104 protein-coding genes and 1 pseudogene (1 of these 105 running past the window's edge) are annotated in these 115,343 nt (G+C 41.1%); 47 read left to right on the top strand and 58 right to left on the bottom strand.

From position 1 onward, the window contains the following. Positions 1-1,334, top strand: the 3' portion of a protein-coding gene (locus AC3IRX_RS00525) for an LptF/LptG family permease (RefSeq protein ID WP_489210571.1). Its footprint begins 124 nt before the window's first position; only the last 1,334 of its 1,458 coding nucleotides appear in the window; its start codon lies beyond the left edge, outside the window; its stop codon occupies positions 1,332-1,334. 182 nt (positions 1,335-1,516) lie between these two features. Beyond that, entirely contained in the window at positions 1,517-2,056 is a 540-nt protein-coding gene (locus AC3IRX_RS00520) for a hypothetical protein (RefSeq protein WP_489210569.1), read from the top strand. A gap of 159 nt (positions 2,057-2,215) precedes the next feature. Here the strand turns inward: AC3IRX_RS00520 and frr are convergent, their stop codons facing one another. Both frr and pyrH read right to left on the bottom strand, forming a co-directional pair. Next, positions 2,216-2,770 carry a ribosome recycling factor gene (gene frr / locus AC3IRX_RS00515; protein WP_489210567.1) on the bottom strand — a complete coding sequence of 185 codons (555 nt, stop codon included), beginning with the start codon at positions 2,768-2,770 and terminating at the stop codon, positions 2,216-2,218. 65 nt (positions 2,771-2,835) lie between these two features. Continuing rightward, a complete protein-coding gene (gene pyrH, locus AC3IRX_RS00510; protein ID WP_459084142.1) occupies positions 2,836-3,540 on the bottom strand; it encodes a UMP kinase in 705 nt (234 codons plus the stop codon). A 177-nt stretch (positions 3,541-3,717) separates the two neighbouring features. Between pyrH and cmk the strand changes: the two genes are divergently transcribed. The 4 genes from cmk (at position 3,718) to AC3IRX_RS00490 (ending at position 5,872) form a co-directional block, all read left to right on the top strand. Further along, entirely contained in the window at positions 3,718-4,392 is a 675-nt protein-coding gene (gene cmk, locus AC3IRX_RS00505; protein ID WP_489210564.1) for a (d)CMP kinase, read from the top strand. A 158-nt stretch (positions 4,393-4,550) separates the two neighbouring features. Continuing rightward, positions 4,551-4,964, top strand: a complete 414-nt coding sequence (locus tag AC3IRX_RS00500) for a YtxH domain-containing protein (protein WP_489210562.1) — start codon at positions 4,551-4,553, stop codon at positions 4,962-4,964. A 103-nt stretch (positions 4,965-5,067) separates the two neighbouring features. Next, positions 5,068-5,376 carry a phage holin family protein gene (locus tag AC3IRX_RS00495; protein WP_489210560.1) on the top strand — a complete coding sequence of 103 codons (309 nt, stop codon included), beginning with the start codon at positions 5,068-5,070 and terminating at the stop codon, positions 5,374-5,376. 4 nt (positions 5,377-5,380) lie between these two features. Next, positions 5,381-5,872, top strand: coding sequence for a phosphoribosyl-ATP pyrophosphatase (locus AC3IRX_RS00490; RefSeq protein WP_489210559.1), 492 nt, complete (start codon positions 5,381-5,383; stop codon positions 5,870-5,872). Positions 5,873-5,889: 17 nt separating this feature from the next. On the opposite strand, the gene AC3IRX_RS00485 is transcribed toward AC3IRX_RS00490, so the two are convergent. Further along, positions 5,890-6,630: a TrmH family RNA methyltransferase gene (locus tag AC3IRX_RS00485; RefSeq protein WP_489211490.1), complete on the bottom strand. Its 741-nt coding sequence runs from the start codon at positions 6,628-6,630 to the stop codon at positions 5,890-5,892. On the opposite strand from AC3IRX_RS00485, the gene tamL reads away from it, so the two are divergent. Then, on the top strand, positions 6,616-9,189 hold the full coding sequence (gene tamL, locus AC3IRX_RS00480) for a translocation and assembly module lipoprotein TamL (RefSeq protein WP_489210557.1): 2,574 nt from the start codon (positions 6,616-6,618) through the stop codon (positions 9,187-9,189). The two genes, AC3IRX_RS00485 and tamL, sit on opposite strands and share 15 nt — an antisense overlap. Before the next feature lie 76 nt (positions 9,190-9,265). Here tamL and AC3IRX_RS00475 read toward each other — a convergent pair whose 3' ends face one another. From AC3IRX_RS00475 to AC3IRX_RS00405, 15 genes are all read right to left on the bottom strand, one after another. Beyond that, positions 9,266-9,595, bottom strand: coding sequence for an ATP-dependent Clp protease adaptor ClpS (locus AC3IRX_RS00475; RefSeq protein WP_489210556.1), 330 nt, complete (start codon positions 9,593-9,595; stop codon positions 9,266-9,268). A 2-nt stretch (positions 9,596-9,597) separates the two neighbouring features. Beyond that, positions 9,598-10,953, bottom strand: coding sequence for a hemolysin family protein (locus AC3IRX_RS00470; protein ID WP_489210554.1), 1,356 nt, complete (start codon positions 10,951-10,953; stop codon positions 9,598-9,600). 84 nt (positions 10,954-11,037) lie between these two features. Continuing rightward, the gene (locus AC3IRX_RS00465) at positions 11,038-11,586 is read right to left on the bottom strand and encodes a phosphatase PAP2 family protein (protein ID WP_489210553.1); all 549 of its coding nucleotides are present in this window, start codon (positions 11,584-11,586) and stop codon (positions 11,038-11,040) included. Further along, positions 11,583-11,960 carry a Sec-independent protein translocase subunit TatA/TatB gene (locus AC3IRX_RS00460; RefSeq protein ID WP_489210551.1) on the bottom strand — a complete coding sequence of 126 codons (378 nt, stop codon included), beginning with the start codon at positions 11,958-11,960 and terminating at the stop codon, positions 11,583-11,585. The genes AC3IRX_RS00465 and AC3IRX_RS00460 overlap by 4 nt, the downstream gene beginning before the upstream one ends. A gap of 69 nt (positions 11,961-12,029) precedes the next feature. Continuing rightward, positions 12,030-13,250, bottom strand: a complete 1,221-nt coding sequence (locus AC3IRX_RS00455) for a TCR/Tet family MFS transporter (protein WP_489210550.1) — start codon at positions 13,248-13,250, stop codon at positions 12,030-12,032. 55 nt (positions 13,251-13,305) lie between these two features. Next, positions 13,306-14,205: a UbiA family prenyltransferase gene (locus AC3IRX_RS00450; protein WP_489210548.1), complete on the bottom strand. Its 900-nt coding sequence runs from the start codon at positions 14,203-14,205 to the stop codon at positions 13,306-13,308. 33 nt (positions 14,206-14,238) lie between these two features. Beyond that, positions 14,239-15,165 carry a mevalonate kinase family protein gene (locus AC3IRX_RS00445; protein WP_489210546.1) on the bottom strand — a complete coding sequence of 309 codons (927 nt, stop codon included), beginning with the start codon at positions 15,163-15,165 and terminating at the stop codon, positions 14,239-14,241. A 144-nt stretch (positions 15,166-15,309) separates the two neighbouring features. Beyond that, positions 15,310-16,800 carry an MFS transporter gene (locus AC3IRX_RS00440; protein ID WP_489210544.1) on the bottom strand — a complete coding sequence of 497 codons (1,491 nt, stop codon included), beginning with the start codon at positions 16,798-16,800 and terminating at the stop codon, positions 15,310-15,312. A 95-nt stretch (positions 16,801-16,895) separates the two neighbouring features. Then, a complete protein-coding gene (locus AC3IRX_RS00435) occupies positions 16,896-18,077 on the bottom strand; it encodes a thiolase family protein (RefSeq protein ID WP_489210542.1) in 1,182 nt (393 codons plus the stop codon). 120 nt (positions 18,078-18,197) lie between these two features. Continuing rightward, positions 18,198-19,457: a nucleoside permease gene (locus AC3IRX_RS00430; protein ID WP_489210540.1), complete on the bottom strand. Its 1,260-nt coding sequence runs from the start codon at positions 19,455-19,457 to the stop codon at positions 18,198-18,200. A gap of 83 nt (positions 19,458-19,540) precedes the next feature. Further along, positions 19,541-20,146, bottom strand: a complete 606-nt coding sequence (locus AC3IRX_RS00425) for a bifunctional nuclease family protein (RefSeq protein WP_489210538.1) — start codon at positions 20,144-20,146, stop codon at positions 19,541-19,543. 128 nt (positions 20,147-20,274) lie between these two features. Continuing rightward, entirely contained in the window at positions 20,275-23,169 is a 2,895-nt protein-coding gene (secD, locus tag AC3IRX_RS00420) for a protein translocase subunit SecD (protein ID WP_489210536.1), read from the bottom strand. Between the two features lie 201 nt (positions 23,170-23,370). Beyond that, positions 23,371-24,735: an oxygen-independent coproporphyrinogen III oxidase gene (gene hemN, locus AC3IRX_RS00415; protein WP_489210534.1), complete on the bottom strand. Its 1,365-nt coding sequence runs from the start codon at positions 24,733-24,735 to the stop codon at positions 23,371-23,373. Positions 24,736-24,824: 89 nt separating this feature from the next. Beyond that, positions 24,825-25,847, bottom strand: coding sequence for a WD40/YVTN/BNR-like repeat-containing protein (locus tag AC3IRX_RS00410; RefSeq protein WP_489210532.1), 1,023 nt, complete (start codon positions 25,845-25,847; stop codon positions 24,825-24,827). Positions 25,848-25,901: 54 nt separating this feature from the next. After that, positions 25,902-27,578: an amino acid permease gene (locus tag AC3IRX_RS00405; protein WP_489210531.1), complete on the bottom strand. Its 1,677-nt coding sequence runs from the start codon at positions 27,576-27,578 to the stop codon at positions 25,902-25,904. Between the two features lie 184 nt (positions 27,579-27,762). Between AC3IRX_RS00405 and pnuC the strand changes: the two genes are divergently transcribed. The 4 genes from pnuC to AC3IRX_RS00385 all read left to right on the top strand — a co-directional run bounded on the left by pnuC (position 27,763) and on the right by AC3IRX_RS00385 (position 33,024). Beyond that, the gene (pnuC, locus tag AC3IRX_RS00400) at positions 27,763-28,458 is read left to right on the top strand and encodes a nicotinamide riboside transporter PnuC (RefSeq protein ID WP_489210529.1); all 696 of its coding nucleotides are present in this window, start codon (positions 27,763-27,765) and stop codon (positions 28,456-28,458) included. 46 nt (positions 28,459-28,504) lie between these two features. Beyond that, complete coding sequence (gene dapF, locus AC3IRX_RS00395) at positions 28,505-29,281, top strand: diaminopimelate epimerase (RefSeq protein WP_489210527.1); 777 nt, start codon at positions 28,505-28,507, stop codon at positions 29,279-29,281. A gap of 21 nt (positions 29,282-29,302) precedes the next feature. Further along, positions 29,303-30,331: an endolytic transglycosylase MltG gene (gene mltG / locus AC3IRX_RS00390; RefSeq protein WP_489210526.1), complete on the top strand. Its 1,029-nt coding sequence runs from the start codon at positions 29,303-29,305 to the stop codon at positions 30,329-30,331. Between the two features lie 161 nt (positions 30,332-30,492). Further along, positions 30,493-33,024: a TonB-dependent receptor domain-containing protein gene (locus AC3IRX_RS00385; protein ID WP_459084171.1), complete on the top strand. Its 2,532-nt coding sequence runs from the start codon at positions 30,493-30,495 to the stop codon at positions 33,022-33,024. Between the two features lie 96 nt (positions 33,025-33,120). Here the strand turns inward: AC3IRX_RS00385 and galE are convergent, their stop codons facing one another. Together galE and AC3IRX_RS00375 are read right to left on the bottom strand one after the other, a co-directional pair. Then, a complete protein-coding gene (gene galE / locus AC3IRX_RS00380; RefSeq protein ID WP_489210525.1) occupies positions 33,121-34,161 on the bottom strand; it encodes a UDP-glucose 4-epimerase GalE in 1,041 nt (346 codons plus the stop codon). A 12-nt stretch (positions 34,162-34,173) separates the two neighbouring features. Then, positions 34,174-35,298: a DegT/DnrJ/EryC1/StrS family aminotransferase gene (locus tag AC3IRX_RS00375; protein ID WP_489210523.1), complete on the bottom strand. Its 1,125-nt coding sequence runs from the start codon at positions 35,296-35,298 to the stop codon at positions 34,174-34,176. Positions 35,299-35,708: 410 nt separating this feature from the next. On the opposite strand from AC3IRX_RS00375, the gene AC3IRX_RS00370 reads away from it, so the two are divergent. Next, a complete protein-coding gene (locus AC3IRX_RS00370) occupies positions 35,709-36,872 on the top strand; it encodes an iron-containing alcohol dehydrogenase (RefSeq protein ID WP_489210521.1) in 1,164 nt (387 codons plus the stop codon). A 30-nt stretch (positions 36,873-36,902) separates the two neighbouring features. Beyond that, positions 36,903-37,559: a GDSL-type esterase/lipase family protein gene (locus tag AC3IRX_RS00365; RefSeq protein ID WP_489210519.1), complete on the top strand. Its 657-nt coding sequence runs from the start codon at positions 36,903-36,905 to the stop codon at positions 37,557-37,559. Positions 37,560-37,602: 43 nt separating this feature from the next. Here AC3IRX_RS00365 and AC3IRX_RS00360 read toward each other — a convergent pair whose 3' ends face one another. Further along, the gene (locus AC3IRX_RS00360) at positions 37,603-38,955 is read right to left on the bottom strand and encodes a DEAD/DEAH box helicase (protein ID WP_489210517.1); all 1,353 of its coding nucleotides are present in this window, start codon (positions 38,953-38,955) and stop codon (positions 37,603-37,605) included. Between the two features lie 429 nt (positions 38,956-39,384). Further along, entirely contained in the window at positions 39,385-40,338 is a 954-nt protein-coding gene (locus AC3IRX_RS00355) for an NAD-dependent epimerase/dehydratase family protein (RefSeq protein ID WP_489210516.1), read from the bottom strand. Between the two features lie 226 nt (positions 40,339-40,564). Between AC3IRX_RS00355 and ggt the strand changes: the two genes are divergently transcribed. Beyond that, entirely contained in the window at positions 40,565-42,250 is a 1,686-nt protein-coding gene (ggt, locus tag AC3IRX_RS00350; RefSeq protein WP_489210514.1) for a gamma-glutamyltransferase, read from the top strand. Between the two features lie 4 nt (positions 42,251-42,254). On the opposite strand, the gene AC3IRX_RS00345 is transcribed toward ggt, so the two are convergent. The 4 genes from AC3IRX_RS00345 to lysS all read right to left on the bottom strand — a co-directional run bounded on the left by AC3IRX_RS00345 (position 42,255) and on the right by lysS (position 48,074). Further along, the gene (locus AC3IRX_RS00345; RefSeq protein ID WP_489210513.1) at positions 42,255-43,106 is read right to left on the bottom strand and encodes a diacylglycerol/lipid kinase family protein; all 852 of its coding nucleotides are present in this window, start codon (positions 43,104-43,106) and stop codon (positions 42,255-42,257) included. A 47-nt stretch (positions 43,107-43,153) separates the two neighbouring features. Further along, entirely contained in the window at positions 43,154-43,960 is an 807-nt protein-coding gene (locus AC3IRX_RS00340; RefSeq protein WP_489210511.1) for an RsiV family protein, read from the bottom strand. A gap of 137 nt (positions 43,961-44,097) precedes the next feature. Further along, complete coding sequence (gene gyrB, locus AC3IRX_RS00335; RefSeq protein WP_489210509.1) at positions 44,098-46,032, bottom strand: DNA topoisomerase (ATP-hydrolyzing) subunit B; 1,935 nt, start codon at positions 46,030-46,032, stop codon at positions 44,098-44,100. Between the two features lie 344 nt (positions 46,033-46,376). Further along, complete coding sequence (gene lysS / locus AC3IRX_RS00330) at positions 46,377-48,074, bottom strand: lysine--tRNA ligase (protein ID WP_489210507.1); 1,698 nt, start codon at positions 48,072-48,074, stop codon at positions 46,377-46,379. A 160-nt stretch (positions 48,075-48,234) separates the two neighbouring features. On the opposite strand from lysS, the gene AC3IRX_RS00325 reads away from it, so the two are divergent. From AC3IRX_RS00325 to rplI, 7 genes are all read left to right on the top strand, one after another. Beyond that, the gene (locus AC3IRX_RS00325) at positions 48,235-48,813 is read left to right on the top strand and encodes an anthranilate synthase component II (protein ID WP_489210505.1); all 579 of its coding nucleotides are present in this window, start codon (positions 48,235-48,237) and stop codon (positions 48,811-48,813) included. Positions 48,814-48,854: 41 nt separating this feature from the next. Beyond that, positions 48,855-49,610, top strand: a complete 756-nt coding sequence (lipB, locus tag AC3IRX_RS00320) for a lipoyl(octanoyl) transferase LipB (protein WP_489210504.1) — start codon at positions 48,855-48,857, stop codon at positions 49,608-49,610. 350 nt (positions 49,611-49,960) lie between these two features. Then, entirely contained in the window at positions 49,961-51,298 is a 1,338-nt protein-coding gene (locus tag AC3IRX_RS00315) for a dihydrolipoamide acetyltransferase family protein (protein WP_489210503.1), read from the top strand. Between the two features lie 91 nt (positions 51,299-51,389). After that, complete coding sequence (locus tag AC3IRX_RS00310) at positions 51,390-51,863, top strand: GNAT family N-acetyltransferase (RefSeq protein WP_489210502.1); 474 nt, start codon at positions 51,390-51,392, stop codon at positions 51,861-51,863. A 146-nt stretch (positions 51,864-52,009) separates the two neighbouring features. Then, positions 52,010-52,351 carry a 30S ribosomal protein S6 gene (gene rpsF, locus AC3IRX_RS00305; protein WP_459084188.1) on the top strand — a complete coding sequence of 114 codons (342 nt, stop codon included), beginning with the start codon at positions 52,010-52,012 and terminating at the stop codon, positions 52,349-52,351. Positions 52,352-52,377: 26 nt separating this feature from the next. Further along, positions 52,378-52,680 carry a 30S ribosomal protein S18 gene (gene rpsR / locus AC3IRX_RS00300; RefSeq protein ID WP_459084190.1) on the top strand — a complete coding sequence of 101 codons (303 nt, stop codon included), beginning with the start codon at positions 52,378-52,380 and terminating at the stop codon, positions 52,678-52,680. A 56-nt stretch (positions 52,681-52,736) separates the two neighbouring features. Further along, the gene (rplI, locus tag AC3IRX_RS00295) at positions 52,737-53,270 is read left to right on the top strand and encodes a 50S ribosomal protein L9 (RefSeq protein ID WP_489210499.1); all 534 of its coding nucleotides are present in this window, start codon (positions 52,737-52,739) and stop codon (positions 53,268-53,270) included. Between the two features lie 88 nt (positions 53,271-53,358). Here rplI and AC3IRX_RS00290 read toward each other — a convergent pair whose 3' ends face one another. Then, entirely contained in the window at positions 53,359-54,477 is a 1,119-nt protein-coding gene (locus AC3IRX_RS00290) for a DNA polymerase III subunit (protein WP_489210497.1), read from the bottom strand. Positions 54,478-54,644: 167 nt separating this feature from the next. Here AC3IRX_RS00290 and bamG point away from each other — a divergent pair, with 167 nt between their 5' ends. From bamG to AC3IRX_RS00275, 3 genes are all read left to right on the top strand, one after another. Further along, the gene (gene bamG, locus AC3IRX_RS00285; RefSeq protein WP_489210495.1) at positions 54,645-55,937 is read left to right on the top strand and encodes a BamG family beta-barrel-assembly machinery protein; all 1,293 of its coding nucleotides are present in this window, start codon (positions 54,645-54,647) and stop codon (positions 55,935-55,937) included. A 3-nt stretch (positions 55,938-55,940) separates the two neighbouring features. Further along, positions 55,941-56,531: an LPS export ABC transporter periplasmic protein LptC gene (locus tag AC3IRX_RS00280; protein ID WP_489210494.1), complete on the top strand. Its 591-nt coding sequence runs from the start codon at positions 55,941-55,943 to the stop codon at positions 56,529-56,531. Between the two features lie 79 nt (positions 56,532-56,610). After that, complete coding sequence (locus tag AC3IRX_RS00275) at positions 56,611-57,663, top strand: anhydro-N-acetylmuramic acid kinase (protein ID WP_489210493.1); 1,053 nt, start codon at positions 56,611-56,613, stop codon at positions 57,661-57,663. Positions 57,664-57,782: 119 nt separating this feature from the next. On the opposite strand, the gene AC3IRX_RS00270 is transcribed toward AC3IRX_RS00275, so the two are convergent. Beyond that, positions 57,783-58,169, bottom strand: a complete 387-nt coding sequence (locus AC3IRX_RS00270; RefSeq protein WP_489210491.1) for an SRPBCC family protein — start codon at positions 58,167-58,169, stop codon at positions 57,783-57,785. A 37-nt stretch (positions 58,170-58,206) separates the two neighbouring features. On the opposite strand from AC3IRX_RS00270, the gene AC3IRX_RS00265 reads away from it, so the two are divergent. After that, entirely contained in the window at positions 58,207-58,827 is a 621-nt protein-coding gene (locus tag AC3IRX_RS00265; protein WP_489210490.1) for an NUDIX hydrolase, read from the top strand. Here the strand turns inward: AC3IRX_RS00265 and AC3IRX_RS00260 are convergent. The 8 genes from AC3IRX_RS00260 to AC3IRX_RS00225 form a co-directional block, all read right to left on the bottom strand. After that, the gene (locus AC3IRX_RS00260) at positions 58,819-60,084 is read right to left on the bottom strand and encodes a UDP-N-acetylmuramoyl-tripeptide--D-alanyl-D-alanine ligase (RefSeq protein ID WP_489210488.1); all 1,266 of its coding nucleotides are present in this window, start codon (positions 60,082-60,084) and stop codon (positions 58,819-58,821) included. The two genes, AC3IRX_RS00265 and AC3IRX_RS00260, sit on opposite strands and share 9 nt — an antisense overlap. 117 nt (positions 60,085-60,201) lie before the next feature. Then, the gene (atpG, locus tag AC3IRX_RS00255; protein WP_489210487.1) at positions 60,202-61,068 is read right to left on the bottom strand and encodes an ATP synthase F1 subunit gamma; all 867 of its coding nucleotides are present in this window, start codon (positions 61,066-61,068) and stop codon (positions 60,202-60,204) included. A 65-nt stretch (positions 61,069-61,133) separates the two neighbouring features. Next, positions 61,134-62,708 (bottom strand): F0F1 ATP synthase subunit alpha, encoded by a 1,575-nt coding sequence (gene atpA, locus AC3IRX_RS00250; protein ID WP_489210485.1) that lies wholly within the window; start codon positions 62,706-62,708, stop codon positions 61,134-61,136. 19 nt (positions 62,709-62,727) lie between these two features. Next, positions 62,728-63,267, bottom strand: coding sequence for an ATP synthase F1 subunit delta (gene atpH / locus AC3IRX_RS00245; RefSeq protein WP_459084205.1), 540 nt, complete (start codon positions 63,265-63,267; stop codon positions 62,728-62,730). Continuing rightward, positions 63,268-63,765, bottom strand: a complete 498-nt coding sequence (locus AC3IRX_RS00240) for a F0F1 ATP synthase subunit B (protein ID WP_459112642.1) — start codon at positions 63,763-63,765, stop codon at positions 63,268-63,270. Between the two features lie 91 nt (positions 63,766-63,856). Then, entirely contained in the window at positions 63,857-64,078 is a 222-nt protein-coding gene (locus tag AC3IRX_RS00235) for an ATP synthase F0 subunit C (RefSeq protein ID WP_459112643.1), read from the bottom strand. Positions 64,079-64,359: 281 nt separating this feature from the next. Beyond that, positions 64,360-65,421, bottom strand: a complete 1,062-nt coding sequence (gene atpB, locus AC3IRX_RS00230; RefSeq protein ID WP_459112644.1) for a F0F1 ATP synthase subunit A — start codon at positions 65,419-65,421, stop codon at positions 64,360-64,362. Between the two features lie 70 nt (positions 65,422-65,491). Next, complete coding sequence (locus tag AC3IRX_RS00225) at positions 65,492-65,839, bottom strand: hypothetical protein (protein WP_489210482.1); 348 nt, start codon at positions 65,837-65,839, stop codon at positions 65,492-65,494. On the opposite strand from AC3IRX_RS00225, the gene ffh reads away from it, so the two are divergent. After that, a complete protein-coding gene (gene ffh, locus AC3IRX_RS00220) occupies positions 65,831-67,195 on the top strand; it encodes a signal recognition particle protein (RefSeq protein ID WP_489210481.1) in 1,365 nt (454 codons plus the stop codon). The genes AC3IRX_RS00225 and ffh overlap by 9 nt on opposite strands. Positions 67,196-67,301: 106 nt before the next feature. Here ffh and AC3IRX_RS00215 read toward each other — a convergent pair whose 3' ends face one another. Next, positions 67,302-68,261: a PhoH family protein gene (locus tag AC3IRX_RS00215; RefSeq protein WP_489210479.1), complete on the bottom strand. Its 960-nt coding sequence runs from the start codon at positions 68,259-68,261 to the stop codon at positions 67,302-67,304. 113 nt (positions 68,262-68,374) lie between these two features. Between AC3IRX_RS00215 and AC3IRX_RS00210 the strand changes: the two genes are divergently transcribed. Both AC3IRX_RS00210 and AC3IRX_RS00205 read left to right on the top strand, forming a co-directional pair. Continuing rightward, on the top strand, positions 68,375-69,223 hold the full coding sequence (locus AC3IRX_RS00210; protein ID WP_489210477.1) for an SAM hydrolase/SAM-dependent halogenase family protein: 849 nt from the start codon (positions 68,375-68,377) through the stop codon (positions 69,221-69,223). Between the two features lie 59 nt (positions 69,224-69,282). Further along, positions 69,283-69,861, top strand: a complete 579-nt coding sequence (locus AC3IRX_RS00205; RefSeq protein WP_489210476.1) for a CopD family protein — start codon at positions 69,283-69,285, stop codon at positions 69,859-69,861. A 3-nt stretch (positions 69,862-69,864) separates the two neighbouring features. Here the strand turns inward: AC3IRX_RS00205 and AC3IRX_RS00200 are convergent, their stop codons facing one another. Further along, positions 69,865-70,293: a DUF4268 domain-containing protein gene (locus AC3IRX_RS00200; RefSeq protein WP_489210474.1), complete on the bottom strand. Its 429-nt coding sequence runs from the start codon at positions 70,291-70,293 to the stop codon at positions 69,865-69,867. Between the two features lie 100 nt (positions 70,294-70,393). On the opposite strand from AC3IRX_RS00200, the gene AC3IRX_RS00195 reads away from it, so the two are divergent. The 5 genes from AC3IRX_RS00195 (at position 70,394) to AC3IRX_RS00175 (ending at position 75,422) form a co-directional block, all read left to right on the top strand. Then, on the top strand, positions 70,394-70,837 hold the full coding sequence (locus AC3IRX_RS00195) for an RrF2 family transcriptional regulator (protein WP_489210472.1): 444 nt from the start codon (positions 70,394-70,396) through the stop codon (positions 70,835-70,837). Positions 70,838-70,993: 156 nt separating this feature from the next. Continuing rightward, complete coding sequence (locus AC3IRX_RS00190; RefSeq protein ID WP_489210470.1) at positions 70,994-71,686, top strand: phosphoadenylyl-sulfate reductase; 693 nt, start codon at positions 70,994-70,996, stop codon at positions 71,684-71,686. A gap of 16 nt (positions 71,687-71,702) precedes the next feature. Beyond that, entirely contained in the window at positions 71,703-72,611 is a 909-nt protein-coding gene (cysD, locus tag AC3IRX_RS00185) for a sulfate adenylyltransferase subunit CysD (protein ID WP_459084217.1), read from the top strand. 34 nt (positions 72,612-72,645) lie between these two features. Further along, positions 72,646-73,887, top strand: coding sequence for a sulfate adenylyltransferase subunit 1 (locus AC3IRX_RS00180; RefSeq protein ID WP_489210468.1), 1,242 nt, complete (start codon positions 72,646-72,648; stop codon positions 73,885-73,887). Between the two features lie 8 nt (positions 73,888-73,895). Further along, on the top strand, positions 73,896-75,422 hold the full coding sequence (locus AC3IRX_RS00175; protein ID WP_489210466.1) for a sulfite exporter TauE/SafE family protein: 1,527 nt from the start codon (positions 73,896-73,898) through the stop codon (positions 75,420-75,422). Positions 75,423-75,477: 55 nt separating this feature from the next. Here the strand turns inward: AC3IRX_RS00175 and AC3IRX_RS00170 are convergent, their stop codons facing one another. The 4 genes from AC3IRX_RS00170 to AC3IRX_RS00155 form a co-directional block, all read right to left on the bottom strand. After that, on the bottom strand, positions 75,478-76,671 hold the full coding sequence (locus tag AC3IRX_RS00170) for a glycine C-acetyltransferase (RefSeq protein WP_489210464.1): 1,194 nt from the start codon (positions 76,669-76,671) through the stop codon (positions 75,478-75,480). 227 nt (positions 76,672-76,898) lie between these two features. Continuing rightward, positions 76,899-78,359, bottom strand: a complete 1,461-nt coding sequence (gene dacB / locus AC3IRX_RS00165) for a D-alanyl-D-alanine carboxypeptidase/D-alanyl-D-alanine endopeptidase (protein ID WP_489210462.1) — start codon at positions 78,357-78,359, stop codon at positions 76,899-76,901. Between the two features lie 148 nt (positions 78,360-78,507). Then, positions 78,508-80,955: a replication restart helicase PriA gene (gene priA / locus AC3IRX_RS00160; RefSeq protein WP_489210460.1), complete on the bottom strand. Its 2,448-nt coding sequence runs from the start codon at positions 80,953-80,955 to the stop codon at positions 78,508-78,510. Positions 80,956-81,060: 105 nt separating this feature from the next. Next, positions 81,061-82,227, bottom strand: a complete 1,167-nt coding sequence (locus tag AC3IRX_RS00155) for a proline dehydrogenase family protein (RefSeq protein WP_489210458.1) — start codon at positions 82,225-82,227, stop codon at positions 81,061-81,063. A 96-nt stretch (positions 82,228-82,323) separates the two neighbouring features. On the opposite strand from AC3IRX_RS00155, the gene aroB reads away from it, so the two are divergent. Beyond that, on the top strand, positions 82,324-83,364 hold the full coding sequence (gene aroB, locus AC3IRX_RS00150) for a 3-dehydroquinate synthase (protein WP_489210456.1): 1,041 nt from the start codon (positions 82,324-82,326) through the stop codon (positions 83,362-83,364). A gap of 147 nt (positions 83,365-83,511) precedes the next feature. After that, positions 83,512-84,102 (top strand): porin family protein, encoded by a 591-nt coding sequence (locus AC3IRX_RS00145; protein WP_459112656.1) that lies wholly within the window; start codon positions 83,512-83,514, stop codon positions 84,100-84,102. A gap of 96 nt (positions 84,103-84,198) precedes the next feature. Here AC3IRX_RS00145 and purF read toward each other — a convergent pair whose 3' ends face one another. The 4 genes from purF to AC3IRX_RS00125 are packed head-to-tail and all read right to left on the bottom strand — an operon-like array spanning position 84,199 to position 87,815. Then, positions 84,199-85,692, bottom strand: a complete 1,494-nt coding sequence (gene purF, locus AC3IRX_RS00140; RefSeq protein ID WP_489210455.1) for an amidophosphoribosyltransferase — start codon at positions 85,690-85,692, stop codon at positions 84,199-84,201. 41 nt (positions 85,693-85,733) lie between these two features. Continuing rightward, a complete protein-coding gene (gene purC / locus AC3IRX_RS00135) occupies positions 85,734-86,456 on the bottom strand; it encodes a phosphoribosylaminoimidazolesuccinocarboxamide synthase (protein WP_489210453.1) in 723 nt (240 codons plus the stop codon). A gap of 47 nt (positions 86,457-86,503) precedes the next feature. Next, entirely contained in the window at positions 86,504-87,208 is a 705-nt protein-coding gene (locus tag AC3IRX_RS00130; RefSeq protein ID WP_489210452.1) for a DUF3307 domain-containing protein, read from the bottom strand. Between the two features lies 1 nt (position 87,209). Next, the gene (locus AC3IRX_RS00125; protein WP_489210450.1) at positions 87,210-87,815 is read right to left on the bottom strand and encodes a SatD family protein; all 606 of its coding nucleotides are present in this window, start codon (positions 87,813-87,815) and stop codon (positions 87,210-87,212) included. A gap of 243 nt (positions 87,816-88,058) precedes the next feature. Here AC3IRX_RS00125 and AC3IRX_RS00120 point away from each other — a divergent pair, with 243 nt between their 5' ends. From AC3IRX_RS00120 to AC3IRX_RS00105, 4 genes are all read left to right on the top strand, one after another. Next, positions 88,059-89,198, top strand: a complete 1,140-nt coding sequence (locus AC3IRX_RS00120; protein WP_489210448.1) for an acyl-CoA dehydrogenase family protein — start codon at positions 88,059-88,061, stop codon at positions 89,196-89,198. A gap of 97 nt (positions 89,199-89,295) precedes the next feature. Beyond that, positions 89,296-89,760, top strand: coding sequence for a pyrophosphohydrolase domain-containing protein (locus AC3IRX_RS00115; RefSeq protein ID WP_489210447.1), 465 nt, complete (start codon positions 89,296-89,298; stop codon positions 89,758-89,760). A gap of 28 nt (positions 89,761-89,788) precedes the next feature. Next, positions 89,789-90,217 carry a thioredoxin family protein gene (locus AC3IRX_RS00110; RefSeq protein ID WP_489210445.1) on the top strand — a complete coding sequence of 143 codons (429 nt, stop codon included), beginning with the start codon at positions 89,789-89,791 and terminating at the stop codon, positions 90,215-90,217. 11 nt (positions 90,218-90,228) lie between these two features. Then, the gene (locus tag AC3IRX_RS00105) at positions 90,229-90,846 is read left to right on the top strand and encodes a DUF4230 domain-containing protein (protein WP_489210443.1); all 618 of its coding nucleotides are present in this window, start codon (positions 90,229-90,231) and stop codon (positions 90,844-90,846) included. Between the two features lie 70 nt (positions 90,847-90,916). Here AC3IRX_RS00105 and cphA read toward each other — a convergent pair whose 3' ends face one another. Next, a complete protein-coding gene (gene cphA, locus AC3IRX_RS00100; RefSeq protein ID WP_489210441.1) occupies positions 90,917-93,547 on the bottom strand; it encodes a cyanophycin synthetase in 2,631 nt (876 codons plus the stop codon). Positions 93,548-93,740: 193 nt separating this feature from the next. Here cphA and AC3IRX_RS00095 point away from each other — a divergent pair, with 193 nt between their 5' ends. From AC3IRX_RS00095 to AC3IRX_RS00085, 3 genes are all read left to right on the top strand, one after another. Next, positions 93,741-94,625 (top strand): cyanophycinase, encoded by an 885-nt coding sequence (locus AC3IRX_RS00095; protein WP_459084235.1) that lies wholly within the window; start codon positions 93,741-93,743, stop codon positions 94,623-94,625. A gap of 4 nt (positions 94,626-94,629) precedes the next feature. Then, positions 94,630-95,478: an isoaspartyl peptidase/L-asparaginase gene (locus tag AC3IRX_RS00090; RefSeq protein WP_489210439.1), complete on the top strand. Its 849-nt coding sequence runs from the start codon at positions 94,630-94,632 to the stop codon at positions 95,476-95,478. A gap of 321 nt (positions 95,479-95,799) precedes the next feature. Next, a complete protein-coding gene (locus AC3IRX_RS00085; protein ID WP_489210438.1) occupies positions 95,800-96,057 on the top strand; it encodes a YtxH domain-containing protein in 258 nt (85 codons plus the stop codon). Between the two features lie 102 nt (positions 96,058-96,159). On the opposite strand, the gene hisS is transcribed toward AC3IRX_RS00085, so the two are convergent. The 3 genes and pseudogenes from hisS to AC3IRX_RS00070 all read right to left on the bottom strand — a co-directional run bounded on the left by hisS (position 96,160) and on the right by AC3IRX_RS00070 (position 98,487). Continuing rightward, positions 96,160-97,506: a histidine--tRNA ligase gene (gene hisS / locus AC3IRX_RS00080; protein ID WP_489210436.1), complete on the bottom strand. Its 1,347-nt coding sequence runs from the start codon at positions 97,504-97,506 to the stop codon at positions 96,160-96,162. Between the two features lie 187 nt (positions 97,507-97,693). After that, positions 97,694-98,149, bottom strand: coding sequence for an HRDC domain-containing protein (locus AC3IRX_RS00075; protein WP_489210434.1), 456 nt, complete (start codon positions 98,147-98,149; stop codon positions 97,694-97,696). A gap of 11 nt (positions 98,150-98,160) precedes the next feature. Then, a pseudogene (locus AC3IRX_RS00070) lies at positions 98,161-98,487 on the bottom strand (single-stranded DNA-binding protein). Between the two features lie 166 nt (positions 98,488-98,653). Here AC3IRX_RS00070 and AC3IRX_RS00065 point away from each other — a divergent pair. Further along, positions 98,654-99,013, top strand: coding sequence for a hypothetical protein (locus AC3IRX_RS00065; protein ID WP_489210432.1), 360 nt, complete (start codon positions 98,654-98,656; stop codon positions 99,011-99,013). 8 nt (positions 99,014-99,021) lie between these two features. On the opposite strand, the gene AC3IRX_RS00060 is transcribed toward AC3IRX_RS00065, so the two are convergent. The 4 genes from AC3IRX_RS00060 to recQ all read right to left on the bottom strand — a co-directional run bounded on the left by AC3IRX_RS00060 (position 99,022) and on the right by recQ (position 106,571). Next, positions 99,022-99,846, bottom strand: a complete 825-nt coding sequence (locus AC3IRX_RS00060; protein WP_489210430.1) for a CvfB family protein — start codon at positions 99,844-99,846, stop codon at positions 99,022-99,024. A gap of 173 nt (positions 99,847-100,019) precedes the next feature. After that, positions 100,020-101,423 (bottom strand): dihydrolipoyl dehydrogenase, encoded by a 1,404-nt coding sequence (gene lpdA / locus AC3IRX_RS00055; RefSeq protein WP_489210429.1) that lies wholly within the window; start codon positions 101,421-101,423, stop codon positions 100,020-100,022. 135 nt (positions 101,424-101,558) lie between these two features. After that, entirely contained in the window at positions 101,559-104,120 is a 2,562-nt protein-coding gene (locus tag AC3IRX_RS00050; protein ID WP_489210428.1) for an adenosylcobalamin-dependent ribonucleoside-diphosphate reductase, read from the bottom strand. Positions 104,121-104,366: 246 nt separating this feature from the next. Then, positions 104,367-106,571 carry a DNA helicase RecQ gene (recQ, locus tag AC3IRX_RS00045; RefSeq protein ID WP_489210426.1) on the bottom strand — a complete coding sequence of 735 codons (2,205 nt, stop codon included), beginning with the start codon at positions 106,569-106,571 and terminating at the stop codon, positions 104,367-104,369. A 98-nt stretch (positions 106,572-106,669) separates the two neighbouring features. Between recQ and AC3IRX_RS00040 the strand changes: the two genes are divergently transcribed. The 3 genes from AC3IRX_RS00040 to AC3IRX_RS00030 all read left to right on the top strand — a co-directional run bounded on the left by AC3IRX_RS00040 (position 106,670) and on the right by AC3IRX_RS00030 (position 110,243). Then, on the top strand, positions 106,670-107,629 hold the full coding sequence (locus AC3IRX_RS00040) for a KpsF/GutQ family sugar-phosphate isomerase (RefSeq protein ID WP_489210425.1): 960 nt from the start codon (positions 106,670-106,672) through the stop codon (positions 107,627-107,629). An 89-nt stretch (positions 107,630-107,718) separates the two neighbouring features. Then, positions 107,719-108,534, top strand: coding sequence for a twin-arginine translocase subunit TatC (gene tatC / locus AC3IRX_RS00035; protein ID WP_489210423.1), 816 nt, complete (start codon positions 107,719-107,721; stop codon positions 108,532-108,534). A gap of 86 nt (positions 108,535-108,620) precedes the next feature. Beyond that, complete coding sequence (locus AC3IRX_RS00030; RefSeq protein ID WP_489210422.1) at positions 108,621-110,243, top strand: M1 family metallopeptidase; 1,623 nt, start codon at positions 108,621-108,623, stop codon at positions 110,241-110,243. 87 nt (positions 110,244-110,330) lie between these two features. On the opposite strand, the gene dacB (AC3IRX_RS00025) is transcribed toward AC3IRX_RS00030, so the two are convergent. Next, complete coding sequence (dacB, locus tag AC3IRX_RS00025) at positions 110,331-111,704, bottom strand: D-alanyl-D-alanine carboxypeptidase/D-alanyl-D-alanine endopeptidase (protein WP_489210421.1); 1,374 nt, start codon at positions 111,702-111,704, stop codon at positions 110,331-110,333. Positions 111,705-111,951: 247 nt separating this feature from the next. On the opposite strand from dacB (AC3IRX_RS00025), the gene AC3IRX_RS00020 reads away from it, so the two are divergent. Beyond that, positions 111,952-112,659: an AAA family ATPase gene (locus AC3IRX_RS00020; protein ID WP_489210419.1), complete on the top strand. Its 708-nt coding sequence runs from the start codon at positions 111,952-111,954 to the stop codon at positions 112,657-112,659. Here the strand turns inward: AC3IRX_RS00020 and AC3IRX_RS00015 are convergent. The 3 genes from AC3IRX_RS00015 to dnaA all read right to left on the bottom strand — a co-directional run bounded on the left by AC3IRX_RS00015 (position 112,656) and on the right by dnaA (position 115,343). Then, positions 112,656-113,354, bottom strand: coding sequence for an SAM-dependent methyltransferase (locus AC3IRX_RS00015; protein WP_489210417.1), 699 nt, complete (start codon positions 113,352-113,354; stop codon positions 112,656-112,658). The genes AC3IRX_RS00020 and AC3IRX_RS00015 overlap by 4 nt on opposite strands. Before the next feature lie 9 nt (positions 113,355-113,363). Beyond that, positions 113,364-113,804 (bottom strand): low molecular weight protein-tyrosine-phosphatase, encoded by a 441-nt coding sequence (locus AC3IRX_RS00010; protein ID WP_489210416.1) that lies wholly within the window; start codon positions 113,802-113,804, stop codon positions 113,364-113,366. Between the two features lie 90 nt (positions 113,805-113,894). Further along, a complete protein-coding gene (gene dnaA / locus AC3IRX_RS00005) occupies positions 113,895-115,343 on the bottom strand; it encodes a chromosomal replication initiator protein DnaA (RefSeq protein WP_489210414.1) in 1,449 nt (482 codons plus the stop codon).

Genomic DNA, 115,343 nt, shown 5'->3' with positions numbered 1-115,343 from the left:
AAGGACTAAGTACCTTTGAAATCATCAAACTTTTATTCTACATGGGGGCCACGGTCGTGGGAATGGTTCTTCCTCTTACGATTCTACTCTCCTCTATTATGACCTTTGGAGACTTTGGGGAGCGGTATGAACTTGCCGCCATGAAAGCAGCTGGGATTTCCCTGGTTCGTGTAATGATGCCTTTGTTCCTTGTGAATGTTCTTCTTGCCAGCATACTCTTTATCTTTCAGAACAATATTACGCCCGACTTTCAAAGGAAGGCGAAAAACATGCTGTATAATATTGCGGCCACAAAACCTGCTTTAAACTTTACTCCGGGACAGTTCATTCATGAACTCCCTGGCTTTGCCGTCAAATTTGATGAAATTTCGGGTGAAAACGCAGAGAACTTAAAAGGGGTCTTTATTCATAAATCCACCAATATCTATGAAGATCAACAGGCCATTGTAGCAAAATCTGGAAAATTCGTTCCTGCGGCCGACAAAAATTATTTAAAGTTGCTTCTTTTCGACGGCTATGTCTTTGAGGACAATTATAAAAACAAGGATTATTATCAGCGATTAAAGCAGCCGAATCAGGCCATTAAATTTGACACCTTGGTTTCTCATTTTGACGTGAGCGAGCTCATTAGCAATGCCATCGAAAAAGAACAAATTACAGACGATTACCGCTTCCAAACCTTCGGACAAATTGACCAGACCATTGTAAATAGAAAAAAGGAGAACAAAGAAATCGTCGCAGGCATGGGCCTATCCCTCGTTAGCCAAGCCAATAATTACATTCAAATTATTGAAGCGAACAAAAAACAAGATCAAAAATTAAAACCTCAATACAAACTGGATACAATCAAAAGTGACCAGAAACTAGAGATGCTCTATTCTGCTTATAACAAAATAGAGTCCCAGAAAAACGAACTTAAGGGCAAGGAGGAACAAATGTATGGTATCATCAAATTTCAAAACAAGATGATCATGCACCAACAGCGTATCTTCGCCTACTCCATTACGTGTCTCATCTTTTTCCTCATTGGAGCCAGTCTAGGTAGCATCATCCGAAAAGGAGGAGTGGGACTCCCGGTGGTCATTGCCATCGTAATTTTCATCATCTTCTATGTCATGAATTTAACGGTCGAAAACCTGTCTTGGAAAGGAAAAATGAACGCATACTTGGCAGCCTGGATTCCGAATCTAGTGCTCTTCCCTTTTGCGGTTTGGCTCACGATTAAAGCGGTTAGAGACTCTCAATTGTTTGATGCGGAAAAATACCGAGCCTTCTTCAAACCGCTTATTGCAAGATTTCAAAAGAAGCCTGAAGAACACAAGCGATATCAATAAACTCTTTTCAATCTAAAAAGGACAACTCCCGTAAAAGCTACAAACGCAGGGCTACACCTCTGTATTTTACAAAAAAATTCTTCTTTTGTGGATAGATTCATGAAAAATCAGTACTTTAGAATCCACAGGGGGTATTCTACTTTTGATTGCACACGGAATAGCCTTAAAACTTCGCTGCACCCATGAAAATCAACAAACCTTTCAATCAGCTACACAAAGAAGAATACCTCTATTATATAGAAAACCACAAGCAGTATTCGGATTTTAATACACTGGGACTGTATCGCTCTCTCCTAGAAAACCAAATGCTTACTTTGAATGAACTTCTCGAAATCCGTGAATTTGCCCATTCCTATTTCCAAAAGACTTTTGATTTTCTACAACTCAAAGATCCTAGAACGTATATGAAGGTGGTCACTTTGGGTGAGGACCTAACCCCGCAAGAACGTCAAGTGCTCTGGGAAAGCGTCCGCGACAACCAACAAAAAATCCTGAAAGAAAAACGCTTTGGGCACCGCAATTTCGGCACTTATTCCAAACACGAATGCGGACTTCCCTACTGTACACTCGATGGACTAATGGTCAAGCAAAATTCGCCCCTAGGCCGTGACGGCATCTGTTTCGAAAGTGATGAAAACAAAGACGAAAAAGAAAACAAATCAAAACGATTGCAAAAAGAAAAGCGCAATTTCAAACAGAACAAAAACAGGTTTGAGGATTAGAGAGGCTTCCACGAAAGTGAAAATTGCTTGGAACTACGCCCCAAATCCTCCCCTCACAACTTTACAATCCAGCATCGCATTTTTCCCCTAAAAATAAAGACAAAAAAAAGGGATCTATTAATTGAGATCCCTTTTTTTTGTAAGGTAAGCAAGCGATTCTTACACTTTCATAATATCCGCTTCTTTTACTTTAACTTGTTCATCGATCAGTTTTACAAACTTATCGGTTAATTCTTGCACAGAAGCTTCGGTTTGTTTGACTAAGTCTTCCGATACACCGTCCAATTTTTTGAGTTCTTTCATTCCTTCTTGACGCGCGTTACGAACAGTAACTTTGCTCTGCTCTGCTTCCGCTTTCGCTTGCTTGGCAAGGTCTCTTCTTCTTTCCTCGGTCAAAGGAGGTACATTCAAAATAATGGTATCTCCATTGTTGGAAGGGGCAAACCCTAAATTAGAATCGATAATTCCCTTTTCAATGGAACGGATTGCCGTCCGGTCCCAAGGTTGAATTGAAATGGTCATGGCATCTGGAACCGAAACGTTTGCTACTTGAGAAAGAGGCGTAGGGGCACCGTAATATTCTACCATTACATCTTGCACCATCGTAGTCGAGGCTCTTCCTGCACGTATCTTTTGAAACGCGTGCTCTAAGTGTTTGATTGCGGCATTCATTTCGTCATTCACTGACTCCACAATTATATCTAATTCTTCCATCACGTATATATAATTTGATAGGTTACACATTGTTTGTTGCTCTTTGGATCTTTCTCCAAAAAAAATTAGTTCACAAGGGTTCCGACCTGCTCTCCTTGCACCACTTTCAGCAAATTGTCCTGTTTGTTCATATCAAACACGAGAATTGGCAAATGGTTTTCGTGGCTTAAGGTAAAGGCGGTCATGTCCATTACTTTTAAGTTCTTTTCAAAGACTTCTTTAAAACTTAAGGAATTAAATTTTACAGCGTCGGCATTGGTTTCCGGATCGCTGTCGTAAATCCCATCGACACGGGTTCCTTTTAAGATGACATCTGCTCCCACTTCGATCGCACGAAGCGTTGCAGCTGTATCCGTCGTGAAATAAGGATTTCCTGTACCGGCTCCAAAAATCACTACTCTTCCTTTTTCTAAGTGACGTGTGGCACGTCTCTTAATAAAAGGTTCTGCAATTTTATCCATTTCAATGGCACTTTGCAAACGGGTATACACCCCTAGGTTCTCAAGGGCGCCTTGAAGTGCCATCCCATTAATTACGGTGGCAAGCATTCCCATATAATCGCCTTGAACCCGGTCCATTCCATTGGCGGCTCCTGCAAGTCCTCGGAAAATATTACCTCCTCCAATGACGATCGCCACTTGGCATCCTAGATCCACCACCTTTTTGATCTCTTTTGCGTACTCCTCTAGGCGATTGTTGTCAATTCCATAAGCACGTTCTCCCATCAGGGCTTCTCCACTTAATTTCAGAAGGATTCTTTGGTATTTCATTTCTTTTATTTTCCTAGGTGCAAATATAAGGAAATGTCCATAATTTGTGGCCTGGCAATTAAAATAACCTTTTAATTTTTGAAGCTCTTTCAAAATGACTTACTTTTGTAAGGCATTTTTTCAAAGTCTAACACTTTGATCCCGCGTAAAATTGATTAATACTAAACTACTTTCTTTATGAACCGCAAACCTGTCATTGCCATGGATGGATTTTCCTCCACAGGAAAAAGTTCAATTTCAAAAGAAATTGCGAAAAAGCTAGGCTTAATCCACCTCGACACAGGAGCTCTGTACCGTGGAATCACCTATTTTGCGCTGAGCAAATGTCGCACATCAAAGAAGTCCTTGAATCTAGAGAAGCTCTATTCCCACTTTGATCGCATTGAACTCGAGTTTAAGCAAAATGAAAACGAACTAGACCTCTATCTTAATGGACAGAATATCGCAATGGAAATCCGATCTCCGGAAGTGAGCGACCATGTAAGTTACATTGCAAAACAGGCTCCTGTCAGAGACTTTTTGCTTTCTACACAACGGCAAATTGCGCAAAAAGGAGGCGTAATTATGGACGGTCGTGATATTGGTACCACCGTACTTCCCGAGGCTGATTATAAGTTTTTTCTGACCGCTAGTATTGACGAAAGGACTCTTCGCCGCTACCTTGAACTGCTTTCTTTTGGACAACAAACGACTAAAGAGGAAGTAAAACAGAACCTTGAGCAGCGTGACAAGATGGACAGCGAACGCGAGGTATCTCCTCTTCGCAAGGCAGAAGATGCCATTTTGATCGACAACACAACCCTAACCAAGGAACAAACCATTGCACTCATTTTGTCTCATATCACGAAGTAAAAAGAGAATTTTTGTCCTATTTTGAGCTGGAAAGCGAAAAAATATCATAATTCCCACCTTAACATACTTTATGACCGCCTGGTTTCAATTTTGGCATTTTTGTTGCACCTTCAGTAAAGAACCATTAAACGATTAATAACATCAAAATTCAAGAACAAATGGCAAAGAAAGGAAATAATACAGCGGCCGTATTGGCAGGACTTTTAGCAGGAGCAGCCGCAGGCGTAGTTTTAGGAATGCTTTATGCACCTGAAGAAGGAAAAGAAACTAGAAAAAAAATCAAAACCAAAGCAGAGGATCTAGCACACCAAGCGCAAGAACAGTACGGAAAAACCTCTGAGCAGGTAAAAGACCAGTACGGTAAGACCGCAGAAAAGGTAAAAGATCAATACGGCATTGTGTCGGAAAAAGTAAAAGATCAATTCAGTCAAATTTCATCGCAAGTGAAAGAGACAGCGGACAAAGTATCGAGTTCTGTAAAAGAAGGCTATGACAAGTACAAAAACCAAGCTGCAGGAACGGTAGCAGAGGTCTCAAAAGACATTGAAACGGAACTAGACGCCTTAAAATAACAAAGGCGCCTTTCTCCAAGGCTAGGCATTTAAATATTCATGGGAAACTTAGCTTTTTTAAGTTTCCCATTTTTTGTAAATTCACACCAAATTTCTATTACGTATGATTCATCTCGTTAAAGAGTACGCAAGCAAACGACTCGAGCTCCTGAAATTAGAAGCGACTGAAAAATCTTCGAAAGGCGCTGGATTCCTTGTTTTCATCAGCCTGGCAGCTTTGGCTGCTCTGTTTTTCATTCTCTTATTTAATATCGGTGTAGGACTCTATATTGGTTCTTTACTCGGGAACTACGGCTATGGAATCCTAATCGTAGCGGGTTTCTACCTACTTGTATTATTGCTGCTCCTTGCACTGCGAAAATTCATCACAACCAAAGTGGCAGGAGGAATCATCAAATTTATAAACGACTAAGATTATGGCCAAAATTACGACCATCGAGGAGCTGAGAAAAAGAAAGCTCGAACTCAAGGCCGAAGTTCAAGAACTAGAGGGCCTACTTACCTTTGAAAGTCCAAAAGAATCATTAAGTATTCTCAGTGGAGGATTCTCCGATCAGTTTTTGACGGAAAAACCGGCAAAAGACGGTCACAAGAAACTGGCCATCAAAACGGCTCCTTTAATTAAAGGACTTGGAAACTCACTGTTAGGAAAAAAAAGCAACCGCTCTCTTCTTGCGTTTGATCACACCAACGCGCAGTCCAACTTGTTAGAAACTTCTCTCAAGTTAGGTACGGCAGCCCTTGTAGGAAATCTAGCCAAGAAAAGCATCAAAAGCAAAAGCTGGAGAAATCGAATTTTAGGACTCGTCTTAATCTATGTGGCTCCAATGGCCCTTCGATTCTTACGATCCAAACTTGAGGTATACGAGAAAAACAAAAGCGTATCTAGTTTAGAAAAATTAATCTAGAGTCTTTTTCTTATCAATTATCGGTTTGAAAAATAAGCGCCTAAAATAATGCCTGTTGCCATCGAGACGTTTAAACTCTCGGTGGAGCGGTTTTCGCCAAATTGCGGAATGGTGAGGGTACGCTCAAGCAAAGGCTCTATATTGGATCGGATTCCATTTCCCTCATTTCCTAAAATGAGGTTTATTTTTTCAGGAAACGCAAACCCATAAAGGTTGTCTCCTTGCATATCGGTTCCTACGGTTGTATGTTCGGATTCCTTAAGGAAAGTACGAAGATCTAAATAGTGGACTTTCACGCGAGTGAAGGATCCCATCGAGGCTTGGATTACTTTCGGATTGTATAAATCCACGGTGTCTTCGCTACACACGATTTGTTCAATCCCAAACCAATCCGCAAGTCGGATAATGGTTCCTAAATTGCCTGGATCTTGCAAACCGTCTAAAACCAAATTCAGTTTAGGCTCAGTGAGCACCGAAGTTTCAACTTTTTGCTCCACGAGCGCAACGGAATCTTTCGGATGTTTTAAAAAACTAATTTTCCTTAGGTCGGTTGGCCCAATTTCTGTTATCAACTCCTTATACGAAGGACTTTGAGTAAGATAGTCTGGCTCTAAGGAGAATATTTGTTTAATTTTATAATCGGAATTAAAAAGTTCAGAGATGGTTTTATTGCCTTCAACCAAAAACAAATTGTATTTTTGTCTGAACTTCTTTTTGTCTAAAGACTGTATAACTTTTATAGTATGAGCGGTAAGCATTGCAAGAAATATTTTCAAAAGTATCACATATTTTTTTCTGTCGCAACATCCATGGGTGTTCTTTATGCCTGTAGCACGACGAAAAAAGTACCCGATGGGGAATATTTACTCGTAAAAAACAAATTTGAATACATAGATTCGAAAGAACACGCGAGTGAACTTCCCGGCTATGTGAGTCAATCTCCTAACAAAAAAGCCCTGTTTCTATTTCCTATCGGTCTGATGGCCTATAATTTAGCGACACCCAAATACGACACTCTACTCTCCGAGTACATGACCTACCCTTCTGAAATCCGCGACCAAAAACTAAGGGACTCGCTCTTTTTAAAATACGAGATGCCCCAGGACGTAGGAAAGAATCTTTTCATGGATCGTTTTTTGCACACCATTGGACAGCCACCGGTCATTCTAGACCAAAGCCAGTCCGAAAACAGTGCGGACAACATAAGGAAGCGACTCGTCTTTCGAGGCTATTGGGATGCCAATGTCAATTTTCACCACAAGTTGGACTCGAGCGCTAAAAAAGCGGAAGTAGAATATCAAATCAAACACAACGACCCTACGCGAATCTCTGAGTACTATTACGACATACCGGATCCAAACATCAAGGCGCAGTACGAGAGTCAATACGAGAAAAGCAAAATCTTAACAGGGGACATACTAGACCAAACCAAATTAGAGGACGAAGTCGATCGAATCACGCAGCAGATGCGTAAAGAAGGGTACTACCGTTTTAACGCAAGCAACGAGGAAATTTACTTCACAGCGGACACGCTTCAAAGTCGTAAAAACATCCCCCTTGTGATGGAGATCCAAAAGGACTCTCTTAATACTCCCTACAAGAAGGCTACCATAGGAGATATAAAGGTCTACGTGCTAGAAACCATGGAAGATGTTCCTCTAACCGTGAAGGACTCTCTAAGAGGAATCAATATCTATAAGTTGGACGATCAGTACAAGACTCCTGCCCTTTGGCGTCCTATTATTCTTCGAAATGGGGAAGTCTATGACCAAGGGAATCTAGACCTTACGAAACGAAACCTCTCGGCGATGAATAACTTTAGTATTATTAGCTACGAAGAGGATTTACGAAAGAACTCAGACAGTATTATTGACGTAGCTTATTACCTAGCTCCTCTCCCCAAATACGATTTAAGAACGGCCCTAGATTTGAGTTATTCTCAAATCCTCAATTTTGGTCTTGCTCCCTCTGTCGATTTAACCTCGCGAAATGTTTTTGGCGGGGCGGAAAACTTAACGGTGGGACTTTCCGGAATTGTGGGAAGCGTAAAGGACACGAAAGACTTACAGAAACGCTCGGTGGCGTACGAAGTCTCTGCGCAAGGAACCCTTAGTTTTCCTAGGCTACTACTTCCTTTCCGGTCGTATAAGCTTTTCCCAAAACGCTACTCTCCCACTTCGAATGTCAATTTAGGAGTGAGTGTACAGAATAACATTGGTCTGGGTAGAATCTCTTTTAATACGGGACTTAATTACTTCGCCAATGTGAACGATGTGGTGACCCACAGACTTTCGTTATTCAATACGCAGTTAAGCTTAACCCAAAACAAAGACCGGTATTACGAGTACTTTCCAAAGGACGGAGAGTTCAGGGACCAAATGTTCCAACTCTATTCCCCTACGCTCTATGAAGAATTCATGCAGGGCCAAGTGAGTTCCGATGAAGTCTCTAGTCAAATTCTCCAAGATTTGCCTTACCAGGAAAATTTAGCAGGACCGGATTTAGACCTATTCAATAACTTCCGCCAATCGATAATAAACAAGGACAGACAAACCCAAGACGTTTTAATCTCCTCTGTGATCTACAATTTCATTTACAACGAGATTGGAAAGAAAGATAGAATCAACCCTTTCTATTTTAATGGAAAAATAGAAACCGCCGGAAACCTCCTAGGTATCCTTGCAAAAGAGGCTTCCCAAAGTGAAGGCATCGCGGCGCAAAATGAGCAAAAAGCCATTTTTAACATTCCCTATTCTCAATTTGTAAAGTTCGATTTTGACGTACGTAAGTACTATCAATTCTTTGACAACAAACACACCCTCGCACTTCGCCAATTCGTAGGCATCGGAATTCCCTATGGCAATTCTTCAACCATGCCTTTTGTACGTTCTTATTTCAATGGAGGATCAAACGACATCCGAGCTTGGAGAGTTTTCGGAGGTCTAGGACCTGCCGACTCTCAATTAGACGAACGGGTAAGGGCCTATGTGATGGATAACATCAAACTAACCACCAACATTGAGTATAGAATGCCTTTTAGTACTATGTTTGAGGGAGCTGCCTTTGTGGATGCTGGGAACATCTGGAACCTAAAAGACAGTGGCTTTGGAGATCAGTTCAAATTTAGCAAATTCATCTCTCAAATGGGAGTGGGTGCCGGGCTTGGACTACGTATCAATGTAGCTTACATTACGCTTCGTCTCGATGCGGCATGGAAAGTCCATGATCCCAACCGACCCGAGGGAGACCGCTGGGTGATTAGCAAATGGCAACCGTTTAAGCCTACGCTTAACTTCGCATTCGGATATCCGTTCTAATCTAGACAATGAAACCAAAAAAAAGAGCCCTGCATTTCAAATGTGGGGCTCTCTTTGTTTCGTTTCGCGAAAAGTCTTAAACGATTTCGCTTGTGAGACCTTTGTCTAAAAGTTTTTCATGCATGGGTTTAAGAACCTCTAAAGAACCTGACTTGACGGTGCACTTTCCTTTGTAATGAATAAGAAGCGTGCACTGCTCTGCTTGAATCAAAGAATGTTTACAGATACTTACAAGACAGTCAATGACAAAATCAAAGGTGTTCACATCGTCGTTCCAAACCACGAGCTTATTTTCAAACTCATCTTCTTCTAAAACCAGCACATCTTGCTGCTCTTCTTTTTCTCTTTTGGGATCGTTATAATCGCGATTTAGGGAAAGGGACCCTAAAAGTCTTTCACTTGCCATTTTTACTCTGTCATTTCTTCGTCTATGGCTTGGTCGGTAGACTCGTCTTCATAGATGAGCTCTACGACCTCCACACTTTTATTATTCATCTTTAGGATCTTAAACTGATACCCGTTGATTTCAAACTCTTGATTTTCTTCCGGAATGTTTTCTAATTGGTGCAAAATATACCCGGCAAGGGTATTGAATTCCCCTTCTTCGGAGAGTGGAAATTCTTTCGGAAGATTCTCATTAATCTCTTCCAAAGGCTGGGTGGCTTGAACCCAGAAAATATTTTCTCCTACTTGGTCTACAATCTTATCTTCATCGTCTTCCTCGTCTTGAATTTCACCGACAAGCTCCTCTAGAATATCTTCTAATGTAATGATCCCTTCGGTTCCTCCAAACTCATCAATGACAATGGCCAAATGCTGCTTCTTTTGTTGGAAGACTTTGAGCAAATCAGAAATCTTCTTGCTTCCCACCACAAAAAAGGGATCTCGCATAAGCGAACGTAGAACTTCGTGGTCCATCGTCGCTTTTCTTCTTACATACTCCCTTACGATCTCCTTCGCGTAAAAGATTCCGACAATGTTATCAATGGAATCTTCGTACACAGGAATTCTAGAGTATCCACTGTCCATAATCTGCTCGATGATTTCCTCAATGGAATCCTCTAGATCAATGGATAAAATATTTTGACGAGGAACCATGATCTGTTTCGCAGAATGGTCTGTAAAATCAAATGCGTTTTTGATAATCTCATAGTTCTCCTCCTGGATCTCTCCGGAATCTGCAGACTGCTTTACAAGAAGCTGCAACTCCTCGGTGGAATGTATTTCTTGGTCTGAGGCGGGGTTGATTTTCATGAGTCTTAGACAGGCATTCGACATCTGATTCATCGTCCAAATGAAAGGTCTAAAGACAGTATAAAACACACGAAGAGGCACGGCAATAGCCATGGTGGTAGGTTCCGCTTTCCGGATTGCAATGGACTTGGGAATCAGTTCTCCAAAGACAATGTGCATCACAGTCACGATTAAAAAGCTAATCACTAGCGACAAGGTGGTAATGGTCGTCGGGTCGGCTATCAAATTGAATTGTATGAAGACCTTTTCGATTAGATGGTGCATCGCGCTCTCCCCGACCCAACCTAAGGCTAGTGAGGCTAGCGTAATTCCCAACTGCGTGGCAGAAAGGTACTCGTCTAAATGCTTGATGATGTGCTCGGAATGCTTGGCTAATTTGTGGCCTTCTGCAGCCTTGAGCTGAATTTGTGAATAGCGTACCTTGACGATTGAAAATTCAGCAGCTACGAAAAAACCATTAAGTAATACTAAAAATAAGGCTAATAAAATCTTGACTAAGTCTGAGTCCATTTAAAAGTTAATAAACATTGGGGCAAAGATAAACATTTTTTTAATTTCAATTTGAGGAAGTTACGCCTAACACGCACCGAAGAATTACTTAAGTGTTTTTAAGCTTAAGGCATAAAAAGTACCTCCAAGCAAACCCCCAACGAGCGCTCCGTAAATCACGTCGAGTGGATAATGCACGCCTAGATAAATTCGGCTGTACGCTACGACGCCTGCCCAAAGAAGGAACAAAATCGCATAGGGTTTAATTCGCTTTCTTAAATGCAAAAACATAAAGGCTGCAATAAAAAAGGTATTTGAGGCATGGGCCGAATAAAATCCATAGGGGCCTCCACACTTCACTTCTCGAAATAGTCCCTCAATTGAAGGCTCATGACAGGGTCTAAGTCGTTCTATTCCGTATTTAAAGACGTTGGACAATTGGTCCGAGATGGTCACGCCCAGAGCAATAAAAAGAAGCATAAAAGCCAAATTTCGCCAACCGAAATTGGATTTTAACAAATAGAGGAAAATTACGTAGAGTGGAATCCAAATAAAGGTTTTGGACACAAGGAGCCAAAAGGAATCAAAAGAGCTGTCTCCTAAATTATTAAGAAAAAGAAAGAGCTCTGTATCGTATTCTAAGAGACTCATCATGATCTACGGCTTACCGGACCCTCGTGGGTGGGATCTTCAAAAGAAGGAAGGGCCGTTTTCTCAGCTCCCTCTTCCTTTATAAGAGAATTGGTATCCATCGTGGTGGCCTTTTTTAAGTCTTCGATTTCCTGTTTTATTTCTTGCACAGGCGTATACTCTTTGGCCGCCATTTTCACCTTGTCTATTTCTTTTTTGATCTCAGAAACCGGTTCGTGGGTTTCCTTAAGAATTTCGGTTTTTATATCGTCCATTGCACCTCTCATTTTGCGAACCCCTGAGCCCAGGTCTCTCGCAATTGAAGGCAGTTTGTCAGGTCCGAAAAGTACGATGATGGCCAGTGCAATGACGACCATTTCCATGAATCCTAATTCCATGCCGCTAAATTAATAAAGATTTTCCATTCCACTTCTACATCGCCTTTAAAAAACGGCCTTCTTCTTCGGTTATTTGGATTGTTTTTGAAACACATAATAAATAAACACAGCGCTAAGACCCATAAGAAGAAACCCTAAGAAAAAAGGAGCTCCTGGAAATGAGAAAGGGGCCGTATCGTGCGTAAAATAATAAAAGACATTGGTCATCATAGGGGGACCAATAATTGAGGTTAAACTCACAACGCTTGTGAGGGCTCCTTGCAAATCTCCCTGCTCGTTCTTAGGAACTTTGGAGGTAATTAGGGACTGAAGAGCAGGACCTGCAATGCCTCCTAAAGTATAGACTCCAAGAATGGCAAACATCATCCAAGGTTCGGGTGCAAAGGCAAACAAAAGCATTCCTACCGCGTAAAAGAGAATTCCGTACAAAATACTGCGCTCGCTACCAATGCGTGGATGGACTTTGGACACGAGATACCCTTGCACTAGTGCAGTCATAGCCCCCATCACCCCGAGAGAGATTCCCACCATTCGTTCGTCCCAGGAGAAACGAAACATGGTGAAGTAAGCCCAATTGGTCTGTACCGCATGCGCAGCTACATACACGAGGAACCAGGCAAGAAGCAGTTTGAAAATTTCAGGATGTTTTTTAATCTGATAAAGACTTCCAATGGGATTGGCTCTCTTCCAAGAAAAATCACGACGGTATTTCGGCTCTAAACTCTCCGGCAAAACAAAAATTCCATAAAGGAAATTCACCAGACAAAGCACACCGGCTGCGATGAAGGGAAGCCTGGCTCCGTACACTCCCAAAACCCCACCTAAGACCGGACCAATGATAAATCCAAGTCCAAAGGCTGCCCCAATGAGTCCAAAGTTTTTGGCACGATTGGAATCGTCTGAAATGTCTGCAATGTAGGCACTGGCTGCCGTGACACTCGCCCCGGTAATACCCGAGAATATACGTCCGATGAAAAGCCACAAAATGGTGGGTGCCCAAGCCTGAATAAAGAAGTTTATGGAAAACCCTAAGAGGGAAAGCAAAATCACAGGTCTGCGACCATATTTGTCGCTTAAGTTACCAAGGATAGGCGCAAAAACAAACTGCATAAATGCGTAGAGAAACCCGAGCCAACCCCCATACTTGGCCGCCTCTGATATGTCTGCATTGATGAGTTCTTCAATTAATTTCGGAACTACGGGAATTACAATTCCCCAACCGGTTATGTCCACTAGAAGGGTTATAAAAATAAACCCCATGGCAGCGGAATTTTGCTTTTTCTTCGCCATAATAAGGCTGCAAATTTAAATCATTTTACGCAATAAAAAAGGTAGAATTAAATCGCTAATGAAGTTTTTCGTAAATCCCATTGGCTAGCATGAACACGACTCCAATGAAAATCCAGACCCTAAGGGTGTTTAAAAGCAGTGGAATTCTTGCAAGTCGAACGCGAAACACTCGAATGCACGCAAAAAGTAGCACAACAATAGAGCTACTAAAATAAAAGGTAAGGTAATTAAAGGACTCTATTCGTGCTACAATTCCTAAGGCTACCCCCATGGTGACCACAAGGAGTACAGCCACAAGTACACTGGTGTATTTCACGCCAAGGACAATGGGCAGGGTTTTGTAGTCAAATAGGACATCGGCTCTTAGGGTTAAGAAGTCCTTCAATACATCTACCACTAGAAGGATTAGGAACAAAAAAGCAGCCATCAGAAATAAATTAAGCGAAAAATGCTGATAGTAAACAAGCATTCCAAAAAAAGGATAAAGGGTCAAACTTACAAACGTAAGGTTATTCACAATCACAATCTTGCTTAATTTGTGGCTATAAAACCACATCATAAATTGATAGAGTAGAAAAAAGACGAAAATTCGTGGGGAAAGAAGGTAGGCGATGCCTAGGGAAAATGCATTTAATAGCACATAGGAATACAGAAAATACTTTTGCTTCAAAAAACCTTGCAGCTTCGTCACGAAGGGTTTTTGAATCCGGTCTTTCTCAAGGTCGTAAAATTGATTGATGATCCCTCCCGCACCAATGCTCAGAATGCTACAAAAGATAATCCCATGAATTTTGTAATCAAAGACAAATTGCTTTAAGGTTTCTTCTTGGTTGATGATAAAAAAAGTAGATACGTAAAGGGCAAAGGTAAAGAGTAGCAGCATGAAAATCCGGGCCCCAATTAGGAGACTTACCAGTTGAGATACGCGGTACATCAGCGGGCTATTCTGTTTCATGGGCGAGATAATTTTGCTTTTATCAGATTCGATTTAAAAGCGATAGATCACTTCTTTGTTAAATCCATTTAGCATTTTACTAGCTTTCTCGTAGTCTTTTGTAAATCCTAAGATATAGCCTCCTCCTCCACTTCCACAAAGCTTCAGATAGTAAGCATTGGAATCGATGCCTTTCTTCCAAACTTTGTATAGACTCTCAGGAATCATAGGCTTGAAATGATCAAAGGCCCAAAGAGAGAGTTTCTTTAAGTTTCGGAAAAAAGGATTCATATCCTTTTTTAGGAACGCTTCTATACAAGCGTTGTTATAGCGAATGAATTCTTCTTTCAGGGTCTTTCTAAACCCTTCCGTTTTCATCTTGTCAAAGAAAATTTGAATCATCGGACCGGTTTCTCCCACGGTTCCTGAGTCAATTAAAAAGATAGCTCCTTTCCCTTCGCTTTGAGAAGGTAGAGACACTTTATCAACACTTTCTTTCGATTCAATTAAGATGGGCAGGTTCATATAGCAAATCAGAGGATCGATTCCACTACTGGTGCCATGGAAAAAGCTCTCCAAAAGTCCAAAAACTTTCTTCAGCGCTTTTAGCTCGTCTTTGCTTATTAAATCCGCTGGGTATTTAATGCGGCTGTAGCGCTCAAAAATGGCCGCTACCAGGGCGCCAGAACTTCCCACTCCATAGCCTTGGGGAATGTTGCTATCAAAGAAAAGACCTTTCTTTAAATCCTTTTGGAATTCCTCCACCTTTAACTCATATTCTGCAGGCAGTTCAAGAGTTTCAAGAAACTTCATATAGCGCTGCAAACTTTCGTTTGAACGCTTTTCAAAATCAGAATCCAAATCAGAGAATTTTAGCGTGCCCTTATAAAAACTATAAGGTACCGTTAAGCCTTGGGAATCTTCTATAATTCCGTATTCTCCAAAGAGAAGTATTTTTGCATAGAATAAAGGACTGGACATACGCTTAAATTAGAGGTCTTAAACCTCGCGGCAAAGATACGATATTATATTTTTAGTGCATTCTGCAAAAACCGGGCCTAAACACATGCTAATCCACTGATATAACGAAGGTTTTGCTTTTTATAATTTTGCAACTACACTTTTTTAAAGAACTTCCTTATTTGCGCTGTTACTGCCCTTCACGAACCGTATTAAAACCAGTCCAATCACAAAGAACAGAACCATGGAAAGAGCTGCATAACGCATGTTGTCAAATTCTTCTATCAGCGTCGCAAAGATAAAAGTCCCCAGAATGATCGCTAATTTCTCAAGCACATCATAAAAACTAAAATACGTGGTATTGTCCATTGAGTTTTCAGGAAGTAGTTTCGAATAGGTAGATCGAGACATCGCTTGAAGTCCACCCATTACAAGTCCTACAATACCCGCTACAAAATAGAATTGATACTCTACATTGGGATCTTCGCGGTTCAAAAAGAAGGCGGCGAGACAAGCCACGATCCAAAGACCTACGGCAATGGAGATTACATTCTTGTTCCCGATTCGTCTCGAGAGTCTCGAAAATAAGATCGCCCCAATAACCGCTTCAATCTGTATGACCAAAAGAGTGGCAATTAATCTTCCTTGGTCTAAATTGATTTCACTCTTCCCAAAGAGCGTTGCCATGAGAAAGATAGTTTGCATTCCCACACTGTAGAAGAAGAAACTAGAAAGAAAGAACTTAAGGTTGGTGTCTTTAAACAGCATATTCCCCACTTTAAAAAGTTCTCGGAAACTTTGTCTTCCAATGTCCCAATAGAAATTCACATTGTCTTTTAAAACTTCAAAGAAACCTCCATTCTCCTGGTGCTTTTTAAAGATGTTTTTATAGTTCAAAAGCACTAAGTCTTTCGGTAGCTTTTCTTTGATATCCCCAAAGACAGGCAAATGCTTAAAGGTGTATTGGGAGAAACCAAACCACCAGGCGGCCGTCAGTAAGAAACTAACGCGGGTATAAATCAACTGCTCCTTCGGCCCCTCGGCCACTACCATAATAAGAAGTAAGCAAAGAATCACCAAAACCACGGATCCTATGTATCCATAGACATAACCACGCGCCGAAAGCGCATCTTGCTTGTCCCGAGTCGCAATATCGGGTAAAAAGGAATTATAGAACACCAATGAGCCCCAAAAACCGACGCTCGCTGTAATGCTAAAGAGAAGCCCTAAAAACACGTTCTCCATTCCCGTAAACATGGCGAGCCCCATACACGAGGTCGCACCTAAATAACAGAAAAATTGCAAAAACGATTTCTTATTCCCTATAGTATCGGCAAGGGAAGAGAGAAAAGGAGAGATCAAAACCACGATGAAAAACGAAATCGTTAAGGAATACCCATAAATCGCATCGGGATGGTAGGACTGTCCAAAGAGTTCAATTTCATGACGAACGGGAACGTTGATCCAACGGTTCTGATCCGCTAAAAATTCCTTTCTTTCGTACTGCGTCGTAAGGGTGGAGTAATAGATTGGAAAAATCGTCGAGGTAATCACTAAGGAATACACAGAGTTTGCCCAATCGTAGAAGGCCCACCCCTTCATGATTTTAGGATTATTCTTTATAACCCCTTGTGGGGAGAGAGAGGAATTTGACATGAAATTAGTATAATTTAGACAAAAGTAAAAAATCCATTAAGAACTCAATCTTTTTTTTTAAGTCTTAATGGATTTTTAATTTGAGTGTAGCTTTTTTACGCTAAGTTTTCGATCACGATCGCAGAAGCGCCTCCGCCTCCATTGCATATGGCTGCAGCTCCATAACGAGCTTTGTTTTGCTTTAGAACATTTACTAAAGTGACCACAATTCTCGCACCGGAACTTCCAAGCGGATGCCCAAGGGAAACGGCTCCCCCATTGACATTGACTTTCGCGCTATCTAAACCTAAAATCTTATTGTTGACGAGTCCCACGACGGAAAACGCCTCGTTAAATTCAAAAAAGTCAATCTCTTCGAGGGAAAGACCTGCCTTCTTAAGGGCTTTAGGAAGCGCTTTAGAAGGGGCCGTAGTAAACCACTCGGGCTCGTGCGCTGCATCGGCATAAGACACAATTCTTGCTAGTGGAGTTAGCCCTAAACTTTCCATTTTCTCTTTTGACATTAAAACCAGTGCGGATGCCCCGTCGTTTAAAGTGGAGGCATTGGCCGCCGTCACCGTTCCGTTTTCTCTTTGAAAAACGGTAGGAAGCGTGGAGAGCCTGTCAAAGTTTACATTTTTGTATTCTTCATCTTCATTCACCACAATCGGATCCCCTTTTCTTTGAGGCACTTCCACAGCGACAATTTCTTCACTGTATTTTCCTTCGCTCCAAGCTTTTGCCGATCTCGTATAGGATTCTACCGCAAAGCGGTCCTGATCTTCTCTTGAGAACTCATATTCAGCGGCGCACTTCTCAGCGCAAACGCCCATATGAACTTTTCCATATTTGTCCGTCAATCCATCGGTCAACAGACCGTCCTGCATCTTCACATCCCCTAATTTGGTTGCAGTTCGTGCATGGTAATAGTGAGGCACTTGAGACATATTCTCCATTCCTCCGACAACCACTACTTCAGCATCGCCTGACTTGATGGTTTGCGCTCCAATGGAAATCGCTTTCATTCCGGAGGCGCATACTTTGTTCACGGTCGTGGCCGGAGTCTCGTTTGAGAGACCTGCTCCTAGGGCCACCTGACGGGCAGGTGCCTGTCCTTCGCCTGCTTGAAGTACATTTCCCATGAAAATTTCTTCTACTTCGCTTGGCTCTAACTTAATTTTATCCAATGCGCCTTTCACGGCAACCGAACCTAAGGTGGTAGCCGGTACACTTGATAAGCTTCCATTAAAACTACCCATTGGGGTTCTTGCCGCGGCGACTATAAATACTTCTTTCATTGCTCTTTATCTATTTAAAATTATAAATTTTCGTCAAAATTGATTCGGCTCTAAAATACAAAAAAAAATACACTGCGAAAGAGTGTATTTTTTTAGGTGTTTCGGCTCTAAAATTAAGCCTTAGTGTGTAATCGTTTTTAAGGCTTCGGGGGTGTGTTTATGCTTAAATAGCGCCCAAAAGGCAATGGCAATGACAAAGGCGTAGAGTGCAAACACTAGCCATATTTCATGCCACATTTTTCCTCCGCCAGGATGCGTAAAGTACGTGTCAATCATCCATCCGCTGACAAGACTTCCCATCACCGCTCCAAATCCATTGGTCATCATCATAAAGACCCCTTGCGCAGAACTTCTAATTTTATAATCGGTGGTTCCTTCCACAAAAAGAGATCCAGAAATATTGAAGAAATCAAAAGCCATTCCGTACACGATGCAAGAAACAATAATGAACACAAGACCCATTCCTTCTGGCGTTCCGTATCCCAGTAACAAGAAGCGAAGAACCCATGCAAACATGGAGATAAGCATCACTTTTTTGATTCCGTATCGCTTAAGGAAGAAAGGAATTGCTAGGATGAAAACCGTTTCTGAAATTTGAGAAATGGACATAATAATGGTGGACCGCTTCACGACAAAACTATCGGCAAACTTAGGATCGTTTGCAAAATCAGATAAGAAGGTATCGCCATACATGTTGGTGAGTTGAAGCGCAGCTCCAAGGAGCATGGAAAAGCAAAAGAAAAGAGCCATCTTATAATCCTTGAACAAGGAAAAAGCCTTCAGCCCTAATTTTTCACTTAGCGGTGCGTCTTTCGGAATTTTGTTTTGAGGTGGACAAGCCGGAAGTGTAAAGGCATAAATCCCTAGGATAAAAGCCACCACTGCTGCAATGTAAAATTGATCTGCAGAATCTTTACTGCCCGTCAGGTTGGTTACCCACATCGCGACAATAAATCCAATGGTTCCCCAAACCCGAATAGGTGGGAAATCTTTAAGCACATCGTTTCCACTGTTTTTCAATACATTGTAAGCAATCGAATTTGAAAGTGCGATCGTGGGCATGTAAAACAGCATGGCTAAAAGCATAACCCAGAAAAATTGGTCAGGATTGACCAGTGAAGGCATTAACAGAAGACTTCCCCCATAGAGGAAATGAAGCACTCCATACAGCTTTTCTGCATTCACCCATCGATCGGCAATAATCCCGATTAAGGCCGGCATGAATATCGAAGCGATTCCCATGGTTGAGAATACAGCTCCAAATTCGGCTCCCCCCCACTGTTTAGTGGAAAACCAGTAAACGGCAATCGTAATTAGCCAAGCTCCCCAGACAAAAAACTGCAAGAAACTTAAAATGGTAAGTCTTAATTTTACATTCATAAGATGGTCAAAATAAAAAGCCCTTTTGGGCAGCCGTTCTTGTAATCAATTCAAAGAAAGCATGCCTTAAGGGCGTTGGGTCATTAATCTAGATTCTTTTTCCTTCTTTTGATTTCTTCTTGCAATTCAAGTGCAGTATCAAAATCTTCGTCCTTCACGGCCTGTTCTAAAAGAAGTTTTAGTTCCGCTAGGGGTAGGTTGTATATATCTTGAGAACCTAACTCACTAGGAGAAGGACTAAATTCAGGTTCACTCGACTCATCTCTTTGAATTTCGAGTAGGATTCCGGCTTCTTCGAGAACTTGCGAGGTGGTAAAAATCGGAGCTGAAAAACGAACGGCCATCGCCACGGCATCCGAGGTTCTTGCATCAATCACGATTTCTTTGTTTGTTCCAAATTCCCGAAAGACCATATTGGAAAAAAAGACGCCGTCTACAATCTGGTAAATTAACACGGAGACCATCTCATAATTCACGGTAGAGACAAAAGTCGCAAACAAATCATGGGTCAAGGGCCTAGGGGGCTGAATATCTTTTTCAAGTCCAAGAGAAATGGCCTGCGCCTCAAAATTTCCGATTACGACCGGCAATTTAATTTTGGTCGGAATGTGTTCCAAAAGTAGCGCATAGGCTCCAGACTGAGTCTGGCTATAGGAGATCCCTCGGATATTTAACTCTTTGTAATCCATCTTACAAATATAAAAAATTATTAATTGGATAGCATCGCTTTCCACTTGCAGTTTCAAGCTCAATTCTTCAAAGCACAATGTCCCTCATTCGAAGGACATTGCGCAGAAAAATCGAACTTGATTTTTACTTATTTTACACGTTTTTTCGTCTCGCCATCTTCTGGCTTAAACCCTTTTTTACGGAAAAGGTCATAGGATATTGCAGAGGCAATAAACCAAGTGGAATACGTACCAAATCCGACCCCGATAAGAAGGGCAAACATGAATCCTCTTAAGTTTTCACCTCCCACAATGAAGATAGCAAGAATCACAAGGAAGGTCATAAAGGCAGTATTAAATGTTCTACCAAGTGTGCTTGAAATAGAATCGTTAAATAGGCTCTTCAAATCCGCTGACTTCTTATCTTGGAGGTATTCACGAATACGGTCAAAGATAATTACCGTGTCGTTAATGGAGTACCCTAGAACGGTAAGGATCGCTGCAATAAAGTCCTGGTTAATTTCCATACTGAACGGCATCACATTTTTCAAAAGAGAGTATGCTCCTAGAATCACAACCGAGTCATGAATAAGGGACGCCACAGCTCCTGCAGAGAACTGCCATTTTTTGAATCGAACCAATATGTATAGGAAGATACCCACTAAGGAGATTAGTAGAGCGAGTGCGCCTCCTCTCTTAATGTCATCGGCCACGGTAGGTCCTACTTTAATAGAGCTAACAATACCATATTTTTCTTGTCCTGAACTACGGAATGATTCCAAAGTTGCATCTTTTGGAAGATAAGGTTGGAGTCCTTCGTACAATTTAGCCTCTACATCCTGATCTGCTGCAAGACTTTCTTCATTTACACGGTAGTCAGTCGTAATTTTCAGCTGTTGATCGTTCCCAAAGGTTTTCACATCAACTGCGTTTTGTTCACCTTCTGCATCGACGAATTTCCCTTCCAAGTTGGTTTGGGCATCGTTTGCTACTACAGGCTTTTCAAATCTTACGACGTAGCTACGTCCCCCATTAAAGTCAACACCAAATTTAAATCCTTGCGTGACAATCGATACGATACATACAATGGTAATAATTGCAGAAATGATGTAGGCATATTTTCTTTTGCCAATGAAATCGACCCAAGTATGTCGGAAGATATTTTTGGACAAAGAAGTCCATACAGAAAGTCCTTTTCCTTTGTTCAAACGACTAAAGATCATGACACGTGTAAGAAGTACACAAGTGAACATCGACATTAAAATACCAATCCCTAAGGTGACAGCAAACCCTTTAATTGGCCCTGTACCAAAGATATATAGAACCACGGCCGTCAAAAGTGAGGTTAAGTTTCCATCAATAATCGCAGATAGGGAGAATTTGAATCCTTCGTTGTAAGCCTCTTTAATGTTTTTCCCGGCAAAGAGTTCCTCTCTGGTTCGCTCGTAAACAATTACGTTCGCATCAATCGCCATGGCCATCGAGAGCACGACCCCTGCAATCCCCGGAAGGGTAAGGGTAGCATCCACCGAGTCCATGATTCCCATTAGGTAGAATAGGTTAATCGCCATGGCAATCACAGCGTATATCCCTGCACCCCCGTAATAGAAGATCAAATATAAAATGACGATCCCAAAGGCAATGATAAAGGACCAAAGTCCTGAACTTACAGATTCAGCACCAAGTGAAGGCCCTACCACCTCTGCTTGCACGATTTTTGCGCCTGCTGGAAGTTTACCGGCTCCTAGTACGTTTACTAAATCTTGCGCATCTTCCTGGGTAAAGTTCCCAGAAATCTGAGTTCTACCGTTTGGAATTTTATTCACTACGTTGGGCGCTGTATAGACTAAATTGTCTAGCGTCACCGCCACAGGTTTTCCTACATTCTTTTCCGTCAAAGTAGCCCAATCACGAGACCCTTTGCTGTCCATTTGCATATCGACCACAATACGACCTAATTCGTCGTAGCTAATGTTAGCCGTTTCTACCGCTCCGTCTACGGGTGCTTTCTGGTTGATATTTCCTCTTACTGCATAAAGAACCAAATTGTCTTGGTCTCCCGCTTCCGGTTTGTATCCCCATTCAAATTTCGTGTATTTAATATGGTTAGGTCTTGCGTCCTTGGCCACTTTGCTTGCAAGAATCTTATTGATTTTTGCTGTATCCGAGAGTTTTACATTCGCAACTCCATTGGATTTCAATGTATTTAATTGCAGTAAGGATTCAAAATTCAGGTCTTTTGAAACTCCCATGGAATCTCCTTTGGTTGCCACCAAAGTCTTAAGGGTTTGGAAATACGGGAAAATCTCTTGGATTTCTTGCACTTCCCAGAACTGAAGTTTTGCAGAAGTCTGCAACATTTTTTTCACTCGGTCAATGTCCTTCACCCCTGGCATTTCGACAGAAATTCTTCCTGTGCCCGGTACTCTTTGTACGTTTGGTTGAGTCACCCCCATTTTGTCAATACGGGTTCTAATCACTTCATACGCAGTTCCGGTCGAAAGGTCAATTCGAGTACGAACCACATTACGAACTTCCTCGTCGCTTGAGTTGAATTTAATTTCCGTTAAATTGGTGTTCCCGAAAATTTCTGGATCCGCCAACTTCAAATTCGTGTTTTTCTCCTTGTTTACGATCTCAAACTGGTCAAAGAATAAATCGATATAGGTTTTGGTCGAATTTTTCTGAGCCTCGTCGGTGCGGTCAAGCGCCTCGATAAGCACAGGGTTGGTGGAATAATTCGTTAGGTTGTTAATCAGATCTCTCTGGTTAATTTCCAAAAGCACGTTAATCCCTCCTTTAAGGTCAAGACCAAGTTTCATTTCCTTTTCCTTCGCTTTGGAATAGTATAATTTGGTGAAACCTAGATTTAAAGTGTCTTTGGAAAGCCTTGTGAGTTCATTTTGGTATTTTACCGGATCGTCTCCCGCCACTAGTTCGGCTTGCTTTTCAATTTTTCCTGAGTACCACGTCGGCAAAAGCTCGTTTAGACAAATAAGTCCTAGAACAATGGCCACGAGTGTGATGAGTCCTTTTCCTTGCATTTTAATTACAGCATTAATTTTTCGTGGGCAAATATAATGATTTCCAAATCAATTAAGGATTTTTTAACAGCACTTTTGCGATTTGTTCCCTCGGTTAAAGAAGCAAAGTTAGAATCCAGAAAGCCTAGCGGTTGCAGGATTTTCTGGATTCTAACTTCGAGTACGCTTTTAAAACGTTTGAAACTAGAAAAAAAGTCGCTTCTAAATGGTCATGGAGAAAATCCTAGTTTCCGGTTTGTTGCGAAGCATTCTTAAATCAAGAGTCATGGCTACATTTCGAGTGAAGGCTCTTCCTTTTTCCGTAATTTTAATCTTGTTATCGCTTAGATCCACCAGCCCGTCCTGCTGCATTTCAAAGAGTCTCTCTTTTGAATCTTCTAATTCAGGAAGGTAGTTATCCCCGTTCCAACTCGTTTCCAAACGGCACATTAGATTCAAAATATGCTTACGCACAAGCAAATCCTCAGCGGTTAAAATGTGTCCTTTCACCACAGGTAGTTTGCCTTCTTCCACGCGTTTTTGATAGGACTCCACGGACTTATCATTCTGCGCGAAGGCATACCAACTGTCAGAAATTGCACTCATACCAAGCCCCACCATAAGTTGGGTTTTGCTCGATGAGTACCCCATGAAATTTCGGTGGATTTCTCCCGACTTCAAACTCTGGTAAAGATCGTCCTTCTCCAAAGAAAAATGGTCCATACCCACTTCAATGTAGCCTAAGTTTTCAAGGAGATTCTTTCCGTTCTCATACAATTTGCGTTTTTCCTCGCCACTAGGAAGGTCATTTTCATCAAACCCCCTTTGTCCCACTCCTTTAATCCATGGCACGTGCGCATAGGAATAAAATGCGATCCGGTCTGGTTTTAAGGTCATGGTTTTTAAAATGGTGTCGTTCATTTTCTCCCAATTCTGATGAGGAAGACCAAAGATAAGGTCATGGGACACACTGGTGTATCCAATTTCACGCGCAAGGCGCGTTACTTTCTCCACATTCTCATAAGATTGAATTCGATTGATCGCCTTTTGAACCTTAGGATCGTAATCCTGCACTCCAAAACTGCATCGTCTAAATCCTAAGTCGTAAAGCGTTTTTAAATGCGCCTCTGTTGTATTGTTAGGATGCCCTTCAAAACTAAATTCGGGATTCTCAGCAATTTTTGCCTTTTTAAAAATTCCTTCTAAAAGAGATTTTAAATTTTCCGGAGAGAAGAACGTAGGAGTTCCCCCCCCTAGGTGGAGTTCCTTAATAATAGGCACCTCCCCTTCAAAAAGGTCCAAATAAAGATCCCATTCTTTTAAAACCGATTCTAAATAAGGAGTTTCCACCGTGTGCTGTTTCGTGATGCGTTTGTGGCAAGCACAAAAGGTGCATAAACTTTCACAGAATGGTAAGTGAATATAAATAGAAATGCCCTCAGAGGCATTGCTTTCTTTGTAAGCTTTAATCACAGAGCTTTCCCATTTTTCAGTGGAAAACTCAGACTCTTCCCAGAAAGGAACCGTTGGGTAAGAAGTATACCTAGGTCCAGGAATGTTGTATTTATCGATGAGCGTTTGATTCATGAGGCAAAAATACAAATTATAATAGAGTCTCAATTTCAAAACTGAATAATATCATCTATCAGCCTCATGCAAGAAAAGGACTCGTTTGCCTAGAGTCCTTTAAAATCAAATTGTAAAATTTTGCCACGACCCGCGGCAATCAGCGTATTCGAATTTTGCCATTCGCAGGCGTAGAGTCCTTTCTCATTGGAAAGCACACGCCAGGATTTGCCACCGTCCTTAGAATACGAAAGGTGCTGGTCTCCAAGGGCCACAATTTGTTTCCCTTTGGACCCTGGTCTATATTTCACGCAGGTAGAATACCCTGCATTTTTTCCCTCGGCCTGGAGTTCCCAAGTTTCCCCTCCGTCTCTCGTCGTTGCAATCACCCCTTTATTCAGAGTCTGGTTTGTGTAATCTCCTCCCACGGCAATTCCATGGGTTTCGGAGTAAAAATCAATTGAATACATTCCACTCGAAGAAATTCCTTGGACAAACGGCGTTTCAAACTTTTTCCATACCCCCTTATCCCGTCGCAAGATACTAGAGCTCGTTCCTCCCGTCGCAATCCATAGCCGATCTTTTTTCGAAGCAATGTTGGTATTGCTTGCGGCAAAAGCAGCTTCTCCAATGGCAATTGTAGGAAGCTCATCGCAAGACTGCATCTCCCAAGTTTCCGTAGAGAAATTAAATTTTGCGATTCGAGGACACCTCGTGTCCGAATCACTGAAGGTCCATCCCTCTCCTGAGTTTGTAAAATGGATTGCATCGTAAAATGCAGATTTTGACTCATCTTTTCCAAGAAGTGTGGCTTCTAGCGAGTTCGCGTTTACCTTATAAAAAAAAGCAGGCGTATCGATAGAGGTTGCGTAAAAGAATTTCCCATGGCGCCCCAGAGATCGAAACTCTAAGTTGGGCTGAGAGACCTGAATTTGTTTTTGATCGCTAGGCCTTCGAAGGCTCACATACCCGATCTTGGATTTAGATCCCGCGTAAAAAATCTTTCCCTTGTATATTGAAATACTTCGAATGCTGATGTCGTCCTGCAAAAGAACAGTGCTTTTTTGGGCCCACAGGCCTTGGCTTACGAGTAGTAAAAACACCACTACCCCAATTGGATATCTATTCTTCATACTAAAAAAGCCATCCTAGCTTTAGGAGCTAGGATGACTGCATTAAGGTGAAACTTATTTTCTATTTTTAAAGTACTGATAAGCGTAGTAGATTGTATGGATCACAATCATCCCTACGGAGAACATAATCAGACCTGAATCGTCCGTTTCTGCATTTTGATGATGCAGGAATGTGAGAACCGCTAATGCAAGGGTTAAAATCACACCTGAAAGCGCTGTAATTCGATAATTTTTAGGATCGTGCGTCGTTTCATTCTGTTTTCCAAGGAAGGAATTACGAATTCCTCTATATAGATACACATCCAGACCAATCATCATCCAGCACACAAGTCGAATCCAGGTGTCAAAAGGAAGGAAAGCCATCATTCCAAAACATACCAAAATACCAAGAATTGGAATAAGGGGAACCAAAGGAGTTCGGAATCCACGAGGCGCATCGGGCTGCGTTTTACGCATCACAAGTACACCCACACAAACCAAGATAAAGGCAAATAGAGTTCCAATACTGGTCATCTCTCCTACCACTCGTCCCGGAATGAAAGCCGCAAATAGACTCACAAACACAAGGAAAAACAAATTGGCTTTAAATGGAGTTCTAAATTTTTCATGTATTTCTGAAAACGCTTTGGGAAGCAGTCCGTCCTTACTCATGGAGTAGAACACACGGCTTTGTCCCATGAGCATCACAAGGATTACGGAAGAATATCCAAGCAAAATCGCTACGATAATAGAGGTGTTAAGCCAAGGATAAGCAGGAACCACCACTCCATTTACGACGTCACCCATCGCTTCAATGGCAATGGCCACAGGCGCTAAGTGATCGCCACCGCCACCGGCGGTAAATTCTTTGTAATGCACGACTCCTACCATCACATAAGCGAACACGATATAGAGTACAGTACAAATAATAAGCGATCCTAAAATCCCAATAGGCATGGCTTTCTTCGGATTTTTGGTTTCCTGCGCTGCAGTGGAAACTGCATCAAAGCCTATATAGGCAAAGAAAACAATGGCCGCCGCCCGTATGACTCCCGACCAGCCGTATTCTCCAAATTTTCCGGTATTCTCCGGAATTAGCGGAGTTAAATTCTCAGGTTTGATATAATTAAATCCAATGACAATAAAGATAATCACAATGGCTACCTTCAAGATCACGATCGCTCCATTGACCCATGCGGATTCACTGGTTCCTTTGATGAGCACCAGGGACATAATCACCACAATAAACACAGCCGGCAAATTGACCAGACCGGCTTCTCCTGCGGAAGTAATATCAAAGGGGGTCATCATAAATTTCTCGGGGAGTGCGACTCCAAAATTGGAAAAGAACTTTCCTAAATACCCCGACCAACTCGAGGCGACCGTAGCAGCACCCACCGCATATTCTAAAACAAGATCCCAACCGATAATCCAGGCGATAAATTCACCCATAGTGGCGTACGAATAGGTATAAGCACTACCGGCCACAGGAATCATAGAGGCAAATTCTGCATAACACAATCCTGCGAAGGCACAACCCAACGCAGCGATGATGAAGGACACCATAATTCCAGGCCCTGCATGGTTGGCTGCTGCCATTCCGGTGATCGAAAACAATCCAGCACCGATAATTGCACCAATCCCTAGGGCTACAAGGGAACTTGCGGTTAGTGTTTTCTTAAGTCCTTTTTCAGACTCCTCTGCCTCTGCTAATAGTTGATTAAGAGGTTTAGTCCTCCACAAATTTGACATGTTTAAATATTTTGATTTTCCAAAAGTATAAATTTTTACGAACTATTAACTATTTTATCCCATTATTATTGAAAAAAAATTGAGGGAAGGGTATTGAATAATTTCTTTGGTTTCGATTAAGGAATTTGCCCTTTTGCGGATGTTTGATAATTCAATTTCAAAGAAATTCTAATATATTTGACTAATGAATTTCTACGAACTTTTAATCTCCCCCTACGAAAGTTATGAAGCCTACCAGATCGTGCTTGAAATACTAGCCGCATTCTTTGGTCTTCTCAGTGTTTTCTTCTCCATTAAAAAAAACATTTGGGTGTATCCCACAGGAATTATTTCCACCGCAATGTATGTGTACATTCTTTTTGTCTTCGGACTTTTGGGCGACATGATGATCAATGTCTATTATACATTTATGAGCGTATACGGCTGGATTCTTTGGTACCAAAATTCAAATGATCACGTGCACATTGAAGTAAAAAGGACTTCGAAAAAGGAGTGGATTTTTAGTTTTGGACTTTTTCTTCTCAGCCTCGTGCTTGTGACCCTCGTTTACTATTACAAACCGGCCATTGATAAGGGCTTCTCTACTGAGGGAGTCTCCTTGGGACTCTACCATTTGGATTGGGCCAATTGGCTTGATGTCTTTACGACCTCTGTCTTTTTAGTGGGAATGTGGCTCATGGCCAAACAAAAGGTAGAAAATTGGATTTTCTGGATTCTAGGGGATTTAATTTGCATTCCTATTTTCATCTACAAAGGACTTGCAATTACCTCCTTCCAATATTTTGTTTTCACGCTAATGGCCGTAATCGGCTATCTAGAGTGGAAAAAAAGCGCAGCATTAAGCAAAACTTCTACTACACTAGAGTCATCGCCCCAATAAAACTCTACTTTTTAGTATATTTACCCCCTAAATAGCATATTATAAGATGGCTCAATTTACATTCTATAAATACCAAGGAACCGGCAATGATTTTATTCTTGTGGATCACCGCCAGGGCGGTTTTCCTAAAGAAAACAAAGCACTCATTGCGAAATGGTGCGATCGAAGGTTCGGAATTGGAGCAGACGGACTGATCCTTCTGGAAGAGGATGAGGCCTTGGATTTTAAAATGGTGTATTACAATGCAGACGGCAGTGAAAGCACGATGTGTGGGAACGGAGGTAGATGCATCGTTGCCTTTGCAAGGGATTTAGGAATTGTTCAGGAGCAGTGTGAATTTAGTGCGATTGACGGACACCACGAGGCTTCTATCGCCGGTGACATTGTCACTTTAAAGATGATTGATGTGAAGGAAATTCAGACGCTTGAAAACGCATGCGTTGTGAACACAGGCTCCCCTCATTACGTAACCTACGTAGAGAAGTTAGAAGAGTACCCTGTTTTTGAGAAGGGTCGTCAAATTCGAAATTCCGATCGATTTAAAACCCAGGGAATCAATGTGAATTTTGTGCAAGTCTTAGGAAGTGATTCTCTCTTTGTTCGTACGTACGAACGAGGGGTCGAAGACGAAACCTATAGTTGTGGAACAGGAGTCACAGCCGCAGCCCTTACCTATTTACAAGACCAGGATCTTGAAAAGGTAAATATAAAGGTCAAAGGAGGAAAATTAGTCGTAAAAGCACAAAAGAATGGCACTGAATTTTCTAACATTTGGTTAGAGGGTCCTGCCCTTAGAGTTTTTAAAACCGAAATTCAATTGTAAGGATCTTTTTAATTTAATCGAATGAAAAAAAACAGCAAACTAATTCTTGCCCTCGTCCTGGTTCTAGCTACCTTCTGGGGAGTTCAATATTTTTTAAATTTCAAAACCAATAATGTCAAAAAAGAAGGGTACTTTCATGTAGCAAGTAACGCTTCCTACGCACAAATTCTAGACAGCATTCGACCTTTCATCCAAGACATGGATCGCTTCGAAAAAGTGGCCAAAAAAGAAGATTTGGAAAAAAGACATCACGCAGGTCGATATAAAGTAGTGGAAGGAAAAACCTCTCAAGAGTTAGTTCAAATGCTTAAAAATGGGAACCAAGTAGACATTACCTTTCGAATTGGAGATTTTAGCGATGTGTACCAAATGATGGGGCGTGTGGCTAGAAAAACACAGGCCGATTCCCTTACCTTCATTAGAGAATTTGATAAAATTGCAAAATCTAAAGGCCTTTCGAATGCCGAGGATTTAAAAAAATACTTCTTAATTGATTCTTATAATTTCTTTTGGACCGTGACCCCACAGGAATTTTTTGAGCGATTTGAAACCCAGTACAATTCCTTTTGGACGCCTGAGAGAATCGCTAAAGAAAAAGCCCTTGGGTTAACCCGAAATCAAATCTACGCTCTTGCCTCAATTGTTTACCAAGAATCAGGAGGAAAACCAGACGAACAAAAAACCATTGCCGGACTCTATTTAAATCGCTACCGAAAAGGAATGAAACTTCAAAGCGATCCCACCGTAATTTACGCACACCGAAAAGACACAGGGTTCCAAACTGAGATCAAACGCGTCTATTACAAACACCTTCGCTATCCCTCTCCCTACAATACGTATGCAAACGAAGGAATTCCTCCCGGTCCGATTTGCGTAGTGGATAGATCTTCTCTTGACGCGGTACTAAATCCAGAATCGCATGGATACATCTTCATGGCCGCTGATCCTCAGCGTCCTGGACTCCATCGTTTCACTTCAAGCGACCTCGAACATGCCCAAAATGCACGAAATTATCAGCATTGGCTTGATCGACAAACCGCATCAAAATAAACTTTAACACATTTTAAGAATTTTTGTTTTTAACATTTAAGGGATTCTTACGTCTAATGGGAGTAGTACGGAAATCGGGAACGATCCGTGCAGATTAAAATTACTCTTATTTACATGTAGAACAAACAAAATTCAATTGAATTTTGCGTAAAATTAACTTGATGATTCAGACAGAAATTACTCAAAAACTAACCAGAAAAACTCTGGGGTTAACTCTTTTACTTTCGGCGGCCGCTTTTGCCTTTGCACAAGAAAAAGTAAGTGTCAGCGGAAATGTAGTGGACAAGGCAAACAACCCCGTACCCTATGCTTCAATTGCATTCTCTAGCAAAAGCGATTTATTATATAGCGATGCTACGCTGACCGATGAAAACGGTCATTACGAGCTTCAAATCGTCCCAGGACTTTTCGATATCACGGTCGAGGCTATCGACTTTAAAAAGTACGTATCTTCAGGACGAACCCTAAATGCTGGAGTCCTAGGATCGATCGTTTTAGAACCTGAAAGCAACATGACCATGGCGCCTACAGCCAACATTGAGGGAATTACTCTGACCGCCACCACAAAACCTTATAAGGTGGAACTAGACAAGAGAACTTACGATCCATCTAGCGACGTGATTAGCAAAGGAGGAAACTTGCAGGATGTTCTTCAAAACGTTCCTTCTGTTTCTGTGGATACCGATGGAACAGTCTCCATGAGAGGAAACTCAAACATTCGTTTTTTAATTAACGGAAAACCGTCCGCTTTACTAGGAATTGACGACGGGGCGAATGCTCTTCAAACCATTCCTGCAGATCAGATTGATCGAATTGAAGTCATTACCAACCCTTCTTCTAAATACGAAGCCTCTGGAACCGCAGGGATTTTAAATATCATCTTAAAGAAGAACAAGAGAATTGGATTTAACGGGAGTGTAACCGGAACGCTAGGGTACTTGCCTAACACGAGTCTTAATACCAATTTAAGCTGGAGACGTGGGAACGCGACTTGGTTCCTAAATGGCGGAGGAGGATACCGTAAATCAGAAGGAAACAGCTATAACAATGCGACCTTTGACGATCGAGGTACCCTATATCAACTTCTACGTTCCAACAGCAATACCGTGACCAACAACGAAATGAAAAATTACAACGGTACGGCTGGATTGGTTTATGACCTATCGGATCGAACGTCTGTAAACGGGTCGGTAACTCTTCGTCATTACGAAGGAGAAAACGAAAGTGTAATCTCAACAGAAAGTGATTACAGTGGAATTACAAGGGACAACGCAACGGCGCAGTATCCGATCAGCAAAGAAAGAAGAACTAGTGGAATTAATAACAACAACGCCTTCCAAGCGGATTTTGGTATTGACCACGAGATTGGGGACAAAGGATCCACAATCGCTGCCTCGGTAAGTCTTCAAAATAACGAGTCCACGAACTCAAGCGATATTTTTGAAACCCGAATTCCAGCGTATAATACAATGGACCAAACGGCTCAAGAAACAAAAAACCGCTCTGTGGTCGCAAAAGTAGATTATGAGCTTCCGATCGGAGAGTATTCAAAAATTGAGGCGGGATACCGTTTTGACTCTCGTAACAACGATTACGATTACGCTGTATGGAACGAAGGCGTCGTGAATCCTGATTTCACATCCGTGACGAACTACAAAGAAATGTTCAATGCATTTTACGCTCAATTCAAAAGCAAAATTGGAGACAATTTCGCATACCAACTTGGTTTAAGAACGGAGCTTTCAAAAATTGACGTGGATTTTAGAAGTCTAACCAATACGGAACCTGCCATTAGTAAATCGTACAGCAACTTCTTCCCTTCTGTATTTTTAAGCTATAACCTAACCGAGAACAATCAGTTGCTATTAAACTACTCAAAACGAATTAACAGACCAAGATCTTGGTTCTTAGTTCCGTTTAACAGTTACAACGACAGTGATAACATCTTTAGCGGGAACCCAGACTTGAACCCTTCCTATGTTGACTCTTTTGAATTTGGGTACAGTTTCCAAAAATCAAAAATAACCTTCAACCCGACGCTTTATTACAATCACGAAAAAGACGAAACGCAAATGGTCAACATTTACAATTTCGAGCGTCAACGATTTGAAACCAAACCCTACAATATTGGATTTGAAGATCGCTACGGTTTAGACATGAACTTTACTTACGATCCGTTCAGCTGGTTAAAGCTAATGGGTAGTTTAGATCTTTATGGATACCGTTCTGAAGGAGAATTTAATTATACAACCCTAATTGATGGAGTGGAAACTCCAACTTCAATGTCCTTTAACGGAAAAGGATTCTCACAAAGAGCGAGACTTAACACGACCTTTAAAATTGACAAGACTCTTAATGTACAATTGCAAGGGTTCTACAGAGGAGGTGAAGAAACGGATACTTCCAAAAGAGATGCAATGTACGCTCTTAATTTAGGAGCTTCTAAAACCATTTGGAACGGAAACGGTACCTTTAGCTTTAACATCCAAGACATCTTCAATACGAGAAACAGAACGAACTTTACGTACGGAGACGGATTCCAAAGAGAATCTTACATGCAATGGCAGCCTAGACAATTCTCTCTATCCTTTACGTATCGATTTAGAGAAGGAGACCGAGTGGATCAACCTAAGAGAAAGAAAGACATTAATAGCAATGCGGAGGCTGGTGAAGACGAAATGCCACCGATGTAATCAAATGCTTTAGCAAGCACACGCCAAGCAAAAACTAAACTGGCCTAGAGAATCTCTAGGCCAGTTTTCGTATTTGTAAGAAGTGAGAACTTTCGATTAGAAAGAAATCCCACTGCTATCACTTGTTCTTGATTTGAGGTATTTTTGCCACTCCCACGTGGTTTTAAGCGCATCGCTAAGAGAGGTATTTGCCTTCCAATTTAATTCTCTCTCTGCCTTAGACGCATCCGCGTAAGCAGAAGTAATATCGCCTGCTCTGCGAGCGGTGATTTCGTAAGGTACCTTGATTGAATTTGCCTCTTCAAACGCTTGCACTACTTCCAAAACAGAGGATCCTTTGCCTGTCCCTAAATTGTAAATATCAAGTACGGTGGACTTAGGGTCCTGCATTAATTTTTGCAAGGCTGCGACATGCGCTTTGGCTAGATCCACCACGTAAATATAATCCCGTATTGCGGTTCCATCGGGGGTTGGGTAATCGTCTCCGTAGACCATTAGTTTTTCGCGAATTCCAGCGGCAGTTTGCGTGACAAACGGCACTAAATTATTAGGAATCCCAATTGGAAGTTCTCCAAGTTTTGCAGAGGGATGAGCTCCAATCGGATTAAAATAGCGAAGTAAGGATACTTTGCGCTGGTGCGCTCGAGCGAAATCCATCAATATCTCCTCTCCCATCTGTTTGGTCTTCCCGTAGGAACTCTCTGGGGTTTTTAACGAAGTGGATTCTTCTATGGGCATTTGATCTGCTTGTCCGTACACAGTACAGGAAGAGCTAAAGATAAAATTACCCATATTTCTCTCTTTAAATTCTTGCAAGAGATTGATAAGAGAAAACAAATTGTTTTCATAATAATCCATGGGCTTCACTTGGCTCTCTCCAACAGCCTTAAAGGCCGCAAAGTTGATACAGCCTTCAATGGTATGCGCATCGAGAAGCTGGCTTAGCAATTCTCGTCGTTTTAAATCAAAGGGATAAAACACCGGTCTTTTCCCACTGACTTCTTCAATATTGTCAAGGATAAATTTCTCAGAGTTGGACAAATCGTCCACGATTACGACCTCAAAACCAGAATTTAGAAGTTCAACCACTGTGTGCGAACCAATATACCCGAGTCCACCGGTCACTAAAATTGCCATCGTGTAGGTTCTTTAATTAAAAAATTCTAGAATGCTATCGCAAATGTATTTCAATTGCTCGTCATCAAGTTCCGTATGCATCGGAAGCGAAATCACCTCGTCTAAAAGACGGTCTGTATGAACGAAATCTTCGTCCTTGCTAGGTTGATAGTATGCTTTTTGTTTGCGAAGGGCAACGGGATAATAAATCATGGCAGGAATCTCCTTCTCGGCTAGGAATTCACGAAGTTCATTTCTTTTGCCGTTGGTCACTCTTAACGTATACTGATGAAAGACATGAGAAGAATTCTCACTTCGAGTAGGAATTAAAACAGACTCGTGATCCTTAAACGCCTCGTCGTAATAATCCGCTGCTTTTCGGCGAGCCTCATTGTACAAATCTAAATTGGGTAGTTTACGACGAAGTACGGCCGCTTGAATGCTATCCAATCGTGAATTCACACCCACCTCATCGTGGTAATAGCGTTCGTACATACCGTGGTTCACAATGCCTCGAATTTTATAAGCTAAATCGTCGTCCTGGGTAAAGAGTGCACCCCCGTCTCCGTAACAACCTAGGTTTTTGGAGGGAAAGAAAGAGGTGGTTCCAAGAGTTCCCATGGTACCTGATTTTTTTACTTCGCCATTTGCGAAGGTATACTCTGCTCCAATGGCTTGGGCATTGTCCTCAATGACATAAAGCTGGTTTGCTTTTGCAATTTCTAATATCGATTCCATTTCACAGCATTGTCCAAACAAATGCACAGGGATGATGGCTTTGGTTTTAGGAGTGATGGCTTTTTTCACAGCCTCAGGATCCAAGGTAAACGTATCGTAATTCACATCGACCAGCACCGCTTTCAATTTCAACAAATGAATTACCTCCACCGTAGCAGCAAACGTAAAATCCGCTGTAATCACCTCATCTCCTTCTTGAAGACCTAAAGCCATTAACGCAATTTGCAATGCGTCTGTCCCGTTTGCACAAGGAATCACATGGCCTACTTCTAAATATTCTTCCAGTTCTTTTTGAAACCATTCCACTTCAGGACCGTTTACAAACGCTGCTGACTTCATTACGTTTAGAACCGCATTATCTACTTCCGGTTTTATTTTAAAGTATTGACTCTGGAGATCAACCATTTGAATCTTTTTCATCTTTTGCTCTTTTTTTGCTGTTCGTCCTTCGACGTATCTGTCTTAATTGCTCAAAAATACGTTTATTAAGGCAAGTATGAAAATTTTCTTTGGATTTTCTCCCTTGATTTTCTATACCTGGAACTGAAAGGATAAATACGCTGTCGAACTGCCGGAAAGACGAAAAACCCTCCTCGAATTGAACATCGAAATTAGCCTCGCAAGAGCGTAAAAAATCTTAAGACTTTCCTAGATTCCATGATTTAATGCATACACTTTCAGTCCACTTCCAATCGTATCTATTAATAAACTTCTACTATAGTTCTTATATAGTTGTAGTATAGTAATAATGGTTTAATAAGATTTTAAAAAACACCGAGGGATGCCACAGATTCTTAAAAATACTTCGTAATTTTGAACAAAAAGATACAATGTTAAATTTTGACTATAAAAATCCGACGAAGATCTTATTCGGGGAAGGACAAATTGAAAATCTAGCAAAGGAAATTCCTGCAGAGGCTAAGGTTTTAATTCTCTACGGAGGCGGAAGCATTAAGAAAAATGGAATTTACGATCAAGTAAAATCCGCACTGAAATCCCATGAGGTTCTTGAATTCCAAGGCATTCCTGCCAATCCCGAGTATTCGGTACTTTTAGAGGCTTTAGAAGTGATTAAATCTAGCTCGATTGATTATTTGCTTGCCGTGGGCGGAGGCTCTGTGATCGACGGTACGAAATTTCTTGCCGCGGCAGCGACTTACAAAGGGGAACCTTGGGAGCTTGTGAGTAAGCGGGTTAGAACCCGCGAAAATGAGGCGTTACCCTTTGCCACCGTTTTAACGCTTCCTGCCACAGGATCCGAAATGAATTCCGGATATGTGATTTCAAGAAAAGAAACAAACGAAAAATTATCTTCTGGGGGACCGGGTCTCTTTCCTACGGTCTCTGTGCTTGATCCGACCGTCATTAAATCTCTACCCACAAGACAAATAGCCAACGGAATAGCAGATGCCTACACCCACGTTCTAGAACAATACCTCACCTACCCTACGGATGCAAAACTACAAGATCGCTTTAGCGAAAGCATCCTCCTTACTCTTCAAGAAGTTAGCACTCCTCTATTAAAAGGTTCCTTTGATTATAAGAATGCATCGGATTTCATGTGGGCCTGCACGATGGCGCTTAACGGACTCATTGCAAAGGGTGTACCTACGGATTGGTCTGTACATGCCATAGGGCATGAATTAACGGCTCAGTATGGAATTGACCACGCAAGAACACTTGCCATTATTGCTCCCTCACACTATAGAGCCATGTTTGAAAACAAGAAAGAAAAACTTGCGCAATATGCCGAGCGTGTTTGGAATGTAACGCAAGGTTCACTTGAAGAGAAAGCAAAAGAGGGAATTGAAAAATTAGAAGAGTTCTTCCATTCCTTAGACATTCAAACCAAATTATCAGAGTATACAAACGATTTTCAAGACACAGGTAAGAAGGTGGAGAAAGCTTTTACCGAACGAGGGTGGCTGTTGCAAGGCGAACGAAAGGATTTAACCCCGGAAATCGCTCGAAAAATTGTCGAGGATAGTTATTAACTTATGCCGAAGAGCTAAAATTAAATGAAAATGAAAAAATACATCTCCTTTCTATTCCTGCTATGTTTTACGTTTGCCTTTACGCAGGAGAAGCCCGCCTTTTGGACTGAAATCCAATCGCTTAATGCAAAGAAATCTAGTGAAAACTTGCCTTCTGATGCCATTCTGCTGCTAGGCAGTTCTTCTTTTACCATGTGGCAAGATGTTGGAGACTATTTCCCGGAAAAAAAATTCATTAATTTCGGGTTTGGAGGATCAAGACTTGTCGATGTAAACTTCTATATTAAGGAACTACTCGAGGTTCCATCGCCCAAACAAATACTGGTGTATTGTGGAGAAAATGACATTGCGTACGAGGTAGAACCTGCAAGTGCAGAGCAAGTACGAGAAAGATTTGAAACGCTTTACAACACCCTTCGTACGAGGTATCCTGAGGCTCAAATCGATTACATTTCCATGAAGCATTCGCCGAGTCGCGAATCGCTTTGGCCCGAAATGGAAAAAGGAAATGCTCTAATCAAACAGTTTGTAGAAAGCAAGGAGAACTCTTCCTATATTGAAATTAACCCCTCCATTGAGGACAAAGACGGAAACCCACGAACCGAACTCTTTTTGGAAGACCTTTTGCATTTAAATCCAAAAGGCTATCAGAATTGGGCAAAGGTCATTGCTCCTTATCTAAAATAAGATTTGCAAAGGACGAATGCAAGGAATCAAAGCAATAGGGAAATTATTTTTTCCTATTTGCTTTGGATTTCGCTTTGGCCTGTGCACGGTTTGCACCGGGTTTGGATTTTGGGACTTTACGCTTGCTTGGACCTCCTAGGTTGATTTTCCTGTTCTTTTCCTTTTTTTCATGAAAGGCGCCACCTCCTTCTTGTATTTTCACCGTGTGCGCATTCTTCATTTTGACTTCGTCCTCTTCGGATGCGATTTTCTTCGGATTTACTTTCACTTCTGTCGGGAAGTCCATCTCGATGAGTTCTTTATCCATCAGAACCACGATCTCAAGAAGCTGTGGCTCTTCTTTTTTGGTATAAAACGTAATGGCTTTCCCATCTTTATCGGCACGACCCGTACGTCCAATTCTGTGAATGTACTGCTCGGGTACGGCAGGAACCTCAAAGTTGATTACATGGGTAATGTCCGAGATATCAAGACCTCTGGCCATAACATCCGTAGTAATTAACCCTCTTACTTCTTGGTCCTCAAAGCGTTTCATAGCTCGAAGTCTATAATTTTGAGATTTGTTGGAGTGGATTACATCAAATTCTTCCGGCAGCACTTCCTCTATTTTAGAAAATAGAAGGTCTGCGTGTCTCTTGTTATTTGTGAATATAAGGACCTTGGAAAGATCCTCGCTTGTTTCAAGCAAATGCTTTAGGAGATTAAATTTCGTATTGAAATTCTCTACTTTGTACGCGCTTTGCTCAATTTTCTCGAGGGGTGTTCCTGATTTAGCCAGTGAGATCTCCATGGGACCCGCAAAATATTCGGCAAGCATATCATCTACAGCTTCCGTCATGGTGGCTGAGAAGAGGATGTTTTGCCTTTTTTCTCGCATCATTTCGAAGATATGCGTGAGCTGCGGTCTAAAACCTAAATTAAGCATCTCGTCGAACTCATCAATGATCAGTCTTTGGACCTCTTTTAGCGAAATTGCATTGTCAATCGCTAAATCCATCACCCGTCCTGGAGTTCCTACTAAAATATCACAGCCCGTATTAAATAGCTTCTTTTGCGTATTAATGTTTTTACCTCCGTAAATCCCAATGACTCTTGCCGACAAATTTTGAGTTAAATTCTCAACAATTTCAGCGACTTGAACCACGAGTTCCCTTGTAGGAACCAGAATAAGCAGTGTAGGGTTGCCGTTTTTGTTATACTTCCACTGTTTTAGAGTCGGTAGTAAGTACGCTAGGGTTTTCCCGGTTCCGGTTTGCGCAATGCCCATCACGTCTCTTCCCGATAAGATCGGTTTGAAACTTCTTGTCTGAATAGGTGTGGGTTCAAAAAGTTCGAGATCCGCAAGAACATCTAATATTTTCTCTGGTAAATCGAAATCGGCGAAAGTTAAATTCATGGAGTAGAGTTAAAAAAAAAGAACTTGTGGCAGTTCTTTTCTCATGTTTTACTCGGCAAAGATAAGGTATTTCCTTAAAAACGATTGATTTGGTTTTACTCTGAAAGATAAAATAGATAACAAAGCCCCTATACCTTGCAAAAGATTCGAACAACCTCAATGCAATCCCTTACCATTTTCAGAGGATCCATTTCCTTTGGAAATCCTAAAATGAAAAGAAAAGCTTGCCTCACAAGAACGTAAATCCTGTGAGAAGTGCACAAAAATCCAGCGAGCGAAAGAGTCTTAAATTTCAGGTTTGGGCAAAAAATAGAGGTGGAATTTATCTTCCTCATTCAAACCAACATCAGTTAAAGTAAAAATCAGTTAATTGATTTAATTAACTGATTTTTAATATCATAAACTTATGTACTTAAAGTATATTTTGGATTACTTTTTAAGTTTATCCCTTAAGTTTTTGATCATGTCGCTCGCCATTTCTTCGATTCCAAATTCATAGTGAAGACCCCAATCTTCTTTGGCAATACGGTCATCAATGGAAGCAGGCCAAGAGTCCGCAATCTCTTGTCGGAAATCAGGCTTGTAAGAAATCTCGAATTCAGGAATTTCTTTTTTGATCACCTCTGCAAGCTCAGCCGGTGTAAAGGACATCCCTCCTAGATTGTAAGAAGTTCTCACGCTAAGAGATTCTTTTTCGGCATGCATTAACTGAAGAGTAGCATTGATTGCATCGTCCATATAAAGCATAGGCATCGCCGTATCTTCTTTTATAAAGGACGTATACTTTGCATTTTCAACCGCTTCGTAGAATATTTCTACTGCGTAGTCTGTCGTTCCTCCTCCTGCTGGGGTTTTCCAAGAGATGAGACCTGGATACCGAATGCTTCGTACATCCACTCCGTACTTGTCAAAATAATACTCACACCATTTCTCTCCTGCCAGTTTGGAAATCCCATAAACCGTGGTTGGATTGAGCACTACGTCTTGTCCTACGTCTGTTTTGGGAATTCCTTTTCCGAAAACAGCAATGGAACTCGGCCAAAATATCTTTTTAAGAAGTCCTTCTTTGGCCATTTCGCATAAATTAATGAGAGGCTCCAAATTGAGCTTCCACGCGAACAAAGGTTGTTTTTCGGAAGTTCCCGAGAGCAAGGATGCCAAATGGTATACCGTTGTGATCTCATATTCTTGAATCACTTGTCGCATGAGCTGGGTATTGGTCACGTCCATTCGCTCGTAAAAGCCTGCGGAAGTTAAATTTTTGTCGAATCGATCAAGACCAGAAGCGACTACATTTTCTTTTCCGTACAGGCTTACCAAACGGTTGGTAAGTTCTGTACCTATCTGACCTAAAGCGCCTGTAATAAGAATTTTTTCCTGCATCGGGGGATTAGTTTAATTGATTAGTTATTCTTACAAAAGTAGAAAATTACGCCCTATAAAAAAAGCAAAACCTTTCAAAGCCTTATGTAGGCGATGCTTTCGACTCAATCTGGCGAGAAGCACCACTGCTTTTTGGATTTTGCCCTTTTTTAATTCCTTTTTCAAACTTCTTCTTATCTTTATCCCTTCGTTTCCCCTTGGAAGTGATCAAAAACGATTTGAATTCATGAAAAAATTACTTTTCCTCTTCTCCCTTGTTTCGACTCTCGCCTATGGACAGGCCACTGAGCATACGATTTACAAGGAAATCCATGTAAAAAACAAAGGGCTAGTCGTCTCCGCCCATCCGCTAGCAAGCGAAGTGGGAGCCAAAATCCTTCGAGAGGGAGGAAATGCATTTGATGCTTCCATTGCCACGCAACTGGCTCTTGCTGTAGTTTATCCTCAAGCGGGGAATCTAGGCGGGGGTGGTTTTTTAGTTGGAATGAAAAACACAGGTGAAAAATTCACAATTGATTTTCGAGAAACAGCGCCCGAAAAATCCTCAAAGGATATGTATCTGGATTCTAGCGGAAATGCAGACACGAGCTTGTCTCAAGACGGAGGTCTTGCGATCGGCATTCCCGGTTCTGTTGCGGGTATGTTTGCAACCCTGCCCTACGGGAACTTGCCAATGGAAAAACTAATAGATCCTGCCATTGAGCTTGCAGAAAAAGGATTTGCCATCACAAAAAGGGAAGCGGATTTACTCAATGCGCATCGCGATCAATTTTTAAAACACAACTCTCATCCCATTGCACTCGTGAAAAATGAGCCTTGGAAGCCAGGCGACCTTTTGATTCAGAAGGATCTAGCCACCACCTTAAAGAAAATAAAAAAAGAGGGAGCCAAAGGATTTTATGAGGGAGCGACCGCGGAAAAGGTCGCAAAAGGAGTTGAGTTGCAAAAAGGAATACTATCTCTTAACGATCTGAAAAATTATAAAGTAGTCTTTAGAACTCCCTTAGAGTTCGACTACAAAGGATACTCAATCCTCACGATGCCCTTGCCTTCTAGTGGCGGAATTCTTTTAGCCCAAATGCTACGAATGAGTTCCTATGCCCATTTAGATCAAATGGGCTTTCAATCGCCAGAAGCCATGCAGGTTATGATTGAGGCGCAGCGTCGCGCCTACGCAGACCGAGCGGAATTTATGGGGGATCCAGCATTTGTCAAAGATCCCACCGAGCGTCTTATTTCACAGAGCTATCTGAAAGAGCGATGGAAGTCATTCAATCCCCTTTTAGCCACGCCAAGTGCGGAGGTGGGGAAAATCATTAAGCTGCCTGCAGAAAGTACAGAAACCACGCATGTCTCCATCCTAGATCGGGATCACAATGCCGTTTCCGTGACCACCACGTTAAACGGACTCTACGGAAGCAAAGTCATTGCGCCGGGAACCGGGTTTCTACTCAATAATGAAATGGACGATTTCTCCATCAAACCGGGCGTACCCAATATGTTTGGCGCTGTGGGAGGCGCAGCCAACGCGATTGAACCTGGCAAACGAATGCTTTCCTCTATGACACCCACGATCGTTTTAAAAGACAACAAACCCTTTTTAGTCGTAGGAACTCCTGGGGGCACCACAATACCCACGTCCGTGTACCAAACAATTGTCGGACTAATTGATTTTAAACTTTCTCCAAACCGCGCGGTGAATGCACCGAAATTCCACCACCAATGGTTACCCGAATCGGTGCAAGTGGAAAAAGGATTTAATACAGCACCTTTAAAGGTCCTAGAATCCAAGAATTATGTATTTAAAACGGTCAACCAGATCGGCAGAACCGAAATCATAGCGGTCCAACAAGATGGAAGCACCGTAGGGGTTGCTGACTCCCGAGGGGACGATTCCGTTTCACGAGAGTAAAGGCTTAAATCAGAATATTCAAACTCTGAGGCAAGACTTCAATTTGTATGGGTGAATTCAGTTCTACAAATTCGCCGTCCATTTGAAAAACAGTGGTATCTACAGAGAACTCCGCTTTAGATATGGGAATATAGGTTAGATAGGAGTCTTGTTTCAAGGCTTTGGTAAATAGTCGAAAAGCAAAGAATAGGGAATAAGGCAAAGGGAATTTCTTAACCAGTACGAGATCGACAAGTCCATCGCTTTTGCTTGCTTTCGGCGCTATGTACGCGAAATTACCAAATTGCCGAGTGTTTGCTAGATTAAGCATCATATACTCTCCACTGTATTTCTCTAACTCCTTCGTATGGAAACGCACTTGGATTGGGCGGTAGTTAAAAAAAGTTTTAAGCGTGACTTTTATGTAGTTTTTAAACCCTCGGGTTGTGCTTTCAAATTCTTTTGCCACTCGGGCATCTAATCCGGCGCCAGACACGTTGATCGACAAATAGGGACCTATTTTAAAGGTATCGATTTTACGGCTTTTGCGCGCCTTTAATTTTTGCAAGAGCACCTCCAGATTCGTATTAAAATGGGTTTCATTCGAAAACCCATTGCCGGATCCTGCCGGAAACACCGCTAATATTTTTGAGGAGTGCACTAAATTTTTAGCCACTGACGCAATGGTGCCGTCCCCTCCGACGGCCACATACACGTCATACTGATCTTTTGTTTCCAAAATAAACTCAGTGGTCTTTTCGACCGATTCTGAAAGGTAGTAATGCAAAGGGTCTACCTTTGTTTTAAGCTTTTGGATAAACAAATCCGACTGCCTTTTGGCCGAAAACGGATTGATAATAAATACAGTGCGATCCATGGGTGGAAAGTACGATTTTTACTTGATATTTTTAGTTAAGATCTACCCTATTTCTGAATTCCCATTCTCTCTTTAAACTCAGGCGTTAGAGCAGAAGAAATAGCCTCGTACGGAACCGTGATTGTGATGATACCATATACATAGGCTGCAATTTCATACTGGTTGTAAGTAAAGCTAAGTCCTTTCTCATCAAAGAAAAAATTATTGTTGTAAGACAATTTCTCAGGCTCAAAGTAATTTTCTTTTCTTTCGTCCGCTTCTTTTAGAAGTACTTTGTTCCAATCTACTTTGTCGATAGCCACGATGTCTTTTAATTCTAATTTTTTCTGATTTTCGATGTCGACCACTCTATACAAATCGTAGGCGTAACCATGCGCACCTCCTGTATACCCGTATCCCTTATAATGGACGGTAAGGTATCCGTTCTGATTTCCTACCACATCCATTTCAGAGACTCGATCCCAAACTTGATGAGAGCCGGGTCTAAAGTCCAAAACATCGGCTTTGGTCTGGGTATAGTAGTGACTTTTTCTTTCATCTAGTAGGCTTTGTACTTCGGGTCTGGAATACGCAACATCCGGTGCAATGCTATCGTAAAGCTCTGATTTGTATAAGCTATCGAGAACCGGCTTATCAAGTCCTGTAAATACAAGTACTTTTTGCTTGAATTTCGCACTTACAGAATCGCTCACATTGAGGGAATCCATAGCGACTAGAGAATCGTAAGCAAACTCAAATCTTTGGTCCAATACAGCGAGTGTATCGCTGGCCTGATTGGTTTCGCTGGTAGTCGTTTTCGTACAGGACACCAGGGCAATACCTAGTGCAAATGCGGAGATAAAAATTGATTTCATATTTATTTTTTATTTCGGTTTCCTTCTAAGTCATACAAATAATGCTCCAAAAAGATAGGGCTTGCTAGAATAAAAAAAACAATGCTCTGCGCGAGGCAGAGCATTGTTTTCTATCGCTCAACATACAATACAAAATCTTAGACGTCGATTTTTGCATATTTTGCATTTTTCTCTATAAACTCACGACGTGGAGGTACCTCGTCTCCCATTAGCATTGAGAAGACTCGATCCGCTTCCCCTGCATTGTCAATGGTCACTTGTTTTAAAGTTCTAGATTCAGGATTCATTGTCGTATCCCAAAGCTGTTCCGCGTTCATTTCTCCAAGACCTTTGTATCGTTGTACATCTACTCCTTTTCCGTCTGGGGCTATCTCGAGGGTTTTTTCTTCCCTTTCTTTCTCATCCCAAGCATAATGCTTTTTGTTTCCTTTTTTAACGAGGTATAAGGGTGGAGAAGCAATATACACATACCCATGTTCAATTAATTCTTTCATGTAGCGGAAGAAGAAGGTCAGAATCAGAGTTGAAATATGCGCACCGTCCACATCGGCATCTGTCATGATTACCACTTTATGGTAACGAAGTTTGCTCACATTTAAAGCTTTGCTATCTTCCTCAGTTCCTACAGAAACGCCTAACGCAGTATAAATATTTTTGATCTCCTCGTTGTCGTACACTCTATGAAGCATCGATTTCTCCACATTCAAGATCTTCCCACGCAAAGGTAGAATCGCTTGAAAATGTCGATCTCGACCCGCCTTGGCGGTTCCCCCTGCAGAATCTCCCTCGACAAGGAACAATTCAGAAATCACAGGATCTTTTGAAGAACAGTCCGCTAATTTCCCAGGCAGTCCAGATCCCCCCATAGGAGATTTACGTTGAACCATTTCCCGAGCTTTCTTCGCAGCTTGTCTTGCTTTGGCTGCCAAGACTACTTTTTGGACAATGAGCTTGGCTTCGTTTGGATTTTCTTCAAGGAAATTGGTAAGCATTTCACCGACGATTTTATCCACCGCACCGGCCACCTCCGAGTTCCCTAATTTGGTTTTGGTTTGCCCTTCAAATTGAGGCTCCATTACCTTGACCGATATAATTGCAGTAAGACCTTCTCTAAAGTCATCCCCTGTAATTTCTACCTTTTCTTTGGCAGGAAGACCCAGTTCATCTGCAAACTTCTTAAGAGTTCTCGTAAGAGCTCTTCTAAACCCTGTAAGGTGGCTTCCCCCCTCGTGAGTATTAATGTTATTTACATAGGAGTGCAAGTTTTCATTAAAGGACGTATTGTAACGCATGGCTACTTCTACAGGGATATCGTCTCTTGACCCTTCCATGAAGATTACACTGTCCATGATGGATTCACGGTTCCCATCGATGTATTCAACAAACTCTTTTAGCCCTCCTTCCGAATGAAAAATTTCGGATTTGTAACTCCCGTCTTCTAACTTCTCTCTTTGATCGGTTAGCGTGATGGTAATTCCTCTATTTAAGAAAGCAAGCTCACGCAGACGCGTGGCTAGAGTATCGTAATTGTATTCTAATTCCTGAAAGATGGTATCGTCTGGCTGAAAAAACACAGTCGTTCCTGTATCGTCGGCTGTTCCTATTTCTTTTACATCCGCCAAGGCTTTCCCTTGCGAATATTCTTGCTCGTAAATCTTTCCGTCTCTGTGAACGGTGGCAATTAACTGGTTTGACAAAGCGTTCACACAAGAAACCCCTACTCCGTGAAGTCCTCCGGATACTTTGTAGGAATCTTTATCAAATTTCCCTCCGGCACCAATTTTAGTCATAACCACCTCTAGGGCGGATTTTTGCTCCTTTTCGTGAAAGTCTACAGGAATTCCTCGACCGTTGTCGGTCACGAGAACTCCATTCCCTTCATGAATCTCCACTTCAATTCGATCACAGTGTCCAGCTAGCGCCTCATCGATAGAGTTATCGACCACCTCATAAACCAAATGGTGTAGACCTCTCGCACCGACATCGCCGATGTACATCGAGGGTCTCATCCTCACGTGCTCCATCCCCTCAAGGGCTTGGATACTGCTTGCTGTATATTGTTTTTGACTCATATTCTATTTAAAAACCTAAATTTATTACTAAACTTTTTTCGTCCACTTCGCCTTTCATTTTCAAATGAAAAGACTAGCAAATTTACGAAAAATATTGCTTTTTTCAAAGGAAAATCGGACCTGAATAAGGCAATATCAAAACAAATGTGGCAAAAGCAGAGGCCGCCTCTCAGGCTTTCCATTTTATAGGCCTCTTTCTAGTGCTTTTCGGATACAATATCCCTTCAAAGTCGCAAAAAGGAACCTATCGTTTTTCACCAATATCCTTTCAAACAAAAAAAAAAGAGATTACTGCAAACAAAAACTGCTTCCCAAAGGAAGCAGTTCGCGTTACTGATTTTATTTTAAACGAGAGTGGCCGTTAATACCTCCTCGATTTTTTCAATTTTAATGAGATGATTTTTGGTAAGCAGCTTGGTGGCTTTGTCCCATTTCTTACCTGACAATTGACTTGCCACTTTAAGATCTTGCAAAGGTTGGCTTTCCGGGCCCTTTTTAAGAAGATCTAGAATGAGAGTTTCGTCCTCTCCTAGCTCTACGGTTGGGGTCCCCTTTTCCGGTCTCATTTGTGGGAAGAATAGGACATCTTGAATCGATTGGTTGTTTGTTAAAAACATAACGAGTCGGTCCATCCCAATTCCAAGTCCTGCCGTAGGAGGCATTCCATACTCAAGGGCTCTTAAAAAGTCCTGATCAATGAACATCGCCTCGTCGTCTCCTCTTTCTAAGAGAGACAGCTGCTGTTCAAATCGTTCTCTTTGATCGATTGGGTCGTTCAATTCCGAATAGGCATTGGCAAGTTCTTTTCCACAGACCATTAATTCAAAACGCTCGGTTAGTCCTTCTTTGAATCGGTGCTTTTTCGTAAGAGGTGACATCTCTACGGGATAATCTGTAATGAAGGTAGGTTGAATGAAATTGCCTTCGCATTTCTCCCCAAAAATCTCGTCGATTAATTTCCCTTTCCCCATGCTTTCATCCACTTCAATCCCAATGGACTGAGCGAATTCACGAAGTTCATGTTCACTTTTCCCTGTAATATCAAATCCTGTATACTTTAAAATTGCCTCCGTCATAGACACTCTAGGGTAAGGGGCTTTCCAACTAATTTGATGTTCACCAAAAGTGGACTGGGGCTCTCCATTCACTTCCGTCGCACAAAACTCTAGGAATTGCTCCGTAAAGTCCATCATCCAGTTGTAATCCTTGTAGGCCACGTAGATTTCCATAATGGTAAATTCTGGATTGTGGGTTCTATCCATTCCTTCGTTCCGGAAATTCTTTGCAAACTCGTAAACCCCTTCAAATCCACCGACAATCAATCGTTTTAAATAGAGTTCGTTCGCAATTCGTAAATACAATGGAATATCAAGTGAATTGTGATGCGTTGTAAAAGGTCTTGCCGCAGCTCCTCCTGGAATCGCTTGCAATACCGGAGTCTCCACTTCAAAATAACCTGCTTTGTTAAAGAAATAACGCATTGCGTTATACACTTTGGTTCGTTTAATAAAGACCTCTTTAACATGTGGATTTACGGTTAAATCCACGTAACGTTGGCGGTATCTAAGTTCTGGATCGTTAAACGCATCGTGCGTAACCCCATTTTCATCCGTTTTTGCTTGAGGTATAGGACGTAGTGCTTTAGCAAGTAGCGTAAATTCTTTAACCATCAGGGTCATTTCGCCAACTTGCGTTTTAAAGAGCTCTCCTTTAATCCCGATAATATCTCCAATATCAAGGAGATGTTTATAAACCTCATTGTACAAGGTTTTGTCCTCTCCCGGACAAATTTCGTCACGATTGAAATAGACCTGAATTCTTCCTTCAGAATCTTGAAGTTCGGCAAAACTTGCCTTTCCTTGTATACGTCTAGACATTAATCGACCTGCTACACTCACCGTAAGACCTGGTTCAAAAGACTCCTTAATCTGTTTGGTAGAATGGGAGATTTTGTATTCTGCAGCTGGAAATGCTTCGATTCCCATCTCACCTAGTTTTTGTAGTTTTTCACGTCGGATAATTTCCTGTTCTGATAATGACATAGTTAAGAATTTTGAGAATGCAAAAATAGGGAAAATTTACGGATGTCGAGTCGTTTAGACCGAAGTATCCACGCCCTAATTTCCCTTAAGAATTAAAATGAATCCTGAGAGTCCTTTCCCCCTTGCGATCTAATTCTTAGATTTGCTTCTATTTTTAAAAGTGAAAGTATTACTTATTGACAATTACGATAGCTTTACCTATAATCTCGCGCAGCTTATAGAAAGGATTCTTGAGCAGCGAATTGCCGTTGTGAAAAACGATGAATTAAGTTCACAGCTTATAAAAAAGTTCGATAAAATAGTTCTCTTCATAGGACCTGGAATCCCCTCAGAGGCCGGTTCACTTTTAGAGGTAATTAAAGAGTTTTATAAGGAAAAACCGATTCTAGGCGTATGCCTAGGCATGCAGGCGATCGCAGAGAGCTTTGGGGGAAGTTTACAAAATGGCCAGAATGTATACCATGGAATTTCAACCCAGATAAACATCACGAGGCAAGAGGCAAAACTTTATAAAAACCTACCCAATTCAATTTGTGTAGGAAGATACCATAGTTGGACAGTGGACCCTCTTACCCTTCCTGAAGAACTAGAAATCACAGCTGAGGATGACCACGGAACCCTTATGTCTTTGCAACATAAAAAATACGATTTGCACGGCGTACAATACCATCCTGAAAGCATTCTCACGTCTGAAGGTAAAACCATTGTGAGCAACTTTCTACTCAATTCGTATTCATAGCATACTATAATTTTCATAAATTTGTTCCCAAAATAGCGAATATGACAACCCAAAATAAAGAACTTATCTTTCGAGACCTAGGAGTAATGGATTACCCTGATGCCTTCGAGTATCAAGAAACCCTCATGAAATCCATTATTGATTTAAAATTAAAAAACCGAGATCGCACCGACGGAATCCAGGAAATTACTCCAAACTATTTCCTTTTCGTTGAGCATCCTCATGTCTATACCCTTGGGAAAAGTGGCGATGAGCACAATATGCTGATTGACCAAGATAAATTGAAGCAAATTAATGCCTCCTTCGTCCATACGAACCGTGGAGGTGATATCACCTACCATGGATTTGGTCAAATTGTGGGCTACCCTATTCTAGATCTTGACAATTTCAAATCGGACATCCATCTCTACATGCGCAATTTGGAAGAGGTCCTTATTCGTGTCATCGCAGAATACGGTTTAAAAGGAGAACGTAGCGAGGGAGAAACCGGAGTTTGGCTTGATGTGGGAAGACCGTTTGCTCGTAAAATCTGCGCAATGGGAGTGAAGACCTCCAAATGGGTAACCATGCATGGCTTTGCCCTCAATGTCAATACAGATTTGCGTTATTTCGAATACATCATCCCATGCGGCATTAAAGACAAAGCCGTGACCTCTTTACAAAGAGAACTAGAGAAAGAATTCACCCTAGAGGAAATCGCTGAAGTAAAAGAAAAAATTCAAAAGCATTTTAACGATGTTTTTGGGTCGGAATTCCTGCTTTACTCAGAGCAGCACGCAAAGTCAACTGAGATTTGATTGTATTTTTCTGAATCTTTCCAAAATGACATTCTTTCCGATAAGCAATTTAAAGCAGGCCGTAAAACTTCGATTTTCAGTGCCTGCTTTTTTTATTTTAGGAATGCGACCTAGGAACTCCAGCGTTCATTTTTAGGCAACTGCTGTTCAAATATCCAACTTCTTTTGCCTTCTATTTTTGAGAAAAAAAACCGTTTTTAAATTGAGTTTCCTACTCCTACATCCATTGTAATTCCTTATTTCCCAATTGCTTCAAATTTAAAAATAAAGACAATCTTTTGTGAATTATTAATTTCACAATTTTTATAACTGAAAATTTATATATTTGTAAAATTCCAAAATCGAAAAAAATGGCAGAATACAAATTATTACTTCCAAGCATGGGCGAAGGCGTCATGGAAGCTACAATTATCACTTGGTTATTTAACGAAGGAGATCAAGTTGGAGAAGACGATTCCGTAGTGGAAATAGCGACGGACAAAGTGGACTCAGATGTCCCAACCCCCGTTTCAGGAAAAATAATCAAAATTCTTAAGCAGAAAGACGAAATCGCAAAGGTAGGAGAAGCCATTGCTATACTAGAAACCGAAGGTGGGAATTCTCTCGAAGCAGAGCAAACGCAGGAGCAAAAACCGATGGAAGAGGTGAAAACGCAAATCCCAAGTTTAAATGAAGAGGAGATTAAGGAACTTGAAAAACCATTAAGCAGCGCTAAAAACACGGAAGGAAGCAAAGGACAATACCTGTCCCCTCTCGTAAAAGCCATAGCGGAACAAGAAAAAATAGAAGCAAGCGAACTTGAATCTGTACAAGGAACAGGACTCGAGGGAAGAATCACAAAAGAAGATATTTTACAGTACATTTCCACTCGAGGTGAAAAGAAAGCAGAATCGAAAGATTCCGCACCTAGTTCAGTGCCAGCCGCCGCAAAAGCGCCTGCAAGTCCGGTTGTGAAAACGGCACCTATTCCCGTGGGAGCAGGAGATGAAATCATCCCAATGGACCGCGTGCGCAAGATCATCGCAGAGGCTATGGTAAACAGCAAACGCATTTCTCCACACGTGACGTCCTTTATTGAAACCGATGTAACGAACGTGGTGAAATGGAGAGCGAAGAACAAAGCCCTCTTTGAACAAAGAGAAGGAGAACGACTTACCTTTATGCCTATTTTCGTGAAAGCGATTGTCAAAGCCATTCAAGACTTCCCAATGATCAATGTTTCCGTGGATGGAGATAAAATCATTAAAAAGAAGAACATCAACATTGGTATGGCCACGGCCATGCCGGATGGGAATTTGATTGTTCCTGTCATTAAAAATGCGGATCAACTTTCCTTGTCTGGACTTGCAAAAGCAATTAATGACCTTGCGAGCCGAGCCCGAGCTAAAAAGCTGAGACCAGAAGACACGCAGGGTGCAACTTATACCATTTCTAACGTTGGAAGTTTTGGAAACCTAATGGGAACCCCCATTATTCCACAACCTCAAGTTGCGATTATGGCCATTGGTGCGATCGTGAAAAAACCGGCGGTCTTAGAAACTCCAGACGGGGATGTGATTGCGATTCGTCAATTAATGTTTATGTCGCACTCTTACGACCACCGTGTGGTGGATGGCTCCCTTGGAGGCCTATTCTTAAAGCACGTAAACGATTATTTAGAAAACTGGGATATGAATACGGAGGTTTAATCCCACCTTATCCTTAAAGAATAGATACTCTACTGCCTTTCCTAACCGTAAGGCAGTAGCTTTTTCCCTTATCCCCTTAGACCTTATTCTTATGTTAAACTTACGAGAAGCAAAAAAAGAAGATTCCACCCTAATTTTCGAACTAATTAAAAAATTAGCACAATATGAAAAGATGGAAAACGACGTGCTCACTTCGCCCGAAGAACTAGAAAAACAATTGTTTGATTACAACTATGCACAGGTCATTATAGTAGAAGAAAACCAAACTGCAATTGGTTTTGCGCTCTACTTTTTTAATTTCTCCACCTTTGTAGGCAAACCCGGTCTCTATTTAGAAGATCTATACATTGAACCCCAGCATCGAAACAAAGGCTACGGCAAGAAGGTTCTGAAAGAGCTAGCCCAAAGAGCAAAAAACAAAGGGTGTGGACGTATGGAATGGTCGGTGCTCAAATGGAACTCGCCTTCGATCGCCTTCTACAAATCCTTAGGTGCTTCTGCCATGGAAGAGTGGGACGTCTATCGCCTTACTGAGTCTCAAATTGAGGATTTAGCGAAAATTTGATCGTTTCCTCCCTCTCCTTCCCCTAACTCTTATGCATAAAAGGTAAAAACCTGCGAAATAATTCATATTATACAAAGAAACTTTGTGCGATTAAGAATTTATAACTAATTTTGCACCTCGAAATATTTATCAATTATATTAACATTATGAACAACTACGAAACTGTTTTCATTTTAACTCCCGTTCTATCTGATGCTCAGGTGGAGGAAGCAGTGAAAAAATTTGAAGACTTACTTAAGTCAAACAACTGTGAAATTGTAACTAGAGAAAACTGGGGACTTAAAAAATTAGCTTACCCGATCCAACTTAAAAAGAACGGGTTCTACACTTTGATCGAATTCAAAGGAGAAGGAACTGTAGTAGCAGATTTAGAAACTGCTTTCAAACGTGACGAAAGAGTAATTCGTTACCTAACTACAAAACTTGACAAGCATGCAATTGAATACGCCGTTACAAGAAGGGCTAAAAACAAATCTGCAAGAGCTTAATTTTTCAACCTTAAAAATCTATTACAATGGCAATTGACGACATGGCAAAACAAGCCTCCGCAGGAGGTGAATCAGAAGTTAAATTTTTAACTCCTGTTGATATCAATACAAAATCTGAGAAAAAATACTGTAGATTCAAAAAATTCGGAATCAAGCACGTAGATTATAAAGATGCAGATTTTCTTATTCAATTCGTAAACGAACAAGGTAAAATCTTACCAAGACGTTACACAGGTACTTCTTTAAAATACCAAAGAAAAGTATCTGCTGCAATCAAAAGAGCAAGACACTTAGCACTTATGCCATACGTGGTAGACATGCTTAAATAACATTAACAATTGTTGGTTGCATCGCGCACCTAACTTTAAAAACAAAAAGGACAACAATGGACATTATTCTAAAACAAGACGTTGAAAACTTAGGCCTTGAATTCGATATCGTATCGGTTAAACCAGGGTATGCAAGAAACTTCTTACTACCTAAAGGAGTCGCTTTACTAGCCACTCCAAAAAACAAAGCGACTCTAGCCGCTACGCTTGAATCTAGAAAAGAAGAAGAAGCAAAATTAGTTGCTGACGCTCAAGCTAAAATCGAACAATTGAAGAAAACTTCTCTTACGATCGAAACGAAAGTGGGATCAGGAGATAAATTATTCGGTTCAATCAACAACGCAAATCTTTCTGAAGAACTTGCTAAAAAAGGTGTTGAAATCGATAGAAAATACATCAAAATCCCTGGGAACACAATCAAAAGAACTGGTAAATTCAGCGCTTTAGTAAGATTGCACAGAGATGTTGAGTACAACTATGAATTCGACGTAATTTCTGATGCTCCGGTAGTCGTTGCTCCAAAAGCAGCGGAAAAACCAGCAAAAGCAAAAGAAACTGAAACGGAAGCAACAGAAGAAAAAGAAGCTTAATTAAAAGCTTTCTTTATACCTAAAAATAGCCCGAGTTTTTAACTCGGGCTATTTTATTTTATTCAATTTAACTTTTTTTGTATCTCTCTTATTGCGCTTTTCGGTGGATATAACGAGAGAGTTTAATTCCCAAATCGGTCCACACGATACTTTGATTGCCATTGCGCTTTAAATGATAATCGGCCTCACTAATTTGAATTAAGATGTCCTCAATGTTTGCACCGTGAATAAACTGAGAGAACTTTTCCCATTGAAAGGTTCCTTCGGTGATCTTCTGATAAACCAGCTCCGAATTCCCGTAATTCTGAAGCAAAGCAAGTCGAAAAGTGTCTGCACAAAACTGCAAAAAGCGTAATTGCTTTTCGATCTTCCACTCCGCGATCTGACGCGCCCACAAAATCACGTTGCGTAGCATCTCTGGTTTCTTTCTTACTTGAAACGCTTCTCGAACCCATTGGATAAACAATGTTTCAAATTCGGATCCATTGTGCTGAGAATCCATCAGGTTTTGAAGCTCTCGCAAATTTCCTTGCGCTTTGAAAAGCAGTGCCTCTCGCTGGGCATAATCGAGGGAACTGTGCGTCTCTAAATACTTTGAAAGTGCACTGGATTCAATAGGTGGAATCTCCACTATTTGAGTCCTCGAGAGAATCGTAGGTAAGAAATCATCGAGAGATTCTGCCAAAAGAAGTATATAGGTGTCTTTTGGAGGCTCTTCTAGAAACTTTAAAAATTTATTTGCGGCATCCCTATTCATTCTCTCCGTTCCCCACACAATAAGGATCTTACTTCCTCCCTCTAAACTTTTCAGATTGAACTTTTCGATTTGGGCTTCGACTTCCTTCACGGAAATATAAAACTGAGCACTTTTGTCAAACTGCTCTATCCAATCAATATAATCCACATACGGATTGGTTAGGATAAGCTCACGAAATTCATTATACAAACGGCTACTTACCGTTTTATCCTTCTCTGAGAAAACAGGAAAACTAAAATGCAAATCCACATGATTGAGACTCTCCACCTTGGAGGCTCCATTTTGCGTTTGACTTCCGAGGATCTCCCTTGCGAAAGCGAGGGCCAAAGCAAGGGTGCCATACCCCATTTTTCCTACAAACATTTGCGCATGACCTACGCGCCCATCCTTTATGGAAGCGCGAAGTTGCTCAATGGTCTTTTGTTGACCTACAATATCTTCCCAATTCATTGGTTCAAATATACTGAAATCTCTTAAATCTAATCACCCTAATTTCGCTCCAACTGCGCAAGTAGACGGCAAAAGAAAACTTTTGCACTTAACAAACTTTAACTGCGCTAAATTTTCAGATTTCAGTAATAATTAGGATATTTGCTTTCTGAACTTATATAACTAGAATGAAAAGAATTTTTGTACTGTCTTTCATAGCATTGGGAGCGAGCATTTCTGCACAAACCATTGGAAACACGCCGTATGCCGCTTTTGGAATTGGAGATATCAAATACGACAACACAATCGATATCGCCGCTATGGGAGGAATTTCCACCGCGTACATCAACGATTTCAACAACAAGTTTAACTTCTCAAACCCGGCAGCGAACGCAAATCTGGGTCTTACCTCCTTCACTATTGAGGCGAGCAATGAGAATAATTACTTTAAAAGCAATTACCAAGACGGTAAATCCACGAAGCATTCGACTTATTTGTCTAATATTTCGTTAGCCTTTCCGATTTCTCAAAAAGTGAAATTTGGACTAGGGTACCAACCGTACAGTTCTAAAAATTACGATATCTTAGTAAACACGCCTCTAGAAAATGATGTCGTGCAAGCGAATCGCTTCCATGGAAAAGGAACCCTTTCTACTGTGCAAGCTGCCTTGTCTTACAACATTACGGATGCCTTCGCCCTTGGGTTAAGAACCAACTACTATTTTGGTAAACTATACGACATTGAAGAGCTGACCTACTCGAATGCTGAGTTAATCAGTGGATTCGAAACCAGTAGCCGAATCAGTTCTTTTAACTTTACAGCGGGAACCACCTACCAGAAGAAATTAGAAAACGACAAAAAGCTAACCGTCGGAGCCACCTATACCTTTGGTACGACTGGAGATTTACTAGCTAGGTATAAAAACAGCACCTACTACTACGCAGCTTCTGAGGAGCATCTGAATGAGTCCATCATTGAAGAGAGAACAAATAACGATACCAACTTACTGCCTCAAGAAGCCTCTTTAGGACTTGGATACGGAAAAGATGGAAAATGGTTCTACAGTGGTCAGATCGACTACAAAAAAGGAGAAACCATCGATTTTGTCGGACATCCATTTGCTTACCAAGATTCTTACCGAGTATCTGCAGGGGGTTGGATTCTACCTAACTACAACAACTTTAGAAATTATTTCTCCCGTGTAACCTACCGCTTTGGTGCTTACTACGAAAAAGGAGATTTAAGCCTTTCCCCTCAGAATTCAACAAGCCCGACCAACGTAAATAAATTTGCGGTTACCGGCGGTATGTTTTTACCTTTCGCCAATGCCAATGTGAACCGCTTAAACGGTATGGACGTAGGCGTTGAAATCGGAAAACGAGGAACCATGGACAACAACATGATCAGCCAAACCTTTGTTAACCTAAGAATCGGACTTAATTTTGCCGACAAATGGTTCCAAAAAAGACAATACGATTAACCCATGCGCTTAGGCCTCGGGAAATACTCTAAAAATATAGCCATCCTATTTGGGTGTGCTATATTTTTTATTCCTCAATCCTGCGACGAATCGATCGCAGAAACACCTACCAAAAGAAAGCCCAATTTCGCTTCCCAGATTCTCTACAATGCCGACATTGTTCGTAGAGACAGTGGCCAAATCAATCTTCGGTTTAGAGCCCCCATCATCGAAAAGTACGAATATATAGATTCTCCATACATTGAGGCGAACAAAGGAATTTATTTGGAATATTTTGATAAAAAAAATCCAAAAACACCGGGTAAAATATGGTCTGATTATGCTCGTTTTAACGAACTAAGACAGTTTTACACGGCAAAAGGAAATGTAAAAATCATCACCAGCGAAGGCCAAAGTTTTGCGATGCAATCTATTTACTGGGATCGGCGCAAGCAAAAAATGTACACCTCGGACACGGTTTATGTTTCCGACAAAGACGGCTCTATGCTTGTAGGTGCTAATGGAATGGTAGCTAAGGATGATTTCTCAGAATATACCTTTACAAACAATACAGGAAGTTTCCCCGCAACGGAGATTCCCAAAGCAGGAAAATAGAGCTCTTTTTTTCTTAGTTCTTTAAATATCTTTATCTTGGGGACTACAGTAGCCCACAAGAATCACTAAAAGTAGCAAAGTGCAGCATTATTACGCCATCGGTCTTATGTCTGGTACAAGTCTTGACGGACTTGACCTATGCTATGCTCGTTTTACAAAACCTTTCGATCTTCCTTGGGAATACGAAATCTTAAAAACGGCCACACTTCCTTATTCGCCTAAGTGGCAATCCCTCTTAAAAAATGCCCTAAACTTAAGTGCGGAATCTCTATTAGAACTTAATTCGAGTTATGGATTTTATCTAGGAGAAAAAACATTGGAGTTTCGCCAAAACCTAGGTGCAAGTCCCGTGGATTTGATCGCCTCGCACGGTCATACGGTCTTTCACCAGCCCCAACTGGGGTTCACATATCAGATCGGTGAGGGGCGTGCAATCAAAGCGCTAAATCCTTTGCCCGTCGTATATGATTTTAGAAGCCAGGATGTCCTTATGGGAGGTCAAGGAGCCCCTCTAGTCCCTATCGGAGATCAATTGCTTTTTCCTTCGTACGACGCCTGTCTCAATCTTGGAGGATTTTCAAACATTTCTTTTGTACAGGAAAATAAGCGGATTGCTTTTGATATAGGACCTTTAAACATTGTCCTAAATCATTTTGCGAACCAACTATCAAAACCCTACGATGCAGAAGGAAATATAGCACGAGAGGGCCAAATAAACTCATCTATACTCGATAGGCTAAATGCGCTCGAATATTATCAAAAGAAAGGTCCTAAATCTTTAGGGATCGAATGGGCAGTGAAAAACATTTTTCCTTTGCTAGGTGGTTTAAGTCCGGAGAATGCGATTAGCACTTTTACAAAGCATGCTGCCATGCAACTGTCTCAGGTTTTAATGCAAAACAACTTACAGAAGATTCTAATTACTGGCGGTGGAGCCTACAATCGCTATTTGCTAGAACAAACCGAGGCTTTCTCAGGCAAAACTCTCACCCTACCCCCTCGGGAGTTAGTTGAATTTAAAGAAGCATTAATTTTTGCCTTTATGGGGATTTTAAGACTACGAGGCGAGAACAATGTCCTTTGTTCAGTCACCGGCAGTACGGAAGACCACAGCAGCGGACTTTTAATCTAGAAAAGGACCCTTTTTAAACCTGCCGACTTTTCCTTAATGACTACAAACTAAAAAAGCACCCCTGCGGGTACTTTCTTATATCGGAATTAGAGTTTAAGGAAAGCAAAGAGTTTCTTGCCTTACAATTGCTCTAATTTATCAGTCAAGGAATTAATGAAATTCTGAAGCGGTTTTTCCACCATCATTTTAATAAAAGGATTGAACTTCCCTTCAAAAAGCAATTGAACTTCTGTTTGGTTCTCATTTACAGCATTCATCATTCCATTTAGAGCAAAGTCTAAACTAGAACTTGCGGATACCAAAGCTACTTTCTCCGGCGTCACCGAATCAATCTTAAGGGCAATTTCAGGCATTCCTTTTAATCCAAATTTAAAACCGTCTTCTCGGGTTTCAAACTTCTGGAGTCCTTCGGGCATCAACTGCTCATAGTCCGATGGGTTTTTAAGTAGCTCCATTAACTCATTAACGGATTTATTAATTGTAATTTTTCTTCCTTCTAGATTCATTTTTATATTTTTGCAAGATTAATTAAAAGCCTTGCAAATGTATAAAGTTTTTATCAACGAAAAAAGCCTTACTTTAAGTAGGTATCCCTATGACATTGAAAAAAACCTAAGGTATGAAGGCTTTGCTACGCTTGAGATTGCAATTGATCTGCTCGAAAATACCTCCTGCCCCGAAATTAATGTTTACGGAGAAGATTTAGAAGAAATTTGGGAAGATTTCACCCACATGTACAAAGTCATTGAAGCCGCGGGTGGACTGGTGAAAAACCAACGCGAAGAAATTCTCTGCATCCATAGACTAGGAAAATGGGATTTACCAAAAGGGAAAATTGAAAAAGGAGAATCCTTAGAACAAGCGGCACTTCGGGAAGTAGAGGAAGAAACCTCGTTGCAAGAACTCGTCCTCGAAGAGTTTATTAACAGTACGTTTCATACCTATACAGAACGTTCAGGTACTCGCATTTTAAAAACCACCTATTGGTTTCACATGAGTTATCTAGGAAGCAAGTCCCCTATTCCACAAGCAGAAGAAGGCATTACCAAAGCCGAGTGGAAATCTCAAAAAGAACTCCTGAGCGAGGTGGTTCCCAGTACATTTAAAAACATTGAGTTAATCCTAACTCAGGGTGGGATACTACCCGATCCTACGCTACAATAAAGGAATTAATTTTTCGAGGGCAACTCCTCTGGATCCTTTTAATAAGATCGCATCCGCTTTGATAGAGTTAGATTCAAGCCAAGTGGCCAGCTCTGAAGTGCTTAAAAATCCATTGGGATTTACTTTGCTAAACTCACGGCCGACCGTAAAAACCTGTTGAAAAGAAAGGCTCTTGACGAATTCTAAAATCTCCTGATGTTCCTTCTCACTTTCGCGACCTAACTCCAGCATGTCGCCAATGATAATCGCTTTCGAGCCTTCAAAAGATTTAAAGTTTTCCAGGGCAACTTTCATACTGCTTGGATTTGCATTGTACGTGTCAAGCACGAGGGTTCGATCTTCCTTTTTTACCACCTGAGATCTCATATTGGAAGGCTCATAGGATTCAATTGCTGCAGAAATCTGCTCAAACCCGATTCCAAAATAAAGACCTAACGTCGCGGCTGCACTAAGATTTGAGAAGTTATAATCTCCCGTCAACTTAGACAGAAATTGCATTTGCTTATACTTAAGTCCTATAAAATGATCTTGAACCACTTTTTCAAAACGGTACTCTTTCTCTTGGGAACCAAACCTTAAAAGCGAAGTATAGCCATTAGACTTCTCAACTTGAATAGAATCGTCCGTATTGATCACGAGTAGACCTCCATTTTCTTTAATATAAGTATAGAGTTCACTCTTTCCTTCAACTACGCCCTCAAAGCCCCCAAATCCTTCTAAATGCGCTTTCCCGAAATTAGTAATGTATCCAATGGTTGGTTTTGAAAGCGTGCATAAAAATTCAATTTCGCGTTTGTGATTTGCCCCCATCTCGACTACGGCTATTTCATGCTCGTCTCGAATGGACAAAAGAGTAAGGGGAACCCCAATGTGATTATTGAGATTTCCTTTCGTATACTGCACATTAAATTTCATCTGAAGTACAGAACTTACAAGTTCTTTAGAGGTCGTTTTCCCGTTGCTCCCCGTAAGTCCAAGGATAGGAATCGACAACTGCTCTCTATGGTGTAGAGCTAAATCCTGCAGGAATTGAAGGGTACTCTTTACATAAAACACCCGGTTTGCCACATCTTCATACTGCTTTCGCTCCACAATAACACCAAGTGCTCCCTTGTCAATCGCATTAGCAGCTTCCTTACCCGCATCGTAGTTCTCACCAGAAAAAGCGAAAAAAAGATCTCCTTTCTCCACCGTGCGACTATCGATGTTCACTTTCCCACACTGCTTAAAAAGACTATAAAACTCCTGTACATTCATAGGTCAAAAATACTTAACTTCCCTTAAATACGAAACCCCCAACTTAAATTCTCCCTAAAATAAAAAAAGGCATTAAATCGGGTTCGATTTAATGCCTTTATACATGAGTGAATTGTACTACGAATTCTTAAGCGCTTCCGCTCCCGATACAATTTCTAGAATTTCATTGGTAATTGCAGCTTGTCTTGCCTTGTTGTAATAAATCACAAGGTCATTTTTCAAGGACTGCGCGTTGTCCGTCGCTTTGTGCATGGCCGTCATACGGGCTCCGTGCTCAGAGGCTAAGGAATCCAAAATCGCTTTGAAAAGTTGAGTTTTAATAGATCTAGGAATTAGATTGTCCAAAATCTCACTTTTATTCGGCTCAAAGATATAATCGGTTTCGCTCTCTCCTTCTTCACTAACTTCCGGCATGGAGATAGGTAGAAGTTGCTCGGTTTGCACCACTTGAGTGGCCGCATTCACGAACTGATTGTACACAATGTGCACTTCATCAAAATTCCCTTCAAGGAATTCATTCATGACCACTTCCGCTACCCCTGCAACCGAATCAAAACTCAAATGATCCAAAAGTGGGCTTTGGTTGTCGAAAACTTTCTTAGAATTCCGAACGGAATCGTAAACCTTTTTACCAATTGCAAGGATTTCAATTTCTTTCGAAGCATTCTTAGTTAGTAAACTATTTAGCTCTTTGATAATCGAAGAGTTAAAAGCACCTGCAAGTCCTTTGTTCGAAGTAATGGGAATATAAAGAATTCGTTTCACCTCACGTGACTGTGCATACACAGAAATCTGATCGGGATCCGAACTTGAATTTACATTCTCAATAATCTCCTGTAATTTTTGCGAAAAAGGTCTAAGCATTACAATAGCATCCTGAGCTCTTTTAAGCTTAGAGGCTGCCACCATTTTCATGGCGCTTGTAATTTGCATTGTAGACGAGATCGAAGTAATTCGCCCTCTAATTTCCTTTAAGTTTGCCATTCTTTTGTTAAATGGTTAATATAAGTTAAGGCTCAGGCATCGATACGATACCTGAGTCCATAAATTTAGTATTTTGAAGCGATATCCGCTGCGGCTTGTTTTAAAACACCGGTAATTTGATCGTCAATCTTTCCTGACTTGATTGCAGCCATCGTATCTGGGTGCTTCGTTTTAAGAAATTCAACATAATCGGTCATGAATTCTTTCACTTTTCTTACAGGTACATTACGAAGTAAGTTCTCTGTCCCCGCATAGATCATAGCTACTTGGTTTTCCACAGGAAGTGGAGAGTTCACAGGTTGCTTTAATACTTCTACGTTCTTTTCTCCTTTTGAAATAACCGCTTGGGTTACTGCATCTAGATCAGAACCAAATTTAGCAAATGCCTCAAGCTCTTTGTACTGAGCTTGGTCTAGTTTCAAAGTACCTGATACTTTTTTCATGGCTTTAATCTGCGCATTCCCTCCTACACGAGATACGGAGATCCCCACGTTAATTGCAGGACGAACCCCAGAGTTGAATAAATCCGACTCAAGGAAGATCTGTCCGTCTGTAATAGAAATTACGTTCGTAGGAATATAAGCAGAAACGTCTCCCGCTTGGGTTTCAATAATTGGAAGTGCTGTAAGCGATCCTCCTCCTTTCACTAACGGCTTAAGCGCGTCTGGAAGGTCGTTCATTTGCTTCGCAATTTGATCGTCCTTAATTACTTTTGCAGCTCTCTCAAGAAGTCTTGAGTGAAGGTAGAATACGTCCCCAGGATAAGCTTCACGTCCCGGTGGTCTTCTAAGTAGAAGAGAAAGCTCACGGTAAGCAACCGCTTGTTTCGATAAATCATCATAAACAATTAATGCAGGTCTACCGGTGTCTCTGAAGAACTCACCGATTGCAGCTCCTGCCATTGGGGCATAAACTTGCATAGGTGCAGGATCAGAAGCGTTTGCAGCTACAACGACCGTGTAGGCCATGGCTCCTCTGTCTTCAAGAGTTTTTACAATCTGTGCTACCGTCGATCCTTTTTGACCAATCGCCACATAGATACAGTATACAGGCTCACCCGCGTCAAAAAATTCTTTTTGATTTATAATCGTATCAATGGCAACCGTGGTTTTACCCGTTTGACGGTCTCCAATGATAAGTTCTCTTTGTCCTCTTCCGATTGGAATCATGGAGTCAATTGCGACGATTCCTGTTTGAAGTGGTTCGTTTACCGGCTGGCGATAAATTACCCCTGGCGCTTTTCTTTCTAATGGCAATTCGTACAATTCACCGCCGATTGGGCCTTTCCCATCAATTGGGTTCCCTAAGGTATCTACGACTCTCCCTAGCATTCCTTCACCTACCTTAATAGATGAGATACGCTGAGTTCTTTTCACAGTGTCCCCTTCTTTCACTAGTTTAGATTCGCCTAACAAAGCTACCCCAACGTTATCGTCTTCAAGGTTAAGTACAATGCCTTCGACTCCTCCTTCAAATTTCACTAGCTCACCGTATTGTACGTTTTCAAGTCCGTATACACGAGCAATACCATCCCCAATGGTTAGAACGGTTCCCACCTCTTCTACATTGGATTGAGTATCAAAATTTGCTAATTGTTGTTTCAAAATTGCTGAAACTTCAGCCGGATTTATTTGTGCCATTTTATGGTTTTTTTAAATACTAGTTTAATTGAAAATCTTTCTTGATCTGATTTAGTTGCGAGCGTACTGAGCGGTCGATCTGTTGATCTCCCACACGAAGGACATACCCTCCTAAAAGTTCTGGATTCACTTGTAAGGTCAAATCAAATTTGGAATCTACATTCACAAGATTTGAATTCTTAACAATGGAATCAATCGTTACTTTATCAAGAGTACTTGCTGTACTCAAGGTAGCTCTTTGAACTCCGTTCAAATCTTCCACCTTATTAATATACTCCTGTGCAACATCTTGCAAATGACTTTCGCGTCCTTGCTTAATCACCAAGGTAATAATATTTTGACTTACCGGAGAGAACTCTTTAAAAATCTCACTTGCAATCGAGATCTTCTTTTTCGAATCCACCACAGGCGAAGCAAAAAGTTGACGCAGTTCTTTTGACTGTTTCATCAACTCTACCAAGTCCTTCATTTCTGAAAAGACCTCTTGGACACTCCCGGATTCACTTACGTAATCCAAAAGCCCTTGAGCATATCTTTTTGCAACTTTAGATGTAAGCATTTAGTTCTTATTAAGAGTTTCGTTATTTAAATAATTTTCTACAAGTGTAGATTGAGCCTCAGAGTTGTCTAATTTTTGTTTCAAAATAGATTCTGCAATGCTCACAGAAAGAGTTCCAATCTGTTGCTTAATTTCATTCATTGCAGAAGCTTTTTCCGCATCGATGCTTTGTCTCGCTTGAGCAATCATTTTGTCTCCTTCTACTTTCGCAACATCTTTTGCTTCTCCTACAATGCGGTCTTTGATTTCTCTCGCCTCCTTTAAAATTGCATCACGCTCAATTTTCGCCTCACGAATAATTTTTTCATTATCCGATTTAAGCTGCTCCATTTCTTTCTTTGCCAACTTTGCTTGATTCAATGCATCTACGATTGACGTTTCTCTCTCGTTTACCATATTCAAAATAGGCTTCCAAGCAAATTTCGTAAGAAGGAATAAAAGAATAAGGAAGGTTAGTCCCATCCAAAACAGTAAGCCAATTCCCGGTTCGATTATCATAAAATTGATTTTTTTTAAATTGTTATTTAACTACGACAATAAAAAAAATCTTGGCAGCAGCCAACCGCTTCACTGCCAAGATTTAATTGCTTTAGAATTTTCCTCCTCCGATGAACGCACCAAAGATAATTGCAATCAGACCAGCACCTTCAATAAGACCTGCTGCAATAAGCATAGCCGCTTGAATCTTACCTGCTTGTTCTGGTTGTCTTGCAATTGCATCCATAGCGTGACCACCAATCTTACCAATACCAAGACCTACGCCTAGTACTGCTAAACCAATTCCTAAATAGATTAATCCTAATCCTGTCATAGCTTCCATATTTTATAGATTTTAAACGTTGCAAAAATAGTGTTTTTTTTTCATATCAACATCGTGACAATCGTCATATGTAAAAATGGAATCTAACTAATATTCATATCATTAAATCCATTCCTAATTGGAAATGTCCGATTATTTAATCACTAAAAAATTAATTCCAATTTGTGATATTTTTTTAATCTTCTATAGTAATCATGCCACTTAAGATAAATTGTATCTGCCAATACAATCCAAAAAATGCGATAATTAAAATATCTTCAAATTGTTCGCAATTAATGACTTGAGTGCTCTTCAACAGCCATCCCAATATAAAGTGCGGAAAGAACTGTAAAAATATAAGCTTGTAGAGCCGCCACTAAGAGTTCAAGCAACGACACGAAAAGTGCAAGTGGAACCGAAGCTAGTCCAAGAGCTGCATTTTTAAAGATGAAAATTAGAGAGATAATCGCAAGAATCATAATGTGTCCAGCGGTTATATTCGCAAAGAGACGCATCATAAGTGCAAAAGGCTTTGTTAGCACACCGACGATTTCAATCGGCACCATGATTGGATATAGCGCAAAAGGTACATCTGGCTTGAAAATATGCTTCCAATAATATTTATTTGCACTAAACACTGTAATAACCAAAGTCACAATTGCTAAAAAAGCAGTAGTTGCAATATTTCCGGTCAGGTTGGTTCCAAACGGTGCGAAAGGAATTAGGCCGAATAGGTTATTAAACCAAATAAAGAAAAAGGCCGTCAAGAGGTAAGGCATAAATTTCTTATATTTAGTAGTACCGATGTTTGGTATCGCCACTTCGTCTCTTATAAAAACGATTAGCGGTTCCAAAAATTTACCTACTCCAGTCGGAATGCCATTTTTATAACTTCTTGCCGTTCCAATAAACAGAAACAGTAGAATGATAACAGATACAAACATTCCTGCTACGTTTTTTGTGATCGAAAAATCAAAAAAGACATCTTGTGAATTTTGACTCCCTCCAATTAAGCTGAACATTGCTGCACGTTCGACTCCCTCAGTGGACTCAATAACACCATGGTTCATTGTGTATCCTTCTATCACTTCTCCGTGTGCAACCTCACTTGACATAAAAGTATGCCATCCGTTTTGGTCTTTCAGAATCACAGGAAGTGGAATCGAAAAATGCTTTTCCTCTGGCGTGCCTTCGTTAAGAGTAAACACGTGCCATTCATTTGCGTCAGAGATATGATGCATAATCATTTCAACTGCACTAAATTCGTTTTGATCCGTTTCCTGCGCAGCCGAGGCTAAACCTCCTGATAACGTTAATAAAAGAACAAAAAAGAAAGAAGAAAATCTCTTAATCATGACATATTTTTATCGGTTTGCAAATATATCGATTTAATTAGATTCTGCCAATTTCTTAAATTGATTTTTATCATAATTTATTTAGGCGCTTAATTACCTTAAAATAGAGTACAAAAGAGGCTAGTAGGAAGACTCCAATCAAGATCAAAAATCCAGTCGTACTAAACTCCATGATCGAGATCCCCACAATCACCCAAATAAAATCTTTTAGAACATTTAAGACTAGGAACTTTAACGCACCATTTTCTTTTGAAACAAAAAACCGCGTAAACACCCAGTACATAAAGCCATTTAGTACACCAATAGAGGCCATTAAAAGAAGAATATCCATCCAATTCATGGCGCGAAGATAAACAAGTTTTAAAAAATTATAATATTTGCTTATTTTTGCAGTCCCTAAATTAATTATATGTTTCAAAGTTTACAGGACAAATTAGATAAAGCGCTACATAATATCCAAGGTCGTGGTAAGATTACGGAGATCAATGTGGCGGAAACCGTAAAGGAAATCCGTCGTGCTCTAGTCGATGCCGACGTAAACTATAAAGTAGCAAAGGACCTTACCAAACGAGTGCAGGAGAAAGCGTTAGGACAAGATGTACTGACGAGTCTTACGCCTGGACAATTAATGACCAAGATCGTTCACGATGAATTAGTCGACTTGATGGGGAAAACCCAAGAAGGGATTAATTTGTCAGGAAAACCTTCTGTTATTTTAATTGCCGGACTGCAAGGTTCGGGGAAAACTACGTTTTCAGGAAAACTTGCCAATTACTTAAAAACCAAACGTGCGAAAAAGCCACTCTTAGTTGCATGTGATGTATACAGACCTGCCGCCATTGAACAATTAAAAGTTCTTGGGGAACAAATTGGAGTTCCAGTTTATACCGAAACGGGAGCCACCAACCCTTCCTCGATTGCTGAGAATGCAGTGAAACATGCAAAGGAAAACCATTTTGATGTGGTCATTGTCGATACCGCAGGACGACTTGCAATTGACGAGCAAATGATGAACGAAATTAAATCGGTTCATTATTTCATTAAGCCGGAGGAAACCTTATTTGTGGTGGACTCTATGACCGGACAAGATGCGGTGAACACAGCGAAAACCTTTAATGAAGCCCTGAACTTCGACGGAGTCGTTCTTACAAAGCTAGACGGGGATACGCGAGGGGGAGCTGCACTAACCATTCGTTCCGTGGTTGAAAAACCAATCAAATTCATTTCTACCGGAGAGAAAATGGAGGCTTTAGACCTTTTCTATCCAGAACGTATGGCGGACCGTATCCTAGGAATGGGAGACGTGGTCTCGTTAGTGGAAAGAGCACAAGAGCAATTTGACGAAGAAGAAGCAAAAAAACTTCATAAAAAGATTGCGAAAAACGAATTTGGATTCGATGACTTCCTTAAACAAATTGCCCAGATTAAAAAGATGGGGAATATGAAAGATTTAATGGGAATGATTCCAGGTGTGGGAAAAGCCATTAAAGACGTAGAAATCTCAGACGATGCTTTCAAACACATTGAAGCTATTATCTACTCTATGACCCCAGAGGAAAGAAGACGACCTTCTACTATTGATATGAACCGTAAAAAACGAATTGCTAAAGGAGCAGGTCGCAAACTAGAAGATGTGAACCAACTCATGAAGCAATTTGAACAAATGGGCAAGATGATGAAAATGATGCAAGGCCCACAAGGAAAGCAAATGATGCAGATGATGGGCAAAATGGGAGGAGGACAAGGCATACCGGGTATCGGTGGAAAAATGTAACTCTCATAAACTTTTTAGATAAACAAAAAGAATCCCCCATTTGAGCGATTCTTTTTGTTTTTAGGCTAAGGAAAACTCCCGAATAGCAAAAGGATGACACTATCCCTTACTCGTCGCGCATCCGCTTTTCCTCTGTATTGTAGGCTAAAATGATTTTACGCACGACAGGATGCCTAACCACATCTTCTTCCGTTAAATGGACAAATCCGATTTCCTTGACCTCTTTCAATATTCTCATGGCTTCCTTAAGCCCTGATTTTTGTCTTAAAGGAAGATCGACTTGACTTGGGTCCCCCGTAATAATAAACTTGGCATTCATCCCCATCCGGGTTAAAAACATCTTCATTTGCGCGTGCGTGGTGTTTTGGGCTTCGTCTAGAATTACAAAAGCCTCGTCAAGGGTTCTCCCTCGCATAAAAGCAAGCGGTGCCACCTCAATTACTTTTTTGTCAATGTAACTCTCCAGCTTTTCATTGGGAAACATATCGCGAAGCGCATCGTAGAGGGGCTGCAAATACGGGTCTAATTTTTCTTTCAAATCCCCAGGTAAGAATCCTAAGCTCTCCCCTGCTTCTACGGCAGGACGGGTCAGAATAATTCGTTTGACTTCTTTGTCCCGAAGGGCTCTTGCGGCAAGCGCAACACTGGTATACGTCTTTCCCGTACCGGCAGGTCCTATGGCAAAGACCATGTCCTTCTTCTCTGTTTCGTATACGAGTTTTTGTAGGTTGCTCGTTTTGGCTTTAATTACTTTTCCATTTACGCCTTTAACAATAATATGCTGATCGAACACTAATTTGCGTTCATTCTCATCTTTAATCTTAAGAATGTTCTCCACATCCTTTAAACTAATGCTATTGTTTTGCGAGATGAAATCCACTAAATCGTCTAGCTTCCCTTTCAAAATATCAAGCGTTTCTTGGTCGCCTAAAGCCAGTATCGAATGGTCTCGCCCTGTGATCTTAAGGGTTGGGAAACTCGATTTGAGCAGGTTAAAATTCTGGTTTTGGACTCCATAAAATTCCTTCATGGCAATACCAGAAAGTTCATAATTTAATTCAAACATAGATTGCAATTGGTAATTGATGTTTAAAATTAGCAAAAAAAAGCACACGAAAATAATTAGTTTTCCACAAAGTCTTATTTTTAGGTCCGCTTGAAATTTGCTATTTTTGCGCCATGCCTGTTATCACGCTCACCTCTGATTTTGGACTTGTCGATTACCGCGTTGCCGCACTAAAAGGAAGCATATTGAGTCAAAAACTCGATGCAATCATTATGGACATCTCGCACGAGATTGAAGCCTACAACCTTTTGCAAGCTGCCTACGTAGTTAGAAACGCGTACAAACATTTCCCCACCGGCAGTGTCCATGTGATCGCCGTGGACAGTTCTTATAGCAAGCATGTGCGAAGTGTTTTATACAAAGCGGACGGGCACTATTTTCTATGTGCGGACAATGGACTTCTGGATTTAATCTTTTTTGATATTAAACCGGACGGCGTCTACGAGGTGACCCTAAACAACCGATTTGACGACGATGTGCGCTCTATGGGCGTGGATATCTTTGTGCCTTCTGCCGTCCATTTGATTCAAGGCGGCGTCCCAGAAGTAATTGGACGAAAAATTAAAAACCCTAAATCCCTTTCTTTTGCTCGCGCCGTGCACAACGAAAGCGAAAAGATGATCATTGGTGAAGTTATGTACATCGACAACTTCGGGAATCTCGTCTCAAACATCCATAAAAAGTTTTTTGAAAAATTAAAGTCCAACCACCATAGTTACACCATCAAGTTTAGAAACCTCGCATTAACCTGCGTCTACAACAATCCTACTGAATTTGTAAGCGATTGGAAAAACGAACACGAATACCACGGCAAGGCTGTGGCTGTATTTAACGAAGCGGATCTTCTTGAACTCTGCATCTACAAAGGAAACAAGAGAAATGGCGCCAAAACTTTGTTTGGCCTCAATGTAGGCGAGAGTGTGTATGTAGAGTTTACGGACTCTGTGGGTGAATCGTTTTAAGCGAGCACCTTCATATTCATTTTTTCAATTAACTTTGCATATTAAACTAAGCCTAACTCATGCTCTATTTAATTCTGAAAGCGATTCATGTAATATTCATGGTTAGCTACTTTGCTGGCCTGTTCTACCTGGTTCGTCTCTTTGTTTATTACAAAGACACGGATGATTTCGAAGCTGATCGCAAAAAGGTGCTACGCGAACAATATCTTTTTATGGCCACAAGGCTTTGGAATCTTATTACAGTCCCTGCCTTTACCATCATGCTGCTGAGCGGACTTTCGCTTTTGTGCGTCCATTATCCAGAATTTCCTCTCCTACGAACCGACCCTTTTTCCTGGTTCTATATTAAAGCCTTTTTCCTCATTGGCCTTTTTGCTTACCATTATTGGTGCTATAAAAAGCTAAAAGAACTTCAATCCATCCATGGCGCAGATCTTTCTACCCCGAATTTAAAATTAAGGCAATTCAATGAAATTGGAACCTTTATTCTCTTTTTGGTCGTATTTACCGTCTTTCTAAAATCGGCAATCTTTGCCTATTGGTGGCAACTTCTACTCGGATTTGCAGTCCTTGTAATTTGCATAACTCTTACCGTAAAGCTAGTGAACAAAGGCAAGAAAAAGAGAGAGAGTAAGTAAGTCCTATACGTCTCGAATAAAATCTTCGTATTCGTAAAAGAAGATTTCTGCTTTCTCCATTTTGTCGTAGAAAAATTCGAATATAGTAGGCCAAGTGGACTTGTTGTAAATAGAAACTCCTTCTAATTCTACCCAAAAGCGAGAGAGAATTTTTCCATTTTCAATCTCAAGTTCAGCGCTTTTCTCGAGACTCCCCCAGGTTTCTTTCAATTGATCCTCTAAAGACCAGAGTTTGTTATAATATAACTCTTGAAGTTCGGGATCCTTCATTTCCAAATCAATCGACACCCTAGCCCTAGAAGGATCTGCATGGAATTTGAACGAAAAATCTTTGATCTTTGTGTGGTAAAGAATCCATTTGCGTGGAAATGATTTTCCAAAAGCAGTCCAGAATTCTTTTCTTAATTTTTGAGCTTCTTCTTTACTGAACATGAAAAGGTCTATTTTGGTCTCAAATCTAGGGATTTTTCTTTGGAATTTAGAGTCGAAGCGTTCATTTGAGAAGCTCAAAGATTTTGACTAATTTTGTTTCATGCTCTCTAAAAAATCACATTACGCCTTTAAAGCCCTCGGGTATCTCGTAGACCGTCATCAAAAGGGGCCTATTCTGATCTCTGAAATTGCACAAAACAAAAACATTCCTCTCAAATTTCTAGAAAATATACTTCTAGAATTAAGACGTGATGGAATTCTGGAGAGCAAAAAAGGAAAAGGTGGAGGCTATTTTTTAAACCTCGATCCTAAGGACGTTTCCTTAGCAAGAATCATTCGACTCATCAACGGTCCAATTGCCCTTATTCCCTGCGTAAGTTTAAATTTTTACGAAAAGTGTGCGAACTGTAGTGAACCCCACTGTGGTCTTCACGATGTATTTGTAGAAGTTCGAGATGCGACCTTAGCCGTGCTTGAGAAAAAATCACTCCTCGATCTTGCGGACCATGAAGTGAGTCCTACCCTTGAAATTCCCACCGCTTAAAACAGTCCGTCGCTAAGGATTTAATCTCAATTTGCGCGCCTTCTTTTCACGACTCCAATCTTGGCTGGTCACCCTTCCCTGCAACGTTATCTATTAGTCTACTAATTTTGTCGGTTTTTAATAATTAAGTACCTTTGCTGCGAAAACAACCTACCTATGTTAGAGCTAGAAACTATAAAAGAGATTGAACAGAGTTCCCTAGAAAAAGCCCTCGAGCGAGTATGTGAACTTTATCCCTCTGGTATTGTGTTCTCTACCTCACTTGGACAGGAAGACCAAGTTCTCACGGATGCCATTTTTAAAAACCAACTCCCTATTCAAGTCTTTACTCTTGATACGGGTCGATTGTTTTATGAACACTATGACCTTTTGGCCCAAAACAGAGCCAAATACAAGACCGACACAAATCTTTTTTTTCCGGATGCAAAGGAAGTGGAACAATACGTTGAACAAAAAGGAATTAACGGGTTCTACCAATCGGTAGAAAACCGAAAATTGTGCTGTGAAATCCGGAAGGTAAAGCCCTTAAACCGGGCCCTAGAAGGAGCCAAAGTATGGATTACAGGGCTACGTTCAGAGCAATCTGACAATCGGGAAAACATGCCCATGATTGAATGGGACTCCCATCGAAACCTCTACAAATTCAATCCTTTAATCCATTGGAGCTATCAAGACGTACTTGATTACATCGAGAAGCATAAAGTCCAAGAACTACCCTTACACAAACAAGGCTACATCAGTGTAGGTTGCAAACCTTGCACGAGAGCTATTGAACCCGGAGAAAACCCACGCGCCGGTCGTTGGTGGTGGGAAGACTCCCATAAAGAATGCGGACTGCATTCAAACTAATTCTAAAGATTACTATATGAATCCATACCGCTTAGATTATCTAGAGCAACTTGAAGCTGAAAGCATTTACATCATGCGTGAAGTAGCGGCCCAATTCGACAAACCCGCCCTTCTATTTAGTGGAGGAAAAGATTCCATTACGATGGTACACTTGGCTCAAAAAGCCTTTGCACCCATGAACATTCCTTTTCCACTCGTTCACATTGATACGGGTCACAACTTTAAAGAAGCCCTAGACTTTCGAGATAAACTTGCGAAGGAAATAGGGGCAACCCTTATTGTTCGTCAAGTGGAAGATACCATTCGGGAAAAGAACCTCACCGAACCCAAAGGAAAATTTGCCTCAAGAAACTGGCTTCAAACCCATACTCTTTTGGACACGATTGAAGAATTTGAATTTGACGCTTGCCTAGGGGGAGCCCGTCGTGATGAAGAAAAAGCAAGAGCAAAAGAAAGGTTTTTCTCCGTGCGTGATGAATTTGGACAGTGGGATCCAAAACTCCAAAGACCTGAACTTTGGAATATCTACAACGGGAAAATCCACAAGGGAGAAAACGTCAGAGTCTTTCCTATTTCCAATTGGACTGAATTAGACGTTTGGAATTACATTAAGAAGGAAAACATTCAATTGCCCCCTATTTACTTTGCACACGATCGGGAAGTCTTAGAGCACGAGGGACAACTCATCGCTGTTTCGGACTTCATTCAAATCGATCCAGAGGACAAAATTTCAACCAAACGGGTTCGTTATAGAACCGTGGGGGACATGACCTGTACAGCGGCCGTCGAAAGCAATGCAAGCACGCTGGACGAAGTGGTGACAGAAATCACGGCCTCGCGAATTTCAGAGCGTGGCGAAACTCGCATTGACGACAGAGCCACAGAAGCGGCTATGGAAGACAGAAAAAAAGGAGGATACTTTTAAGGGTAGACTTTAAACCTAAAGCAAGAGAAAACAAATGGACCTATTACGATTTATAACAGCCGGAAGTGTTGACGATGGAAAAAGCACCTTAATTGGTCGCCTGCTTTACGACAGCAAAAGTATCCTAGTGGACCAACTAGAAGCGCTGGAAAAACAATCCAAAAACAAAAATAAAGACGGAATCGATTTAGCGATTCTAACCGACGGACTTCGTGCAGAAAGAGAACAAGGCATTACAATTGACGTAGCCTACCGCTACTTTAATACAAGCCGTAGAAAATTTATTATAGCCGATGCACCTGGGCATGTTCAATACACGAGAAACCTAATTACAGGAGCCTCCAATTCACAGCTCATGGTTATCCTCGTGGATGCTCGTCACGGAGTGATCGAGCAAACCCGACGTCATTCCATAATCGCATCGCTGCTTCAAATGCCGCACGTTGTTGTAGCGGTGAACAAAATGGATTTGGTGGATTATTCTGAGGAAAAATATGAGCAAATAAAATCGGACTATGAGAAGGTAGCCCAAAGCCTCGGACTCTCCAATGTAAAATACTTCCCTATTTCAGCCTTTACAGGAGCCAACATAGTGGAATCCTCTGTAGAAATGCCATGGTACACGGAGGGACCCCTTCTTTCTTATCTGGAAACGCTTGAAATTCGAGAAAGCAAGGAATCCGAAAACAGTCGTTTCCAAGTTCAGTATGTAATCCGACCTCAAACGAAGGAACTTCATGATTACCGAGGGTTCGCGGGCCAAGTGATTTCCGGTTCCTACTCGAAAGGCGATCGCATTGTAATCCTTCCTCAGGAAATCTCCACGACGATCTCGAAAATTGAAACTGCAGGCTCAGAAGTAGAAACCATTTATGCTTCTCAACCTTGTGTTATTCACTTAGCAGAGGACATTGATGTTTCTCGGGGCGATTCTTTCGTTTTAGAAAGCCAGGAAGTGAAGATGGAAAACGAGTTAGAAGCGCTGGTATGCTGGCTAGATAACAAACCCTTGCAACAGGGAAATAAATACTTCCTTCAACACAAAAGCCGCGTCGTAAAAGCAGTTGTGAAGGAAATCACCGAGATTATTGACGTGAATACACTAGAGCGTCATAGCCTAGATGGTCCGGTGAAATTAAACGAAGTGGTTCGAGTAAAGCTGAAAACAGCCTCTCCGCTCGTCTTCGATAGTTTTGAAGAAAACAGTCAAACGGGAAGTGCCATTTTAGTGGACCAAACCAGCAACAGTACCGTAGGGGCTGTTATGATTCGATAAAACACAGAATGGAAAATCCGCACAACCCTTTGGACCAAACCCTCTTTTTGAATGCAGAAAGTTGGGCTATGGTACTTGTGGGAAGCGGACCGCATAGCCTTCAGTTGATTCGAGAGAATTTTCGATCTTCCTCTCCAAGAGCAATCGAACTCTACGATTTGGAATTTAGCAAAGAGCTCGTGGTACTTAGCGATAAGCATCCCGAGCTTTCATTATTCAATAAAACCATTGAATCCCAAGATTTAAAGGACCGAACCTTAGTCATTTTAAGTCCGAAAGCGGAATTTTTAGAAGAAGAACTCCTTGAGTGGATCCAAAATCGAAAAATTTTGATCCACGTTATGGGAAAACCTTCGAGCAGTGACTTTTCGTTTGCGGATTTACTTCAAACCGATCAGCTCTCCATGGGCATTAAGCTTGGAGAATTTGCTCCCGAGGTACAGCATCGAATTCGTCGCATCATCAAAGAAAGTTTGCCGCAAGACATCGATCCTTTTATTGAAAGGTTAAAATTTGCGCACAAACATCCGTTGATGAACATCTCGGACGAACTCCAACATTTAGATAAGCTTACCCAAGATTATCTGACTCAAAAACAGAAGTCTACCCTGCGAGATTCCGAGTTTGACAACCTCTCCAAGGTCGTCAAAGCGGTAAGGAGACGTGCAAATATATACCTTGGAATCATTGGATTCATTGTTCTTTTAGGCCTGTTTTCCTACATTCTAGTCGAATTCAAACTCTTTCCTGATATCGGTAATTTTTTGAGTCAGGACCACCATATTTTTTACAAAATGCTCTTGGTGGGCTTCATTGCCGAAATTGTCGCAGGAAGTATGGGCATGGGCTATGGGGTACTTTGTACCACCATTCTTTTAATGCTAAATGTGGCACCGCCTGTGGTCAGTGCCAGTATTCACTCCGCCGAAACCTTCACCTCAGCAGCGGGCAGCATAAGCCATTTCAAGCTCAAAAATGTAAACAAGAAATTAGTAAAAGCACTTGCCCTTCCGGCCATCCTGGGCGCTATTATTGGAGCGCTCGCTTTAAGTTTTTTTGGAGAACAATATGCTCATATTGTAAAGCCTATAATTTCTGTGTATACTCTTTATCTTGGAATCAATATCCTAAGAAATGCTTTCAAACGTAAAAAAGAACACAAGCGAAAAGCGAAAACGGACACCAACCTTGGTTTTTTAGGACTCGTCGGCGGATTCATTGATTCCTTTGCAGGAGGCGGATGGGGTCCCTTAGTGACCGGTACATTAATGAAAGACGGAAGAACTCCTCGCTATGTCGTGGGAAGTTCCACCGTAAGTAAATTTATCCTGACCCTAACTAGCGCCATCACATTCTTTATTACCCTCGGGATTCAGCATTGGAACATTGTCTTGGGACTGCTTCTAGGAGGGATTATTACAGCACCTTTCTCTGCAATGCTCACCGCAAAACTACCTGTTAAAAAAATGTTCGTCGTCATTGGAATATTGGTCATTCTGATGAGTAGTATTTCAATAGTTAGGGCCTTTCTCTAAGAAAGGCCCTACTCTAAATTTCTCATCTGAGAAACGATATCTTATTGTGACCGAATTAAATCACGTTTAGTTTTTTTCCTACTTTTTCAAAGGCCGCAATTGCTTTATCCAGCTGTTCTCTTGTATGGGCTGCTGAGAGTTGCACTCTAATTCTCGCTTTTCCTTTAGGGACTACAGGATAAAAGAATCCGATGACGTAAATCCCTTCTTCCATCATCTCTTCTGCCATTTTCTGCGCTAGAGGAGCATCGTATAACATCACAGGAACGATGGCTGCATCTCCCTGCGGAATATCAAATCCTCTTTGAACCATTTGCTCCCTAAAATAAGAAGCATTGTCCATCACTTTGTCTCGAAGGGAAGTATCGTCAGAAATTAAATCTAATACTTTAATGGCTGCCCCTACAATGCCCGGGGCAAGAGAGTTCGAGAAAAGATAAGGGCGTGAACGCTGTCTTAGCATCTCAATAATTTCTTTTTTTCCAGAGGTAAATCCTCCGAGTGCGCCACCTAGGGCTTTCCCTAAAGTCGAAGTGATTATATCGACACGACCCATCACCTCACTCGCTTCATGCGTACCTCTTCCTGTTTTTCCAATGAATCCAGTCGCATGAGAATCGTCAACCATCACGAGCGCATTGTATTTATCCGCAAGATCACACACCCCTTTTAAGTCGGCTACAATTCCGTCCATGGAAAAAACTCCATCGGTTACAATAATTTTGAATCGGTGATCCTTTTTGTTGGCTTCAATTAATTGCGCTTCCAAATCCTCCATGTTATTGTTTTTATAACGGTAGCGCGCAGACTTACAAAGTCTTACTCCATCAATAATCGAAGCGTGGTTTAGCTCATCTGAAATAATAGCATCCTCCGCCGTGAAAAGCGGTTCAAACACTCCCCCATTTGCGTCAAAACAAGCCGCATAGAGAATGGTATCTTCCATTCCCAAAAATGCTGAAATTTTCTCCTCCAGGGTTTTATGAATATCTTGAGTACCACAAATAAATCGAACAGAAGACATCCCATACCCACGGTGGTCTACCATTTCTTGTGAAGCCTTCATCACTCTGGGATCGTTTGCAAGCCCTAAGTAATTGTTCGCACAAAAATTTAATAACGTTTTTTGATTGGCCACAATCTCAGAGGATTGTTGGGATTCAATAATACGCTCTGTTTTGTAAAGACCGTCGTCTTTAATCGTTTGAAGCTCCTTTTGGAGATTGGCAAGAAATTCAGTGGAAATCATAGTTGATATTGGTTTAATGAAAGGCTAAATTACGAAAAAAAAATGCGGGGTAGTATATCGAAAAAGCACCCAATGAAAAACGAGAACGTAGATTTTCAGAGTTCCATTAGCAGCAAATGAAAAATCTCACTAAAATCCCGCCTTGAAAATTGAAAAACGGCTGTAAAGCCTTTCTTTACAACCGTTTTCTATGTTTTAATTTTGGACCGTATCCATCAAAATGGACGTTATAGCGCGACCACGGGATCAAGAAGTTCTTCCATCTTGGCTTTCACCTGACTCACCGAACCGCTATAGTTATTAATTAAGAGTGAAAATGTAAGGGTTTTCCCTGAAGTGGTTTTGACATATCCAGCCAGAGTCTTGACCTTATTTAAAGTCCCTGTCTTAGCGAAAATATGCCCATGACCGGCACCATAGAACATTTTTTTAAGGGTTCCGGTTTGCCCAGCAATCGGCAAGGACTCAAAAAAGCTTTGGTAGTATGGCTCGGACATTTCGTCGGCTAAGAAAAGCGCTTGGGAGATTGGAGTAACGCGATGGTTACGCGAAAGCCCACTTCCGTCCATATAGATTAAAGCCGAAGTATCAAATCCTTTTTCATCTAAATGCTTCACAACCACTTCTCTGCCTGAGGCTAAATTCTGGCTTCCCATTTTCTGGAACCCTACCATTCGCAATAGAGATTCGGCTAGTGCATTGTCGCTTCTTTGATTGGTGTCGTACACAATGTCTTTTAAACTAGGAGATTGGTAGGTCATAACCAGTTTCCGGTTTTCGGGATCCTTGTCGATCGGCTTTGGAATTACTTTTCCTGAAATCGAAATCCCCTTTTTGATCATATTGGTTCTCAGTGTATTTCCTAAATAATGAGGTACGTCAGGAAGCGTGGTATGTACGGGTTTTCCGTCAAATTCATCGGCAAACACAAGTTTGTCTTGGTAAGGAGAAATATAAAAATATTGCTTTTGCTGCTCAAAAGGATTTTTCTTTGAAATGGTTAATTTCTCTTTTCTAGGGTCTATATTTTGAGTAGAACCCACAGGTAAGTAATAGTTATTGTGCTCCATCCAAACTACATTTGCGGGCAAGGATCTAAGTTGATTTGACTTAAATACAGCATTTTGCAAAATAAGATTCCCCTCAATCTTCTTAATTCCTAAATCGGACAATGCGGCGATATACTCATTAATTAGACTCCCATAAGAAAGGGCACCTGCTTTACCTGTACCTAGTGAAGGATCCGCACTTCCGACAATGTATAAATCCCCCGTAAGGACACCCTCAGAATTAATCTCTCCAGAATACTCTAATTGAGTGCTCCATTTAAAATCAGGACCCAGAAGGGAAAGGGCCGTATCGGTCGTTAAAAGCTTGGTGGTAGAGGCGGGAATGAGAGCCTCCCCTTCGTTGTAGGCGCTAACAATCTTTTTAGTGGAAGGATCGTACAAAACAAAACCCCAATTCGCATTTCTAAGAACGGGATCATCAAGGAGTTTGTCTATTGAGTTGTTTACGAGATGTTTTGCACTAAGAGACCAAAGGTCGGCTTTATTTTCGAGGGATGCCCCACCTGAGTGGTTTTCCTCGAATTGCGACAAATCAGACGGCATACCTCCCATTTGCGCAAAGGACAGCGGCGCAAGTGCAAGCATCATTGCCGCTGCTAAATTTTTTACTCTAATCATTAAAATCTAATTTTCACATGAGTGGTTAAAAGACCTAGAGCTCTAAAAACGAGATCTCTATGTTTTAACCAACGTCCAAAAATAGAAATTATAATTGAAAACCAAAGGTTTACCCTCATTAAATAAGGATAAATAGTGTTAAAAAATGTTAAAAATCAACGATGATTTCCTTCTTGATTGATTTATACCCGCTGACCTCATCAAATTCCTCTAGACTCTTACGGATCAAATCTTTGTAGGTTTGGTACTTCGCACCTCGGGGCAATTTAAGCAGAAGTTGATGCTGATACAATAAATTAATCCTGGCAATAGGTGATTTTTCAGGGCCTAAAACGCAATCCAGTGGAAGGTATTTCCTCAAAATAGATCCTAAAAATTGGGCTGCCCGACCCACCTTATCTTCTTTGCGATGCTTTAATTCGATTAGTACGGTTTTTACAAAGGGAGGGTATTGAAATTTGCGTCGCTCATTCAAAAAATGATCATATAACTCCTCCGTATCTTGGTTTTCAATCAAATCGAAAACCACATGATCGGGATTAAAGGTTTGAATCAGCACAAGCCCTTTGCCTGAGACGCGTCCCGCGCGTCCTGCAATTTGAGTAATCAGTTGGTAGGCCCTTTCTTCAGCCCGGTAGTCCTGTGTGTACAAAAGATGGTCGGCGCGCGGTATGACGACAAGCTCAATATGATCGAAATCCAGGCCTTTTGAAATCATTTGCGTACCCACGACAATGTCGGTTTCCCGGTTTTCTATTCGTTCGTAGAGTTGTTCATAGGCAAATTTACGACGCATCGAATCCACATCCATACGCTCAACTTGATACTGCGGAAAGAGCTTTACGATCTGTTCATAGAGCTGCTCCACTCCCACTCCTTTTGTATTCAATTTTGGTGACTGACAGCGGGGACAACTCTTTGGTTTGGCCGCCTTATGTCCACAGTAATGGCATTTGAGTTCGTTTGAAAACTTATGATAAGTCATGATCACATCGCAATTGCTACAATAGCTTACATGCCCACAACTTTCACACTCCAGCACTTTGGCATATCCTCTTCTGTTGTGAAGCACTAAGATTTGATCGCTAGCTTCCAAAGTCTGGCTCATTTCCACAAGAGTATTCTCGGCAAAATCACCCGAAACGGCCTTGGAATCCATCGCCTCTTTATAGTCTAAGAGTTTATATTTAGGCATTTCAACGCCTTTATAACGCTCTTTTAAAGTGACGAGCTCTAGCTTCCCTGTTCGGGTTAAATAAAAACTTTCTACGGAGGGCGTGGCTGAACCCAGCAAAACATTTGCGCCATAAATCTGCCCCAACTTTAGGCTTGCTTCCCGCGCACTGAAATAAGGTTGCACTCCTTTCGGACGGTAGGCCTGGTCGTGTTCCTCGTCTACAATAATTAAACCTAGCGATTCGAAAGGAAGAAAAAGCGAGGCCCTTGTCCCGATTAGCAATCGGATTGTCCCGTCACTAACCCTTTTCCACACCTCGACTTTCTCAAAATCAGAAAGTTTGGAATGGTAATACCCAAGTGCGGAGCCAAATTTCACTTCAAGACGGTGAATAATTTGCTTGGTCAGGGAAATTTCAGGCAGTAAATACAGAGCAAACTTTCCCTGTTCGAGCGTCTGGGCAATCCTCTCCATATACAAATGGGTCTTTCCTGATCCGGTGACCCCATGAAGGAGGACATTGGATCCTTTCGAAAATGCATTTTCTATCGCATCTAGAGCATAGGTCTGTTCTAAACTAAGGGATTCCATTTCCTGTAAATCACCTTCAAAACGCTCAATACGGTCTTTCTCTAAGAGATATTGATGAACAATTCCTTTGTCAATTAACCCTTTGAGCTGTACTTGTCCAAATTCTTGACTTTGCATTAACACCGACTTTCGAATTAAACCCTCTGGGGCTTCGGTCTGTTTTTCTGCCAGAGTTAGAAAAAGTGCTTGTTGCTTTTTCGAGCGTTTTAATTCGACCAAAGTCTGAGTAAACTTTTCCCCCTGCAAATAGAGGGGATCCAATTTCACGTACAAGACTTCCTTTGCCTTGTACTTTTCCGCAATTCTCTCGTCAATCTCAATGTACCTGAGTTCAATTAGACTATGAATTGTCTTTACGATCTCTTTTTTGGGGATAAAAGCTTCAATTTCAGAAAAATTGATAAGCTGTCGTACTTCTAAGGCCTGAATGAGATACATTTCATTTGAATCCAGATTTTCAAAATCGATTTTGACCTCAGGTGTAAGTTTCACATAGGTTTCACTCTCTAGCTTTAGAGAGCCCGGAAAAGCAAAGCGATAAATCTCCCCTAAATTGCCGAGATAATACGAGCTTAAAAAGTCCCAAAATGCGAGCTGCTGCTCAGGTAAAATAGGGTTATCATCTAAAAGACTTATCACCTCTTTCACCACGGCCAATTCTGGAGATTCTACATTCACCTCATGGACAATGGCTGTGTAAATTTTCTTTCCTCCAAACGGCACCAGTACGCGCTGCCCCGGTTTTACTAAACCTGACAATGCGGCGGGAATCCTATAAGTGAAGGTTCCCGGTAAATTCAGAGGCAAAATAACTTTTACAAATTCCAATCCATCCTATTTTAGTACAAGTTCAAAAGTAAGGGAAATTTAATTTAAAAAGCCGCCTAGATTTAAACATCAAAACGGCTTTAGTTTTTCTTTTCTACGATTAGGTTAAGATTTCCGTCTCTTAAGCTCGCGGTCTATTAGTCCTAATTCACGTCCGGTTTGCCCTTTGACAGAAGTATTTTCTTGTGCTCGACGAGTTAGGTACGGAACCACATCACGAACCGGTCCGTAGGGTAAGTATTTTGAAGCATTGTATTTATTCTCCCCTAGGTAGTAGGTAATATTGTCGCTCATCCCGTAGAGTTGGCCAAAGAAAATATTTGGATGAGAGTTTTCCAGACCTTTTTCTTTCATTTTATCCATGATGAGCTCGGTTGATTTTTCATTGTGCGTCCCAAAATAACCCGAAACACGATCTAAGTGATTCACCACAAAATCGATCGCTGCATTGTAATTATCGTCCGTCGCTTTCTTATTAGGCTGAATAGGATCCGCAAGTCCTAGGGCCGCCGCCCGCTCTCTTTCTTTTTCCATATAGGCCCCTCTCACAAATTTATAGCCAAGGTAGTATCCTTTTTCGCTCGCTCTTTGCAAGTCTTTATCTAAAAACTCGAGTCTGCCGGTACGGTACATTTGGACCGTGTTCCATACAATCGCTTTCTCTTTATTATATCGGGCCATCATTTCGGCTACTAGTTCGTCTACGGTATCTTGCATCTGCGTTTCTTCTGCATCTACCATTAACACGACCTGTTTCTCGTAGGCTAAGGCGCATACTTCTTCATACCGCTGTTTTACTTTATCCCATTCTTTGATCTCGCTGCTCGTTAAGACTCCACCCGCTTGCACAGTACTGTAGAGTTCGAGACGACCAAATCCTGTGGGTTTAAACACCACAAAAGGGATGGCTGGGTTGCCCTGAGCAAACTTAATGTTTTGCTTGATTTCCTCGCAGGTATGATCAAATGTACGTTCATCTTCCTTGCCTTCAATGGCATAATCAAATATACTCCCAATGTGATGCGTATACATTTGATTGACTACTTGTAGACTTTTTTCGCGTGTTTCTCCCCCTGCGAACTGTTCAAAAAGCGTGTTTTTGACCACGGATTCTACAAATGGGAATTCATTTTTAATTGTGAAATTTAAAACATTGATTCCTAAATTTGTAAGTGTGGGGTTTTCAATAGCTTTAAACATCCAGTACGCTTTCTTCAATTGAGCACTAGATTTGTCCTGAAAGGCAATTTTTGTATCGTTAAATGGGGACATAATGGTAAAAGATAATTAAGTGCTCAAATTTAATAATTGTTTAGCGAACAATCAGATGAAAAAAGTCATATTTGTACATTTGTAAAAATAAATTTCATGATACGATTTCTAGACCAGGACTTCACGACCTTAAATGACTGGATTGAGGACTTATCCCCGAGCCAACTCCTTATTCTAGTGGACCAAAATACCCATCACCATTGTCTACCGACCCTTTTGGGAAATCTAAGGACTGAAATTCCTTTTGAAATCATTGAAATAGAAGCGGGAGAAGAATTGAAAAACCTAGATTCAGCACTCCAATTGTGGGAAATTTTAGCTGAGTTTCATACGGACCGCAAGGCCCTACTAATTAATTTAGGAGGGGGTGTCATTAGTGATTTAGGAGGCTTTGTGGCTTCCACCTACAAGCGAGGAATTCCATTTATACATATCCCTACTACCCTACTCTCCATGTGCGATGCGTCCATCGGTGGGAAAACCGGTATTGATTTTCAATTTTATAAAAACTTAATTGGCACTTTCGAATTTCCAAAGGCTATTTTTGTCTACCCTGAATTTCTTGAAACCTTGCCTGAGGAGCAAATCTTAAGTGGGCTTGCAGAAATGCTTAAGCACGGTTTAATCTTAGATTCCAAGCACTGGGAGGACCTCACCACTCTCTCGCAGTACAATGCGAAATCCCTAGCTCCTCTAATCCAGAGATCCATGGAATTAAAACAGTCCGTGGTAGAGAAGGACTTTAAAGAGCAGAATCTTCGCAAAGCACTCAACTTTGGTCATACGGTAGGACATGCTATTGAGAGTCTTTACCTTAAATCAGGAATGGAAGTTACCCACGGTCACTGTGTAGCCATCGGAATGGTAATTGAGACTGAGCTATCGCTTGCACGAGGCATCTTAGACTCGTCTCAGGCTCACTCCATTCAGCAAAAGATCCTTTCCCTCTATCCTCTTTTACCCATTGAATCCTTTTCGAACGAATCGCTCCTTGAAATTATGCGTCATGACAAAAAGAACGAAGTTTTGGAAGATATTAACTTCACACTTCTTTGCGAAATTGGCAATTCTTTGGTGAATCAAAGGGTGAGTGATTCCGAAATACTCTTGGTTTTGGATACGTATCGAGCTCTGTAATCAAATGAAAAACCAAACAGTTATTTAAATTTATCTCATTAATAATCAACTATATATAATATTTTGTAGAATAATTTCGAGCTTTATCCACGGTTTTTGGCATGCAAATTGCCACTCACTTTGAAGTAAAATTTAAAATTAGAAAATATGAAAAAGTTATTATTAGGTGCTGCCCTTGCAGTAAGTTCATTAACGTTTGCTCAACAATTTGGAGTGAAAGCGGGTGTAAATGTTTCCAACATTTCTGATGACAACGATGTACAGACCAATTCAAAAACTGGGTATTATGCAGGTGTATTTATGAATGCTCCGATTGCAGAAGACTTTAGTATTCAACCTGAGGTTCTTTACAACAGTGTAGGTTCAAAATACGACTACGGAAATGCTTCCAGTACTTTAACTTTAGATTACATTACAGTACCTGTTATGTTCCAATATAACGTAGTTCCTCAGTTCTACTTAGAAGCAGGTCCTGAATTTGGTTTCCTTGTAGGAGCAAAATCAAAAGTTGAATCAGGTAGCTTTGAAGGATCTTCAGATCTAAACAAAGACAACTTCAACTCATTTAACTTTGGTGTTGGACTTGGTGCTGGATTTAACATCACAAACAACATTGGAATTAATGCTCGTTACGTAGCAGGATTCACAGATGCAACGGACGAAAGCAATCAAGATTTCGGATCGGATGCTGACAACAAAAATAACGTCTTCCAAGCAGGGGTTACTTTTAAATTCTAAATTGAATTAGAAACAATCAATCTTTTTATAAGAAAAGGCTCTCTTCGTATTGAAGAGAGCCTTTTCATTAGATTTAAAGTAAAACTTGGCTGAATCTTAATCAAACAGTTCTACTTGTTCTCCTTTAGCCACTGGGTATTTTTCTGTAAAACACCCAAAGCAATGCTTATCGGATCCTAGGATCACTTTTAAATTGTCGATGCTTAAGAACTCTAACGAGTCCACTCCTAAGTAATCTCTCAATTCTTCTACGCTCATATTTGCCGAAATTAAATCGTCTTTCGAAGGCGTGTCAATCCCTAAGTAGCAAGGCGCAATGATAGGAGGCGAAACACTACGGAAGTGAATTTCTTTTACGCCGGCTTCTTTCAAAATCTTCACAAGGCGCTTTGAGGTTGTTCCCCGGACAATCGAATCGTCGATAATAACCACTCGCTTGCCTTCAATTTCGCTTTTGATAGGATTGAGTTTTAAATTTACAATCCTCTCCCTCATGTCTTGCGTGGGGATGATAAAGCTTCTTCCTACATAGCGATTCTTGATGAGAACAGGGCGAAAAGGAATTCCAGAAACTTTGGAAAAACCAATGGCCGCCGGAACTCCAGAATCTGGAACACCTATGACAATATCAGCCTCCACAGGGGCTTGTTCCCAAATTTTCTCTCCTGATTTTTCACGAATCTCATGGACATTAATCCCTTCTAAGGTGGAATCAGGACGTGCGAAATAAATGTACTCAAAAGAGCATAACTTTCTCTCGCAATCTTTTCTCACCATATAGGATTGCAATCCCTTCTCGTGATCGCTCGTGTAAACAATTTCACCAGGTAAGATATCTCGCACATATTGAGCGCCTACGGCATCGAGAGCAGCGGTTTCAGAGGCTGCAACGAAGGTCTTTTCATCAATAGCTCCTAAGACCAACGGGCGGATTCCGTGAAAATCTCGGAACGCAAAGAATTTATTTCTTGTAATTCCTACCACAGAATAGGCTCCTTCAATTTTTTCCATGGTCGATTTAATAGCCCCGCGAAGGCCTAAATCTAAATTCTTTTGAATTAATCTTAAAATCACTTCCGAATCGGAAGTTGCTTTAAAGACCACACCCTCCGCTTCGAGCTCCTTTTTAAGTTCTCTGGCATTGGTTAGATTTCCGTTGTGTGCAATCGAGAGAATGATTTGGTCGTATTCATTCTTCGCAAAAAAGGGTTGGAAATTGAATTTCTTTTTGTCTCCAGCGGTCGTGTAACGGGTATGCCCTATTACACCATTGCCCATAAAAGTTTCCGGATTGCGAATTTCTTTGTAAACATCTAAAACAAGACCTTCGTCTTTAATGTTGACAATCTTTCCATCGTTCATCACCGAAATCCCACAAGCTTCTTGTCCACGGTGTTGCAAGGCAAAGAGTCCGAATTGCGATAAGGAAAAAGTATCCGTATTTTCTTCGGAATACAGTGCAAAGATCCCACACTCTTCGCTAGGTGCATCGAGGCGCTCCTCACTTTGGCTACGCAAAAGGTTACGTCCGTAACTTCTGGTTTTAAATTGCTCTAAATAGGCTTTTCGGTGGTTGTTTAAATTTTTCATTTGACTTTCTCTAACTTTAGACTTTCGTCTTTTGGTTGTCCTTATTTTTCAAGCGCAGCTTGAAGGCGCTCGTAAATTTCTACATACGCTTCTGTAACCTCTCCAAGATCTCTTCTAAATCTATCTTTGTCGAGTTTTTTCATCGTATCTTTATCCCACAAACGGCAGGTATCCGGCGAAATTTCATCCGCCAAAATAATTTTTCCGTCGGAAGTTTTTCCAAGTTCGATTTTAAAATCGACGAGGATAATGTTCATACGCTCAAACAATGCTACCAAATGCTCGTTTATTTCTGCAGTGAGCTTGTACATTTGATCTAATTCTTCTCTTGTGGCAGCTCCTAAAAAGATCGCGTGGTAGTCATTAATTAGGGGATCTCCCAATTCGTCTTTCTTGTAACAAATATCAAAGATCGTGACGGGTGATTTAATCCCTTCTTCTACGCCTAACCTCTGGGCCATACTTCCTGCGGAATAGTTTCTAACCACCATCTCAAGAGGAATAATCGTTACTTTTCTCACGAGTTGTTCGCGCTCATCAAGTTGTTTGATAAAATGCGTTTCTACCCCTTTCTCTTTTAAGTATTCAAAAATGAGGGTGGTAATCGCATTGTTCAATTCTCCTTTTCGATCAAACGAACCTCTTTTTTGTGCATTAAAGGCTGTGGCATCGTCTTTGAAACGCACAATGACTTCTTCTGGATTTTCCGTTAAAAAAATCTGCTTTGCTTTGCCCTCGTAGAGCATCTCTCCTTTTACGTTCATACTTTTTACATTTGCTTTTCCTTGTCAAGGAAAAATTTTATTAGGATCTAATTATAAATTCCAATTACTAACAGTGCACTTACCACTGAGAGTCCAAAACTAAGCAGTGTACCGATGAGTACGTACTCAGTTAGCTTTCTCTGTCTGGCCTGAGCTAGGTCGCTAAATCGAAATACAGATTTAGCCGCAATCATAAAACCGACTCCTTCCCAATGTCCAGTCACAATAAATATATACACCAAAAGACGCTCCAAAATTCCAATATAATGGCCCGCATTGACTAAAGATTCACTCTGTGTGCTTTCAGCAGAAGGCGTGAACGGCGTCCAGCTCGAGATCAAACTCTTTACCATCACTGAGCAGGGAATCGTAACAAAGACGGCGCCTAGAATTAAAGGTGTATTTACCAGTAGGGTTTCTTTCGATAGGCTCCACTGGTCCATTCCCACACATAACAAAAGTATCACAATCAAGTGAAGGACTTGGTCCCAAAAAAACCACCTCACCTTAGTTCGGGTCGTTTGAAACCTTAATTTCAACAAATCAATGAGATAATGTGTACTCCCAATCACCAAGGAAAACCACCAAAACTCCCATGGAAGGAAAAGTAGAACCAAAAGGGTGTGTATGAAAACATGGGCATATAAGTAGACACTTTTGTACGTATCCCGCTCTTTCGCTTGTACCCAAGATTTAGGTTGGAGCAGGAAGTCTCCGAGTAAATGGGCCAGAAGGAGCAGTGAGAGTATCATGTTACAGCTGAGATATTTTTAGTCTATAGTATTGTTCGGTTTGCGAAATGAGATCGAGGTTCGCTCTTTTCAGTCGCTGACTTACGGAAGACTGCGTGATGCTAAATTTTTGTGCTAATTCCTCTTGAGTAATTCCAGGCAGAATAATGAATTCGTGTAGAATTTGCGCAACGGCCCACGTCCAACTATCAAAATCGATCGAGGCCCATTTAAAGAGTAGATTTAACTCCTCATTTAACGCAAGGTTCGGGGTCTGAATGGCTAGAGTCTTGCCGTCGGATTTCAATTGATTTAAGAGCCTACCGGAAGAAACATACGCGGATCCGTTTGACTCTGTGATTTTTTCAGACGTGAATTTCTCCTCCCCGATGCCAATTGCCATTCTTACATCCAAACTTTCAATCGATTTGACTAGGGATTTGATCGCAAGTACGTACTTAAAAGCGAGCTGGGGTTCGCATTTGATTTGGAACTCATCTCCCCTATAAATCTCCCAATCCTTGGGACTTGAGCCCCAATGAGAGAGCAAAGCTTTTAAGGGCTTTAGCCAGATTTCTGTCTCGGTGCTTTCTGAATTAATAATGTCTCCCGTGATGACCGCTTTCATAGAGCAAAAATAAGCAATAAAACTAATAATACAACTATATAAGTGAAAAGTCTAATATCTGCTTAAATAAGCTATTCACCTAATATTACTCAATTATTAGCTTTACACCTAATACTAAAAGAACAATGCATTTCGCGAGGGGAAAGGACTTTTCCGAAAAGGACTAGTAACGACCTCATAGCTAAAGGATAAAAGAATTTTCTAAAAAGCGCAATTTTGTCTATATTTACGCAAACAACATTTATGAAAACAGAACTGCAAGAAAGCTTAAAAATGATCGCACAAACCGCCAAAGAATTTGCGGAAAAAGAAATACGCCCCAATATTATGGAGTGGGACGAAGCTCAAACGTTTCCAAAGGAATTGTTTCACCAACTGGGTGAAATGGGATTCATGGGAATTGTAATCCCGGAAGAATATGGCGGATCTGGATTAGGCTACCAAGAATACGTTAGCATCCTTGATGAAATCTCGCAGGTAGACCCCTCCATTGGCCTTTCTGTTGCCGCACACAATTCCCTATGCACCAACCATATTTATGAATTCGGAAACGAAGAGCAGCGCCAAAAATGGCTCCCTCAACTCGCCTCAGGAAAAACCATTGGCGCGTGGGGCCTTACAGAACATAACACAGGTTCTGATTCAGGCGGTATGAGTACTACTGCTGTCAAAGACGGAGACGATTGGATTATCAGTGGAGCCAAAAACTTCATTACGCACGCGATCTCAGGTGACATTGCCGTGGTCATGACCCGCACAGGAGAAATTGGAGCCAAAAACAATTCGACCGCTTTTGTTTTGGAAAAAGGAATGGCAGGATTTAGCTCCGGTAAAAAAGAAAATAAACTTGGAATGAGAGCTTCCGAAACGGCAGAACTCATCTTCGATAAGGTTCGTGTACCGGATTCCCACAGATTAGGAGAAGTAGGGGAAGGATTTAAACAGGCTATGAAAATTTTAGACGGAGGTCGTATCTCAATTGCGGCATTAAGTCTAGGAATTTCTCGCGGTGCGTACAAAGCCGCGTTACAATATTCCTTAGAGAGAAAACAATTTGGCAAAGCGATCAATGAATTCCAAGCGGTGAACTTCATGCTTGCAGACATGGCAACGGAAATTGAGGCTTCTGAACTTCTGATCCGAAATGCGGCCACCTTAAAAAACAGCAAAGCCAAAATGACCAAAGAAGGCGCGATGGCAAAGCTTTACGCTTCTGAGGCCTGTGTTCGAATTTCAAACAATGCCGTACAAATCTTCGGAGGCTACGGATACACAAAAGATTTTCCTGTCGAAAAATTCTATAGAGACTCTAAACTCTGTACCATTGGAGAAGGAACTTCCGAGATTCAGAGACTTGTGATTGGTAGAGCAATCTCACATTAACATTTAAGACAAAGACAAAAATACAGGCTGCGTTAAAGGAGGTTTAAACTCTTTTGTGCAGCCTTTTTTTTATTAAAACCACCCCATATTCTACCTTATGAGTTCTAATGACAACCTTTCAAAAGTAGCCGAATTTCATTCGGTTTTTTCAGTCCCTCACTTAACCAGTCCGCAAATCCCCGCTCAAGAAAGAGCTGAGCTGCGAGTTCGGCTATTGCAGGAAGAACTAGATGAATTAAAAGAAGCCCTTGCGCAAAAGGACCTCATCGAGGTGGCAGATGCGCTCTGCGATTTGCAGTATGTGCTCAATGGCGCGATTTTGGAATTTGGTATGGCAAGTAGATTTGAATCCTTGTTTGAAGAAGTTCATCGATCCAACCTATCCAAAGCTTGCAAAGATCAAAACGAGGCAAATCAAACCCTCGAGCAGTATAGAAATAAAGGAATTGCCTGTTATACAAAAGAATTAAATGGTAAATTTAACGTCTACAGAACCCAAGACGATAAAGTATTAAAAAGCCTAAATTATTCTCCAGCAGACCTAGGGAAATACTTAAAGTAATCTCATTTAAACGCACAATTAAAATGCTATGTACGACTCCATTGGAATACAATCTCACGATCTATTTAAACACCCCGCTATTGCTTCGTGGTTTCAACCGCAATACGACGAGTACCCCCTGGATTTAAGCATTCTAGATGAACTACGTATTTTAGATATAAAAGGCATTCAAAAAGTCTTGTTTTTTGGAACCTGGTGCGAGGATAGTCAAGAGCAAGTTCCTAAGCTTATGAAAATTTTTGAAAGATTAGAACTTCCCTCCTCTAGCCTGACTCTCTATGCAATAGACGAGGAGAAAAAAGAGCCTAAAAAAGAAATTCAAAATTTTCAGATTGAAAAAGTTCCCACTCTACTCCTACTCAAAAACGGCGTTGAACTGGGTCGCATCGTAGAGCATCCGCAATCCGAGAGTCTCGAGAAAGATCTTCTTCGTATTTTACAAACCGTCCAACCTTAATTATTATACTCGTGAACAACTACTCAAAACATATTCCCGCATTTTTGATCGGCGTACTTTTGACCCTTTTAATCGGACTTCTTTTGAAAAATCTTTTTACAAGTTCAAATGAAAAGGTCGACAACTCCTATTATGTCATTACAAATCAAATCCGGAAAATGAATAAAATGGTCGTGATGGAGCAAGATTTCTCTACGATTCAGCGTACGAAAATGAGTACGGAGATTCTAGGAGGCAGACTCCTACCCACAATGGATAAAGAAATCGTTACTTTCACGAAAACCAATGCGCAAGTTTCTTACGATTTGAATCAACTCAAAGTCGAGGTGGATAGTACAAATCGAACCTTAACCCTTCGCGCAATTCCAGATCCAGAAATCCGAATCATTCCGAGTGTTGAGATTAGTTCTGTGGACGACTCTTTCTTCAATCGTATCGAGCAAAAGGATTTGCAAAAAATCCAAAAAGCCGCAAAAGACCACGCACTAAAATCGGTCAACCAAAAGAAATTAGTGCAGGAAAGCAAAGTGCAACTAAGAGAAAACCTAGAACAAATATTCGTATTAGCCAAGGCTCTCGATTATAAAATTGTAGACGAAACAGGCTCGATGAATCTATTAAAACTTTAAAAAGATTCATCGAGTACCTCGTTCTCTGAATGAATAGAAAGAAGTTTAAAATCTAGGACCTCAATTAAAATTATAGTCCACTCTGTTCTTCTTGCTGTTCTCTAAATTGGTAATCTTGCACCAGTTCGATGGCGTTATCTACCACATCACTTAATGCGGTAATAAAGGTTCCTTCTTCCGCCATAGCCATTGCGTGTTTAAGAGCTTCAATTTCTTTTGAGATGCATTCGTAGTTCACATCTCTACCTGAGGATGTAATTCCGTCGATGATTAATTGATTAATATCCTCCTCTTTTCGACCTCTAAGGTGCTTTTCGTTTCGAATAATAATATAATCAAACATACGTCCTGCAATTTTCCCGCATTCTCGTATATCCTCGTCGCGGCGATCGCCAACCCCAGAAATAATTCCGATTTTCTTGGCTGCCTCGACATTGCTTAAATAATCTTCAATAGCTTCATAACCCGCTGCATTGTGCGCGAAATCGATTAAAACTTTGAAGTTTTTGAACTTAAAAATATTTAATCTTCCCGGAGTTAGCTGAGCACTCGGAACAAAAGTCCGCAGGGCCATAGCTATGTCTTCGATCGCGAATCCATATAAATAGGTGGCTAAAGACGCGGCTAGAACGTTTTCAATCATGAATTTCGCCTTCCCTTCCATCGTAATGGGAATGTTAGTCACTTTGGCAATTCTAATTTTCCAATCTCCTTTTTTAATCGTGACAAATCCTTCTTCGTAAACGCAGGTTACTCTTCCTTGTTTGGAGTACTTTACGATGTGCGGATTGTTCTCATCAAGGCTAAAAAGGGCTACATTGGAATCAAGATCTCCCACCATTCTCATCGAGTATTCATCCTCTGCATTCAGAACACACCAACCGTCCTTTTTCACACTGTCTAAAACCACGCGCTTCACACGCGCTAGATCTTTTAAATTGTGAATATCATTTAGGCCTAAATGGTCTTCTTTAATATTGGTAAGAACGCCTATATCACAAAGTCCGAATCCTAGACCTGAGCGTAAGATACCGCCTCTAGCCGTTTCTAACACCGCAAACTCTACCGTTGGGTCTTTCAGAACAAATTCAGCCGAAAGCGGACCTGTGGTATCGCCCTTGGAGAGCATCGTGTTTTGAATGTAAATTCCATCGGAAGTGGTAAATCCGACTCTGTACCCGTTGTTTTTTACAATGTGCGATATGATGCGTGTAGTGGTGGTTTTCCCATTGGTTCCAGTTACGGCAATGATCGGAATTCGAAATGGCTTTCCTGGAGGGTAAAGCATTTCGACGACCGGTGCAGCCACGTTACGAGGAAGTCCCTCACTGGGTGCCAAGTGCATCCGAAATCCAGGTGCTGCATTGACCTCAAGGACACATCCGCCTGTTTCTTTTAGAGGCTGGGTTAAATTTTCAGCCATGATATCAATCCCACAGACGTCTAGACCAATGATTTTTGAAATCCTTTCGCACAGTGTAATGTTATCCGGATGAACCATATCGGTCACATCGATCGAAGTACCCCCTGTTGAAAGGTTCGCCGTCGATTTCAAATAAATGATCTCACCTTTCTGAGGAACTGTTTCTAACGTGTACCCTAGTCTATCTAAAAGCTCGTCTGTACTTCGATCGACATGAATCTCCGTAAGTACTTTTTCATGCCCAAACCCTCTCCTCGGGTCCTGATTTTCCTTCTCTATAAGAACTTGAATGCTCGTTTCTCCATCCCCTACCACGCTAGCAGGAACCCTTCTTGCTGCGGCAACAAGTTTATTGTTAATGACAAGAACTCTAAAATCATAACCCGTGACATATTTTTCAACAATCACACGACTTGATATTTTTTGCGCTTCTACAAGTCCCTCGGCGGCTGCCTCCCATGTGGTAACATTGATAGACTGTCCTCTACCGTGATTTCCATCTAAGGGCTTTAATACAATTGGATACCCAATCTTATCAATGGTTTCTTGTAATTCCTGCTCATCGCGAACCAAACCTCCTAGAGGTACTGGAATCGCAGCATCGTCAAGCATTTTTTTTGTAAGCTCTTTGTTGCACGCAATGTCAACTGCGATCGAACTGGTTTTTCCTGTGATCGTAGCTTGAAAACGCTCTTGATTCACTCCATAACCGAGTTGAACCAAGGAGTTTTTCCCCAAACGAATCCAAGGGATTTTTCTAGAAACCGCCTCTTGTACAATGCTACCCGTCGAGGGTCCTAAATGTTCGCGCTCTCGAATTTCTTTTAGCTTTTGAATCGTCGCCTCTAAATCGTAAGACTCTCCGTTAACCAAAGCTTGTGCTAATTCTACGGAAGCTTCGGCTGCGAAAACACCGCAATTCTCCTCGAGATAGCTAAATACCACATTATATATCCCCGGAGATTTGGTTTCTCTTGTTCGACCAAACCCCGTATCCATGCCTGCTAAAGTCTGCAGTTCCAAGGCCACATGTTCAATGACATGGCCCATCCAAGTGCCCGTTTCTACACGGTGAAAAAAACCACCCACTTCTCCTTCTGAGCATCGGTGGGACAGTAAACTAGGGATTAACTTCTCAATTCCCTCTCGAAATCCGGGTATTTTATTGGTCGGTAAATCTTCTAGTTCTTCCAAATTGAGTCTCATCTGAATGAGCTTTGTTCTTCGAATACTCCAAATATTGGGTCCCCGTAGTACTTGTATCTTTTCTATTTTCATCTTTAAATGTGGTAGGTTGACGATTAAATTGTAATCAAATATAATTCAAAAATAATTTGGTTTCAACAAAGAATCAAATTAAACTTTATATTTCTGATTAACTTATTTAATTTCAGCTTAAAAAATGGCCTAGTAAACCGATAATCCTTGCCTAGAATTTCTCAAGAAATTAATTATTTCTAACTTTGCAACCATGAAGCCACTAGGAAAACTGATAGTCATTGGCGGCGCTGTGAATAAAGGCAGTTTCGCTGAAACTGATTTTGACTCCAATGTAGAACAAAATCTAAATTTTTTTGAAAAAGGAATTCTGCGAAAGATCATTAATGAAGCTCGCTTAAAGGAAGACTCCGTCATTGAGGTCATTCCCACGGCTTCCCAGATTGCACAGATTGTAGGACCTGAGTATAAAAAAGCCTTTGAATTCTTAGGGGCAAAAAATGTTCAAATTCTAGACATTACAAACCGAGAGCAGGCAAATAGCGATGCTATTGTGGCTCGAGCCAATGCAGCTGACGTGGTCATGTTCACAGGGGGCGATCAACTTAGACTCTCCTCTATTCTAGGAGGGACACGCTTTCACGATGCCATTCTCAACAAGTACCAAACTGAAAATTTCGTTTATGCGGGAACTTCTGCAGGTGCGGCAGCAGCTTCAGAAAATATGATCTATCAAGGCTCTAGCAGTGAAGCTCTTTTAAAAGGGGAAGTGAAAACGACTCAAGGACTAGGTTTTATTGATGACGTGATTATTGATACTCACTTTGTCCAACGAGGTCGAATTGGCAGACTTTTCCAATCCGTGGTCAACAATCCAAGAACCTTAGGGATCGGACTTGGAGAAGACACCGGCCTTTATATTTATGATGGAGTGATGACGGCCGTTGGTTCCGGACTGGTGATTATTGTGGACGGTCGCTTTATAAAAGATACAAACCTTACCAACATTCATCTCGGACAACCTGTGTCTATTGACAATCTAACGGTGCACGTGATGTCTCAAGATGACCATTTCGATCTTACGACAAAAGAAATGACCATTGTCAATTCGCAGTACCAAACCCAACCTCAAGCTTAAGTCTATGAAACTTCTTATCCACGGAGGCTTTTTCTCCGAAAGCGATCAAAGCCTAGAAACGAAAAAAGCAAAGCAATCCGCACTAAAAAATATCATTGAAAAGTCCTACGAATACCTTTCCTCTCATAGTGCAGTGGAGACTTGCACGTATGCTGTGAGTTTATTAGAAGACGATGCTTTATTTAATGCGGGAACAGGCTCACAGATTCAAAGCGATGGGGTCATTCGAATGAGCGCAGCACTGATGGATGGAGAAACTCAAAAAATGTCCGGGGTCATCAATTTAGAAGAAGTTAAAAACCCAATTGAGGTGGCGAAAAAATTGATGGATGCCCAAGTAGAGGACCGAATTCTAAGCGGCCCGGGAGCCAAGCATTATGCCGAGAAATTAGGCTTTGATTCTTATTCCACAGAAATTCCAAGCCGTAGAGCGGAATACCTTGAAAAGAAAAAAAGCGAAGGCAAAGGCACGGTTGGATGCGTCGCTTTAGACAGAAATGGAAAACTAGCCGCAGCGACTTCCACCGGTGGAAAAGGCTTTGAGATTCCAGGTCGGGTTTCAGACTCAGCAACTGTGGCTGGAAATTACGCAAACTCTTTTTGCGCCGTTAGTTGTACGGGTGTGGGAGAAGACATTGTAAGCAACGCTACAGCCTGCAAGATTGTCACAAGAGTCAGTGACGGTGCGAGCCTTGAAACTGCTTTTGAGAAAACATTTACGGAACTTAAAAAAATCGAGGGCTTTGCAGGCGCGATTGGAATCGATGCCAAAGGAAATATCTTTCATTTGGATTCTCATCCCACTATGGTGTACGCCTCCTATGACGGAAACCATCTGCAAGTATTTGATTAAGAACTGAACTTAAAATCCTTTCTTTTTATCCTTCCTGTGTCCTTTCTTCAGGAAAGCCCTTTGCTATCTATTATGGCGTAAAAAGAACTGTCCTACGATTGCAAAGCAAATCTAGGCACCTTAATTACTTGAGGCCAATGGACACCTTAAATCAATATTTTCCTCATAAGATTTGAGAGTAAGAATTTACATCAAAAAGCCTTTCCATTTCATTTCTTCAACTTTAACAAAATTTTAATAGCTGCCATCAAATTTTGGCACGTATTTTACATTACTGTAGGTATACAAAAACAAAAGTTAATTTAAAAAAAAAATACAACTATGGGTAATAAAAGAAATGGCTTACTGGCCTTATTAGGATTAGGTGCTTTTGCATGGTGGAAATACAAAAATTCAACCCCAGAAGACCAACAAAAAGTAAAAGATCAACTTGACACTGTGAAAAGCAATGTGAACAAATGGGGATCAGATATTAAAAACAAAGCGAACGATGTCGCTTCACAAGTTCAGAGCAAAGCAGGTGAATACACCAAAAAAGCAGAAGACGCAGCGCAAGACATTAAGTCTGACTTGAACTAATCAAGAATCCACATGGATTAATTTCACATTCATATTATACAAAGAAAATCCAACTAATTGATTTTAGTTGGATTTTTTATGGGGAAAAAGTTGCCGCCAATTCTATTTCAAAAATTCCTGCAAACTCAAGGTCTTTTGTTTTCCTGAAATTAAATCCTTAATCGAAATGTTTCCGTTTTGAATTTCAGTTTCTCCGTAAAAGACAAGGTTCTGGATTCCTTTCTTTTCTGCATAGAGAAACTGTTTCTTCAGCTTCGCCGGTTCTGGGTACAGCTCACAAGAATAGCCTTTTGCTCGTAATTTTGCTAAAACGCTTTGTGCTGCTGAAGATTCCTGCGATCCATAATTTGCAAAAAGATAATCCGTGGATGGCCCTTCGTGCTTTGTGAACAGCCCTAATTCTTCTAATACTAGATAGATTCGGTCAAGCCCAAAGGAAATCCCAATGCCAGGCATATTTTTAACTCCAAATACTTCGGTTAAGTTGTTATAGCGACCTCCGCCGCCAACAGAGCCCATTTCAACCCCTAGGGCTTTAATTTCAAAAATGGCTCCTGTATAGTAATCTAAACCTCTAGCTAGAGTAATGTTAAAGACGAGCTTGTTTGCAAGTCCTACTTTTTCGCATTCTTGCAAAACAAAGAGAAGCTCTTCTACTCCTTGTTTTCCTTCAGGAATTTCGGCGAAACAGGTCGTAAGAATCTCCAAAACTTCGCTTTGTGTAAGGGTCTCATTAAATAGAAATGCAACTTTGTCTATTGCCTCTTGTGAAATCCCCTTTTCCATCATTTCCTTACGAACTCCTTGCTCTCCTATTTTATCGAGTTTGTCTAAGGCGACTGTAAAATCAATCAGTTGACTTTCAATTCCTGCAAATTGGGACAATCCCATTAAAATCTTGCGGTTGTTCAGATGAATTTCAACCGGAAGTTCTAAATCCTCAAAACTTTTGGAATAAAGCTGCACAAGTTCAACTTCTTGCCATAAACTTTCACTTCCTACTACATCCGCATCGCATTGGTAAAACTCTCTGAAGCGACCTTTTTGCGGACGGTCAGCACGCCAAACCGGTTGGATTTGATAACGCTTGAATGGGAACGTTAATTTTCCTTGATTCATGGCTACAAAGCGTGCGAAAGGCACTGTCAAATCATAGCGAAGTGCCTTCTCACTAATTTGACTTACTAATTTCTGACTCGATTTCCCTTCCCAATCTTGGCTATTCACTTTCGACAAGAAATCACCAGAATTAAGAATTTTAAAAATCAATCGATCCCCTTCCTCTCCGTACTTTCCTGTCAGTGTACTTAAGTTTTCAAAACTCGGTGTTTCCAAAGGCATATAGCCAAAGAGTTCAAAATTCTTCTGAAGTACAGAAATTATATATCTTCTCTTTTGCAGCTCTTCTGCTGTAAAATCACGCGTTCCTTTTGCTAAACTTGGTTTCATAATGATAGTAATTCAATGGGATTTGGCTTTCACAAAGCCACCGGGCAAAAATACGGATTTTTACCTTTAGTTCCCTTCTCTCCCCTGAAAAGGACTACTGGATTTAAGTATCCATACAAAATGCGCTTTCCACCAAAGCAGAAAGCGCAACCCTAAAAACACGAAAAAAAAAAAAAAAAATATAAAATTATACCTGAAAAATTCTTTTTAATTCCTGCAAAAGATCTTCTCCATAGGAATTTACTTTTGCCTCTCCAAACCCTCGAACGGATCGAAGGGATTCTAAATCTGTAGGTTTCTCGATTAGAACGGCCTGCAACTCCCGATTCGTCGCTACGCGATAAGGCGGAACGTTTTGACTACGAGCGTGGGCGGTCCTCCACCTCTTGAGTTCTTCGAGCCGAACCCCATCGAGCTCAGAAAGAGGCTTAGAGTCTTCTACTTCCTCTTTCAAACCTTTTGTCTTCTTTGCCTGAAAAGGAACCTCATAAATAACAGCGACCGACCATAGGGTATCTCCCACACCAATGTAAGCGGTTTCTATTTGCAATACTTGGTGCTCTTCAAAAAATGCATTGATCGAAGTTTGATCTTCCTGAAGCAGTTTTTCAGCCGATCGAAGTGTGAACAATTTAAGTTTCATCGTCCGTGGAACTAGCTTAGTAAAATCACTTCGCTTAGCCGAATTTCCGTGATGGATTTCTTCTGCCCTTCGGAATTTTCATAGCTGCGGTACTGAATTTTTCCCTCGACCGCGATTTCTTTTCCTTTAAAAACATACTTCTGGAGAATCTCCGCAGTTTTCCCAAAGGCAATCAAATTGTGCCATTGGGTTTCCTCCACTTTTTCCCCTTCTTGGTTCATGTACTAATCGTTTGTGGCCAGGGATACCAAAGCTTTCACACCTCCGTTTTCAAAGGTTACAATTTCAACATCGCTTCCTGTGCGGCCAATTAAACTCACTCGATTTCTAATAGACATAATACTGTAATTTTGGTTAAACAATTCTTTGCACCCTTCTCGGGCATTAACTTGGAAGCAAAGTTTCAAAATCGTTTAGAAGGGATTCGGTTCGTACTCACTTACTTACATTTGTAGTCGTTTGCAATCGAATAAAGAAGAATATGTTTATATTTGAAAAAAAACCATGAACTGCTTAGAATGTGGAGAGCGCCTTGTGGGGCGCTCAGATAAAAAATTTTGCAACGATTCTTGTCGCAATACTTACAATAACAAAAACAATAAGGACACCTCGAACCTCATGCGAAGTATCCATTCTCAGTTGCGACGCAACTATAGAATCCTTCAAAGCTATTCTTTTGTAGAAAATCAGGCCGCAACGACGACCACAAAATTAAGCGCAGAGGGCTTCAATTTCGAGTATTTTACGCAGCAAAAAATGTATTCTGATGGAACGACCCGTAGAGTTCTCTATGACATAGGCTATGAAATCCTAGAAAAAGGACGTGTAAGGCTATTTCAGATAAGGCAGCAAGGACCCTTTTAGAGTGGAGATTAGATCAGTCTAATTTTGTCTTCTGAAATTTCAATGACTTTGTCTTTGTAAAGTCCACCAATCGCTTTTTTGAAGTTCTTCTTGCTCATCTCGAGCTCGAGTTTAATTTCTTCTGGAGTCGATTTATCGGTTAAGTAAAGAAGACCGTAATTTTGTTCAAGCTTATCGAGAATGACCTTTTGGAATTCATCTATGTGTTCGTAGCCTTCCCTTTGCAAGGAAACATCAATTTTACCGTCCTCTCTTAACTGCTTGATATACCCTACCTCGGTGGAAAGTGGATACATTTTTTTATACACATCGGAGGCGTAAATTAGCCCTATGTACTTTTGGTTAATTACCACATTCCATCCCAGCTCTCCTTCGTTCATCACTAGGAGTTCTACCTTATCTCCAGGCGCAAAAGGAAGATCCTCGTATTGTGGGTTTCTTTTGAATTTCGTGGTTCCTGTGATTAAACCGGTCGGTTCATCAATATACACATAGACCAGATAGCGTTTGCCTTCTTCAATTTTGGATTTTTGTTGTTTGTACGGAACAAAGAGATCCTTGATGATCCCCCAATCCATGAAAGCCCCACTAGGAAGACTTTGTACACAGTGCATGACGGCAAATTGACCCACTTGGGCTAAGGGAGTCTCTGTCGTTGCCTTAAGTCGTCCGTCGTCTTGAAATACAAATACCTGAATCTCATCCCCCTCATTCAAGGGATCTTTGACAAATAATTTGGGTAAAAAAGCGTTCCATTCTAGATCGTCTTCAAGGATATAGCCTGACGAGTTTTGTTCAGAAACTTTTAGGGTTTGTATTTTTCCGATGTCCATATTTAATATTTACTGCAAATTTAAACTTTAATTGGTAAGGGCGTGCCTCTGGGAACATAAAATCAAAAAAAGGAAATCATTTCTCTCCACTTTTCTAAGGGATGTACTCTTTTTAAATATAAAATGACGATCCTTTACGGATCGCCATTCTACTTTTATTATGAAAACTTGAATTACATGTGTATCGCAATTTTAGCAGTCGCATCAAGTGCGGCCTCTTTAAAGGCTTCTGCATACGACGGGTGCGCATGAGACATTCTTGCGATGTCCTCCGCACTAGCTCTAAATTCCATAGCTGTGACCGCAGCGGCAATCATATCCGCAGCTCTAGCTCCGACCATATGAACGCCTAACACTTCGTCTGTCTTCTCGTCTGCAATAATTTTAATAAATCCATCAATATCTCCAGAAGCTCTACTTCTACCTAGTGCTCTCATTGGGAAGTTCCCTACTTTCACACTACGTCCTTCTTCTTGAAGTTGTTCTTGAGTTTTTCCAACTCCCGCTACTTCTGGCCAAGTATAAACTACTCCTGGAATTAAATTGTAGTCGATATGAGGCTTTTGTCCCGCCAATTGTTCTGCCACTAAGACTCCTTCTTCAGAAGCTTTGTGAGCTAACATAGCCCCTTTGATTACATCTCCGATGGCATAAATATTTTGCACGTTGGTTTGAAGATGTTCGTTTACTTTTACTTTTCCGCGTTCGTCCAATTCTACGCCCGCTTTTTCAAGTCCAAGTCCGTCAGTGTAGGGTTTTCTACCTACGGCTACAAGAACATAGTCTCCTTCGATTTTAACCTCTTCGTCTTTTTTGTTTTTTGCAGTAACCACCACGTTATCTCCTTTTCTTTCCACGGCTGAAACCGCAGTAGAAAGCATAAATTTCACTCCTTGTTTTTTAAGAACTTTTTGAAGTTCTTTCGAAAGGGAACCGTCCATTCCTGGAATGATTTTATCAAGGTATTCAACAACGGTTACTTCTGCTCCTAATCTCTTGTACACAGATCCGAGTTCAAGACCAATGACCCCTCCTCCAATAACCACAAGGTGCTTTGGAATTTCTTTTAGGCTTAAAGCTTCCGTGGAAGTAATAATTCTCTCCTTGTCAAGAGTAACAAAAGGAAGAACTGAAGGTTTAGATCCTGTCGCAATAATGCTGTATTTCGTGTCGATCACCTCAGAGGATCCATCCTCTTTGGTTACTTTCACCTGAGTCGGGCTTTCAAAGCTACCTACCCCTTGAAATACGGTGATTTTATTTTTATCCATTAGGAATTCAATTCCTTTGGTGGTTTGCTCAACTACTTCGTTTTTGCGGGCTACCATTCTTTCTAGGTCGGCTCTTGGAGAATCGACTAAAATCCCATGATTCGCAAAATTATGAGTCGCATTGTGGAAATGCTCTGAACTGTCTAATAAAGCTTTTGACGGAATGCATCCGACATTCAGACACGTTCCCCCCATGGTTGGGTATTTTTCGATTATAGCTGTTTTAAATCCAAGTTGTGCAGCACGGATAGCTGCAACGTATCCTCCAGGACCTGAACCGATTACGGTAACATCAAATTGACTCATTTTCTCTTTGTTAGAATTAAATATTCGTTTTCACAAAATTACAAAAATTTACGTCATCCCCTTACATTTCAAGCAAGAACTTCGCAAAGCTTCCTACTTTTCAAATAGGATCGTAGTTGAGTATGAAAAATGCTTTTAACCGCATTTGGAACTTCCACAACTCTTGCAGGTAAGGCAGCCTTCTTGGTACATAACCTCCGGCGAACCGCAATTGGTACACTTTTGTCCTTGTACTTCGGTTCCGTCCGGAATGTACCTTTTTAAGGCGCGAGCTACTCCTGCTTTCCAATTGTTAATTGACTCGAGGTTTAGTTCCATTCTATTTACAAGTTCTACAACACTCTCAAGGGGAAGTCCATGTCTAAGAGTCCCCGAAATAAGTTTTGCATAATTCCAGAATTCAGGATCAAATTTATGCGAAAGACCCTCAATGGTCGTCTTATATCCTCGTAAGTTTTTGAATTGGAAATCGTAGCGTGAGGTTCCATTGTCATCTCGGTTCTTAATAATGACTCCTTCGTTCACCCAACGCGGTAATAGAATTCCTTCTTCGTCATCAGCAAGACCTGTGAAAATTTCATAGGGTTTCCCGTCGATAAGACCGACAAAAGCGATCCATTTCTCCTTGTTGTTTTGGAAACGTACCACGTCCGCCTCTAGGGATACGGGGCGCTTCGTAGGGAATCCCGGCTTGAGCTCGCTTGTGGATTCTTTCGTTTCTTTTTTCTCTTCATTGGAAATCAGTACGCCGGAACGTGAACCGTCACGGTACACAGTGACCCCCTTGCATCCTTCTTCCCAAGCGGTTAAATAAAGCTCATTCACAAGTTCTTCGCTCGCTTCGTTCGGGATGTTGATCGTGACTGAAATCGAGTGATCGACCCATTTTTGAATTGCGCCTTGCATTTTTACTTTGCTCAACCAGTCTACGTCATTGGATGTTGCTTTATAATAAGGAGACTTTTCAATCAGTGCATTGATTTCGTCTTGCGTGTAATTTACCTCCGTATCGATTCCATTCGCTACCATCCAGGTCTTAAAATGATGGTGGAAAACCACATATTCTTCCCAAGAATCTCCCACCTCATCCACAAAGTCCACTCGGACTTGTTTGTCGTTTGGATTTACTTTCCGGCGTCGTTTGTATACCGGCATGAATACCGGCTCAATTCCTGAGCTCGTTTGACTCATTAGTGAGGTACTTCCTGTCGGTGCAATCGTAAGGAGCGCGATGTTTCGTCTCCCGTGTTTAACCATTTCCTTGTAAAGAGCAGGGTCTTCTTTTTTTATTCTCAAGATAAACGGATTGTTTTCTTCCCGCTTGGCATCGTACACCTCAAAGGCTCCTCTCTGCGCGGCCATCTCTACAGACGAACGGTAGGCTTCAAGGGCTAAGGTCTTATGAACTTCCACAGAAAATGCAACGGCCTCTTCACTGCCATAACGCAAACCAAGGGCTGCGAGCATATCTCCTTCCGCAGTAATTCCTACCCCAGTTCTTCTACCTTGTAGCGTTTTTTCTCGAATTTTGAACCAAAGAGACCTTTCGGTTCCTTTGATTTCTTCCGATTCCGGATCGGAATCAATTTTTGCAACAATGGCATCAATTTTCTCTACCTCCAAATCAATAATATCGTCCATCATACGCTGCGCGTAACGAACATGGGATTTAAACAAATCAAAATCAAATTTCGCCTTTGGGGTAAAAGGATTTTGAACGTAGGAATAAAGGTTAATTGCTAAAAGTCGGCAAGAATCGTAAGGACACAGTGGAATTTCTCCACAGGGGTTGGTTGAAACTGTTTCAAACCCTAAATCTGCGTAGCTATCGGGCACCGATTCTTTTTGAATCGTATCCCAAAATAAGATACCGGGTTCGGCAGACTTCCAAGCATTGTGAACGATCTTATTCCAAATCTCTTTGGCCTTTACTTCTTTTTTTACTTTGGGCTCTTTGCTATGGATAGGATAGCTTTGTGTATAGCTTGAGTCCTCTTTTACGGCTTTCATAAAAGCATCGTCAATTCGGACAGATATATTCGCTCCTGTAATTTTTCCTTGTTCTAATTTCGCATCAATGAAATCTTCTGCATCCGGGTGGTTAATCGATACAGAAAGCATAAGAGCACCTCGACGTCCGTCTTGTGCCACTTCCCTTGTCGAATTGGAATACCTTTCCATAAATGGAACCAGTCCGGTGGAAGTTAAGGCTGAATTTTTCACAGCAGACCCTTTCGGACGAATGTACGAGAGGTCGTGCCCGACTCCGCCTCTTCTTTTCATTAGCTGAACTTGCTCTTCATCCACTTTCATGATGCTTCCGTACGAATCGCTATTGCTTCCATTGCCAATCACAAAGCAATTGGACAAAGAGGCAATTTGAAAATGATTCCCAATCCCGGTCATGGGACTTCCTTGGGGGATAATGTATTTAAAATTTCGAATGAGTTCAAAGACTTCTTCTCTAGAGAGGGGATCTGGATATTTATCTTCAATTCGCGCAATTTCGTCTGCAATCCTCCAGTGCATATCGTCGGGGGTAGACTCATAAAGATGTCCCTGAGAATCCTTTAATGCATACTTACTTACCCAAACACGCGTCGCGAGATCGTCCCCTTTGAAGTACTCTAGGGTTTTCGAAGTGGCGGAATCAAATGTAATAGGATTTGTTTTTTTGGTGGCGATTGAACTTTCCATGGATCTAAATAATTTAATGAAATAAATGTACATTAAATCCGCTACACTACAAAAAGTTTACAAATATTTTTAGTTATTCAGCTGTAAAACAGCTAGATGTATTTTTACAAAACCTCAAAAGTGTACAGAAATTAAAAGGGGAATCTGTTTTTGAATTCTCAGAAAAACAAAAAAGAGCGGCAAAATCTATGGATTATCGAAAAAGAACCTACCCTGAAATCTCAAGCATAGAATCAAGAAAAAGAATTAATTTGCGATGTCTGAAATGAATTTAATTCTGAGCATACGAATCTCTTCGTCGCTTAGGTCCTCACCAAATTCTCCTGTCAAGACTTTCATACTATCGCTATCGCTTTGTTTCATGAAATCCATGAATTCCTCCACAATGTCCTCGTCAATTAACTCCTCGAGGTAGTAATCAATATTTAACTTCGTGCCTTGGTAGACAATTCTTTCCATTTCTTTTAGAAGGGCATCCATGGTCAGATGCTTTGCTTTAGCAATGTCCTCTAGGTCTAATTTCTTGTCCGTACTCTGAATGATAAAGACTTTGTGGCTCGATTTGTTAGCCACCTGCTTTAGTACCATATCCTGCGTACGCTCAATTTGATTTGCATCGACGTACTTAGCGATGAACTCCGCAAATTCTTTTCCATACCGACGAGCTTTTCCTTCGCCCACCCCATAGATTTTTGAAATTTCCTCAGAGGTAACTGGATACTGAATGGTCATGTCTTCAAGGCTCGCATCCATAAAGACCGTATAGGGAGGGATTTGATGCTTTTTCGCAACGGTCTTTCTAAGTTCCTTAAGCTGAGAGAAAAGATTCTCATCCATACTGCCTGCGGCCAGTACATCGCTTTTGTCAGACTCTGTTCGAAGCTGCTCTAAATTATACTCCCGGTCTTGTGCTATCTTAAATTCGGGTTCAATTTCACCGGCTAAAACACATAGTGCCTTGCTTGAGAGTTTAAGAACTCCATAGGTTTCAATATCCTTGGTTAGATAATCCTGCACATTGGCCTGTCGAATGATCGATTTCCAATAATTGTCGGAATGCGCCTTTCCGATTCCAAAAAATTTGGTTGTTTCTAATTTATAGGATTTGGTGACGGAGTTTTCTTTGCCCATAATCAGGCTAATTAAATCTCGTGATTTAAATTTCTCTCCCAATGTTTTTACAATCTCAAGTAATTTTTTCAAATCCGAGAAAGCATCCACCACAGGGGGAGGATTTACGGCATTGTCATCCATTTTCGCCCCATCTCCGTGCACGGGATCAAACCGCTCGCCAAAATAATAAAGCAAGTATTGTCTTCGGCTCATTGAGGTTTCCGCATAACCGACCACTTCGTTTAAAAGCTGCAGTCCGATTTCTCGTTCTGAAACGGGCTTCTGCGCTAAAAATTTCTCTAGTTTTTCAATGTCTTTTGGATCGTAAAAAGCAAGACAGTAGCCCTCGCCTCCGTCTCGGCCTGCACGACCTGTTTCTTGGTAATAACTTTCTAGGGATTTTGGGAAATCGTAATGAATCACGAAACGCACATCGGGCTTGTCAATACCCATTCCAAACGCAATGGTTGCTACAATCACATCACAATCTTCGGTTAGAAAACCGTCTTGGTTCGCGACTCTGGTTTTTTGATCCAGTCCCGCATGATAAGGTCTCGCGTTAATGCCATTGACTTGCAACAATTGCGCGAACTCCTCCACCTTTCTACGGCTAAGACAGTAGACAATTCCTGATTTTCCTTTTCGAGCGTTTATAAATTTAACGATCTCTTTATCAATGTTGATTTTAGGACGAACCTCGTAAAATAAATTGGCTCGATTAAAACTCGATTTAAAGACTTTTGCATCGCTCATGCCAAGCGTTTTTTGAATGTCATCTTGCACCTTCGGCGTAGCCGTTGCAGTAAGGGCGATAACCGGCACGTCTGCAATCTTATCGATAATTAATTTGAGGTTCCTGTATTCCGGGCGAAAGTCATGTCCCCATTCGGAGATACAATGCGCCTCGTCAATCGCCACAAAAGAAATGGGTACCTCCTTCAAAAACTCCATATACTCCTCTTTAATAAGAGATTCAGGAGCCACATAAAGAAGTTTGGTAACCCCGCTTCTAATATCGCTAAATACTTGTGTGGTTTGGGTCTTGTTAAGGGAAGAATTTAATACGTGCGCTAGTCCTTTTTGGGAAGAAAGTCCATTGACCGCATCGACCTGGTTCTTCATCAGTGCAATTAAGGGAGAAACGACAATTGCCGTCCCGGGTGAAATAAGTGCGGGAAGTTGATAGCATAGTGACTTACCCCCGCCGGTGGGCATTAAAACGAAAACGTCTTGCTCGTCCAAAAGCGTTTCAATAATCTCCTCTTGGTGTCCCTTAAAAGTCGAGAACCCAAAATATTTCTTCAATTCACGCGATAAATCCGTGTTTTTCGTCCCCATCTAATTTTGTTTGCTAAATTTGCACATTACCCAAAGTTACTAAATAATCCCTTAAAAGGCAATCTTATCTTGGGTAAATTATCTAAAACTACTTTAAGTTGAAAAATTCAGATCTAATCCTTTTAGCAAAACGCTCCATTGACATTGAAATCTCTGAACTTGAATTACTCAGTCAGCGCATCGATTTAAGTTTTGCGAAGGCCGCCCAACTCATTAACCAAGCGAGTGGAAAACTCATTATTGTCGGAATTGGAAAATCCGCCCATGTTGCAAATAAGATTGTAGCGACGCTAAACTCTACGGGAACCCCCTCACAGTTTCTTCATGCGGCAGAGGCAATCCACGGAGATTTAGGACTCATCCAAAAACAAGATGTGGTTTTGTGCATTTCAAATTCCGGAAATTCCCCCGAAATCGTCACCCTTCTTCCTTACTTAAAATCGTACTCTAGCAACCTAATTGCTATGACTGGAAATCTAGAGAGCAAACTAGCACAAAGCTCTGATGTGGTCCTTAATACGCATGTGGAAAAAGAGGCCTGTCCTATTAAACTAGCCCCTACCAGCTCCACCACCGTTCAAATGGCATTAGGAGACGCTCTTGCCGTATGCCTTATGGAGCTAAATGGATTCAAAGAGCAAGATTTTGCGAAATTTCATCCAGGCGGTAGCTTAGGGAAAAATTTGACCGCTACCGTGGAGCAGTTTTTATCTACTCAAAAACCACAAGTAGCCCCCAATGCAAGCATACGAGAAGTCATCATTTCGATTAGCGCTTCCTCGCACGGGGTGACCGTGGTGATCGACCAAGAGAAAATCACAGGGGTGATTACTGACGGGGACTTAAGAAGAATGCTTTTGAATACGGAGGACATCTCCCAAATTTTTGCCAAAGACATTATGAGCGAAAATCCGAAGACCATCGATAAAAACGCTCTTGCAAAAGAGGCAATGGCGCTGATGAAAGACCGCAATATTGGTCAAATCATTGTGACCGATGAGAATAGCTATTACGGAATTATTGATATTCATCGTCTTTTGGACGAAGGCATTCTGTAAGCCTGCCCTTCAAACCCCTTTTGTTTCGCTAGGCGAATTGTAACTTATTGCGTATTTTCGCAACTTCAAAACCAAAATAAATCAAGCTTGTGGATCGCGAGAAAGACATGTCCTTAATTGGGCACATTGGAGAACTAAGAGGCCATTTAATTCGATGCATTATCGCCATTATCCTGTGTGGCTTTGTGGTAGGTTTTAACATCGAATGGATTATTGACCAGATCTTCTTTGGCCCCGTGAAAAATGACTTCCCTACGTTTCGTGCCATCAATTATCTTTCTCAAGAACTCGTAGGCACCAACGCAATTGAACTGCCAGCGGATTTCCCGGTACGGGTGCAAAAGCTCTATCAACAGTTCAATGTCATGATGAGCGTGTCGGTTATTGGAGGGATGGTTCTTTCCTTCCCATATCTTGTTTGGGAGCTTTGGAGGTTTATTTCTCCTGCACTTCATCCCAAAGAGCGAAAAAACTCTTCCCTGCTTATTAATTCCGTTTGGATCCTTTTCCTTTTAGGAATCTTGTGTGGGTATTATCTGATCCTTCCTTTTGCGATTAATTTTGGTGCTGTTTTTAAAATATCGGAAATTATTGAACCTTTGTATGACCTATCGGATTACGCCGCTTTGTTCTTTCAGATTGTAGTCGGTATGGGAATTGTTTTTCTTTTTCCCATCATTGTTTATTTCTTGACTGCCATTGGTATTTTAACCCCTACCTTTCTTAAAACGTACCGTCGACATTCGATCGTTGTGATTTTGGTCATTGCAGCCGTCATTACGCCTGCCGATATACTGAGCATGTCCATGGCTGCCCTTCCTCTTTTAGTCCTTTACGAATTCAGCATTGGCATTTGCAAACGTACGTATAACAAAATGCAAAAACGAGCTCAAAAGGTCGCGTAGTTTTTAGATTCATAGCTACAGAAAACCGCCTTATCCCTTAAAAAGGTCACCATTTTTTACTACTTTTGGGTCTTATAATTCAAGATATGAGATTCCTTACGTTTTTACTTTCTATTTCGTGCGCTCTTTTAAGCGCACAAACATTCACACGGCAAGACACCCTCAAAGGGTCCAATACGGAATTCCGTGATTTTTGGGATGTCAAAAAATACGATATTGTTGTAAAGCCGACGTTTGAAACCCAAACCCTAGAAGGCCAAAACACCATCACATTTGAAGTGACTGAGGATCGGAAAAATACGACCCTGCAAATCGATCTTCAATCCCCTATGAACTATAAGGTCCTTGAACACAACTTGGGTTCGCTTTCCGAAAAAAGAGAAGGAGACTTTCTGTTTCTTACCCCAAAAGTTCCGTTAAAAAAAAGACAAAGATACTCCCTTACCCTCGGTTTCTCTGGCGCACCAAAAATCGCCAAAAAAGCACCCTGGGACGGAGGCTGGGTCTTTGCAAAAGACAAGAAAAACCGTCCTTTCATGAGCGTGGCTCAGGAAGGCGAAGGACCCTCTTTATGGTTGCCCCTTAAAGACCAATGGCTCGACGAGCCTGATGAAGGTATGACCATGGAGATTATAACTCCAAACGACCTAGTGGGTGTTGGAAACGGACGCTTAGTTTCCAAAACCCAAAAGGGCGATTTCACTTGTTATCTTTGGGAAGTAAAAAACCCAATCAATGGATACTCCATGGTCCCAAACATAGGCCATTACGTCCATTTTGGAGAATCCTATGAAGGAGAAAAAGGGCCTTTGGATTTAGATTATTGGGTTTTGGATTATAACCTAGAAAAAGCCAAAAAGCAATTTGCGCAAGTAAAGCCTATGATGAAAGCCTTTGAATATTGGTTTGGTCCTTATCCTTTTTACGAGGACTCCTACAAACTAGTAGAAACTCCTTACTTGGGAATGGAACATCAAAGCAATGTCGCTTATGGTAACAACTACGAAAACGGCTACCTAGGACGCGATCTTTCCCAAACGGGAGTCGGTCTCAAGTGGGATTTCATTATCATTCACGAGACCGGACACGAGTGGTTCGCCAACAACATTACGGCAAGTGAAAAAGCGGACATGTGGATTCAAGAAGCGTTCACTAGCTATTCGGAAACGCTTTTCACCGAAAACTATTTAGACCCGGATTCAGCGGACCGCTACCAAATTGGGACCCGAAGAGCCATTCAAAACGACAAACCCATCATTGGACATTATGGCGTGAACGTGTCGGGAAGTGGCGATATGTATTACAAAGGAGCAAGTATGCTGCATACGATACGAGAAGCCGTAAACGACGATACGAAATTCCGCCACATGCTTAGAGCTCTTAACAAAACCTTCTACCATCAGATGGTTAGCTCTGCGCAAATTGAAAACGAGATGTCAAAACTACTAGATAGGGATCTCTCACCTGTCTTTAATCAGTACCTACGCGGAGTGAAGGTTCCGAAATTAGAACTTGTGCACAATCAAAAGCAAGGGACCCTTGAATTTAGATTTCAAAACACAGTTCCAAATTTCTCCTTACCTATTCACTTGAATAAAAATCGTACGATTACCCCAACGGCTCTTTGGCAAAGCATCAAACTTTCAAAAGGAGAAACCTTTGAAGTGAGTCCAAACTATTACCTCGAAGTAGAACTTAAAACTTCTTAAAAAGAAAAAGCTCTAAGACCTAAAAAAGCATCGCACGAGTTTTTCTCATGCGATGCTTTTTCTATTCCTGTTCTCGCCTTTTTTTCTTTATTTAATAGGAGAGAGTACATCGTACAAAGCCTGACTAATATTTCCTCCTTGATAGTTGTTCAAAATGACCGCAAATACATAGGATTTTCCACTGGAGCTGCGGTGGTATCCCGCAAAAGACTTCGTGTTTTTCATCGTTCCACTTTTCATTTTCATGCCGTTGCCTTGCACCGGAAACCCATTGTAAAACGCATCGAACCACCCCTGTTTTTTACTCCACAAAAGCGCTTTTACTTCTGCCTCTGCAGACACATAATTCTGAGGGGATAACCCGCTTCCGTCTGCAAAATTGATCATCCTTGAATTAATTCCTTTGCCTTTCCAAAAATCCTTCATGTAGGCAATCCCGCCGTCAAATGAATCGGAATTTGTTTTTTCTTTGGCCATGGTTTTCACAAGTGCTTCTCCATAAAGGTTGACACTTTTTTTCATAAAATAGTAAACCACTTGCTCTAAAGAGGGAGATCTATATTCAAGCAGTAGAGTTCCTTTGGGAACCCGCGGCTTATCCCCCGATTCAATTCTTTCGAGCGACGAAGTTTTAACTTCGCCCTCCAGCTCAATTCCAGCTTTTTTAAGCCCTGCTTTTAACTCCAAACCCAATTGCAAAGGAGGGTTGGGAATAACCCCGGACACGGTCATGGATTTGTTAGGTAGGGTTCCATTCACATAAGCGACGTTCGAAAAAGGGGCCGTAAACACAAGGCTCTGATCGGAGCTCCCACCCGCTTTTAAATCGTTCACCCATTTTACTCCTTCTAAATCCATATTGAATCCCCGGATTTCTTTTCCGGACGTTTTCATGTCAAATTGATTCTCTCGCCAATTGACACCAAATACACCTGCACCATAATAGTTGCCTAAATCGTTCCATGGCCAACCGCCCGGTATGGTTTGAAAATCAAAATTAGAATCGTCGATCCAAAGGTTTCCAGATACTTTTTTGATTCCCTTTTCTTTTAGCGCAGACACCACTGCCTTTTCAAAATCCTCGGGTTTATGATCCGAATAACGCCAACTGCCTAACGTAGGATCTCCATTGGAAAACACATACAAGCTACCGTTTAAAACGTCATTTGAAATTTGCCCCTCATAGGACAAAGTCGTTTTCCATTTAAAATCACTTCCAAGAGACTCTAGAGCAGCGCCTGCGGTAAAAATTTTTTGGGTGGAGGCACTTGAGAGCCCCTTTCTACCCTCGTGCTCATAGAGCAAATTTCCATTTTCATCTGCAACGTAAAAGGATAAACTTGCCGAATAAGCGGCAGAAGAATTCAAAAGAGATTGAACTTGCCTTTCTAAACGCTCTGCGGTTGACTGAGCAAAGGCGAAGGCACTGATAAAAACAAACAGTAGGGCACTATATTTCATACATAAAATTATAAATCTAAGCTTGCATCGAAGGGTGGAAACCCTACTTTCTCTTTCGAAACGAAACAAAATCAGTTCCACCATTCGATTCCACAAAGAAAAATTAGACTTTAAAAGTACAGAAATTAGTTAAATACTCCTCTACTATTTTTAAGTATCCTCTAAATACGAAAGGAAAGAAAACGAGAATCCCATTGCTTTGTATTCTACGAAACTAGCGTTATCTTTGCAATAGACCCCACTCCAAATGAACCTATTCGATTTAATTTTAGCTCCGGACCCAGGCGCAAGGCTTGAACACATGCAATTGCAGGCAGATCAAAAAGAGGCCCTCGAGCAGCTTTTGAAAGAACAAAAGTTTACTGAGCAACTGACTCACTACGGACTTGAAATAAACAATAAAATTCTCTTCACAGGCCCTTCGGGTCTTGGAAAGACCATGGCTGCCAAAGCCATTGCCCATGCGCTTTCTCGCCCAATAATCATCTTAAATCTGAGCAATCTCGTGAGTCCACGCATCGGAGAAACGGCTCAAAATCTAAAACAAATCTTTGACAAAGCCTCCCGAGACAAAGCGATTTTATTCCTGGATGAATTTGACCACATTGGAAAAGCTAGGTCTTTAGAGGATAAGGAGGTTGGAGAAATGCGACGACTTGTAAACTCTCTAATTCAACTCATCGATTACTTCCCACAAAAAGCAATTCTAATTGCGGCTACCAACCATCCAGAGGTTGTCGACACCGCTATTTTAAGAAGGTTTCAAGTGCATATTTCCTTTCACATGCCCACTAAGGAGCAATTAGACCGGTATTATGATCAACTTCTTGAGAAATTTCCAACGGAGCTCACTCGAATCGATCGCCACTATGAAATCTCTTACGCAAAAGCAAAAGACCTTTGCCTAACGCAGGTAAAAAAGAATTTGATTTCGAAATTAGAATCTGAAGATTAACGTCCGATCACAAAAACCGTAGGAATCTTGTGAAGATCTGTCTTTTTCTTTCTCCACTCCGAGACTTTCAAAGTCTGGATGAATTCCTCGGTAGGATGCCCAATATTGGAGGCAACACATAGCTTCTGCTGCGGGGAGAGTGTTTTGCATAGATCTTCTAGCATCGCATTGTTGCGGTAAGGAGTTTCCATGAAGATTTGACTGGTTCCCGTTTTAAGAACCGTTTGCTCAAGCTGCACAATCTTATGCCTGCGTTCTGCTTTATCAATCGGCAAATACCCGCTAAAGGTAAACTGTTGACCGTTAAATCCACTTGCAATCAATGCCAAAATCATCGAAGAGGGTCCATTGATAGGCACTACTTGAACTCCATTTTCATGACACCAAGAAACGAGGATATTGCCCGGATCGGCAAGACAAGGAAGACCCGCTTCTGACAAAAGTCCACAATCCGTTCCCTCTTTCAACCAGTCAAGTCCTTCCCCCAACTCCTCGGTCTGGGTGTACTTGTTAAGAAGAATTAACTTAAGATCACTTTGTTTTTTTTCAGGACAAAAGAATTTAATAACGCGACGAGCTGTTTTCTCATTCTCAACAAAATAGCAATCGATCTTTGCGATATACTCTGAGATCACCGGCGCAAAATGACTCTTCGGTGTAAGTTCGCTCAAGTAAGCAGGTAAAAGTATAAGCATATCCTTCTATTAATGGGTTCTTTTAAGTTCAGCGGCAAGCTCATCAAGAGCCTTATCGAGCAAATCATAAACTTCATCAAATCCTTCCTGGTCTCCAAAATAAGGGTCAGGTACCTCACTCCTATTTTCAAGAAGCAATTGCACTTTGCGAGTCTGCTCCTTATTTTCAGCCAATTGAAGTGCATTTTCGAGGTTGGATCGGTCCATACAGTAGATCCGATCGTACGCATTCAAATGCTCCTTTTTAAAGCCTTGTGCTCGATGCATAGAAAGATCTAGACCTCTATTTTTTGCCGTTTGAATCATACGGCTATCTGCCGGATTTCCCTGGTGCATAAAACTGGTGCCCGCACTAGCCACCTCAAAATTACTGGGTAATTTGGATCGCAATAGGCCCTCTGCAAGAGGACTTCTACAAATATTGCCAAGGCAAAGCATTAGAATTTTCATAGTCTTTTTAAATCAGAATTAGAAGCGAATTTAAAAAAAAAATGAAGAACACTGGATTCTTCATTTTAACTTATATTCACCTCGGAGAATCTATTTTTTAATTTTCTCGGAGAGCTCCTTTACGTATTTTTTAATCTCTTTGTCAATTTTGGAAGTATCCTTGATGGTTTCACAAGCGTACATCACAGTAGAGTGATCCTTTCCACCCATTTCTTCCCCGATTTTAGAGAATGTATTCGAAGTAAGTTCCTTTGAGAAGTACATCGCCAATTGTCTTGGAAGTGCGATGTCCCTTTTTCTGGACTTAGAAAGCAACTGCTCCCGATTAATTCCAAAATACTCGCACACCACTTCTTGAATGTAAGGAATGTTAATTACTTTCTTCTGAGTGGAGGCAATCTTATTAATGGTATCTTTTAAAAGCTCTAGACTTAAATCGGATTTGTAAATAGTAGAATAGGCAATCACAGAATTGATTACTCCGATTAGTTCTCTTACGTTTGATTTCACCTCGCCCGCAAGGTAATTTACCATATCGTCCGTTAGGACAATTCCATCTCGGCTTAATTTGTCTACGATAATCTTGCGTCTCGTTTCAAAATCTGGAGATTTAATTTCTGCTGAAAGTCCCCATTTAAAACGTGAAACAATTCGCTCCTGAATATCTTGGATATCCACAGGCGCTTTGTCTGAGGTTAAGATGATTTGCTTTCCGTTTTGGTGCAGATAATCGAAAATATGGAAGAAGCTATCCTGTGTCGCTGCTTTTCCAGACAGAAACTGAATATCGTCAATGATCAGCACGTCCACCATTTGGTAATAGTTCTGAAACTCTGTTTTGTTCTGGGCCTTTGCCGCAGACACAAATTGTTGAATGAATTTTTCTGAGGAGAGATACAAAACGACCTTATCGGAAAAATTCTGTTTCACTTCCAGTCCAACCGCATGGGCCACGTGCGTCTTTCCAACGCCTACCCCTCCATGCAAAAACAAAGGGTTAAATGCAGTACCCCCAGGACGTTTCGCGATAGATTTCGCCACGGTGGATGCAAATTTATTGCTCTCACCTTCCACAAAGTTATCAAAGGACAAATGAGGAATCAGATTTGAATCAATGTTTATTTTTTGAATTCCTGGAGCCACTCGAGGATTAATCAAGTTCGAAGATTTAGGCATGGCCTGTTGAATCTTCGGGGCAGGTACGGAATTTCCTTTTACGTTTTGTACGATGGGTTTTTCTTTTCCTGAAGGCTTGTTCTCCATGACAGAATACCAAAGCTTCACGCCTTTTCCAATATTCTTTCTTAAAGCGGCCGACAAAAGGGAGAGATAGGTGTCCTCGATGTATTCTTTGTAAAAATCACTTGGAACCAAAAGGGTTAGATTGTGGTTTACCAAAGAAAGAGGCTCCACTTTATCAAACAATAGATCAAACGATCTTTCCAATTTCTTCAGATCGTCAATATCCTCTGCTGCATTAAGATTGTCCCGCATGAATTGCAGACACTTTTCCCATATCAATGATAAATCTTGATCCAT

It is taken from the genome of Epilithonimonas sp. KH_059, from assembly GCF_057838485.1.
Note: the sequence above shows the minus strand (reverse complement) of the source record. Positions and strands in the feature narration are given on the sequence as shown.

What these genes read in the sequence shown, in the direction of transcription:
- cysD (WP_459084217.1), top strand. Translation starts at nt 71,703, where the DNA reads ATGAATCCATACCGCTTAGATTATCTAGAGCAACTTGAAGCTGAAAGC.
- AC3IRX_RS00030 (WP_489210422.1), top strand. Translation starts at nt 108,621, where the DNA reads ATGAGATTCCTTACGTTTTTACTTTCTATTTCGTGCGCTCTTTTAAGC.
- gyrB (WP_489210509.1), bottom strand. Translation starts at nt 46,032, where the DNA reads ATGAGTCAAAAACAATATACAGCAAGCAGTATCCAAGCCCTTGAGGGG.
- AC3IRX_RS00385 (WP_459084171.1), top strand. Translation starts at nt 30,493, where the DNA reads ATGATTCAGACAGAAATTACTCAAAAACTAACCAGAAAAACTCTGGGG.
- dnaA (WP_489210414.1), bottom strand. Translation starts at nt 115,343, where the DNA reads ATGGATCAAGATTTATCATTGATATGGGAAAAGTGTCTGCAATTCATG.
- ffh (WP_489210481.1), top strand. Translation starts at nt 65,831, where the DNA reads ATGTTTCAAAGTTTACAGGACAAATTAGATAAAGCGCTACATAATATC.
- cmk (WP_489210564.1), top strand. Translation starts at nt 3,718, where the DNA reads ATGAACCGCAAACCTGTCATTGCCATGGATGGATTTTCCTCCACAGGA.
- AC3IRX_RS00405 (WP_489210531.1), bottom strand. Translation starts at nt 27,578, where the DNA reads ATGTCAAATTTGTGGAGGACTAAACCTCTTAATCAACTATTAGCAGAG.
- AC3IRX_RS00240 (WP_459112642.1), bottom strand. Translation starts at nt 63,765, where the DNA reads ATGATAATCGAACCGGGAATTGGCTTACTGTTTTGGATGGGACTAACC.
- AC3IRX_RS00205 (WP_489210476.1), top strand. Translation starts at nt 69,283, where the DNA reads ATGCTCTATTTAATTCTGAAAGCGATTCATGTAATATTCATGGTTAGC.
- mltG (WP_489210526.1), top strand. Translation starts at nt 29,303, where the DNA reads ATGAAAAAAAACAGCAAACTAATTCTTGCCCTCGTCCTGGTTCTAGCT.
- AC3IRX_RS00425 (WP_489210538.1), bottom strand. Translation starts at nt 20,146, where the DNA reads ATGGATTACAAAGAGTTAAATATCCGAGGGATCTCCTATAGCCAGACT.
- AC3IRX_RS00110 (WP_489210445.1), top strand. Translation starts at nt 89,789, where the DNA reads ATGTACGACTCCATTGGAATACAATCTCACGATCTATTTAAACACCCC.
- dacB (WP_489210421.1), bottom strand. Translation starts at nt 111,704, where the DNA reads ATGAAATATAGTGCCCTACTGTTTGTTTTTATCAGTGCCTTCGCCTTT.
- atpA (WP_489210485.1), bottom strand. Translation starts at nt 62,708, where the DNA reads ATGGCACAAATAAATCCGGCTGAAGTTTCAGCAATTTTGAAACAACAA.
- AC3IRX_RS00210 (WP_489210477.1), top strand. Translation starts at nt 68,375, where the DNA reads ATGCCTGTTATCACGCTCACCTCTGATTTTGGACTTGTCGATTACCGC.
- AC3IRX_RS00470 (WP_489210554.1), bottom strand. Translation starts at nt 10,953, where the DNA reads ATGGACTCAGACTTAGTCAAGATTTTATTAGCCTTATTTTTAGTATTA.
- AC3IRX_RS00090 (WP_489210439.1), top strand. Translation starts at nt 94,630, where the DNA reads ATGAAACTTCTTATCCACGGAGGCTTTTTCTCCGAAAGCGATCAAAGC.
- AC3IRX_RS00125 (WP_489210450.1), bottom strand. Translation starts at nt 87,815, where the DNA reads ATGAAAGCGGTCATCACGGGAGACATTATTAATTCAGAAAGCACCGAG.
- AC3IRX_RS00475 (WP_489210556.1), bottom strand. Translation starts at nt 9,595, where the DNA reads ATGGCAAGTGAAAGACTTTTAGGGTCCCTTTCCCTAAATCGCGATTAT.
- AC3IRX_RS00260 (WP_489210488.1), bottom strand. Translation starts at nt 60,084, where the DNA reads ATGAATGTACAGGAGTTTTATAGTCTTTTTAAGCAGTGTGGGAAAGTG.
- AC3IRX_RS00365 (WP_489210519.1), top strand. Translation starts at nt 36,903, where the DNA reads ATGAAAAAATACATCTCCTTTCTATTCCTGCTATGTTTTACGTTTGCC.
- purC (WP_489210453.1), bottom strand. Translation starts at nt 86,456, where the DNA reads ATGAACGTAAAAGGAGAGATGCTCTACGAGGGCAAAGCAAAGCAGATT.
- recQ (WP_489210426.1), bottom strand. Translation starts at nt 106,571, where the DNA reads ATGGGGACGAAAAACACGGATTTATCGCGTGAATTGAAGAAATATTTT.
- AC3IRX_RS00490 (WP_489210559.1), top strand. Translation starts at nt 5,381, where the DNA reads ATGGCCAAAATTACGACCATCGAGGAGCTGAGAAAAAGAAAGCTCGAA.
- atpB (WP_459112644.1), bottom strand. Translation starts at nt 65,421, where the DNA reads ATGATTAAGAGATTTTCTTCTTTCTTTTTTGTTCTTTTATTAACGTTA.
- AC3IRX_RS00355 (WP_489210516.1), bottom strand. Translation starts at nt 40,338, where the DNA reads ATGCAGGAAAAAATTCTTATTACAGGCGCTTTAGGTCAGATAGGTACA.
- AC3IRX_RS00435 (WP_489210542.1), bottom strand. Translation starts at nt 18,077, where the DNA reads ATGAAAGAAGTATTTATAGTCGCCGCGGCAAGAACCCCAATGGGTAGT.
- AC3IRX_RS00020 (WP_489210419.1), top strand. Translation starts at nt 111,952, where the DNA reads ATGAACCTATTCGATTTAATTTTAGCTCCGGACCCAGGCGCAAGGCTT.
- rplI (WP_489210499.1), top strand. Translation starts at nt 52,737, where the DNA reads ATGGACATTATTCTAAAACAAGACGTTGAAAACTTAGGCCTTGAATTC.
- AC3IRX_RS00450 (WP_489210548.1), bottom strand. Translation starts at nt 14,205, where the DNA reads ATGAAACAGAATAGCCCGCTGATGTACCGCGTATCTCAACTGGTAAGT.
- secD (WP_489210536.1), bottom strand. Translation starts at nt 23,169, where the DNA reads ATGCAAGGAAAAGGACTCATCACACTCGTGGCCATTGTTCTAGGACTT.
- AC3IRX_RS00460 (WP_489210551.1), bottom strand. Translation starts at nt 11,960, where the DNA reads ATGGAATTAGGATTCATGGAAATGGTCGTCATTGCACTGGCCATCATC.
- AC3IRX_RS00190 (WP_489210470.1), top strand. Translation starts at nt 70,994, where the DNA reads ATGTTAGAGCTAGAAACTATAAAAGAGATTGAACAGAGTTCCCTAGAA.
- AC3IRX_RS00065 (WP_489210432.1), top strand. Translation starts at nt 98,654, where the DNA reads ATGAACTGCTTAGAATGTGGAGAGCGCCTTGTGGGGCGCTCAGATAAA.
- frr (WP_489210567.1), bottom strand. Translation starts at nt 2,770, where the DNA reads ATGGAAGAATTAGATATAATTGTGGAGTCAGTGAATGACGAAATGAAT.
- AC3IRX_RS00455 (WP_489210550.1), bottom strand. Translation starts at nt 13,250, where the DNA reads ATGGCGAAGAAAAAGCAAAATTCCGCTGCCATGGGGTTTATTTTTATA.
- AC3IRX_RS00180 (WP_489210468.1), top strand. Translation starts at nt 72,646, where the DNA reads ATGGACCTATTACGATTTATAACAGCCGGAAGTGTTGACGATGGAAAA.
- AC3IRX_RS00130 (WP_489210452.1), bottom strand. Translation starts at nt 87,208, where the DNA reads ATGATACTCTCACTGCTCCTTCTGGCCCATTTACTCGGAGACTTCCTG.
- rpsR (WP_459084190.1), top strand. Translation starts at nt 52,378, where the DNA reads ATGGCAATTGACGACATGGCAAAACAAGCCTCCGCAGGAGGTGAATCA.
- AC3IRX_RS00290 (WP_489210497.1), bottom strand. Translation starts at nt 54,477, where the DNA reads ATGAATTGGGAAGATATTGTAGGTCAACAAAAGACCATTGAGCAACTT.
- AC3IRX_RS00465 (WP_489210553.1), bottom strand. Translation starts at nt 11,586, where the DNA reads ATGATGAGTCTCTTAGAATACGATACAGAGCTCTTTCTTTTTCTTAAT.
- galE (WP_489210525.1), bottom strand. Translation starts at nt 34,161, where the DNA reads ATGGCAATTTTAGTGACCGGTGGACTCGGGTATATTGGTTCGCACACA.
- lysS (WP_489210507.1), bottom strand. Translation starts at nt 48,074, where the DNA reads ATGTCATTATCAGAACAGGAAATTATCCGACGTGAAAAACTACAAAAA.
- AC3IRX_RS00265 (WP_489210490.1), top strand. Translation starts at nt 58,207, where the DNA reads ATGTATAAAGTTTTTATCAACGAAAAAAGCCTTACTTTAAGTAGGTAT.
- AC3IRX_RS00270 (WP_489210491.1), bottom strand. Translation starts at nt 58,169, where the DNA reads ATGAATCTAGAAGGAAGAAAAATTACAATTAATAAATCCGTTAATGAG.
- aroB (WP_489210456.1), top strand. Translation starts at nt 82,324, where the DNA reads ATGATACGATTTCTAGACCAGGACTTCACGACCTTAAATGACTGGATT.
- AC3IRX_RS00280 (WP_489210494.1), top strand. Translation starts at nt 55,941, where the DNA reads ATGCGCTTAGGCCTCGGGAAATACTCTAAAAATATAGCCATCCTATTT.
- AC3IRX_RS00095 (WP_459084235.1), top strand. Translation starts at nt 93,741, where the DNA reads ATGAAGCCACTAGGAAAACTGATAGTCATTGGCGGCGCTGTGAATAAA.
- AC3IRX_RS00115 (WP_489210447.1), top strand. Translation starts at nt 89,296, where the DNA reads ATGAGTTCTAATGACAACCTTTCAAAAGTAGCCGAATTTCATTCGGTT.
- ggt (WP_489210514.1), top strand. Translation starts at nt 40,565, where the DNA reads ATGAAAAAATTACTTTTCCTCTTCTCCCTTGTTTCGACTCTCGCCTAT.
- AC3IRX_RS00375 (WP_489210523.1), bottom strand. Translation starts at nt 35,298, where the DNA reads ATGAAAAAGATTCAAATGGTTGATCTCCAGAGTCAATACTTTAAAATA.
- AC3IRX_RS00050 (WP_489210428.1), bottom strand. Translation starts at nt 104,120, where the DNA reads ATGGAAAGTTCAATCGCCACCAAAAAAACAAATCCTATTACATTTGAT.
- AC3IRX_RS00495 (WP_489210560.1), top strand. Translation starts at nt 5,068, where the DNA reads ATGATTCATCTCGTTAAAGAGTACGCAAGCAAACGACTCGAGCTCCTG.
- lipB (WP_489210504.1), top strand. Translation starts at nt 48,855, where the DNA reads ATGACAACCCAAAATAAAGAACTTATCTTTCGAGACCTAGGAGTAATG.
- AC3IRX_RS00445 (WP_489210546.1), bottom strand. Translation starts at nt 15,165, where the DNA reads ATGTCCAGTCCTTTATTCTATGCAAAAATACTTCTCTTTGGAGAATAC.
- purF (WP_489210455.1), bottom strand. Translation starts at nt 85,692, where the DNA reads ATGAAAAATTTAAACAACCACCGAAAAGCCTATTTAGAGCAATTTAAA.
- rpsF (WP_459084188.1), top strand. Translation starts at nt 52,010, where the DNA reads ATGAACAACTACGAAACTGTTTTCATTTTAACTCCCGTTCTATCTGAT.
- AC3IRX_RS00315 (WP_489210503.1), top strand. Translation starts at nt 49,961, where the DNA reads ATGGCAGAATACAAATTATTACTTCCAAGCATGGGCGAAGGCGTCATG.
- AC3IRX_RS00360 (WP_489210517.1), bottom strand. Translation starts at nt 38,955, where the DNA reads ATGAATTTAACTTTCGCCGATTTCGATTTACCAGAGAAAATATTAGAT.
- AC3IRX_RS00440 (WP_489210544.1), bottom strand. Translation starts at nt 16,800, where the DNA reads ATGTCAAATTCCTCTCTCTCCCCACAAGGGGTTATAAAGAATAATCCT.
- pnuC (WP_489210529.1), top strand. Translation starts at nt 27,763, where the DNA reads ATGAATTTCTACGAACTTTTAATCTCCCCCTACGAAAGTTATGAAGCC.
- AC3IRX_RS00345 (WP_489210513.1), bottom strand. Translation starts at nt 43,106, where the DNA reads ATGGATCGCACTGTATTTATTATCAATCCGTTTTCGGCCAAAAGGCAG.
- AC3IRX_RS00200 (WP_489210474.1), bottom strand. Translation starts at nt 70,293, where the DNA reads ATGTTCAGTAAAGAAGAAGCTCAAAAATTAAGAAAAGAATTCTGGACT.
- AC3IRX_RS00500 (WP_489210562.1), top strand. Translation starts at nt 4,551, where the DNA reads ATGGCAAAGAAAGGAAATAATACAGCGGCCGTATTGGCAGGACTTTTA.
- AC3IRX_RS00485 (WP_489211490.1), bottom strand. Translation starts at nt 6,630, where the DNA reads ATGCTTACCGCTCATACTATAAAAGTTATACAGTCTTTAGACAAAAAG.
- tamL (WP_489210557.1), top strand. Translation starts at nt 6,616, where the DNA reads ATGAGCGGTAAGCATTGCAAGAAATATTTTCAAAAGTATCACATATTT.
- AC3IRX_RS00520 (WP_489210569.1), top strand. Translation starts at nt 1,517, where the DNA reads ATGAAAATCAACAAACCTTTCAATCAGCTACACAAAGAAGAATACCTC.
- atpH (WP_459084205.1), bottom strand. Translation starts at nt 63,267, where the DNA reads ATGCTTACATCTAAAGTTGCAAAAAGATATGCTCAAGGGCTTTTGGAT.
- lpdA (WP_489210429.1), bottom strand. Translation starts at nt 101,423, where the DNA reads ATGAGTCAATTTGATGTTACCGTAATCGGTTCAGGTCCTGGAGGATAC.
- AC3IRX_RS00195 (WP_489210472.1), top strand. Translation starts at nt 70,394, where the DNA reads ATGCTCTCTAAAAAATCACATTACGCCTTTAAAGCCCTCGGGTATCTC.
- AC3IRX_RS00145 (WP_459112656.1), top strand. Translation starts at nt 83,512, where the DNA reads ATGAAAAAGTTATTATTAGGTGCTGCCCTTGCAGTAAGTTCATTAACG.
- AC3IRX_RS00175 (WP_489210466.1), top strand. Translation starts at nt 73,896, where the DNA reads ATGGAAAATCCGCACAACCCTTTGGACCAAACCCTCTTTTTGAATGCA.
- AC3IRX_RS00410 (WP_489210532.1), bottom strand. Translation starts at nt 25,847, where the DNA reads ATGAAGAATAGATATCCAATTGGGGTAGTGGTGTTTTTACTACTCGTA.
- AC3IRX_RS00015 (WP_489210417.1), bottom strand. Translation starts at nt 113,354, where the DNA reads ATGCTTATACTTTTACCTGCTTACTTGAGCGAACTTACACCGAAGAGT.
- pyrH (WP_459084142.1), bottom strand. Translation starts at nt 3,540, where the DNA reads ATGAAATACCAAAGAATCCTTCTGAAATTAAGTGGAGAAGCCCTGATG.
- AC3IRX_RS00170 (WP_489210464.1), bottom strand. Translation starts at nt 76,671, where the DNA reads ATGATTTCCACTGAATTTCTTGCCAATCTCCAAAAGGAGCTTCAAACG.
- AC3IRX_RS00215 (WP_489210479.1), bottom strand. Translation starts at nt 68,261, where the DNA reads ATGTTTGAATTAAATTATGAACTTTCTGGTATTGCCATGAAGGAATTT.
- AC3IRX_RS00310 (WP_489210502.1), top strand. Translation starts at nt 51,390, where the DNA reads ATGTTAAACTTACGAGAAGCAAAAAAAGAAGATTCCACCCTAATTTTC.
- AC3IRX_RS00085 (WP_489210438.1), top strand. Translation starts at nt 95,800, where the DNA reads ATGGGTAATAAAAGAAATGGCTTACTGGCCTTATTAGGATTAGGTGCT.
- AC3IRX_RS00430 (WP_489210540.1), bottom strand. Translation starts at nt 19,457, where the DNA reads ATGAATGTAAAATTAAGACTTACCATTTTAAGTTTCTTGCAGTTTTTT.
- AC3IRX_RS00060 (WP_489210430.1), bottom strand. Translation starts at nt 99,846, where the DNA reads ATGGACATCGGAAAAATACAAACCCTAAAAGTTTCTGAACAAAACTCG.
- hemN (WP_489210534.1), bottom strand. Translation starts at nt 24,735, where the DNA reads ATGAATCAAACGCTCATCGATAAATACAACATTCCTGGACCTAGGTAT.
- hisS (WP_489210436.1), bottom strand. Translation starts at nt 97,506, where the DNA reads ATGAAACCAAGTTTAGCAAAAGGAACGCGTGATTTTACAGCAGAAGAG.
- cphA (WP_489210441.1), bottom strand. Translation starts at nt 93,547, where the DNA reads ATGAAAATAGAAAAGATACAAGTACTACGGGGACCCAATATTTGGAGT.
- dapF (WP_489210527.1), top strand. Translation starts at nt 28,505, where the DNA reads ATGGCTCAATTTACATTCTATAAATACCAAGGAACCGGCAATGATTTT.
- atpG (WP_489210487.1), bottom strand. Translation starts at nt 61,068, where the DNA reads ATGGCAAACTTAAAGGAAATTAGAGGGCGAATTACTTCGATCTCGTCT.
- AC3IRX_RS00010 (WP_489210416.1), bottom strand. Translation starts at nt 113,804, where the DNA reads ATGAAAATTCTAATGCTTTGCCTTGGCAATATTTGTAGAAGTCCTCTT.
- dacB (WP_489210462.1), bottom strand. Translation starts at nt 78,359, where the DNA reads ATGATTAGAGTAAAAAATTTAGCAGCGGCAATGATGCTTGCACTTGCG.
- AC3IRX_RS00340 (WP_489210511.1), bottom strand. Translation starts at nt 43,960, where the DNA reads ATGAAATCAATTTTTATCTCCGCATTTGCACTAGGTATTGCCCTGGTG.
- AC3IRX_RS00075 (WP_489210434.1), bottom strand. Translation starts at nt 98,149, where the DNA reads ATGAAACTTAAATTGTTCACACTTCGATCGGCTGAAAAACTGCTTCAG.
- AC3IRX_RS00235 (WP_459112643.1), bottom strand. Translation starts at nt 64,078, where the DNA reads ATGACAGGATTAGGATTAATCTATTTAGGAATTGGTTTAGCAGTACTA.
- bamG (WP_489210495.1), top strand. Translation starts at nt 54,645, where the DNA reads ATGAAAAGAATTTTTGTACTGTCTTTCATAGCATTGGGAGCGAGCATT.
- AC3IRX_RS00370 (WP_489210521.1), top strand. Translation starts at nt 35,709, where the DNA reads ATGTTAAATTTTGACTATAAAAATCCGACGAAGATCTTATTCGGGGAA.
- AC3IRX_RS00120 (WP_489210448.1), top strand. Translation starts at nt 88,059, where the DNA reads ATGAAAACAGAACTGCAAGAAAGCTTAAAAATGATCGCACAAACCGCC.
- AC3IRX_RS00155 (WP_489210458.1), bottom strand. Translation starts at nt 82,227, where the DNA reads ATGTCCCCATTTAACGATACAAAAATTGCCTTTCAGGACAAATCTAGT.